Below are 112475 nucleotides of genomic sequence, written 5' to 3'. Positions count from 1 at the left end.
CGTGTCGATCACCCGGACGATTTCCAACTCGATCTCTGACGGCAATACATCGAACAACCGACGACCACGCCCGAGAAGGACCGGGATCTGGTGGATCTGTACCTCATCCAGCACCCCGGCCTCGAGCGCCCGCTGCGCCGTGTAGGCACCACGCACCTGCACGTCTTTGCCTTCGGCTGCGGCCTTGGCCTGTGCCATCGCGCTCTCGATCCCATCGGTCACGTACGTGACCAGTGGATAACCCCAGCGAGCGGCAGGTCCGGGCGGGCGGTGGCTGGGCACGAAGATCGGGAGACCGCCGTGATCGCCACCCCAGTGATCCATGAGCTCGGCAGTCCGACGTCCCGCGAGCACCGCACCGGCCGCATTCCATTCGTCCTGGAACTGCATGGCCGGTCCGGACGGCCGGCCGGACTCCCCGTCAGGGTCGGCCCACTTGTGGAGCCGCTCACCATCGTCGCCGCCGAGGAAATCGTCGGTGTCGGCGATGTACCCGTCGAGAGACACCGACATATCGAGCACTGATCTGGACACTACGACCTCCCGTGGTCTTCCTTTGGAACTGCTTTCACTGCGTGTGGACCTGGCGAGGCGGCATTACTCATCGGTCTGACAGACAACCCTTCACCACAGGCACCCGCCCGCGACCAGCCGAAGGGCCGTGCACCCACCGACAGCAGCCCCGATGATCAGCCGTTTCCAGATGCACAACGCTCACTGCAGAAGAGAGCCGCACCTCTCGCGGAACCGAGGCCGTGATGGTCACCGCAAACGCTGGACCGGTCAAACCACGGCCTCCCAGTGGTGGTGGAAGCGATCGGCGGCTTGACTCAGACCGAGCGGTGAAACGAACCACCGTCCACAAGTCCAGCACCGACCTCGTTCTCGCCGGCCGACCGCCTGGGGAACGTCACTGAGCCCTGGCCGGTTCGGTCCCGAGTTCGGTCCCGAGCCCCTCACATGGCCGCTCGACGCGTGGGATCCTCACGCTTCACCCCAACTGTGCAGACCTGCCGGCATCAGCCGGGCCGCTCCGCAGATTCCGGTTGCACGGCGATTGACACGACGCCCGAGCCCGGGCCAGGATCACCCCTGCAAACATCGAGTTGAATCGATTCATAATGTCGGAAGCGGCAATTCCGACCCGCCTCGAGCCCTCGGGTTGCAGACGTGTTCTGCCGCCCTCTCCGCTCTCCGTATGTCTCTTAGGAGCCCGCGATGCACGATGTGACGCGCCGCAACGTTCTGCGCTCCGCCATAGCCGTGGCCCTGGCCCCCACTGTGGGTTCCGTGATGCTGCCCGTACTCGCGCCAACCGCGTCCGCGGCCGCCTCGTGGACCGCGAAGTGGATCTGGGCTCCCTCCAGTGCGACGAATCAGTGGGTGGCCTTCCGCAGGTCGTTCACCCTGGGCTCCGCGCCCTCCAGAGCCGTGACCCGGATCGCCGCCGACTCCAAATACTGGCTGTGGGTCAACGGCACTCTCGTCATCTTCGAAGGCGGGCTCAAGCGCGGGCCGAACCGTACAGACACCTACTACGACGAGATCGACCTGGCCCCGTATCTGGCCGGCGGCAGCAACACGGTGGCGCTGCTGGTCACGTACTTCGGCAAGCAGGGCTTCTCGCACAGCAGCAGCGGCAACGGCGGCCTGTTGTTCCAGTCCGACATCGCGACCGGCTCCACCGCCACCCGCCTGGTCAGCGACACCCAGTGGAAGTACACGGTTCACCCGGGCTACTCGAACGACACCAGCGGCACGCAGGTGAACTTCCGGCTTCCGGAATCGAACGTCTACTACGACGCCCGCAAGGCCACCGCCATGGCCGACTGGCAGTCCCCGACCTTCGACGACAGCTCCTGGGGCGCGCCCACCGACTTCGGCTCCGCCGGAGCCGCGCCCTGGAACGGCCTCGTCGAACGGCCGGTTCCGCAGCTCCGCTACTCCGGCCTGAAGCCCTACGTCAACGACGCCTCGCTCCCGGCCACGGGTCAGGGTTCCACGGCGATCTGGGCCACCCTGCCGTCCAACATCCAGGTCACGCCGTACCTGAAGGTTGATGCCCCGGCCGGCGCGGTGATCGGTATACAGACCGATCATTACGACGACGGCAAGGGTCTGGTCGGCATCGACCAGAAGACGATTTTCAACGTCCGCGCCACCTACGTCTGCACCGGCGGGGTCCAGGAGTTCGAGGCGCTGGCATGGATGAGCGGTACGGCCGTGCGGTACACCATCCCGGCGGGCGTGACCGTCGTCGATCTCAAGTACCGGGAGTCCGGCTACGACACCGATATCGCCGGGTCGTTCACCAGTAGCGACGCCTTCTTCGACACCGTGTGGACCAAGGCCGCCCGCACCATGTACGTCAACATGCGGGACAACTACATGGACTGCCCGACCCGCGAGCGCGCCCAGTGGTGGGGCGATGTGGTCAACCAGCTGAAGGAGGGCTTCTACACCTTCGACACCAGGTCCCACGCGCTCGGCAAGAAGGCCATCTCCCAGCTGGCCGCCTGGCAGAAGGACACCGGGCCGCTCTACTCCCCGATGCCCTCGACCATTTGGACCGCCGAACTGCCCCACCAGATGCTCGCCTCAGTGTGGTCCTTCTGGAGGTTCCACCTCTACACCGGCGACACGAGCACGGTCACCGCCGCCTACCCGGCGGTGAAGAAGTACCTGGACCTGTGGGGCCTGGGCAACGACGGCCTGGTGGCCCACCGTGCCGGGGACTGGGACTGGCAGGACTGGGGAAGCGACATCGACACCCGCGTCCTGGACAACTGCTGGTACTACCTGGCCCTGGACACCGCCGCCAAACTTGCAGCCCTCAGCGGCAATACCGATGACGTCGCGGGATGGCAGGCCCAGCGCGCCGGCATCAAGGCCAACTTCGACACCCTGTTGTGGAACTCCACGAAGAACGAGTACCGCTCGCCCGGCTACAACGACGACACCGACGACCGCAGCAACGCTCTCGCCGTCGTCGCGGGCCTGGCCGCTCCCAGCCACTACCCGGCGATCATCAACGTGCTGCGCACCCACCTCAACGCCAGCCCCTATATGGAGTTCTACGTCTTGGAGGCGCTGTATCTGATGGGTGCGGCCACCGTCGCCGAGGAGCGGATGCGCAACCGCTTCGCCGCTCAGGTCGCCGACCCCGCCTGCCACACCCTGTGGGAGGTCTGGGTCAAGTCGCAAGGCACCGACAACCACGCCTGGAACGGCGGCCCGTTGTACGCGCTGTCCGCCTACGCGGCGGGTGTGCGCCCCACCACGGCGGGCTGGACGACGTACGAGGTGACCCCACAGACCGGCACCCTCACCAAGATCAATACCGTGACGCCGACCGTCGCGGGTGAGATCCGCTTCGGCATCACCCGCGACGGCGCCCAGGCGACCCTCACACTCACCTCGCCGAACGGGACGACCGCCCGAGTGGGCGTGCCCACCTACGGCGGCTCCCAGCCCGTCATCAAGGCCAACGGCGCCACGGTCTTCACCGGCGGCTCCTCCACCGGCAGCGTCAGCGGTCTGAGCTACGACGGCAAGGACTCCTCGTATGTCTACTTCAAGGCCCAGCCGGGCACCTGGACGTTCACGGCCACCGGCACCGGCCGCCTCGACAACCTCGCCCTGAACCGTCCGGTCACCAGCAACAACAGCCTGGAGAACGGCAGTTGGGGCAGGAACCGGCTCACCGACGGCAAGCTCACCAGCGTGAGCGGCGCCAGGGGATACACCAGCAACGAGTTCACCTCCGCCGATGTCAGCGCGAACCCTGTCTGGGTGGAGGTCGACCTCGGCGCCGACGCCGACCTCGACGCCGTGCGCCTCTTCCCCCGTACCGACACCCCGGCCGCCGGGGGAGGGACCGCGGGCTTCCCCGTCGACTTCACGATCCAGACCCGCCCCGACGGATCCAGCACCTACACCACCGCCCGCACCGTCACCGGCCAGGTCAACCCCCAGGGGTTGGTGCAGACGTACGGCTTCAAGACCGCCACCGCCCGCTACGTCCGTGTGCTGACCACCAAGCTCGGAGCCGCCGCCTCCGACGAATCCACCAAGTTCCGCCTGCAACTCGCCGAACTCACCGTCCCCACCGCCGGGACCACCGTCACGGCCAACTACACGCTGGAGAACAGCGACTGGGGCAAGACCCGGATCCTTGACGGCACCACCACCAGCATCACCGGTGCCAAGGGCTTCACCAGCATCGACTTCCCCTCCGCCGACGTCAGCGCCACACCCGTGTGGATCGAGGTCGACCTCGGCGCGGACCGGCCCATCGGAGCCGTCACCCTCCACCCCCGCACCGACGCCGCGGCCACCGGCGGCGGCACCGCGGGCTTCCCCGTCGACTTCACATTGCAGACCCGGGCCGACGGATCCGGCACCTACACCACGGCTCGTACCGTCACCGGACAGGCCAACCCGAGCGGAGCCGCCCAGACCTACACCCTCACCTCCACCACCGGGCGCTACCTGCGCCTGACGGCAACGAGGCTCGGCGCTGCCGCCTTCGACGAGAGCACCAGGTTCCGCCTGCAACTGGCCGAGATCGGCGTCAAGTAGCCCACCGCGGCCGCAGTGGCTGACCGCGCCGGCACGCACCCACGTGCTGGCGCGGGCAGCCCCCACGAACAGCAAACCGCCTGCACCATGCGGCCCGCCTCGCGCCCTGAGGGCGAGCATGCGAGCACGTGCCGGCCCGGCGTCCGCAGCTGAGGGCGAGCCGGTCGAAGCGGCAGGCTGTGGTGAAGTGGTTCCTGCCTCGCGTTGCGCACCGGTTGCTCACCGGGCAGTTGCAGGAGCTGGTGGACGTCATGGCACCGGCCGTGGTCCTGATCGTTGATGCCGGCGGGGTTGCGCCCGCCGCTCTGGCTTCGGTCCACGGGCTCGAGCTCGTCGCGTAGGTGCTCGCGCGCGCGAACCGGGTGGAAGCGGCTGCGCTCGTGGCGACGGCTGTGCAGCTCAACGGCGCACCTGCGGGCCGGATCGAGATCGACGGCGAGCCGGCCACGGCGGAGGTTGTTGCTTGCGTATCGGGTGCTCTCGCCCATGACGCAGCCCCCACCGCCATGGTGGGGGCTGCGCCATGTCATGACGTGGGTGCGGTTCTTGGCGGCCGGCTTCGCCCTCTTGCTGGGCCTTCCTGGGGCACGGTGACCGGCTGGGGGAGTGGCTCGAGGCTGGTGGCTGGGCCTGCCTTCACGGTGCTGTGCTGGCCGAGTTGCGCTGTGCCGACAGCTTGCCTGGATGACTGCGCCGCGGACGGCTCGCCCGTCCGCCTCATGGAGGGAGCTGGCCCCGCGCCTGTGGCTCTTGTCGGGTGGGGCCGGCTGGTCAGTGCTCGAGGAGGGCGATGCGGATGGCTCGTTCGACGTGGGCGGCGGTGTTGGCGTGGCCGTGGGCGTTGGGGTGGACGAGGGTGACCCGCTTGTTGATGGGGGCGCAGTTCAGCAGAGTGCCGGGGAGCTTGGCGGGCCAGTAGTTCTCGGCGTCGCCGCAGATTCCCTCGATCCATTTGGTGCCGGCGGGCTGGCAGGCGTCGTGACCGACGCTGGAGGAGTAGACGTCGACGTAACGGTCGCCGAAGAACGACGTGACTCGCTGGATCGTGCTGTTCAGCGCCTTGAGAACATGGTCGCGGAGCCAGTCGACGTCGGCGTGCTTGATCGCGCCCAGCTCGGTGAGGGAGAGCCGGTTGCAGGCACTGCCCTCGTCCGGCAGGACGGCCGGGTAGCCGACGGTGATCACCTTCGCGTTGGGTGCGGCCTCGTGTACCTTGGCCAGCATTTCGATGTACTCGTCCTGGACCCTGGCGAGCTTGTCCTGGACGCTCTCCTCCCCCTCGGGGGGACTGGTGTAGTGCTCACGGCAGGACTTGCCGGGCGTCGCTCCCAGTTCGAGGCACTTGAGGAGCATGCCGCCGAAGGGCAGGCTGTTGCCGCCGACGCCGATGGTGACGATGTCGGTGTCGGCGTTGAGCTTTGCCCGCTGGATCTGGGGGTCCACTGCGGTCCAACCTGCTGAGGGCGGCTGGACCGGGCTGATCGGCGTCTGCTTGGTCGTGGCGATGTCGGCGATGGTGGCGTTGCCGCAGCTGACGTTGGTCAGGTGCACGGGCTTGCCGGGCGGGAACTCGTCGAGTTCCCGGTCGACGACGTCGGGATAGGCGTTGGTGGTGCGGTCACACCCGTCACGCGTCGCACTGCCGAGCGGGGGCTGCGGGTCCCCGACGAACCCGCCGGCGGTGTAGGAGTCACCCAGCGCGGCCCACTGGTACTGATCAGCCGCACCGGCAGAGCCTGTGGGCACGAGGGCGGACACCGCCAGCGTGAATCCCACGGCCAGTGCCCTCGTCCGTAGGCGGGCGACGGGGCGCCACTGGGCTCCCCCAGGACGGTTCGGCAGGGCGAGGGCCGCCAGACGGCCCATGGACGTCGAACGCATCCGCACTCTCCATTCACTCTTGGTAGTCGATCGACTACAGAATGAAAGGTAGGTGAGAGCATGTCATCACCGGACCGATGCGCCGGGTAAACCACCCGCGCGTATTCTCTCGAGGTTCTGGGCGACGGTGAGTGCGCCGGGCGGCCACCCTGCGACGGTGACGGCCCTGCCGCAGACGGACCGCCTTCCGTCTCCCTCTTGCCGGCTGTGCCGTCAACCGGATTCCTGCCATGGGGTGGTGAACAGGGCGTGTTCGAGCAGGTCGGGTGGTGCGTCTGACGGCCAGATGTCGCGCGCGGCCAGTTGGCGGGCTGCGGCGTGCATGAAGGAGAGGTAGACCGCGTAGCGGTGTGGTGACCAGTTGCTGTCGCGCCAGACCCGTGCGGCGATCGAGCCGTCGGGATCGTGACCGGTGGTCTGGCCGACGGTGTGGGCCAGGAACCGCAGACGCCGGGCCAGAACGCGGTCGAGGATGAGCGGCTGGGGGCCGGTTGCCGACGGGACCGCCTTGCCTGCGAAGTAAAGGAACTTGGTGAAGAACGACGGACCGAACCCGGGAACGACGCGCTGAAGTCCCGCGTAAGCAGCTCGTGCGCCGTGCTTGCTCAACGTGACGACCGCACGGGCCAGCGCCGCATCCAGCCCTTGCGCGGCCAGGATCTTGTGCAGGATGGCCGGACCGCTCCCGCCGGGAGTACCGCGCTTGCCCTTGCCCCACACGTAGGTCGCCACCAGGGCTTCCCTGAACGCCTCACGCCGCAGCGCGTCCGCGACGGCCGAGGCCACCTCCGCCCGACTGACTGCGGCGTCGCTGCCGCAGGAAGTGGGGGCCAGCGCCGAAGGCCACGGAGCGATCTGCGTCCACCGACCGGGGGTGCAGCGCACCGTGTGCGCCCCGGGCGTCCCGTCCGCACAAGCCGACGCGTTCTCGTTCCACCAGCGGCCCAGTGCCCACACGGCGGCATCGGGCAGCAACGACGCGGCCATCTCCCGGTCCACCGCATCCGCGCATTCCTGTCTCTTCATGTTCCGGCCTCCCAAGGCAGTGCCCTGACCGGCGTCTGCCGTCATCCGAATCGTCAGGCAACCGCGTGCGACGGTTCGGGCGCGGTTCACCGAGTGGGTCGGCGGGTGGCTCGTCCGACGGTCAGGCAGGTGTAGCCCGCGTGGGCCATGGCGTCGGGATCCAGGAGGTTGCGTCCGTCGAAGAGCACGGCGGTACGCATGAGGTGTTGCGCGGTTTCCCAGTCGGTGTCGAGGAGCTCGGGCCATTCGGTGACGATGATGGCCGCGTCGGCGCCGGTGAGGGCCTCGGTGACGGTGTTTCGGCGTTCGGCCTGGTTCCAGGGCTCGGTGTCTGCGGGGCGGGCCATGGGGTCCCAGCAGGTGAGTGTGGCGCCTTCGGCGAGCAGGCGTGAGGCGAGCACGGTGCTGGGGGCCTCGCGCATGTCGTCGGTGCCGGCTTTGAAGGTCATGCCGAGCAGGGCGATGTGTTTGTCGCGCAGGGTGCCGAGTTCGGTCTTGAGGCGTTGGACGGCGCGGCGGGGCTGGAGGTCGTTGACTTCGATGACGGCGTTGAGGAGTTGGAAGGAGTAGCCGGAGTTGCTGGCCATGGCGCGCAGTGCGCGGGAGTCCTTGGGGAAGCAGGATCCGCCGTAGCCGAGGCCGGCGTTGAGGAAGTGGCGGCCCAGTCGGTGGTCGAGGCCGACGGCGTCGGCGACGCGGGTGACGTCGGCGCCGGTCGCTTCGCACACGGTGGCGATCTCGTTGATGAAGGTGATCTTTGTGGCGAGGAGGGCGTTGGACGCGAGCTTGACCATCTCCGCGGAGGCGACGTCCATGGTCTGCACGGGACCGTCGATGCCGGCGTGCAGGTCTGTCAGCAGCTGGGCGGTCGCAGGGTCGTCGGTGCCGATGACGAGCCGGTCGGGGTGGAGGAAGTCGGCGACGGCCCGGCCCTCGGCGGTGAATTCGGGGTTGGAGGCGTAGCCGACGTGGCTCAGGCCGGCATCGTCCAGGGCGGTGCGCACGCGGGCGCCGGTGCCGACGGGGACGGTCGACTTCACCACGACCGCGGCGAGATGGGCCGCGCCGCGGAGGCTGTCGATGACGGACCACACGCGTGACAGGTCTGCGTCGCCGGATGCGGTGGGTGGTGTGTCGACGCAGATGTAGGCGATGTGGGCGTCGTTGACGGCTTCGGCCGCGTCGAGCGTGAAGGTCAGCAACTCCTTGTGCTCGGCCAGTAGTTCTCCGAGCCCCGGTTCGTAGATGGGCACGTCTCCCGCCTGGAGCAGGCGGATGCGTTCGCTCTGGATGTCGCGGACGGTGACCCGGTGGCCCAGGTGGGCGAAGCAGGCGGCGGTGACGAGACCGATGTAGCCGGCTCCGAAGACGGCGATGTTGCGGGCGCTGCCCTGCATCACTGTGGCTCCAATGCTGTCGGGAGACGCCGCGAAAGGGGGCTGCCTCGAGGTGTGGGGATGGCGCGAAGTGCTTGGAGGCCACGCTGATGGACCGTTACGTGTCGCCTGCAGGCTGTTGGCACAGAAGGAAGGATACGGCCGTGATCAAGCCTTCCACCTGCGGTGATTCATTCGTGATCTTCCAGCGATGAAGTATCGCCTTCAAGTAGTTGCATGCTATACACATCTCTTACAGGATCTTCACATGGCCTGATCTCTACGGTTTCTCGTCTCCTTGGGGGAGCTATGTCCGGACACGGACAGCTTGCACAGACCGGCATGCCGGCCATCGTCATCGGCGGCATCACCTATCCGCTGGGAGGCTGGATGGTCGCGGCCGCAGTCGCCGTGGTGCTCGGCGCCATCCTCGTCGTGCGCTTCCGCTACCGCAGCGGACTGACGGCCGGTCAGGCCGGCGCCAGCCGCACCGGCACGTCGAAGAATCGTTTCCTCGGCCGCCGGTGAACAACGACCACGCCGCAGGACCGGTGCTGAGCGCCCATCAGCACCGGTCCGTCACGGTCCTCATGGGGATCGTCGTCATGCTCGCGGCTGCCGCCTGGGCCGGCTACCACGCACTCAGCGCCTTCACGCGCACCGGACACAGCCAGAACCGGCTGACCGTCGTGTGGGCCTCCCTCTTCCTGATCTTCCTGCTCCAGACGTTCATGTACCACCTCGAACGCCCGCGGCCGCTCACCTCGCGCATCGCACGCCAACTCGACGAACTCCACGTCGCCATCCTCGTACCCGTCTACAACGAGGACCCCGGCTACCTCCGCCTCGGCCTGGAGTCCTTCCTGCGCCAGACCCGCAGGCCCGACGGCGTCCACATCGTCGACGACGGCTCCACCAACACCCACTACGCCGAGGTACGCCGGTGGTGGGAAGAAGCCGCCCAACACGCCGGTATCACCACCACCTGGCAGCGCGTGCCCAACGCCGGCAAGCGCCACGCCCAGGCGCACGCCGTCCGCGTCAGCCCCGAGGCGGACATCTACGTCACCTGCGACAGCGACAGCTGCTTTGCACCCGCAGCCCTCGAACAGGCCCTCATCCCGTTCGCCCGCCCGCGCGTGCAGTCCGTGGCCGGCATCGTCATCGCCACCAACAACCGCGCGAACTGGCTTGTACGGATCACCGACCTCTGGTTCGTCGTCTGCCAGCTCGTCGACCGCTCCGGCCAGTCGGCCGTCGGCGCCGTCATGGTCAACTCCGGCCCCCTCGCGGCCTACCGAGCGGGCATCATCCGCGACAACCTCGACGGCTACCTCAACGAGACCTTCATGGGACGACCCGTGAACTTCTCCGACGACAGCATGCTCACCCTCTACGCCCAAGAACGCGGCCTGACCGTCCAGCAGCCCTCGGCGATCTGCTTCACCGCCATGCCGGAGAAATGGTCCCACTTCAACCGCATGTACCTGCGCTGGATGCGCGGCTCCACCATCCGCTCCATATGGAGAATGCGCTACCTCAGCCCCGCCCGCCCCGCATTCTGGCTGCACACCATGCGCTGGATCCAGATGGTCCTCACCCAGATGGTCACCCTGTGGATGCTCGCCGTCGAACCCCTCGCCTACGGCAACCCCCCACCCAAGAGCATGCTCGTCGTCCCCTTCCTCATCGGCTGGGCACAAGGACTTCGCTACCTCAGCATCATCCGCTCCGACGAACGCATCCGCTCCCGCGCCCTGACATGGCTCGCCATGCCGGCCGCCATCCTCCTGGCCTGGACCGTGCTGCGCTGGCTGCGCTGGTACGGCATCGCCACCTGCGCCAAAACCGGCTGGGGGACCCGCCAGAACGGAGCCGAAGTCTCGCTCGCCGAGACACCCACCACCGTCCCAGCCTGACCACCACGCCCCTCCTGCCATGACCTGGCACAAGGAGCAGCGCGCGAGCCTCGGCCAGGACAGCAGTAGCCGCAGCATGCTCTGCCCCCGGCCTGAGAGCCTGACTTTCCGATCAGGCCGTGGGGTGTTGGTGGGCCCGGAGCCAGGGGAACACTCTGCCTCGCACCAGGGCCGGTGTGGCTTCCCGGGGCTCGGTGAGCGCGGGCCCGTCGCTCACCCGCAGCAGCCCCGTCTATGAGGCGGATCTCGTCGAGTGGATCGGACGCGGTCATCGCCGTGCAGGGCTCGATCGAGCTTCAGGTCGCATACCGCCCTCGTGCAGTGGGCGGTTCGGCGGTGCCGACGTCCAGAACCGTCACGCCCAGCACGGCCGTCGGCTCGACACTGACCTCAAGCAGCACCCGCGTCATGATGACGGAGAAGCCGGAACTCGTGTGCTCCTCCCCGCGGAACCTCCAGCGAATCCGGCTGGGCACCCACAGCCTGTCGTCGACCTGATAGGCCCGAGGTCTGCCGAGCCAGCCGTCAAGGGCCAGGGGGCCGGTGTCGCGCACGGGAAAGTCCGGGGCGAAAGGTCGCACAGGCCCCGTGATCAGAGCCCGCACCTGCTGCGCAACCGCAGCCGACTGCACCAGACGGTCCATGTCCTGGGCGTTGACGGCCACTTTGGTACCCCATCGCCTCAACAGCGCGGGAATACCGTCCCGCATGAGACCGAGGAACAGTGATCGGTCCGTGCCCAGACGCTGTTCTGCCTCTGCACGCAGATCGGGGTGAAACGCGCCGCGCGCGGCGAAGGCCTGGTTACCAGAGAGAAACCAGAGCATCTGGTTGCGGTCTTCGAAAGCGGCGAGCAGGGTCAGCCAGACCACGGTGTCCCGGATGCCGTGGCCTTCGGCCTTGCCGACGTCGCCGTCGACCGATGCGGCTCGGGCGGGGAGACGGCGTTCGGCCACCCGGTCCAAGGCCTCCGCCGCGGCGCCTTCGGGCGTCGGCAGAATCGTGAAGTACGAATGAAGAGCCTCACGTCGGCGGCGGGCAGCGTCATCCGACGAACTCCCTGCCGACTGCCGAGCCGCGAAGTGGTGGCGCGCGAGGTGCTCGATCGCCACCGTCTGGGGCACCGCGAGGGTGTGCCCGCGCAGGTTGGCCATCGTGTGCAGCATCCTGAACACGCCGCCGTCAGGGAAGTCGGCCAGTTCAAGCCGGTCGGTGTCGAGGACGATCAGTGCTCCTCGGTCCGTGTCGGGCAGATATGAGTTGGTCATGCGCCGCATCGATCAGATCCCCTTCCCTGTCGCGGTCGCGGCCCGTTCTCCACCCCGCCAGCTCGGTCTGTGGGCTGGTCGGCTCGCTGTGTAGTCGTACAGGCAGACTTCCGGTGCCTCGTTACGGCTGCGGAGCATGCAAGCCCTGGTCGGCGCGGGGGGCGAGATATTGCAGGGGGGTCTTGTCCCGGTCGGCGCGGATCCCGGCACTGCCTGCGGGTAGTGGGAGGTGCTTTCACGACAACCGGCCGGGGAGTCATTGGGTGTCTCGCACGATAACCCCGTCGGCCGAAACGGTCTCAGGCCCGCACACTTCCATGGTGGAACTCGGTAGCAAGTTCCGTGGTTCCACGTAGCGGCGGTCACCGCGCCCGCTGCGAAATGTCCCGACTCGCGTGATGTCCTCGCTATGTCAGGTGGCCTTTCGGGATTCGCTGCTGGTGTCGGTCCCGTTGTACCTGAACTCTACTTCCCTCATCGGGGAGAGATCAGTACCCGTTGACACCACGCACCGCCCGGTTGCCCAAGCGGTGGACCGTAGATGGCTGACGGGCGGATCTCTCAGCGAGGCTGCGGGACGTCACCCGCAAGGGAGTCAGGAAACGGTGGCCGGCAAAGTCGCCGCGTAGATGCTGCCGAGGTCGTCATCGCCTTCAGGTCGGCCATCACTGTCGCGGGCCTCGGCAAGTTCGGCGCGGAGACGGCTGCGAGTGCGCATCAGGATCTTCCCGAGCATGTTCTTGCCCGTCCCGGTCCTGCCACGACCCCAGTAATGATCGGCAGCGGTGTCCTCGACGATCCCATCGTCACCGGTGGACAGCAGAACCTCACAGATGTCGCCATGAGTACGGAACTTGGTCGCCACAGCGCGGCGCATGACGTCGTCCTTGACCCGCTCCCAGTCCCTCCGCAGAGGTTTGGACGCATCACGGCCCAGTTCGGCCGCCCGCAGCGGCGTGCGAGCACGCCGGACGAGATCGGCATGGCGGGTGCCCGCGAACTTCTGCGCCTGGAAGTAGTGCTCCGCAGTGGGCCACCACAGGCCGTCAAGGTCGAAGCCGTGATCGGAGAAGTTCGAGAAGCATCCGTAAGGGACCTCGTCGGCACCGTAGAAGTAGATCGTCACAAGGACCTCGCGGGAGTGGCTTAAACCCTCACAGTGTCAGAAGCACTCCTGCCGTGCGACCTGGTTTTCTGACCCGGCCCGGAACTGCGTGGGCCCACGCGCGCACCCCTGGCGCGGATGACGTCCGGTGGGCTGGGGCCACGCACACGCTCACCCGGCCGCTCGCGGCCGCGCCGGCTGCGGCGTTTGGTGCTAGCACATCGAGTGCTTCGTTGTCTTTTGCTTCGACCAGCGTCGAAAAGCATGGTTGGTCCCAGTGGCTCAGTGCCACGATGGCCGGGTCCACCAACGGGGGTGGCAGTACGGGAAGGACACACGATGAAGCGCATTCTTGCCTCGCTCGGCGCCGCAGCGGTGCTGGCGGCCAGCGCGGTCGCCCTGACGCCGACGAGCGCGTCGGCGGCGAGCGGCTGCTGGGGGAACGCGGGCCAGAAGACCGGACCCGGCGGCCAGACGTACAGCACCCGCTACTGCCACAACTACCAGGGGAACACCGTCGGACAGGGCAACCGGCTCACCGGCTACCTGTACGCCGGTGACAACTGGTTCGTCTGCCAGACGCAGGGGGGCGACAACGTGCCGGTCGGCAACGCCCGTAACAACTGGTGGCTGTTCACTCAAGGCGATGAGGCCTACGACGACGGAGGCTGGGGCTGGTTCCCGGCCAACAAGGTCTCGGGCGGCAACAACTACGAGCCCATCCCGGGTCTCAACATCTGCTGACGCCCGACTGACGGCGGGGTTCCGGCTTCCTCGGAGGAGGGCCGGAGCCCCGTCTCTGTTTTGCGCCATGCCGTTGTGTCGTCCGGAGGCCGCGCCCCAGACGCGTTCGGGAGCGTAGTTGAGACCAGGGGGAGCGGAGAAGGCCGGACAGCCGTGACAGGAGACGAGCGAGTGGCCGGTGGTCGGCTCCGTCCGGCCGGGAGGGCGAGGCCGTCCGCGGTGAGCCGCTGTCCCCTCTCCTAGCTGGTGCAGGCAAGGGCGTTGCCGGCTCCTGCCCGGTACAGCGCGCCGGTCTGGATCGTCCGCTTACAGAGTCGGGCAGGTGCCGCCGGTCACAGAGAAGAGCGCCGGAAAACCCCTTTTCGAAGCTGCCAGGTTGAGAAGGCCGACGAGTTGGTTAGCGGTGGTGGCTGCCTCGGCCGTTCCTGGCGCCAGGAGGGTCATCGACTGCCAGGGTCGGCCGTTGTACAGGAAACAGAACGGGAACGGAAAAAGTTGAATTCCGAAATCAACAGACACCGCGTTCGGCATCGAGAGCGTGGCGACGGCGGTGTGGCCCGTGGCCTGGTTGTGCTCCTCCGCGGCTGTGGTCCCATCCGCTTCGGCTGCCAAATCCTGGGCCACCTGGGTTTGCTCCTCGGGACACCAGGCGCCCCAGACCGGTGACAATTCAAGGGAGTCCGCGACGAGCTCGTCGAGCGTGGGCGTCAGATCCGTGTCTTCTCCCATGGCCGTTCAACTTTCATTCGAAGCGACACGACGCAGATATTCACACCTCACTATGGACCTGAATGGGCCGTGTTGCGACTCCGGGCAGGTTGCCGGAGTCTGGAATTGAGGCGAGGAGGCGTGAACCATGGCGACAGTCTCAGGTGGCTCTCAGACGTTCAATGTGACGGTCCTTCAGGTTTCCGGTACCAATTCCACGGGGCTGGGAAGCTCGTTCAATGTCGGAAGCCTCTCTCCCGTTACGGACACGGCCCTCGCCACTCCCGGGGTGAAGCTCACCGTGGACGTTCAGGCCGAGAACACCAAGGGCGTTGCCAACTCGCTCACCGTTGCCGTGACCGACCCGTCGGGAAGCAACGGCTTCTTCGGCGAGGGCACGATCACTTGGGAGGACGGCGACTCCGGCGTCGCCTGGATCGAGTTCACAGGCTTCCCCCTCCAAGGCGACCAGGTGACTGAAACGGGAGAATGCGGGCTGTCACTGCAGACCTCGACCGAGGACGTGGGCGTGCGGGTGTTCACCCTGTGAGCGCGCCAGTTTCGCCGAGTTGAACGCGCGTGCCGTCGTCATGGAGGCGGGAACGTCCACGTCTGCCAGTCGTCGCACCGCCCTGAGGAATCTCATGGCGCTTCCCCGAACTGGACGCGGCTGCCGGGAATGTCCACGGCTTCGGCGAGAACCTCACCGCGCGCCTTGGCGCGACATTCCCGACCTGGATCGCCGCCGTCGCCGCCAGCCAGCTACCTAGTCTCACCAACTTCGCACTCCGCTCGACGCCCACAAGACGTCGGCAGGTGCGACAGCCCGCCGGCTGTCGGGCGCCCACGTCCTGGTGACGACGGCGGTGCGCACGCGCGCGCCCGCGTGCTGAGCGAGAAAACCGCCGGCGAAGAGGCTTCGTTATCGGAAGGCACGAACACGCAGCCGGGACCCGGGCAGCACCTCCTCAATCCCTGCGGTGTTTCCCGGGACCTTACCTTCCTCCCACCGCACGGCGACCTGACCGTCGGCCAGGGGAGGGCGGGGGCCGTGCGGGCGGTGGCGCCGCGGTCCCGCACGAACCCGCAGCGTCCAGTGCTGGCAGCGCAGCACGCTGCCGCGCCGGACCAAGGTGAGGGAACGGACGTAGCCGCCCATCTCAGAGGCACCACCAACCATGCGCCCTCACGACGTTGCTCGCGGGGGATTCCAGGCACCGGGCACGCTGCCGACTGCCGACTGCGGTGCATGCGGTGGCGCTCACCCTGGACGGCCTTGAACACCTCTGGTTGAACGCCTCTGCCCGGAAAGCCGGTTGGCCGTGCGGCAGGTGGCTTCCTACGGTGGTCCGACGGGGTGTTTCGTGCGTCATGTCGTTCCGGGGGGAACTGTGATGCGGTATCGGGTCGGACGTTGGCCGTTGGTGGGACGCGAGCGGGAACTCCAGGAGTTCGCCGGGGCGTCGCAGGACCCGAGGTGTCGAGGTTTCCTCGTTTGCGGGGCCGCAGGGGTCGGCAAGTCGCGACTGGCCGAAGAGTGTTTGGAGTGGGTCGCGGCGGGCGGTTCCCAGGTGGGACGGGCCACTGCGTCTGCTGCTGCCGCCGCCGTCCCGCTGGGCGCGATCGCGCATCTGCTGCCCGCGGGCGTGGACTTGGCCGACCCGGTCACGGGGTTCGCCGCGGTCGCCGAAAAACTGGGCCAGGGGGACCGGCCGCGGGTGCTGTTCGTCGACGACCTGCACTGGCTGGACTCCTCCTCCGCGGTGCTGCTGCGGCAGCTGATGGACGCCGGCGCCGTCCAGCTGCTCGGCACGGTCCGCACCGGCGAGCCGTACGGCGAGGCAGTCGCGGCACTCACCGGCGGGGACTCGGTGCGCCGGGTCGACCTGGGAGTGCTGAACTCCGCGCGGGTCGGAGAGCTGCTGGCGGCCGCGCTCGGTCGACCTGTCGCCCGCCACACGGTGCACGAACTGACGGCTGCCAGCGGCGGCAATGTGCTGTACCTGCGCGAGCTGGTCCTCGGCGCCCTGGCCGCCGGAGACCTCACCGAGGACGGGGAGATCTGGCAGCTGCGCGAGGGCCGGCTGTCCGGCACTGCCCGACTGGCCGAGGTGATCGGAGCGCGGCTGACAGGCGTCGGCCTCGCCGGACGGACCGTCCTGGAGCTGCTGGCGCTGTGCGAGCCGTTGGCGCTCGCCGACGCCGAGTCCGTCGCCACTCCCCACACGATGGCGGCCTTGGAGGGGGCCGGGCTGATTCGCGTCGCCCAGGACCGCAGGCGCACGTCCGTGTCCTTGGCCCACCCTCTGTACGGAGAGGTTTTGCGGGCGGGAGTGCCCGTGCTGCGCCGCCGGGCCCTGCTGCTGGATCAGGCGGTGCGCGCCGAGGCCCGTGGTGCCCGTCGGCGCGGCGACCCGCTGCGGATCGCCACCTGGCGGCTGGCGGCCACTGGCACCGCCGACCCGGCGCTGCTCACCCAGGCCGCTGTGCTCGCCCGACATGCCCACGACTATGCCCAGGCCGTGGCGCTCCTCCAGGCCGTGCCCGAGGACCGGCACACCACCGCCACCCGCTCGATGCTCGGCGACGCCTACTTCGAGATGGGCCGCTGGGCAGATGCCGAGAAGGTGCTCGCCCGCGCCGACCAGCTCGCCGACGGCGAACGCGAGACGCTGGCGGTCGCCCTCGTCCGTACGACGAACCTGCTGTGGAGCAATGCCCCCGTCGCCGAGGCGCTCGCCGCCAACGACGCGGCCCTGGCCAGGATCACCAACCCGGCGGACCGCCGCAAACTCAAGATCAACGAGGGTTTCATGCGGATCGTGGCCGGGCTGCCTGCCCAGGGGCTGACCCTGCTGGAGGACCTGGAGACGGATGTCGACGACGCCTGCGACGTCGACGCCTGGCTGCGCGGTGCCTGGATGAAGCCCGCCGGCCTGGCTCTCGTCGGCCGCACCGACGAGGCCGTCGTATGGGCGGAGCGTGCCCACGCCGTGCACCGCCGGGTCGACGAGAAGGCTTTGGCCTCTCACCCCGCCTTCCAGCGCATCCCGCTCGTCCTCGCGCTCACCGAGGCGGGTCGCCCTGCGGAAGCCCGCCGCACGGGTGAATCGGCCTACGCCGAACTCGTCGTCGCCGACTCGGTGGTGCGCGTGTGGGTCGCGGTCCTCCTCGGCCGCACGGAATGGCTGTCGGGCCGGCCGGTGACCGCACGCCGCTGGTGGGCCGAGGCTGCGGCGCTGGCGCGAACCTTTGACCATGCCATGGCCCTGCGCCTGGTCTTGTCCGGGCTCGCAGCCTGCGCTGCCGTACAGGGCGAACTCGAAGCGGCCGAGGTGGCGTTGGCGGAACTGAGGAGGTTACCCACTCCCGAGCCGGGCCTGCTGTCCGCCGGTGAGGAATGCCTCGGCCAGGCCTGGCTGTTGGCCGCCCGAGGCGAGCTGGGGGAGGCCCGCACGGTGCTCATGGCCGCCGCCTGCACCGCACGTGCCACCGGCCACGCAACCGGAGAGGCGCTGCTGCTGACCGACGTGGCCCGGCTCGGCGGAGCCCGCCAGGTCATGGGCCGGCTCACCGAACTGGCACGCGCCTGCGACGGCGAACTCCTGCCGGCCCGTGCACAACTGGCCCAGGCGCTGGCCGCCGACCATCCTGAACGGCTGCTGCGGGCCGCCGACGCGTGCGAGGCCGTCGGCGCCTACCTGCTCACCGCCGAGGCGGCGACCGCCGCCGCTGCCGCCTGGCACCGGGACCGCGAACCCCGCCGGGCCGCAGCCGCCGCGCGCAGAGCCGCCACTGCGGCGGCCCGCTGCGAGGGCGCGCGTACCCCACTGCTGATGACCGCCCGCGCCGTCGCGGCACTCACCGCCCGCGAGCGCGAGATCGCCCTGCTCGCGGCGGTCGGCAACGCCAGCCTCGACATCGCCCGGGCCCTCACTCTTTCGGTCCGCACGGTCGACAACCACCTCCACCGCGCCTACGCCAAGCTCGGCGTCACGACCCGTCGCGAACTCGCCCGAACCCTGGGACAGCACACGTCTCCCGCCCATCCGCAGGGCTGAGTAACGGCTACTCAAGCCGGGCGCAGACATGAGCGGCACCCTCGTTCGTGGACACAACGACCACGAGTTACGGAGACACGGGGATGGAAGAGTCAAGGATGGAAGAGACGACAACACCACGGACGAAGACGACGGCTGGGACGACGGGACCGAAGGACGCGCCGCAGGCGGACCGGAGCCGTCGCGGACGAAGAATCCTGGGGGGCGCCGCGCTGACCTCGGCGCTGGCCGCCGCCGCACTGCTGGCGCCGGCCGGCGCCGCCCAGGCCGGGCCCGCCGCCGCGCCGACGATCGTGGCCCAGCGGGTCGTCACCATCACCCAGGCGGACACGAACCGCTTCCTGGACGCGCACGAGATCGAGAGTCTCGACTACCGGGTGGTCACCCGCCCGTTCCAGAACAACAGCACACAGCACTGGCTGCTGACCGACCTGAGCAACGGCCTCTCGACGATCCAGCAGATGAGCAACGGCCGCTACCTCGACGCCTACCAGGGTTCCGGCGACGACTTCCGGGTCGTCACCCGAACCGCCGAGAACGACCCGACCCAGGCTTGGGTCATCCTGCCGTCCACCAACGGCACCTACACGATCCAGGAGGCCAGCAACAGCCGCTACCTCGACGCCTATGAACTGCCCTCCCAGGACTACCAGGTCGTCACCCGGCCGTGGAAGAACGCGGACGAGGAGCGCTGGCGGATCGTCAACGTCTGACACCTGACGCTGGCGTCGGAGGCCGTGATCGATGATCTCCGACGCCGGCAGGTGGGCCGGTCGGCGGTAGGCGTCCGTTTCGTGACAGGGGCCGAGCGAACGTCGTACGCCCCGCTCATGGGCCGGCATCGGCGTCGCGTTCTCAGGCATCGTGCTCGTCGCTCGGCGCAGCGTGGGTAGGCGTCGGCGGCTGCGAGTGCGCCGAGGGCCTGCTCGACGTTCCCGGCGATCTGCCGGGCTGGCTCGTGTGGCGCAGGATCTGCGCGCACACACCTGTCGAGTGGGTGGAGGGGCTGTGAGACGGAGGCCATGTTCGGCCGGCGCGTCTGCAGACACTCCGCCGCGGTGCTGGATCCGGCCCGGGAGCGGCGGGTGGCCGATGGTGGGGGAAGATTCACGTTCGTCTGACCGCGGGAGCGTGATCAGGTCAGAATCGGGGGGAGGGGGGGAACAGGCAGCGGTGTGGCCTTTCATCCCACGCTGAGGGCGCGAGCGACTCGCTTGTCGTTGCCGGTGTGCGGGGGACCGTCCCTGCGAGTTAGTAGTCAATGAGCAGCGTCCTCCATGGATTCGAAGGCGTCAAGGGCGCAGTCGTGTCTGTGATTCTTAGGCCGATCCTCGTGAGGGTCCACGGTGAGACCGCCTAGCTGCCAGCAGATGACCATGGAGACGAATCCCAGCGCTCTGCTGCTCGAACTCGCGTCCCAAGTTCGGCGTGTGAGCGGTCGTCATCAGTGCGTGCGCGGTAACCCCTTGCATGATGCGCGGCGACGGCTCTCGCTCCGCGCGGTGGTTCTCCGCCGCGCAATTCGCTCCCAGGCGACAACAAGGCCCAGACGCAGCTGTGTTGAGAGGTGCATGTGATGTTTGCGTGGGGGTAATGGGTGGTGGTCACCCTGACCGGGTGGCTTGTGACCAGGGGGTATGTCATGAAGGCAGCAATGCGCCGTTCCGGTGGGAGGCTTGGGGTCGTCTGCGTCACCGCCGTCACGCTGTTGACGTTTTCCGGTTCGCCGCAGGCGGCCGCTCCGGTGCCGGGGCGGACGGCTACCGCGGCCGAGGTGACGGACGCGACGCTCGGCTATCGGGCCGACAGCCGAGCCGACGGTTTCGTCGCGGGGGCCACGGCGGCCCCGCCTTACAAGAAGCTGTGGTCCCGGGACTTTGGGACGGTCGTCTCGGCGCCTGTGGCGGTCGGGGACAAGGTGTATGCGGTGGTGAACGCGGACGACGGCACCGAGGGCGGCCCGCGCATGATGCTCGTCGGGGTCCAGGCCGACACCGGCAAGGACCTGTGGCCGGCCGTCTCCCTGGAGCAGAATGAGCCTCAAGCCGGCGTGTCGTACGGGGGCGGTCTGCTGTACACGCAGACGGCGCGCGGCACGATCGCGGCGTGGGACCCGGCTACCGGGCGGCAGAAATGGTCGGTGACCCTCGACTCGGCGTCCATGCAGTACCCGCCTGTCTGGTACGACGGCCTGCTCTACCTGCAGGACGGTCGTGGCACTGCGTTGGCGCTGCGTGCCGACACAGGCGCCCGGGTGTGGACGGCGCCCCTGTCGGAGTACTCCTGGGCCCCGACCGTCGTCGACGCCTCGGGCGTGTGGATTGGCTTCGACGGCATCGGCTGGCACCACCTCGCCCTCAAGACCGGCGCCGAAGTGCACCGCTTCGAGGTTCCCGACGTCTCGGGCGCGTACGGCAATCCCGTCGTACTGGGGGCCGGCGCGTCCTGGATGCGCAGCAGCGACAGCGATGACGAGACGGTCACCGCCTACGACCAGAAGAGCGGCCGAGCCGTGCGGAAGCTGCCCGCGGACGCTACGCCGGTGTTCGGCCCGGGCCGCGTGTACCTCGCCTATCACGGCACGGTCAGGGCGCTGAGCACCAGCACGTACAAGGCGGCCTGGACGTACACCAGTTCTGTGGGGGCTGCCACGGTGCGCTTGGTGGCCAACGGCTACGTGTATGTCGAGGACGCCGACGGACGCCTTGCCGTCCTCGACCAGAAGACCGGCAAGCTCGCCTGGTCGTACCGGCGTTACCCCGCGCCGCCGCCCATGTCGAACATCGTCGCCGAGGAGGACTGGCGCGGCTTCGTCGTCCCCGGGATCGCCACCTCCAAGGGCCGTCTCTTCGTGCCCGGAGCCGACGGCACGCTGATCGCCTTCGGCAAGGGATAAGACGGCGCGCTTCCTTCGCCCGGCCCCAGCCCGGAACGCTGCGGCTGGGGCGGCGGTTTGCCTCCAAGCGGGAGAGGGGCCGCACTTGTGTAGCCGTGCGGGAGGCATCCGGGGAGCGTGAGGGATTCGTACGGGTCCCGGGGAAGGCTGCCCGGGTTACAGGCCGAAGGCGCCGCCCCCGGTGAGGATGAGCAGGCCGATGGCGATCAGGACCAAGGGCAGCAGGATGTGGCCCCAGCGGGCGAGGGCCGTGGCGATGACAGGCCGGGTTGCGAAGAACTTGCCTGCGAAGCACCACACGGCTACGAGCGTGAGGAACACCGCGACGTACACGGTCATTGCGCCGGCGCCGGCGGTGGCGAAGACGGGCACGTAGACGCCGATGTTGTCGCCGCCGTTGGCGAAGGTGACGGCCGCGACCTCCAGCGGGCGCGGCCCGCCCTGTTCGGCTGGCTTCCCCTCATCGTCCTGGTTCCCGTCCCGGTGGCCCTTCCAGGCGTGCCAGGCGGCCTTGAGACCCAAGGCCAGCGGCAGCAGACCGAGGTAGGGAATGGCTGACTCGGGCAGGAAGGTGGCGCCGAACGCGGCGGCCACCGCCGCGGCGAGGATCGCGCCGAAGCCCAGGTATTGGCCCAGCACGATTCGGTGCGTGGAGCCGGGGTGGACAGCGCCCTGGGCGAAGAACAGCGCCAGGATCACGATGTCGTCGATGTTGGTGACGGCGAACAGGCCGGCCGCCTGCCCGATGATGCCCAGTTCCACGTGTAGCCGTTCCCCCTCTACTCGGGTGTCCCGGTGACGCTACCGGGAGCCCGAACCATGACGACCACCTGGTCGAAGGCCGATGCTGTCCCTCCTGTGAACATCGAACGTGAAGGGAGTGGGGCATAGAGTTCAACCGAGGCTGCCGCGAGCGCTCACGGCGCAATTCCACAGGAGTTGAGCGGGAGCCGGTTGTCGTGAACGAAGCCAGGAGGTCGACGCCGTCGATCAGCGCGGTGTCCACCGGTCACTCGGCGCCGGGCCCGGCATCCCGCTGTGTGTCACCGGCCAGCGGACGTGAACCGCTCTCCAGCGCCCGGTGACAGGTTCGATCATGCCGATGGGTGGTCAGGCTCGCCCCCTGCCGAGGCTCCCCAGCCATGGAGATGGGGGCGTCAATGACTGGACCACTGCCCTGAGCAGCCTCCATCTCGGCTGACCACGGCGCCCCGCCCGTGGGTGGTGCACTCGCCGCACGCCTGACGCATTTCCGAAGGCGGTGCTCAGTTCCGACCCCTGTGGCACTGTGGGGTGCCGGGCCCGTCGCCTTCCCCCGTGGCGACGGGCCCGGACCGGCGTCAAGGCATGATGCAACCGCGGACCGGAGCATGGCCTCGCACTCGTCCAGCTTGGGATTTGCCAGCGCCCACAGCTCCTACTGACGGAGCAGTTCTTGCAACAGGAAGCGACGCCCCCCAGCGTCACCTCCCGAAGGTGAAGAGCAGCGGGGTGCGGACGGGGAATACGGAATCATGAATGAGCGTTGGTCCAGCATGGGACACGTACCCCGGCAGGGCCACGACGAGTCCGGTCCGTCCCCCTTCTCGACCGCCCGTGCCCGCCTCGAGGCCGACCGCGCGGACACCCTGGCTCGGGCGGCTGCACTGAGCCGCGACTTCGATGCGATTGTCGCGTCGAACGCCTTGGTCGCGGTAGACGATGAGCACGATCCCGAAGGTGGCACCACCGCCTTCGAGCGAGCTCACGTGGTCGCCCTGCTGGGGCAGGCGCGCCAGCACCTGGAAGATGTGGACCGGGCGCTGGAACGACTCGAACGGGGGGAGTACGGGCAGTGCGAAGTCTGCGGCAGAACGATCCCGCCCGAACGTCTCGAGATCCGTCCGGCAGCGACCACCTGTGTCCACTGCGCCCGGTCTGACCCACGTCGCGCTTGACGCCAGCCAGTGTCTGGGCATTCAACGACGGTTCCGCTGCTTCGGTTGCCTACAGTGACGGAAAGGTCTGAGGTGGCCCCGCAGAGAGCTGGGTTAGTTGGTCGGAGCCGCGGACCTCGTACGCGCGCGGCAGTGCGGGTCGCGGCGCGGGAAGCCCTTGCATTCCAGTGCCATCAGCTGGTGCGTGACCGCCGAGGTGCTGGTGAGGCCGGCTGCCTGCCCGGGCTCCCGCCGCTTCATTGTGTGCCCGATATGCGTTCGTGGCGTCCTCATGGACGAACTCGCTGGTGCAACAGGCGCAGACTTCGGACAGGTGTGACAGCCGCGCGAGATGCATGGATCGCGGCCGGCTGTCCCTGGCGCGGCGCGCAGCTGGTCGTCAGCGAGCTGGCCACCAGGACTCCCCGTCGTGGTCGTCGACTGCGGTGATCGGGATGAAGATGCGTGCGGCGACGTCCAGGAGCATCCGGAGCGCCTCCGGGCCCATTCCGTCGATGGCCGCGCAGGCGGCGTCGATGCCTGCATCGCCCGGATGTAGGCGAAGCCGTCGGCGACGTCCTCCGGCTTCATCGGGCGAGCGGCCTGGTGACGGTGTTCTCGGGCATGACGGTTCCTACCGTCATGTCACGACCGTGGAGACGTGCTCGCTCATGGTGGTCAAGCGGTCCGGGGTCCCGGGCGAGGCCCACTTCGGGCCACTACGGCAGTTCACCGTCGCCAACTCCCACCACTCCCACCACACCGTCCAGACCTGGGCCCTGCATGCCTACCTGCGCTGGCGCAACGCCAACGCCCGGCACCCCGACGTGCTGGCGGCCAAGCGCCGCGGCGAGCTCGCATCCGCAGTGAGAAGGGACTGCGCTGGGGCGGACGCCGACTCACGACGGCGTCCTGACCGCCCACCTGATGGACCTCCGCTGGCGGAGGCATCCCGAATCTATGACCGAGGCGTGCCGTCCCAGCGCCACGTGGTCAGACGAGGGTGTCCCGGCAGTACGGCACGGCCGGTGGCCCACAGCAGGGTGGGCCAGGGATCCGTGGTCGAGGGGGCATCCGGAAACAGCCGGGTGAGCACGCGCGAGCACAGATCGGCGGGCGGCGCCAAGGCGAGCCCGAGGCCCTCGGCCAGGTCATGGGTGTGCACCAAGGTCTCCACGATCCCCATCGCGGCGAAGCCCTCGGGGTCCGAAACCCCGAAGACATGGTGGGCGCGAAGCTGCGAAGGCACCGTCCGCACCATGGCCATCAGCAGCGCACCGCTCGCCTCCAGCACCTGCAGCAGTCCAGCAGATCCCGCCGCACGGTCTGCGTGCACAGCGTTCGCAGGGCCGCCGGGCCTTCGGCCTTCCCACACGAAGGGCACATCACCCTCCACAGGCGGCTCCTTGGGCCTCAGTTGGACGGCATAGGCGAAGAGATCGTCGCTGAGATGCTCGACGGTCTCCCAGCAATCCCACTCCAGCGAGCCGGCCCCGCTGTCCCAGGCTTCCGAGGGCGCCTCCCGGAGAGTGCTGACGGCGAGCTGGACTGCTTGCTCAAGGTCGTCCGCGGTGACCGGCAGTGGTTCGGCAGTTGATCGGGGCATGGCATGAACCGTAGGGCGAGTGCCGAGAACTTCCTTCACGAGCTGACTCGGACGCGGCGAACCTTCCCGGTCGGAGCACTGGCTGTTGCAGGGTCATGACGTTGCTGACGCCGACGGGGAGTTCGGTGCTCCGTGAGAGCTGCCAGGCGCCAGCGCTCGGCATCGCCCGACTTCAATCAGGTACTCGCTCATCGCATCACGGTTGCGGGTGAGTACGTCGATCCGCTCGGTGAGCCGGTCCCGCTCGGCGGCGAGCAAGGCCAGCATCTCCGGTGTTGCATCTGGAAAGTGGATCGATCGAGGTTTGTCCAGACACGGAAGGATCTGCTTGATGATGCGAGTGGGCAGCCCCGCATCCAGCAGGCCACGGATTTGGTTGACCCGGTCCACGTAGCGATCGTCATACTCCCGATACCCGTTCGCGCCCCGGTCCGGGACAATCAGCCCCTGCTCCTCGTAGTAGCGAAGTAGCCGACGAGACGCACCCGTCAGTCCGGACAATTCACCGATCCTCACACCCGCCGAAGCTACTCGGCGCACATCGACTTGACCATCACACCTATGTGAAGGTTTCAAGATTCGGTCCATGACCACCACGTCTTCTGACACACAGTCTCGTACGCGACGAGTCGGCCTGCCATGGTCGGCGCTGTTGGCACTGGGGACTGCCGTCTTCATCACGAGCTTGACGGAGACTCTGCCTGCCGGTGTGCTCCCCCAGATGTCGGCCTCACTGGGCACCAGTTCAGGTGCTACCGGCCAGGCCGTCACCGTCTATGCGGCCGGTACGGCGTTGACCGCGATCCCGCTCGCCACGGCGACAGCATCTGTTCCGCGGAAGCCACTGCTGCTCGGCGCCATGGCCGTCTTCCTGGTGGCCAACACGCTGACTGGGGCTGCACCGGGATACGTCGTCATGCTTGTGGGCCGGTTCCTCGCCGGCGTGGCCGCGGGCCTGGCGTGGGCGATCCTCGCCGGCTATGCCCGTCGTATCGCACCCGCCGGCATGGAAGGGCGCGCCATCGCAGTGGCGATGACCGGGATCCCCGCGGCGTTGTCCTTGGGAGTTCCGGCCGGCACGCTGATCGGTGAACAGGTGGGGTGGCGGGCGGCGTTTGGCGCTGTCTCCCTGGTCACTCTTGCCGTGATCGGCTGGATCAGCGTGTCCGTCCCCGGCGTGGGACGACCCGCCGTCGAACAGGCTGACACCAACCGTTCGGACCCCGCACCAGAATCAGCGAAGTCGCCCCTGCGGCAGACCCTGGCGGTGCCTGGTGTCGCGCCGATTCTGCTCACGGTCACGACGTTCGTCCTCGGGCACACGATCATCTATGCCTACATCGCTCCCTACCTCCAGCACGCCGGGCTCGGGTCAGCGACCGACGCGGTTCTCCTTGCTTTCGGTGTCGCGTGCCTGGTGGGTATTTGGTACGTCGGACGCCATGTCGACCGCCGACTGCGGACTCTGATGGTCACCGGTGCGCTGCTGTTCACGCTCGCCACCGCAGCTCTTGCCGTCACCACAACACACGTGGTCGTTTGGGTCGCCGCTGTTCTTTGGGGCCTGGGGTGGGGCGGCGCGCCGACCTTGCTGCAAACCGCAGCCGGACAAGCCGGAATGCGACGCAGCAGCGCTGCCGCTGACACCGCGCTAGCCGCCCTCGTCACCCTCTGGAACGCCGGGATGGCCTTTGGTGGCATCATCGGTGGCCTCCTGCTGCAAAACTCGGGCGTCCCTGTGGTCGCCGTGTCAGCCGCCGCCCTCGGAGCAGTCAGCCTGCTCATCGTCACCGGGGCCCGACACCACGCATTCCGCAACGCTCAGGCCACGCCATGACCCACGCCGACGCGCCCCTGAATGGTGAAGGGCGCGGGCGTCCGGTCAAACGTTGCCGCACTCGGCCCATCGCGCTCGTCGCCGCAGATATGGGAATCCTCCCGGGCGACCGCATCGAAGTGGGTCGATCGCCACCGCCACCACGGCGAGCTTGGGCTACACGACTCAAGCTCGACGCCAGTTCGCCAACCGGCTGCTACCGCGCCCGACATGGTGGTGAGAATCGAGAAGATGCGGCGTACCGACAAGTGGTCAGCGGCACGCATCGCCCACGAACTCGCAGCAGATGAGACCCGAAGTCTCCCGACGTATGATCAGCCGTCACCTGGCCGACCGCGGACTCGACAGGCGCAAGCTCATCGACCCGAGCGGCGACACCAACCGTGAACCACAGAGGATCGTCGCCTGTGACGGCCGCGGCCGTCCTCTCGCCGTCCTGGTCACCCCGGGCCGGCGACACGACAGCATCTGCGCACGCCCTCTTCCGGAACGGATCCGCGTCCCTCGCACCGGTCTGGGCCGACCACGCAGCCGTCCCGACCACGTCATCGCAGACAAGGCCTACAGCTCGCGCGGCTTCCGCGCCTACCTGCGAAAACGCGGCATCGCGCACACCATCCCGGAGAAGACCGACCAGCGACGGCACCGCAGCAATTGTGGCCGTAGCGGCGGGCGGCCGCCCCGGTTCGACCGAGAGACCTACCGCCGACGCAACGTCATTGAGCGCTGCTTCAACCGGCTCACGGGCTTTCGCGGCATCGCCACCAGCTACGAGGAGACCGCCTCTTCCTTCGAAGCGGCGGTCACACTCGCGTCATTCCTGCTCTGGGCAAGATCCGTTGGAAGACGGCCCCTGGACGGGCGGCAGCAACCGAGTTGGCTGCTTGATCGGACATCGCACGTGGGGGCAGTGCTGTGCGTCTCACGGTGAGGGGGTGACGGTGCACGTGGTCAAGCCGGTTGCTGATGTGTGGCGCACCGGCTCTTGCGGTTGTCAGGTCTTGGGGGTTCCCGGCAGTGCCGGGGGTGGGGATTGCTTTGTGACGGCTTCGCGTACGGCTGGGGCGATCTCGGTGGCCCAGCGGCCGACGGAGACGGGGTCCGGCGTTCCGCCGTGGGGCGAGAAGAGCGTGAAGCCCGCGGCGCCGTGTTTCAGCACGGCGCCGGTGAGTTCCTCGGTCCACTGGCCGGGGGAGCCGCCGAGCCAGCGGCCGTCACGGTCGCGCGTGGCGGGCAGGGGTTGGTCGGTGATGCGTCCGGGCAGGTTGAAGACGGTGCGGATCTCGCTCGGGTCTCGGCCCACGGCTGCTGCGGCCTCGTCGATGACCGGCCGCGAAGTGCGGTAGCGCTCGCTCTGCCAGTCGGCGGCGTGGCCGGGGATCCAGCCGTCGGCGACCCGGCCGGTGGCGGCCAGGGATCTGGGGCCGACAGAGCCGGTCCACACTGCGGGTGCGGCCACGGGGGCCGGTTCGATGTCGTTCACCTGGTAGTGGCGGCCTTGGTGGGTGACCGGTGGGCCGCCTTCGGACAGCTTCTTGACCAGGATGATGGCCTCTTCGAAGGCTTCCACGGCCTCGGCCGGTGTCAGGCGCGGCACGCCCATGTCGGCGATTCGGTCCCACAGCCCGCCGGCGCCCATGCCGAGCACGATGCGGCCGCCGGAGAGCGCGGACAGCGTCGTCACGGTGCGGGCGAGCATGGCCGGCGGCCGGGTCGGCAGGTTGGTGACGTTGGCGAAGCCCGCGATGTTGTGTGTGCGGCCGAGGATGAAGCCGATGGCGGCGTAGGCGTCCAGGCGCTCCCCGATGTGGGGGTGGTCGGACAGCGAGAAGTGGTCGAGCCCGTCGCGGTCGGCCTGTTGCGTCATGCGCAGCAGCTCGGTCGTGTCATCGACGACGCTGTGCGCGCCGAAGCCGAAGACCACTGGTGTTACGGACAATGCTCTGCCTTTCGTTCGATGCGGTGGTGAGGCCGTTCCGCCGGCGATGAGCTTGAGGGTGTAGTTACCAGGCGTATGCCTCGGGCGCGGGCTTGGCTCCGTTCGGCGCGGGCGGCGGGAACATCCGGTCCAGGGCGGCCAGGGTGGCGTCGTCGAGGGTGATCTGCAGGGCGCGCAGTGAGCCGTCGAGCTGCCCGGTCGTACGCGGCCCGATGACCGGCCCGGTCACGCCGGGCTGTGCGAGCAGCCACGCGAGCCCGACGTGGGCGGGGTGCTCACCGAGGTCGGCGCACAGTTTCTCGTACGCCTCGATGGCGTCGCGGTGTTCGGCGAGGGCGGCGGCCGAGTGCGGCGAGCTGCCGCGGGCGGCGGCGCCCTCCCGCTGCTTGCGCAGGACGCCGCCGAGGACGCCGCCGTTCAGCGGGCCCCACGGGATCACGCCGATGCCGTAGTGGCGGGCCGCGGGCAGCACCTCCAGCTCGGCCCAGCGGGTCATCAGGTTGTACCGGGACTGCTCGGAGACCAGTCCGAGGAGGTGCCGGGAGCGTGCGGCCTCCTGCGCCTGCGCCAGATGCCAGCCGGCGAAGTTGGAGGAGCCGAAGTAGAGCACCTTGCCCTGCTGGCGCAGGACGGTGAACGCCTCCCAGATCTCCTCCCACGGCGTGTTCCGGTCGATGTGGTGCATCTGGAGCAGGTCGATGTAGTCGGTCCCCAGCCGCTTGAGGGAGGCCTCGGCTGCGCGCCGGATGTTCAGCGCGGACAGGAAAGCGTCGTTGGGCCACTGGCCGGTCGGCAGATAGACCTTGGTCGCGAGCACGGTCTTCTCGCGTCGGCCGTCACCTGCGGCGAACCACCGGCCGATGATCTCCTCGGTGGACTCCTCGCCCGGCCGCGTGCCGTAGACGTTGGCGGTGTCGAAGAAGTTGATGCCGTGCTCGTGCGCACGGTCCATGATCGTGTGGCTGTCGGCTTCGGTGGTCTCGGTCCCGAAATTCATGGTGCCCAGGACCAGCCGGGAGACCGACAGGCCGCTCCGGCCGAGGCGGGTGTACTGCATGGAAGTCACCACCCTTCGGCGGCGGTCGGGCCGAACTGGCCGGTGAAGCGGCCGGTGAACAGATCCGCGCCCTTGAACTCGGCGACCATCGAGGCCGGGGCGACGAACGGACCCTCGGGCGAGGGCAGCTGCCCGACCCCGCCGTTCGGACCGAGCGGCAGCAGGATCATGGGGTGCCCCAGCGGCTGGTACGTGGCCGTGGGCGGCCTCCCGTTCAGCTGGGCGGTGATGTTCTGCGCGACCACCTCGGCGTGCTGCATCGCGTAGCCGGCCATCTTGGCCTCGGGGACATCGGTGAGGTCGCCGACCGCGTAGACGTGCTCGTAGCCCTGGACGGTGAGGTGTCCGGACACCGGCACCCGGCCGTCGAGTGTACGGGGGGTGAGCTTGCCGTCGGCGAGATAGTCGCTGTTGACGGTGGAGCCGTAGGCGCGGAACCAGATGTCGGCGATGATCGCCTCGCCCCCGGCGGTGGTGACGGTGACGGTCTCGGCACGACCGGACCCGGTGCTCGGCGGCTCCGTGAGGGTCGTGTCCAAGCGCACCTGAATGCCCTGGGCCGCCAGCTGGTGGTGCAGGTCGGCGACGACCTCCGGCCGGAAGCCGGGCAGCAGCTTTTTCGCTGGGTCGACGATGGTGACGTGCTTGTCCGGCCAGACTTGCTTGATCTCCCCGGCCAGCTCCAGCCCGACCGGGCCGGCGCCGAGGATCAGCACCCGCTGCGCCGGCAGCAGTTCCCGGTGCGTGCGGCGCAGATCGTCCAGCGCCTCACCGATCGAATCGGAAACGGGCTTGGCCGGAAACGTGTAGCTGGAGCCGGTTGCCAGGACCACGTAGTCCGCCCCGACCCGGTCGCCGGACGCCAGGGTGACACCGCCGGGATCGACGGAGACCGCGCGGTCGCGTAACACCGTGCCCTTCGGCAGCAGCGTCTCGAACGGGAAGAACATGTTCGGCGCCCAGTCGGGCTGGGCAAGCGCCCGCAGCGACCCGGCCGCGTTCACGAAGCCCTCCCGGGGATCGATGAGCACGACATCCGCCTCGGGCTCGGACTCGAGCGCCTTGGCGACCGCGGCCCCTCCGTAGCCTCCGCCGATGATCACGACCGTTCGACTCATGACATGACCCCTCTCGGAAAAATCACGTTCGCTCCACGAACTTAACTAGTTCGTCTCACGAATCACACGTTAATAGTTCGCATTACGAACCGCAAGGGCTCCTGCGACGCTGGGCATTCTGGATGGGCGGCCGGGATGCCCGGCTTCGCAACTAGTTCGTGGCGCGAATGTATGATGGCTGCATGAGTAAACCCTCGGATGGGGCCATGGGAGTCGTCGCCGGACTGGTGCGGTCATCGTTCCTGGTGGACGCGGTCTACGGCGAGTCCGCTCGGGAGTACGGCATCACGCACCAGCAAGGGCAGCTGCTCTGTGTACTGATGGCGCAGCCCTACGGGATGAGCGAACTCGGCGGGATGCTCCGGCTGGCGAAGTCCAGCCTGACCGGGCTGGTCGATCGCACCGCGCGGCGTGGCCTGGTGCAGCGCGAGCCGTCCCCCGACGACGGCCGCGCGGTCGTGATCGCGTTGACCGAAGCCGGCGCCGAGCTCGCGGACGACTTCTACACCGAGACCTGCCGGCGGCTCTACGCTCTCACCCGCTGCCTCGATCACACCGACCGCACCCGCCTGGCGGCACTTCTCGCCCAAGTGGTCTCGGAGAACGAGGTCCCCGCCGTGTTCACCGAAACCGGCGCCGGCGAGCCGAGCGGCAAGGCCTGACCTCCTGCTGGAGCGCGGCGTTTCTCTTAGGAAGCCTCAAGCGGCTTCGGCCGCGTGTACTCGTGAACCGCTCATGGGGGAGAGGGCCCACGACCGCCGACTGTGCCGGAATCACCCAGGACCGTGTCCTGCACTACCTCCGCATCAAGAGCCGGCAAGCGGCTGTAACCAGCCGCGGCAGACGCGACGTGCCTCGCCGGGCGGCTGCAATGAATCTCGCCGACGTTGGTGACCTCGACGCCCTCGCCGCGCTGCCTGGCCGTGTGCTCGCCAAGCCGTTGCGGCAGCCGCACCGGGATGGGTGTGAGGGAGGCGTGTTCGGGCAGCGGGAACACGGCGATCTCATCGAGTTCGGTTCGCACGGTGCGCCGGGACCAGCCCGCCGCGGTCGTAGACGTCGACGTCGACTGTGCCGAGCGTCCAGCGGCCCCAGCGCTGCGCGGTCAGGACGAGTTCGACGCGGTGTGGGCCGACCGCGAGATGGTCGAGCCGGACCCCGTGACCGAGGGCGACGCCAGGGTCCAGGCGGGCGGGTGCACCTTCGTAGGACACCGTGATCCGCACCGCCACCTTCTCGCCTTCGAAGCGCCGCCGAGGCTCCACCTTGGCCTCGGCCGTCACTGCCGCTGGGTGCAGCCCGTCCGGCAGCGCGAGGGCGAGCAGGACCAGGGGCGCGGCGGCGAGAGCGAGTACCCAGGGCCGCCCGGTGACCAGCGCGGCGGCCAAGCGCTACGACGGCCAACGTGCCCAGCCGTAGGGCGCGTTCACCGGCGCGCCAGCCGGGCGGAGGCGGCAGCGCGGTGGTCGCCCCCTCGCGCCGAACTGACGAGCGAAGTCGTCAACTGTGTGGCCATAACGGCAGCAGCAGCCGCGAAAGGCCCGGACCTTTCAAACGGACGACATCGGCGCGTGAAAGGCTGAGCCGCATGATCAGTGAAGCCGATGAACCACGTCGAGACCTGTTCCTCCGAGACGGCCTGGAGGCAGCGGACGTGGTATGCGTTCACCGTGAGGCGCTTCGTGTCCTGCGAGACAGCATCGAGACGGCTCACGTCGATGCCTACAGCGGTATGGCATGGCCACGGGAAGTGGTGCCCGCGTACGAGCAGGCGTTGGCGATGGCCGCCGACGAGGTGGCCGAGGGCGTCCGGTCTGCGAAAGATGATCCCGGCATGGGGATTGACGTCGACGTCCGCGACGACACGCAGTTCGACGTGCTTCTGGCCTTGGCTCCCTACACGATTCATGCCGAGGCGTGGCGACAGGGTCGAGAGATCTTCAGCGCCAGCGACACGGGCACTGCCCTGTGGGTCGCTGTCACATCAGAGCAAGAGGTTCGGCTCATGTCACGGCTCGATGCGCTGGGTGTCCCGCAGACGGCGTTCACGGCTCAACCTCGCCGGCGGTGACATCTGTTCGCCCGGTGATCACGGCACCAGATTGCGTAGCCACAAGATGAGCGAACTCGGCTGCCGTCCCGCCTGGTAGCGAGTTGCGAGCTTGTCGAACCGTGTGGCGACGGCCCAATCAAGTCGACCTGTTCTTCTCCACCCTGACCCGGCGTCTACTACGCCGCGGCCAGTTCGCCTCCCGCGACGAACTGGCCGCGGCCATCGACACCTTCGTCTTGGCCTACGACGAACACGACGCCAAGCCATACCGCTGGATCTATGACGGCAGCCCACTCAAAGCCGCATGAGCCCTGAAGGATTAACGCGGCGCTGCACTAGGACTGGAAGAGCACTTCCGGATTGTTCGGCGAGGGGCCGTCCAGCAGCGGACTGTGGATCCCCTTCAGCGTCCGGTCGAAGAACGCTGTCACGTACGCGCGGGTGATCACCACCCCGCGTTCCGGGGAGAGGGGCGGCGTCGGGAACCCGGCCTCCTCCAGAAGCAGGTCCAGGTCGGCGAAGCTGAAGTGGTCGGCGCCGGCGACCGTCAGCCACCTCTTGTAGCCGCCGAGGGCGGCCCAGGCCTGCTCCCACACGGTGTAGTCGTCGCCGCCGGGCGCGTGGTTGACGGCCGCACCCAGCATGAGGAACGGCCGGTTGATCTGACCGGGCATCGGGGCCGGGTGAAAGGTGCCGTCCATGTTCACCGCGGCCCGTACTCGCGCGTCGGCGATCATCGTGGCGGCGGCCGCCGCTCCGCCGAGGGAGTGTCCGGCCATGCCGACCTCGTGCTTGTCGATGAGGTGTGCCAGGCGCCACGCGGTATTGCCATGCGTCAACCGGTCGATCAGGAAGGACACGTCCAGCGCGCGGCTGGTGGCTACGGAGTCGAGGTCGAGCGTCGGGTCATCGCAGATCGCGCACGGCGGCGTCTGGCCGTTCGCCAGCGTCTCGCCGCTGTCCTCGTAGGTGTGGCCGACGAGCGCGACGACGTAGCCGTGACTGGCCAGGTCGGTCGCGAGCGAGGTGAGCGTCATGCGCGGGTCCTCGTACGCGGGTGAGAGGACCACCAGCGGATACCTGCCGTGCTGCGGCCGCGCGCCGTCGAAGGCGTGAGTGGTGACGCTGGAAAGGTTCTGTGCGGTGACGCCGGAGCTCGCCGGCAGCTTCTGACGCTGGATGACCCCGGCTGCCTCGGCGAGAGTCATATAAGGGGCCGGAGTCCCGGTCCCGGGGACGGCCGGGTAGACCATCGTGACGGTCAGTCGGCGGGGGCCGGATGACGGCACCCACGGGTCGGGACGGCTCGCGTCGGTGAGATGGATGACGTCCTCGCCGGCGGCGTAGGGGCCGGTCGGCGCGGGGAGCATGCCCTGGAACGACCGCGTGGGCGCGCTGGCCGTGGCCGGTGCGGTGTCGAACGCCTGCGTGGCCACCTCGCCAGCCGAGGCGGCTCCGGTCGTCACCGTCGTAGCGGCCAACACCAGGCCGACCAAGACCGTCACGGTGCTGCGCCGACGGGACACGGAGCGCGGATTGCCTGTTGAATGAGCGGATTTCATGTCGCAGAAGCTAGTGACGACCGCGCTCGCCCACTGCCCGGCCAGCGGGTGTATCCGCCCTGGGGCAAGCCCTACCACGGCACCAGACTCGAGCGCCTGACGACCTCGCGTCAACCCCCGAAGGACTTCCGGAGCCGACCGCTCGAGAGCTGTCCGGGCGATCATGTGACCGCCGTCTGCCTGATGCGTTGTTGTGGCCATGGGGGCGGGATCACCGGCAGGTGATCGACGGGATTCTGCACCAGGTGCGGACCGGAGCGCACTGGCGGGATCTTCCTGAGCGTTTCGGGGAGCTGTCACACACCGCCGTGCGCGGATCCTGATCCGTCACCTTGGGCCACGGCCGCCCGCATCCGTCGCTCCTCGCGAGTGGAGCCGACATCCCGTTCCAGGGGTGTGCGGCTCACGGCTGTCGTGAGGTCCTCCAGGGCCCGCCTCTGCAGTTCCGCCCCGCGTCGCAGCACCGGGTTCCACTCCCCGGCTGCGGCTCCATCCCACGCATCGAGTGCTTCCTCCACGCGCCTCCAGTCCGGATTCCTGTGCTCCCGCACGTCGACTGCCGCCTGCGCCGTATCCGCCTCCAGGGCTTCGGCGAGCCGCTCCGTCTCGGGGGTGGAACGGCTGTCGGCCTGCGGGGCATGGCTCTCCATCAGCATCGCTGCCCGGTCGAGTTCCTTGAGCGCCTCCTGCGCCTCCTCCGCCTCGCGCGATGTCAGACCTCTGGGGCGGACCGGTTCCTGCTTTGCGTGGTCGTACGCCTCCTGCCAGGCAGCGCATGCCTCCCTGCTGGCCAGCAGGGCCTTGCGCATGTCGACGCGATGCTCCCGGGTCGGTTCGGCGTAGCTGCGGAGCACTGCGGCCGCGTAGCGGCCGTCGGCGGCGAGCCAGTCCGCAAGCCGGCCCGCAAGCCGGGGGGTCTCCCATGCGGGGAAGACCGCGTACGCCAGCATGGCCAAGGCTCCGCCGAGCAGGGTGAGCACCATGCGCTCCGGGACCGTCTGCTCCCATGCCTGGCCGCCCATGCCGAGCAGGAAGACGACGTACGCGGCAGTGAAGCACTGGGAGTAGGCGTAGCCGGTGCGGTTCAGTGTGTACGACAGGGCCACCGCGACAACCGCCAGCGCGCCGAACACATGGGCGTCCGGGCCCAGAGCACGCACCATCGCGGTGGCCAGCGCCACCCCCACCAAGGTCCCGGCGAGACGGCCCACCGCGCGCGCATACGTCCGGTGGAAGTCGGGCCGCATCACCATCACGGAGGCGATGGGCGCCCAGTAGCCGTGGCCCACGGGTAGCCGCGAAGCAATGAGATAGCCGAGCGTGGCCACCGCCGCCAGGCGGACGGCGTGCCGGAACACGGGGGAGTCCCGGCGGAGCTCACGGCGGACCGCCCGGAGAACGACCGGGAGCAGCCGGAACATCGTCGGGCGCACCCGGAGGTGGGCGCTCGCGGGGCCGGACGGCGTCGGCGCCCCGTCGCGCGCGCCGCCGCTGCCGGCGATCTCCAACGCCTCGGTGAGCAGTTCCCCGAGCCGTTCGGCGGCCTGCCGGGCGGGTCCCTCCAGCACGTCGTGCTCCTCGTCGATGCGCAGGACGTCCGCGCTCCCGGGTGGCACCTCGACGGGAGTACCGCGGCGGATCGAACGGGCTGCCGCGTCCAGGACGTCGGCGGCCGTGTAGAGCAGCTCTCGCGCGCGGTCCCGCCCGGGGCCCTCCGGCGGGGCCCCGACGTCCGGGTCGGCGAGCGCGGCGAGGACCGGCAGAATGCGTTCGGCGAGACCCCGGGGTCCGTGCAGGGCCGGGGGTCGGGTTCGGGCCTGTGAGGGCGTCACAGCGGCCGCGTCCCGGGCCGTCATCAAGGGCACCGGGTCGAAGGGGGCGGACGGGTCCTGCCTCAGCCAGCGGGCATAGTTCGCCACGGCGGCCAGGGCGTCGGCGAGCGCGTCACGATGCGCCCCCCAGCGGCGGATCGGGAACAGCAAGATCAGCACAGCCTGCGCCACGCCTCCGAGCGCGATGACCCCCGCGTGTTCCAGGGCTCGGCCGACGCTCGTGGGCAGGGTGACGGTCACCAGCATGCTGCCGACCGTCGTTGCTGCGACGATCCCAGCGGTCGACCCGAGGGCCCATGACATCCCCGCGGCAAAAGCCCATACGGCCAGCAGCGGGAGAAACGTTTCGACGCGCCCTGCCGCCAGGTAGCCCACGAAGGTGCTGAGTGCCAGACCCGCGCCCGCACCGAGCGCGATCACCTTGCGCGGACGCCAGGTGCGCTGAAAGATGGCCCCGCCCGCGGAGTAGGCTCCGAGTGCGGCGGACGCGGCGTACGCAGGGGAAACCAGCCACAGCGCCGGCCCGATGACGATCGCCACCCCCGCAGCCGTGCGGAGCGCGAGCAGGGGCTCCAGCCGCGTTTCCTCGATCGTGAGCCCGGATCGCACGACCTCCCTGAAGGTCCGCAGCCACCTCACCCATGTGAGCCTAGCCGGAACGCGTTGCCGGGGCCCGTCGGCCGCTTTGACGCCGCGCCGCTGGTCGTGCCGGTAGCGCGTTCATGTCGAGGGCTGATCATCGTGATCTTGGAGCATGCGACGACGTTCTTGCTCGCGCTTCGAGTAGGCGGCTGCCCGGATCGCATCGTCGCTCTCCAGGCCTGATCCCAGCGCACCGCCCACGGTGGCGACCGAAGCGACGAACCAGGACAGCGTCACGTAGTCCTCTGCGTGCAGTGGGGTTCGTGTCACAGAAGCGAACAGTTGGTCGTTGAGGATGAACAGCGCCCACACCCAGTTGACGACCATCAGGCCCACGTAGCAGACGAGCACACCGATCCCCACGGTCACGACCGTCGAGGCGTTGTAGAGCCGCGCCCTCTGCTTCGCCTCCGGCGAGCTCTCTTCCGGCCGATGCCACAGCTCCGCGTCCACGATCAGCCAGCCGATCATGAGCGCGACAGATCCGACCGTGGCGATCACGAGGCGTGGTGTGCTGAGGGACGCGGCCAGGCTCCAGACGGTGGAGTTCACGGTGGCCACTGCTCCCGTGGCGAGTGCGGCCGCCAGGGCTTTCGACAGGCCCGGCACCAATCGCCACGGCCGATTGGCGCGGACCATACCCGCGAGCACCCGCAGGTAGCCGCGCGGCCCGCTGACGACGTACCGAAGGTCGTCGGTCTCCTTCTCACCGGGCGGGCCCGGCTGAACAGGCGAGAAACGATTGACGAAGGGCCCCAGCCGCGGCTGACTTCGCGGTGTTTCTTGCGCCCCGTTGGTCCGCGGAGCCGCCAGGCCGAGCACCGCGTCCTCGACGGCCCGACGGGCCCTCACCGGCAGCCGCAGGCCTCCCAATGAGGGAAGGGAGAGCAAGGCCAAGCCGCGTTCGTGATTCAGGTTCACAGCGAGCTTGCGCCCGTGCGCGTGCAGCGGGAGGTCAGTGAGGGCCACGACTATGTCCCAGTTTTCCGCACTCCCACGGTCCATGATCCGGCGCATCAAGGTGGGGGGATCCTCCGTCCCCGAAGTGAAGGGCTCACTGACCACCTCGACGTCGAACCGCCGCCTCTGGCCCGACTTGTCGGCAAGCCGAGCAGGAAGAGTCCGAGCCATGCGTTGCGCGATCTCCGTCGGCGCGTCCGGATCCGCCAGGAGGGCCACGACCGTGATGTCCTGCGACGACTCCCGCATGACTGGACCCTCCTCGTCGGCTGTCCCGCGATCCCGAGTGCCCACAGACGCCACCCAGGTAACGTCGACGCCGCATGGCACTGCGGCCTTCACCAGCGGGTGCAGGCCGACCGGCGGGCGCATCTCCTCGCCCTCCCGACGCCGGGCCTGCTCCCCGCGTTCGCTTGCGCCACCGCCAAGTCCCGCTCAGTCCCACTCCCGGCACGCCCCGCACCCGTGCAACCGCGGCTGCCCCCTGCATGGCTCATCCGGCCAGGGAGAAGCCGGTCTCACCCATCCTCCGTGAGCCTTTGGTTTCAGGCCCTCGCAGGCGCTCAGCCGGCGGGCCGGCCTTGCCGAACAGGACCGCGTGGCTGGAGGGGAGTTAGCTGATGATCTGGTTCGGCTCACCGCCGGTCACAGCAGAGGAAGGTGGTCGGGACCGCGCCGGCGTTCGACTGCGCCGTCCGCGCCGGGTGGGGGTGCGCTCAGAGATCCGTCGCCCGCCGGGTGTCATGCGAGCCAAGCGGATTGCCTGGGGCGGGTGTTCGGGGAACTGTCGGTGCCGCCGGACGCGGTCGAATGGCCCAGGTGGCGGTGCACGAAGTGGATGCTCATCGCGCCTTCGCCGACCGCGGAGGCCACGCGCTTCACTGAGCCGCTGCGGACGTCGCCGGCGGCGAACACGCCAGGCTGGCTGGTCTCCAACGTCAGGCAGTCTCGGCCTTGGCTCTGCCACAGTTCGGGAACGGAACAGGCCTGCGCCTCAGCGCCCGTGAGCACATAGCCGCGCGCGTCGAGGGCGAGCGCGCCGGACAGCCAATCGGTGTGAGGGTCGGCTCCGGTGAAGACGAACAGGGCTCGTACGTCGAGGGGGTGGTGCTCGCCCGTACGGTGGTCGACCACGGTGACCGCCTCCAGCGCCTTGTCGCCGAGCGCCTCGGTCACCTCGGTGTGCAGCAGGACGCGCACCCTCGGGTGGCGCTCGATCTGGTCGATCAGGTAGCGGGACATGTGCGCCTCAAGGCTCGGCCCACGGACGAGCAGATACACCTGTGGTGCGAACCCGGCCAGGAAGAGCACGGCCTGGCCGGCGGAGTTGCCGCCGCCGACCACCGCCACCGGGTGGGCACGGCACTGCTGGGCCTCATAGACGGTCGCCGAGTAGTGGACGCTCACACCCTCCAACGGCTCGATGCCGGGCACATGGAGGCGGCGGTAGCGGGCACCGGTGGCCAGGACGACGGTATGGGCGGTGATCTCGCTGCCGTCTGCGAACCCGACGGCGTAGTGGCCGTCCCGCCGTTCGAGCCGGGCCGCCTCCGCCGGGAGGCTGATCCGGGCGCCGAACTTGTCCGCCTGGAGCACGGCGCGTTCGGTGAGTTCGGCGCCGGAGATGCCGGAGGGGAAGCCGAGCAGATTCTCGATGCGGGACGACGTGCCGGCCTGCCCGCCGGTGGCCATCGCCTCGACCACGGTCGTGCCGAGGCCCTCCGAGGCGGCGTTCACCGCGGCGGCCAGTCCGGCCGGACCGGAGCCGACGATCAGAAGATCGCCGCGGCCGTTGCCCGACTCCAAGCGCGGCAGGCCGATCAACCGGGCCATTTCGGCGTTGCTCGGATTGCGCAGCATAGTGGTGTCCCGCCAGATCACCAGCGGCGTCTGCTCCGGACCGACTCCGAAGCGGCGCAGCAGAGCCTCGGCCTCCTGGTCCGTCTCCAGATCGATCCAGCGGTGCGGCAGCCGGTTGCGGGCTGCGAACTCGCGCAGCCGACGGGTGTCGGGCGAATAGCGCGAGCCGATGATGCGGAAACCGGCTCCCTGCCCGACGAGCAGGGCACGGCGGCCCAGGCAGGCGCGCAGCACCACATCACCGAGCGTGGGGTCCCGGGTCACCAGCTCACGCAGCTGATCCATGGACAGGGCGAGGATCTCGCCCGGGTCCCTGACCACGGCGGTGTAGAAGGCCACCTGTCCGTTCAGGAGGCCGAGTTCGCCGATGAAGCGGCCCGCGCCGTGCACACGAAGCAGGCGTTCGCCGGGTGTGCCGTAGTCCTCGACGATGGCGATCGAGCCACTGAGGACGACGTAGAACATCTCGCACCGCTCGCCCTCCCGGATCAACAGATCACCTGTTTCAGCGGCGCGCCGCCGGCCGTGCTGCGCCAGGCGGGCCGTCTGATCGTCCGACAGGCGGGGATAGGCGCCGTGGATGTCGGGAGTCTCAAAGGAGACGCTCTCCTCCGCCTCGTCCGGCGCCGGCGCCGCGCCCGGGCGGGTCTCGTCGCCGGACATCACACGAACGCCTCGTGGACGAAGCACCACCGCCAGTCCTCGCCGGGCTCCAGCGACGCCACGATCGGATGGCCGTCGGCGGCGGCGTGGCGGCGGGCGTGCCGGTTCGGCGAGGAATCGCAGCAGCCGACGTGGCCGCAGGTCAGGCAGAGCCTGAGGTGGACCCAGGGGGAACCCGTGGCCAGGCACTCCTCGCACCCCTGGGCACGCGGGGAGACGGGGCGTACGAGGGCGAGGTGGGGGTCGGTTCGTACGGTCATGGCCGATCATCCTTTCCCGGCCGGTTCGTGGCCCGCGATCGACTGCTCCACCCACCGCCGCAGGGCAGGGGCAGGTGCGGCACCCGCCTGCCGGGCGATGGTGCGGCCTTTGTCGAGGACCAGCAGTGTCGGTACCGCCTGCACTTCGAACCGCTGCGCCAGGCGCGGGTTCTTGTCGATGTCGACCTTGACCAGCTTGATCTGTCCCGCGAGGTCGGCGGCGACCTTCTCCAGTGCGGGGCTGACCATGCGGCAGGGGCCGCACCAGGTGGCCCACAGGTCGACGACCACGGGCACGGTGGCCTGCTCGACGACCTCGGCGAAGTCGTCGTCGCCCGCGTCGGCCGTCCACGGCAGAGGTTGCTTGCAGTTGCCGCAGGTGGGGCGGCCCTCGGCGGCCACAGGTACCCGGTTGGTGCGCCCGCAGTGCGGGCAGGTGACGTTGGTGGCCTGCATGGTGCTCATGCCGCCGTCGCTCCCCTCGCTTCCTCGGGCTGGTCGTAGGTGACCACCAGCTCTCCGTGCTGGGCGTCGACGCGGACCTTCGCGCCGTCCTGTACGTCGCCACGCAGCAGGGCCCGCCCGACCAGCGTCTCGACCTCGTGGGAGATGTAACGCCGCAGCGGCCGGGCCCCGTAGACCGGGTCGTAGCCCTGGTGGGCTATCAACTCCCTTGCTGCTTCAGTGAGTTCGACGGAGATGCGGCGTTCGGCGAGGCGGTGGCGCAGCTCGTCGAACTGCAGCTCCACGATCCGCTCGATCTGGCGCTCACCGAGCGGCTTGAACAGCACGATGTCGTCGACGCGGTTGAGGAACTCCGGGCGGAAGTGCCCGCGCAGTTCGCCCATCACCAGGGCGCGGGCGTCGGGCTTGATCTCGCCCTCGGCGGTGGCGCCGTCGAGGAGGTGCTCGGAGCCTATGTTGGACGTCATGATGATCACGGTGTTGCGGAAGTCGACCGTGCGGCCCTGAGCATCGGTGATGCGTCCGTCGTCGAGGACCTGGAGCAGGGTGTTGAAGACGTCGGTGTGCGCCTTCTCGATCTCGTCGAACAGCACGACCGAGTACGGCTTGCGGCGTATGGCCTCGGTGAGCTGGCCGCCTTCCTCGTAGCCGACGTATCCGGGCGGTGCGCCCACGAGCCGGCTGACGGTGTGCCGTTCCTGGTACTCACTCATGTCGAGGCGGACCATGTTCTCCTCGGAGTCGAACAGGGCCCGGGCGAGGGTCTTGGCCAGCTCGGTCTTCCCCACGCCGGTGGGGCCGAGGAAGATGAACGAGCCGATGGGGCGGCGCGGGTCGCGGATACCGGAGCGGGCGCGGATGATGGCGTCGGCGACCAGCTTGAGGGCCTCGTCCTGGCCGATGACGCGCTCGCGCAGGATGTCGTCGAGGCGCAGCAGTTTCTCGCGTTCGCCCTCCTGGAGGCGGGAGACAGGGATGCCCGTCCAGGCGGCGACGATCTCGGCGATCTCCTCCTCGGTGACGACCTCGCGCAGCAGCCGGTTCTGCCCTTGTTTGGAGGCCAGTTGGTCCTCCTCAGCGGCAAGCCGGCGCTCCAGGTCCTGGAGGCGGCCGTAGCGGAGTTCGGCGGCACGGTTGAGGTCGTAGGCGCGTTCGGCCTCCTCCGCCTCGTGGCGGACCTGCTCCAGTTCCTGGCGCAGCTCCTGCACGCGGCGGATCGCTTGCCGTTCGGCCTCCCACTGGGCGTGTTTGGCGTCGGCCTCGCCGCGCAGGTCGGCCAGTTCCCTGCGCAGTTCTTCCAAGCGGGCTTTGCTGGCGGGGTCGGTCTCCTTGGACAGAGCGGCGTCCTCGATCTCCAGACGGGTCACCCGGCGGGTGATCTCGTCGAGTTCGGCGGGCATGGAGTCGATCTCGGTGCGCAGCCGGGCGCATGCCTCGTCGACGAGGTCGATGGCCTTGTCGGGCAGGAATCGGTCGGTGATGTAGCGGTGGCTGAGGGTGGCCGCCGCGACCAGTGAGGTGTCCTGGATTTTGACGCCGTGGAAGACTTCCAGGCGTTCGCGCAGGCCGCGCAGGATGGAGATGGTGTCCTCCACGCTCGGCTCGTCGACCAGGACCTGCTGGAAGCGGCGTTCGAGGGCGGCGTCCTTCTCGATGTGCTTGCGGTACTCGTCCAGGGTGGTCGCGCCGATCATGTGGAGTTCGCCGCGTGCCAGCATGGGCTTGAGCATGTTGCCCGCGTCCATGGCTCCTTCGGCGGCCCCCGCGCCGACGACCGTGTGCAACTCGTCGACGAAGAGCAGGATCCGCCCCTCGGCGGCCTTGACCTCGCTCAGCACGGCCTTGAGGCGTTCCTCGAACTCGCCGCGGTACTTGGCGCCCGCCACGAGTGAGCCCATGTCGAGGGCGAACACCGTCCTGTCGCGCAGTCCTTCGGGCACGTCACCGCGCACGATCCGCTGGGCCAGACCCTCCACGATGGCGGTCTTGCCCACGCCGGGGTCGCCGATCAGGACGGGGTTGTTCTTGCTCTTGCGGCTGAGGATCTGGGTGACGCGGCGGATCTCGGCGTCCCGTCCGATGACGGGGTCGAGCCGTCCGGCCCTGGCCTCGGCGACCAGGTCACGGCCGTACTTCTCCAGTGCCTCGTAGGCCACCTCGGGGTTGGCGGAGGTCACGCGCTGATTGCCGCGGATCTGGGTGAGCGCGCCGAGGAAGGAGTCCTGGGTCACGCCGTGCTCCTTCAGCAGGCGCCCTGCGGCTGTCGCCGATCCCTCCTCGGTCAGCGCCAGCAGCAGGTGTTCCACGGACACGTACTCGTCCTTGAGGCGTTTGGCCTCCCGCTCCGCCGCGTCCAGCAGCCGGGCCAGGCGCTGGGTGACGAAGACCTGGCCCGGCGCCGCGCCCGGGCCGGTCACCTTGGGCCGGCGCGAGAGCTCCTCGCGTACGGACGCGCGCAACTCCTCAGGATCGGTGCCCGACTGCCGTAGCAGCCTCGGGATCAGCCCCTCCTCCTGGTCGAGGAGGGCGAGCAGCAGATGTTCGCCGTCGACCTCGGTGTGGCCCAGCCGGCCGGCGGCGCTCTGGGCCTCCTGCAGGGCTTCCTGTGACTTCTGGGTCAGTCGGTTCATGTCCATGGTGGAAGATCACTCCTCGCGCCTGCACGCCGCAGCGCGGCTTCGAGCAGGCTGATGCGGTCGAGCAGGTCGAGCACCAGACCGAGGGATGCGTAGTTCAGGCACAGCCCGGTGCGCAGCCGTTGAACGCGGGCCAGGGCGGCAGGGGCCGTGGGGGCGAACATCAGCCGTCCGGAGGCGTCAGGACCGGCGTCCACCAGTCCGAGGGCGACGAACCGACGGATCAGGTCGGGATGGAGGCCTGAGCGGCGGGCCACGGTCTCCAGGGAGAGCATGGGCACAGGCACGATCGCGTACTGCACGCCCACCTCGGTCGTTCGTGCCTGGGGTGGGCGGGCCTTGGCCGGTCGGTCGGTCATCAGGTCCTCCTGGGGTCGAACGAGGAGACAGCGGCAAGTTCCTCCAGCAGCTCGCGCTCCCGGTCGCTCAGCCGGGGCGGCACCATGATCCGCAGCTCCGCGTACAGGTCTCCGTCAGCGCCGCGCGGGCTCGGCATCCCCTCGCCGCGCAGCCGCAGGCGCCGTCCGCTGGAGGACCCGGCGGGCACGGTCACCTTCGCCGTGGCACCGCTCGGGGTGCGCACCGGCACGGTCGCGCCCAGCGCGGCCTCCCACGGGGCGACGGGAAGGTTCACGTGGACGTCCCGGCCGTCGAGGCGGAACTCGGGGTGCGGCTGGATCCGCACCCTCAGGTACAGGTCCCCGGCGGGAGCGTCGTCGCCGCTCCCGCGCCCGCCCTCCCCGGCCAGCCGGATGCGCTGCCCGTCGGTGGTGCCGGGCGGTACGTCGACCTGGTAACGCCGCTGCCCGGCCGGTCCGGCGAGGGTGACCGTACGGCGGCCGCCCCGATAGGCCTCCTCGACGGTGAGCGGCAGTTCGGCCTCCTGGTCGGCGCCGGGCACGCGCATCCGCCCGGCGCCGCCGAACAGCGAGCCGAACAGATCATCGACGTCGACCCCCTCGCCCCCGAAGCCTGACGTGGAGTACCGCACCCGGGGACCGCCGCCGGGGTTCCACCGGGGACCACCGCCGGCGCCGGCGGCGACCTGCTCCTCCCAGTCCTGCGGGATCTTCCGGAAGTCCTCGCCGAAGCGGTCGTAGCGGGCTCGCTGCTCCGGATCGGACAGGACGCTGAAGGCCTCGTTGACCTCCTTGAACCGTTCCTCCGCCTGAGGGTCCCTGTTGACGTCGGGGTGGTACCTGCGGGCCAGGGTGCGGTAGGCCCGCTGGATCTCGTCCCGCTCGGCGGTGCGCGGAACGCCGAGCACGTCGTAGAAGTCGCGTGCCATGGACGGTCACTCCCGCTTGGCGACGGTCACGGCGGCAGGCCGCAGCTGCCGCTCGGCCTCCCCGTAACCGGGTCGCAGCACCTGGACCACGGTGCTCGGATCGGCGTCGGGATCCTGGACCACTCCGACCACCTCGTGCAGGGCCGGGTCGAACCGCACACCTTTCTCCGCGTGACGCGGGTAGCCCAGCCGCTCCAGGACGCTTACGGCCTGGTCACGCACGGCCCGGACACCCTCGACGATCGCACCGGGGTCGGCGGCCCCCGCGTGGCTCAGGGCGAGGTCCAGGTTGTCGATGACGGGCAGGAAGGCCGCAGCCGTACGGGCGCGTTCGGCCGCGGCCACCCGCTCCAGCTCCCTGGCGTGGCGTTTGCGCAGGTTGTCGAGGTCGGCCAGGGCGCGCCGCCAGTTGTCCTCGGCCTCTCGCAACGCTGCCGCGGCCTCGTCGTCGGGTGAGGCGGTACCGGTTGCGGGGTCGGGCCCTGGCCCGGCCTCTTCGGTCAGCGGTCCAGGCTGCTGGAGGTCCCCGCGCGGCGGCTGTACGGTGCCTTCGGGCGGCGGGTCGGGCTCTCGGCCCCGGGGGGGAATGGGCATGGCGGGCACCTCAGCCCTTGTCGAACTCGGCGTCGATCACATCGTCGTCGCCCCCGGCTCCGTCCGGCGTGGCCCCGCCGGGGCCGGCTCCGTCCGGCGAGCCGGTGCCCGCGGGACCGCCCGCGGCGGCTCCTGCCTGGTGGGCCGCGAGGCCCGCGAAGACCTGCTGGAGCTCGGAGGCCAGCGGCCGGACCTTGTCCACCCCGCCCTCGTTCTTGACCGCGTCGCGGGCCTCGGCCACCAGCATCTCGGCGCGGGCCTTCTCGTGTGCGGGCGCGGCGTCGCCGAGCTCCCCGAGGCGCTTTTCGACCTGGTAGGCGATGGCGTCCAGTTCGTTGCGCGCGTCGACTGCCTCGCGCAGGGCCTGGTCCTGTCCGCGGTTGCGTTCGGCCTCCTGGACCATCCGCTCGACTTCGCTGCCGTCGAGGTTGGAGCTCTCGCTGATGGTGATGCTCTGTTCCTTTCCGGTGTCCTTGTCCCGCGCGGTGACGTTGAGGATGCCGTTGGCGTCGACGTCGAAGATGACCTCGATCTGCGGCTCGCCGCGCGGCGCGGGGCGGATGTCGGTGAGCTGGAAGCGGCCCAGGACCCGGTTGTCGGCAGCCAGCTCGCGCTCGCCCTGCAGGACGACGACGTCGACGGCGGGCTGGTTGTCCTCGGCGGTGGAGAAGGTCTCGGTGCGGCGCACCGGGATGGTGGTGTTCCGCTCGATGATCTTCGTCATCACGCCGCCGCGTGTCTCGACGCCCAGCGACAGCGGGGTGACGTCGAGCAGCAGGACATCCTTGACCTCGCCCTTGAGGACCCCGGCCTGGATCGCGGCGCCCTTCGCCACGACCTCGTCGGGGTTGACGCTCATGTTGGGGTCCTTGCCGCCGGTCAACCTGCGCACCAGGGCCTGGACGGCGGGGATGCGGGTGGAGCCGCCGACGAGGATGACCTCGTCGATGTCGTTGTCACTGACCTTGGCGTCGTCCATGGCCTGCCGCACCGGGCCGAGGCAGCGCTCCACCAGGTCGCCGGTGATCTGTTCGAACGTGGATCGCATGATCGTCTCGGTCAGATGCTTGGGCCCGGAGGCGTCGGCCGTGATGAACGGCAGGCTGACCTGCGTCTGGGTCACCGAGCTGAGCTCGGTCTTGGCCTTCTCCGCGGCCTCGAACAGGCGTTGCAGCGCCTGGGGGTCCTTGCGCAGGTCGATGCCGTTCTCCTTCTGGAACCCGTCGGCGAGCTGGTCGACCAGCCGGCGGTCGAAGTCGTCGCCCCCCAGATGGCTGTCGCCCGCCGTGGACCGGACCTCCACCACGCCGTCGCCGACGTCGAGGATGCTGACGTCGAAGGTGCCGCCGCCCAGGTCGAAGACGAGCACCGTCTCGTGCTGCTTCTTGTCCATGCCGTAGGCGAGGGCGGCCGCGGTCGGCTCGTTGATGATCCGCAGTACTTCCAGGCCGGCGATCCGTCCGGCGTCCTTGGTGGCGGTGCGCTGGGCGTCGTTGAAGTAGGCGGGCACCGTGATGACCGCCTCCGTGACCTTCTCTCCCAGCTGTTTGGAGGCGTCGTCGGCGAGCTTGCGCAACACCTGGGCGCTGATCTCCTCGGGCGCGTAGAGCTTGTCGCGCACCTTGAAGCGGGCGGCGCCGCCGTCTCCCTCGACCACGTCGTACGTGACGGCCTTGGCCTCTTCGGAGATCTCGTCGAAGTGCCGGCCGATGAACCGCTTGGCCGAATAGATGGTGCCCTTGGGGTTGAGGATCGCCTGGCGACGGGCCAGCTGGCCCACCAGGCGCTCGCCGGTGTCGGTGAAGGCCACCACGGACGGTGTCGTGCGGTTGCCCTCGCTGTTGGGCACGACCGACGACTCGCCGCCCTCCCAGACGGCGATCACCGAGTTCGTGGTGCCCAGGTCGATGCCTACTGCCTTGGCCATGAGGAACTCCTTTCGCGACGGGCGGCCCCGCTCGCCGTCGGTGACGCGCCCGGCTTCCCGCACTCGCTCAGGTGACGGCGGGGCCGCTCCGCGGGCGGCCGCTCTTCCAGGCCCCGCTGCCGGTGCTGGTGCCGGTCCCGCAGGGAGGTCCGGCCGTCAGCCGCACTGCCTCCTCGGCGCCCGCTTCGCCGCACCGGCTGGGCTGCATGCAGCTCACCGAGACGTAGTGCAGGCCGCCATACGGGGCAGCGTGTAGCACCAGGCCCGTCAGAGCAGCGACGAGGGCTCCGAAAAACCAGTCCGTTCAGGGCGAGGAGCAGTCCCCACACGAACGGGTCCAGCCAGTTCAACAGTTCGATGATCCACCCGATCAGTGTGCCGACCAGGGGAACCTCCATCGGAGAGGTGATCGACAGCGCGTTCCGCCGCCTGGTGGGTCGTGTACGAGGCGACGGTCCTGCGGGCCTGCTCGTTCATCAACCGGTCCTCCCTGTCACGGCCGCCGGTGCGCCCGACGATCCCTGACACGCCCAGAGTGGCAAGAGCACGGCGCGCTCCGCCTGCACCCGGCAGGTCAGAATGTGACGCAATAGGTCGGTCCACGAGAGCAAGGCCAAAATCCAGACAAGTCGGATGAAGGTGCCTAGGCTGGGCGCCAGGGCTCGCCCAGTCGTGGATCCCACGACTCGCTCGATCGCCTCCGATGACTGGAGGAGAACGGAGTGACCTATGGCCTGCCATCCGTCACGGAGGCTCCCCCCTGACGGGTCCGACCAGCAAGTGACCCGCCAACCGAGCAACACCGCGAGCACCGGACGGCACGATCCCAGCCCGCTCGCGGCGCTGGACCCAAGCGGGCTGCTGATGCTGTCCCACGCTCTGTTCGCCTGTGCCGAACAGAGTGAGATCGTGCGCTTGGTCATGGGGCACGTCAGTGCCCTGGGTCCCTACCATGCCGAGGCCGGATACCTCGTGACGGGCCACGGCTTGGCCCGCGTCCCCGGCCATGACGCGGGAGCACCGAAGGCCGACGACGCACAGATGAAGGACCTGAACGAGGCCGACGGCTCCGTATCCCTTCCGGAACGGTCCTGGACCTGGGCGTTCGGCCTGCGAGGGGCCGGCGGTCTGCTCGGCTACATCCTCGTCTCCTCTCGCTCCGGGCCGGACGAGAAGGGGCGCTTCCTCCTCTCGACCCTCGTGGGGCTCGCATCGGCGGCCCTGTCACTGACGGTCACCCGTGCCGCGCAGCACGACAAGGCCGGTGAACTCAGCCAAGTCCGCACCGAACGGGACACCGCGCTGGTGCAGCTGGACACCATGCGTTCCCAACTGCACCTGCAGGAGACCGTGCACGAAACCCTCGCCCGGGTCGCTGCCCGGGGCGGCGGCGAGGCCGCCATCACCCAAGCGCTGTACGAACTCACCGGGCTGTCGGCGCTCGTCGAGGACCGGTTCGGCAACCTGAGGTCCTGGGCGGGCCCCGACCGTCCCGATCCCTATCCGGTGCGGTCCTCCACATACCAGGAAGGGATGCTTCAGCAGATCGCGCGCGAGCCGGGCCCGGTCAGAGTCAAAAACCGGCTGATCGCCCTGGTCCGTCCGCGCGGCGACGTCCTCGGCGTACTCGCCCTCGAGGACCCCGAGGCGACGGCCGACGAGCACACCCGGTTCGCCCTGGATCATGCCCGGCGGTCGCTCGCCCAGGAACTCATGCACACGCGAGAACTCGCCGAGGCCGAACTGCGACTGCGCCGCCAGCTCATCGACGACCTGCTGGAGGGCACTGACGAGACAAGCGCCTACGCCCGGGCCGAAGCCGTCGGCCACGACCTGCAACGCACCCACTACGTGGTCGTGGTGCACTGGCCGGGCAACGCCTCCGACGACTCCTTCACCCGTGCAGTGGAGCAGGCGACAGCCACCTCGGTGACCCGTCCGCTGATCACCCGTCGCGGCGACAGGATGGTCCTGCTGACCGAAGCGAGGCCCGACGACAATGCCGTGTACACGGCACTGGCCCACGAGCTGGGAGCGCCCGACGGAGCAATCGGCGTGAGCACCCGCTGCGACTCCCCGAACGGCATTCCCCGCTGCTACAGGGAAGCACTGCGGGCCCTTGAGGTGCGGCAGAACTCCCGCCAACGCAGCGGGACGACTTTCTTCGACGACCTCGGGCTCTACCGGATCCTGGGGCCAGGAAACGATCTCCGGGAGCTCGAAGACTTCGTCCGAGAGTGGCTCGGCCGACTGATCGACTACGACGCGGAGCACGACACCGAATTGGTGGAGACGCTCTCGCGCTACTTCGACTGCGGAGGCAACTATGACGACGCGGCCGCCGCACTGACCGTCCACCGCAGCACCCTGCGCTACCGGCTCCAGCGCATCCGTGAGATCAGTGACCACGACCTGGCGGATGTGGACACCCGGCTCAATCTGCAGGTGGCAACGCGCGTCTGGAAGATCATTCTGGGCGGGCGGCGCTGACCGCGGGTACCGGAGGGTCGACGCTGCGGCTCAGCCCGGAACAGGTCGCCTGTGAGTGAATGCGATGTTTGCAGGACCCCGTCACCCCCACGACGGACGCGCCGGCAACCGACTGGCCGTGTGCCCACTGACCGGCACCGTCACCGAGGCCCGGCCGTCCTGCGTCGATCAGTGCTCCGGCTGATGTGCGGACGCGTGCGTCGACCGCGGCCGGGGGTCCGTCGGCAGTTTGCCCTCCAGATAGAGGAATGCTGGCCCGTGGAGCAGTGCCCAGCACGCCACGCCCAGGGCGTCGGGGGCGGCGTCCGGGCGGGCGCGCGCGGAGAAGCTCGAAAATCCACCTCATCGTCGACCGCCAGGGACTGCCCCCTGTCGATCGGCATCTCCGCCGCCCATCTCCAGGACAGCCAGGCCCTCGTCCCGCTGCTCTGCGGTATCCCACCCATCCGGTCGCGTCGCGGCCCTCGCCGCCGGCGGCCCGGCAAGCTGGACGGTGACCAGGGCTGCGACTATCGGCACCTGCGGCAATGGTTCGCTTCCCGCGGGATCCGGCACCGCCTCGCCCGCAAGGGCATCGAGTCGTCCCAGCGGCTGGGCCGCACCGCTGGGTGGTGGAGCGGACCATGTCCTGGTTGTCCGGCTGCCGCCGCCTGCACCGCCGCTACGAGCGCAAGCCGGTACGGAGGGGGACAGGCTGTGCGAGGCCGTCACGCCCGACACAGCGCGCCGGCCACCCGCTTGAAGTCGACGGCGAGCCGCCGGGTCAGAAACGTCACGTGGTCACGTTCAGCAGGGGGTTGGTGAACGAGTGGTCCCAGTCGCGGTCGTGCGCGATGCCGCCACGGCGCTCGCCCTCACGCTGCTCGGCCGGGAGGACATCGCCGCCCACGACGGCTCGCTGGAGGAGTGGTCCAAGGACCCGCACGCTGCCGCTGGAACTCGGTGGCTGAGCCGGCCGGCGGGCCCGGATCTCGCCGCCCCCGCTCAGCGGACGAGCTCTCCCACGAGCGCGGCGACCTGCTCCACCTCGATGAGGAAGCCGTCGTGGCCGTAGGGGGATTCGATCAGCCGGAGGTTGTCGGCGGTGGGGATGCCCGACGCCAGCTCCGCCTGCTGGGACGGTGGATAGAGGCGGTCGGAGTCGACCCCGGCCACGAGTGTTCTGGCGGTCACCCGGCGCAGGGCGGCGCGTGTGCCGCCGCGGCCCCGGCCGACGTCGTGGCTGTTCATGGCCTCGGACAGGACGACGTAGCTGCCCGCGTCGAAGCGGCGCACCAACTTGGCGGCGTGGTGGTCGAGATAGGACTCGACCTGGTACCGGCCGCCGCTCCAGGGGTCCTCCGTGCCCTGGGACGTACGACCGAAGCGAACGGCGAGTTCCGGCTCGCTGCGGTAGGTGACGTGGGCGAGCCGCCGGGCCAGACCGAGCCCGGCGTGCGGTCCCTGACCGGTGTCGTGGTAGTGGCCGCCGCGCCAGTGCGGGTCGGCGCGGATGGCGTGCAGCTGGATGGTCGCCCAGGCGATCTGCTCGGCGCTCGCCGCGGCCGTCGAGGCGAGCAGCAGCAGGGCGCCGGTACGCTCGGGATACGACACGGCCCATTCCAGTGCCCGCATCCCGCCCATCGAGCCGCCGACCACCAGCGCCCAACGGGCGATACCCAGCGCGTCGGCCCAGTCGGCCTCGACAGCGACCTGGTCTCGTTGGGTCAGGAAGGGAAAGTCGCCGCCCCAGCGGCGGCCGTCCGGTGTGAGCGACGACGGCCCGGTACTGCCCTGGCAGCCGCCGAGGACGTTCGGCGCCACGACGAACCAGCGGTCCGTGTCCAGGGCCCGTCCCGGTCCCACGAGTCCGTCCCACCAGCCGGGGGTGGGGTGCCCGGGACCGGCGGGGCCGACGACGTGGCTGTCCCCGGTGAGGGCGTGCAGGACGAGGACGGCGTTGGAGGCGTCCGCCGCGAGCCTTCCCCAGGTCTCGAACGCCAGCTGCACGCCCGGGAGTTCGCTGCCCGCCTCCAACGCAAGCGGCTTCTCGCGGGCATACCACTGGCGACGCCCGGGCGGGTCCCCCTCCCGCCAGGCCCCGGAGGCCGGCGGGAGGGGAACCTCGGAGGGCGTCGGTACGGTGTTCAGGACGCGCCCTTCGCCGCACGGAACCCCGCCTCCAGGTCGGCCTTGAGGTCGGCGAGATTCTCGATGCCGACCGACAGCCGCACCAGGCCGGGCGTGGTGCCGGTGGCCGCCAACTGCTCCTCGTCGAGCTGGCTGTGGGTGGTGGACGCAGGGTGGATGATGAGGCTGCGGACGTCGCCGATGTTGGCGAGATGGCTGAACAGCTCGACTGCGTCCACGAACCGTTTGCCCGCCTCGATGCCGTCCCGCAACTCGAAGGAGACGATGGCACCGGCACCGCGCGGCAGGTACCGCTGCCCGGCCTCGTGCCAGCGACTGGACGGCAGTCCCGGGTAGTGGACGGCGGCGACCTCGTCGCGCTGATCCAGCCATTCGGCCAGCGCCTGGGCGTTCGCGGAGTGCCGCTCGATGCGCAGGCTCAGCGTCTCCACACCCTGGAGCAGCAGGAACGCGGAGTGCGGGGAGAGCGCCGGGCCGAGGTCACGCAGCAGCTGCACCCTTAGCTTGATGGCGAAGGCGCCGGGGCCGAGGGCGGGCCAGTACTGAAGACCGTGGTAGCTGGGGTCGGGCTCGGTGAAGTCGGGGAAACGGTCGGCGTGGACGCCGAAGTCGAAGGTGCCGCCGTCCACGACGACCCCCGCGATCGCGGTGCCGTGTCCGCCCAGGAACTTGGTCGCCGAGTGCACGACGATGTCCGCGCCGTGCTCGATGGGCCGCAGCAGGTAGGGAGTCGGGACCGTGTTGTCCACGATCAGCGGCACGCCCGCCTCGTGGGCCACGTCCGCGACCGCTCGCACGTCCAGCACGTTGCCGCGCGGGTTGCCCAGCGTCTCCGCGAACAGCGCCTTGGTGTTCGGCCGGATCGCCGCCCGCCAGGCCTCGGCGTCGTCCGGGTCGTCCACGAAGGACACCTCGATGCCGAACTTGGGCAGCGTGTGCCGGAACAGGTTGTAGGTGCCGCCGTACAGGGAGGTGCTGGAGACGATGTGGTCCCCGGCGCTCGCCAGCGTCAGGATCGCGAGGGTCTCCGCGGCCTGCCCGGAGGCCAGGGCGACCGCGGCAACTCCGCCCTCCAGCGCGGCGATCCGCTGCTCGAAGACGTCCTGGGTGGGGTTGTGGATGCGGGTGTAGATGTTGCCGGGCTCGGCGAGTGAGAACAGGTCGGCGGCGTGCTGGGTGTCCCGGAACACGAACGACGTCGTCTGGTAGATCGGCGTCGCCCGGGCACCGGTCGTCGGGTCCGGCGCGGCACCCGCATGGATCTGCCTGGTCTCGAAGGACCACACGGAGGTGTCGGGCCCGGCGGAGGTTTCCTCGGGGGTGTGGCCGGCGGTGACGGAGTCGATGGGCTGGCTCATGGTGCTGCTCCCTGTGCGGAGGGTGAGAGGGGGAAGGCGTGAGGGAACCGCAGCGCTGGAAGCCGCCCCGACGGAGGGCGGCGGTCAGCGTGAAGCGGTGAGGAAGGTGCTGGTCAGAAGCCGGAGCGCGGCGTCAGCTCGCGGCGGAACAAGCCGTGGTGGTGACACGCACGTAGTCCACGTGGCGGCGGGTCACGAGCACGGTCATGCAGCCAGATAACCACAACGGCGGCGGTATTCACCAGCACAACGAGGATGTCTCGCGTCGCGCTCTGCGTGCCGGCCGCGCCGCTGCCCGTCGCTCTGGCCGTGACGCAGTTGATGTCCGGCGTCGCGGAGGGTTCACCGCCTCACCCCATCAGACCCAGGTACTTCAGCACGCTCCGGCAGAGGTGGCGGGAGTGGGCAGCGGAATCCTGCAGATGGGCCAGCGCATCGCCACGGCCGTCTGCCTCAGAGCCGTCCCCGCGGTGTACCTGCATGCCGCTTCCGGCCCGCCGGGAGCCAGCCACCCCGGGCCGGGTACGCGCTGGCCTCCTGTGTCTGTGTGGGCCTGCTCGCCGTGGCCCTGCCGCTGTCCCTGCTGCGCCGGGCCCGGCCGTTTCGCCCGTCGGTTCCACCGGGCCGGCTCGCTCCCCCGCTCCGCGAGACCACCTGACCACCCGTTCCACGGTGCCTCGTACCAGCCCCCTCCTCTCATCAAAGCCCGACCCGTGCGTTCGACCAGAACCCGGTCAGCCCTCGTCGTCCCGGGCGGGGCGGCGCCGCGGACCGCGTTCGTCGCCGCACCGCAGGTCCCGGCGGCCGTACCTACGCCCACTTCTCTCGCCCGGCACGACAGCCGAGACCATCGCGGCGGCCGGGACCTCCACCCAGGACCCCAACATCCCTACCTGGAAAATAAGTTGGCTGGCGTTTGCCCGGGCCCCCAGCAGTGACGAGCCGGATCTCGCGGGATGGCGGACGGCAGGGGAGTCGCCATGGGGGGCTCCTGTCCGGGAGAAGCGAAGCGGGCCGGGCGGGACGACCCGCCGGTGCGGCGCGCAGACGTCAGCCCCTGACGGGCGCGTCAAAGGCAGGTACGGCTGCCCGCAGTGTCCACGCCGGACCCGTGTCCGCGATGCGAGACCTGTCCGGAAAGTTATTGACCCACGTGGTGGACCTCTGCTGAACTCCCAGCCATGAACCCGCGCGTGGAGCTCACTCGGCGGCGCCACATCGATCTGGCGCACGTCTCCAGCGCGTTTTGTTGTCGCTGACCCGGTAAGTGGTCCCCGGCGGCAACCGGTACGCACCGAGGGTGCGTGTCGTGCGGAGGCGGTCCGAAACCGCTCATAACGCAGCGCCGCACCGCGGGATCGCCGTGACCGCCTCCTGAGCGACTGCTTCTCCGACCGCACTCCTGCGCGCTCTCCGCGCCGGCTGTCGTTCGGTCGCACTGCGTCGCCATCGCGCCGACGGCCCGAACTCCCGTCGATCGGCTCGCGAGTCGGCCTCTCACTCACTCTCTCCGCTCTCCGCACGGAGCACCCAGCGCTCAGCTGTGCGCCCACGTCCCCGAGAAGGACTTCCTCATGCCTGTGTCCATCCGTAAGCTCACCAGCCGTATCGGCGCAGTTGTGGAGGGCGTCGACCTCACGGAGACCCCCGATCTCCCGACGGTCACGGCGCTCCGTGACGCCCTCAACCTGCACAAGGCGATCGTCTTCGATCACGTCAGCCTCGACAACGCCGGCCAGGAGCGCGTGGCCCGGTGGTTCGGCGAACTCACCACCGCCCACCCGAACGTGCCGGCCGCCGACGGCACCAGGAACGTGCTCGCCGTCGACAGCGCGACGTCCAAGGCCAACGAGTGGCACACCGACGTCACCTTCGTGGTCAACCCGCCGCAGCTCACCACGCTCCGGTCGGTCGTGACCACGCCCTACGGCGGAGAGACGCTCATCGCCAACGCCGCCGCGGCCTACCTCGACCTGCCCGAACCGCTGCGCGTCCTCGCGGACACGCTGCGCGTCGTGCACACCAACCAGTACGACTACGCCCGCCCGACGAGCACGACCGCCCAGCGGCTGGAGTACGACCGCGTCTTCGTCTCCAAGCCCTACGAGGCGGGGCACCCCGTCGTGCGGGTGCATCCGCTGACGGGCGAACGCGGCCTGTTCATCGGCGGGTTCGCCAAGCGGATCGTCGGCCTGTCGAGCGGCGACTCGGCGGATCTGCTGCGCATCCTCCAGTCGTACGTGACCCGCCCGGAGAACATCCTGCGCTGGACCTGGTCCCCGAACCAGCTGCTGATCTTCGACAACCGGATCACCCAGCACTACGGCGTGGACAACTACGACGACCACCCGCGCCGCCTCAATCGTGTGACCGTCGCGGGAGAGGTGCCGGCCGGTGTCGACGGCCGCCGCAGCGAGCAGCTTGTCGGCGACGCCTCGCACTACAGCGGCCTGCTGGAGGTGGCGGCATGACCGAGCTCAGCCTCAGGGCGCCTGCCGTGACCCGGGGCCCGGACACCGGGACGGAGGTCGGGAGACGCGAGGTGTTCCTGCCGCGCGACACCCGCCGCCGGACGCCGCTCAGCACCCTCCGCGAGCGCCTTCGCTGGCCCCTCGGGGTCTACACGACTCCGGTCGCGATCCTCCTGGCCTGGGAGATGCTCGCGCGGGCCGCAGTGGTGTCCAAGACCTACGCTCCGGCACCGACCTCGATCGTGAAGTCCGCCGCCGATCTGTGGCAGCAGGGCGTCCTCGGCCCGGACCTGGCCATCTCGCTGCAACGGGCCGGCATCGGTCTCGCGATCGGGCTGACGGTCGGCATCGTCACCGGAGTGCTCGGTGGGCTGCTGCGCAGCGGTGAGTACCTGTTCAACGGCCTCGTGCAGGTACTCAACACCATCCCCCTGCTTGCGGTGCTGCCGCTGATGATCGTGTGGTTCGGCATCGACGAGCTCACCAAGGTGCTGCTGATCTCCTTCGGCGCCGGCGTGCCGATGTATCTCAACCTGTTCGCCGCGATCCGGGGCGTCGACCAGCGGCTGATCGAGATGGCGCGGACGACGGGCGCGGGCACCTGGCGCCTGGTGACGCGAGTGCTGGTGCCCGGGGCCCTCCCGGGGTTCCTGGTCGGCCTGCGGTTCTCCCTCGCGTACAGCGTGTTGGGCCTGGTCGCCGCGGAAACGGTCAACGCCGACAAGGGACTCGGCTTCCTCATCACTCAGGGTCAGACCTATCTCCAGACCAATCAGGTCTTCGTGGGGCTGGTGATCTACTCGCTCCTCGGTCTGCTCGCCGACCAGTTCGTCCGGGTTCTCGAGCGGGTGCTGCTGCGGTGGCGACCCAGTTATGAGGCGTCATGAGCAGCACGATCGCGACGGAGCTCCGCCGGCAGACCGGGGCTGTCGTCGAGCAGGTGGTCCGTCGCTTCGGTGACCGGGTGGTGCTCGACCACCTCGACCTCACCATCGCCGACGAGGAGTTGGTGATCCTGCTCGGCCCCTCCGGCTGCGGCAAGAGCACCCTTCTGCGTCTGCTCGCCGGACTGGACCGGCCCGACGCAGGGCGCGTGGAGGTCCCGGCGAAGCGAGCGATCGTCTTCCAGGCCGACCGGCTGCTGCCGTGGCAGCGGGTCCTGCCCAACGTCACCCTCGGCCTGCACGGACCCGAAGCGGAACTGCGGGCCCGCGACGTGCTCGCCGAGGTCGGACTCGCGGGCCGTGAGAAGGCATGGCCCAAGGAGCTCTCCGGTGGCGAGGCCCAGCGGGTGTCGCTCGCCCGGGCACTGGTCTCGGAGCCCGAACTCGTACTGCTCGACGAGCCGTTCGCCGCTCTCGACGCCATCACGCGGCTGCGCATGCACGACCTCGTACGCGCACTGCGGACCAAGCACCACGCCGCCATGCTGCTCGTCACCCACGACGTCGACGAGGCGATCGCCCTCGCGGACCGCGTCGTCGTCATGAGCAACGGCCGCATCGGCACTTCGCACGAGGTGAACCTCTCCGCCGCGGACCGCGAAGGGAGCATCGCACGCCAGGAACTCCGTGCCCGGCTCCTGGAAGACCTCGGCCTCGCCGGCCAGCACTGACCTTCCCCCAAAAACCCTCACCCAGCACAGAAAGCACTCACTTCCCATGCGTAAGAGAACCAGCAGGCTCATCGGCGCCGTCGGCTCGCTCGCTCTGGCGAGCACCCTCGCGGCCTGCGGATCGTCGTCGTCGGACACGGCCGCGCCGCTGAGCAACGCCGCCGACACGAGCGACGCCAAGCACCCCGAGTGGAGCAAGTACACCTTCACGATCGGCGACAACGGCGGTGACGGCAGCCAGGAGCTGGCGAAGCTGACCGGCGTGTTCGACAACGCCCCCTACCAGGTGAAGTTCGCCCGCTTCACCTACGGCCCGCCCCTCGTGCAGGCCGCTGCCTCGGGCGACATCGACCTCGGCAGCGTCGGCGACGTACCGCCGATCACCGGCGCCGCGAAGGAGTACGGCTTCAAGGTCGTGGCTGTCAACCGTTCCCTCACGCCCGACCAGGCGGTGGAGAACATCATCGTGCCGAAGGGCTCGAAGCTGAAGACGACGGCCGACCTCAGGGGCAAGAAGATCGCTGTCCCGCAGGGCAGTTCGGCCCACGGTCTGGCCCTGAACGCGCTGAAGAGCGTCGGCCTCACCCCCAAGGACGTGAAGCTGGTCTTCCTCGACCCGGCGGCGGGCGCCACGGCGTTCAACACGGGCAAGGTGGACGCCTGGTCGATCTGGAACCCGCAGTCCGCGATCGCGGTCAAGAACGGCGCACGGATCCTGGTGAAGGGTCTCCCGCCGATCGACCAGACGAGCAGCTATTACGTCGCCAGTGACACCTCGCTGAAGGACAAGACCGAGCGAGCTGCTCTCACGGACGTCCTGAAGAGGCTGTCGCGGGCGTTCGCCTGGGGCGTCAAGAACCCCGACAAGTACGCGCAGGCGCTCTCGAAGGAGCAGGGCATCCCCCTGGCCGACGCGAAGGCGTCGCTGGCCGCCTACTCGAACCGGGTGACCCCGGTGGAGCAGTCGGACATCGATCTGGAGCAGCAGCTCGCCGATGCCTTCCTGGAGGCGGGTCAGATCACCAAGAAGGTCGACGTCAAGGCGATCACCGACAACCTTCTCCCGGCCGGCTACGACAGCTCCAAGCTGAAGGTCACCTCATGAGCGGGAGACGGCGGCTGCATCTCAACGCCTTCCTCATGGAAGCGGGTCACCACGAGGCGGCGTGGCGGCTCCCGCACAGCAATCCCCGCGCGGACTTCGACCTGCGGCACTGGATCGAACTGGCCCAGCTGGCGGAGAGCGCCAAGTTCGACTCGCTGTTCCTCGCGGACGGCCCGGCCCTCATCGGCACCGGCGAGTTCCGGCCGCCGGGCCAGCTCGAGCCATTGACCCTGCTGACCGCGCTGTCCCAGGCGACCAGCAGGATCGGCCTCATCGCGACCGTGTCCTCGACCTACAACGAGCCGTACAACCTGGCCCGCCGGCTCGCGTCCGTCGACCATGTCAGCGGCGGCCGCGCCGGCTGGAACATCGTCACCTCGGCCGGGGCCGACGAGGCCGCCAACTTCGGCCTCGACAACCGCCCCGACCACGCCGAACGCTACGCCCGTGCCGACGAGTTCCTGAGGGTCGCCAAGGCGCTGTGGGACAGCTGGGAGTCCGAGGCCGTCGTCGCGGACAGGGCCACCGGACGCTACGCCGACCCCGAGCGGTTGCACCGCATCGACCACCAGGGCAGACACTTCAAGGTGGCCGGCCCCCTCAACGTCGAGCGTCCACCGCAGGGTTACCCGCTGCTCGTCCAGGCCGGTTCCTCCGAGGACGGAAAGGACTTCGCGGCCCGCCACGCCGAGGCGATCTTCACCGCCCACACGACGTACGAGCGCGCCGCCGCCTTCTACGCCGACATCAAGGCACGGACCACGGCCGCGGGCCGAGACCCGGACGGCGTCATCGTCCTGCCCGGCATCGTCCCGTACATCGGGTCTACCGAGGAGGGAGCACGGGCGCTTGCACGGCAGTTCGACGAGCTGCGCGTCCCGGAGTATGGGCTGCGCCAGCTGGCCGCCGTGTTCGAGACCGAGCCGTCGGCCTTCGCACTCGACGAGCCCCTGCCGGAGTTCATCCTCGCCAGGCCGAAGCTGGAAGGCTCGCAGAGCCGTTCCGACCTGATCATCGATCTCGCGGTGCGCGAGCGGCTGACGGTCCGGCAGATCATCTCGCGGCTCGGCGGCGGGCGCGGCCACTTCGAGTTCGTCGGCACGCCCGAGCAGATCGCTGACACGATCATCGCCTGGTTCGAGGGCGGTGCCGCGGACGGGTTCAACATCATGGCTCCCGCCCTGCCGTCGGGCCTCGAGGCCTTCGTCGAGCACGTGCTGCCGATCCTGCGCGGCAAGGGGCTGTTCCGCGAGGAGTACGAGGGCACGACCCTGCGTGAGCACTACGGGCTCCCGGTCCCCGCGAACCAGTTCCATGGCTGACCCGCTCGCGACTCCCGCCGCTTCCCGGAGCGGCGGGAGTCCGCTCGCGCCGCGGGTCGAGGGCCTTCGCAAGACCCACGAAGCCGGCTTCGCCGCGGTGGCCGGGATCGACCCGGAGATACCGGAGGGCGCCTTCTTCGGCCTGCTCGGCCCGAGCGGCGCCGGGAAGACCACGCTGCTCGGCTCGGTGCAACATCGTCCGACCCACCGCCGGCCACCCTCTCCATCTGCGGCCACGACCACCGCCGCCGTAAGGCCCGCAGGCATCCCAGGCGAGGTACCCGGGTGCGGGCGGCCGGAAGTCGACGATCGCGGCCACCTCGTCGTTCCTGAACAGGACGTTGGGGCGGCCGGCTACCGATGTCCCTGTGGTCCTACGCACCGCGGGTGAGCGACAAGCCATCTTGGAGGACGTCGAGCACACCATGGCCTCGCTTGCCCCGCTGACCGTCCAGACCCTGCACGGCGACATGGCCCCGTTGTCGGTCACATACGACGAGGACACCAGTGGTCAACTCGCGTGCCCCGCCGGGCGTTGAGGTCAACGAACCACAGTGCCCACGAAGCGTGCACGGTGTTTTGCTCTGCCCTCGGTGGGCAGTGTGCAGAACCGCGGCACTCAGGCCGTCCCGCTCATCGTGCTCACTCCCGTCGTCACGTCCCCTGGGGGGGGCACCTCCGACGGTAGACCTGTACCTGAGTACCGCAAGCAAGTCCGGCGGTCTGTGGCCGGACGGAGCGACAGCCGACCAGTCAGTGGCCGCTGACAGCGAGTTCGTAGTCGCCGATCAGATCGCCGAGGAGGGTACCGGCGATGAGGTCGCTGGGGAGGTGGCCGGCCATGTAGAGGCGGGAGTAGAGGACCTCGGCGCGCATCCACTCGTAGTCCTCTGCGCGGTGCGGGGAAAGGGCGCCGAGGAAGGTGACGGCAGCGGCGGAGCGGGCGGCGTGCCGGGAGGGATAGGAGTACGGGCCCTTCGCACCGGGCTTGATGTGCTTCTCCGGGCGCAGACTCGGGTCCAGAACGAAGGGAGCGGACTGCTTGTCCTTGGCGGCCAACTGGTCGCTGATCGTCTTGGCCAGCTTCAGGGCCGCCTTGAGTTCGGTCTTCTCGGCCTTGCCCTGCGCTGCGGGGATCAGTTCGCGCTGGTCGTGGAGGAAGAGCTTCCAGATGTCCGTCTTGCCGTGGAGCTCCAGCCAGGTCGCGGCCTTCTTCCCGGCTGCCGTGCGGGTCTTGGCGAGTACTTGGATCTGGTGGAGTTCGGCGGTGCGCTGCGTGGCCGAGGGCGGTGCCGGGACCTGCTGGGCCGCCCACGCGGCGAACGCCTTGTCGTCGCGGGTGCTCCCGTGCGCGAGCTTCCACTGCGCGAACAGGGCATCGGCCTTGGCGCGTTGAGTCACGGCCTGGTGAGCGACCGCGGCGATCTGGGCGTCGGTGAAGAGCTTGGGCGGCGGGTTCTGCTTGATCAGCACCGTCGCGCCAGGGTTCTTCTTCGCGGATGTGGAGGCGGCGGCCGGGAGCAACTGCGGTCGCAGCAGGCCAACGGCGGCAGCGGCGACGGCGAGCAGCGCGATGACGGCGTACGGCCATTTGATGCCGCGCAGGGCGTTCATGCGGCGGAGTTCCTTTCGAGGACAGGCTGCGTGCTCGCCTGTGCGGTGAAGTGGGCACGGGTGAGGCGGCGTAGGTCGTTGTCGGGCAGGCCGGGGGTGAGCAGGGCCTGTCCGATGACGTATTTGCTCAGCGACACCGGGCGGGCGCCCAGACTCAGCAGCAACCGGTCGGCCGGGGCGGGCCGGGCGCCGCCCTTGGTCTCGACGAGCACCCGGCCGGAATCGAGTGCGGCGGTGCGGTCGCTGCGGTGGCAGGTGAGGTGGCCGTCGAGGGTGACGCGGGTGCCGTTCTCCAGGTCGGCGAGGGCCGCACGGACATAGCGGACCTCGGCGGAGGGGACCAGCTTCCTGGCCATGGCGGGGATGCCTGACCCGGCCAACGTCTTGTCCACGAACTCTGCGGTCTGCGTGTCGAGTTCGCCGTACGCGGTGGCCGGGACCTTCAGAGCGTGCTTCAGCGTAGCGCCACGGCCGTCCTTGGTCTTCACCTCCACCCGGCACAGTTCGTCCTCCGCGTACAAACGGGTGCGGACCTTCCAGCGGCGCCGGCGCTGTTGGACGTGGGCGTGCCAGGCGGCCAGCTGTTCGGTGTCGAAGTACGTGCTGAGGTAGCTGGTCGTACGGCGTCCCGCCAGGTCGAGGACATGGTGGGTGTCCGCCAGCCGGGCTACGAAGGTGCGGGCGCGGTCGAGGGGGAGCAGGTACTTGCGGTCGGTGCGGTGCTGGAGAGCCGCAGCCGCATCGACCTCCGCCAGCGTGGCGCCGCACAGAGCCGACAGGCCCAGGCCGGCCGTGAGAGAGGACGCAGCGGTCACGTGAGCACCACCGGCTCGCGCGGTTCTCCATCCGTTTGGCCTGTGGGCTCGTCCGGTCCGGCGGGGTAGCGGGCGGAGACACGCGTGGTCTCGCGGACGTAGTCCACCTCGTCCACGACCACCGACAATGGGGCCTGGCCGAAGCGGAACGCCACGTCCTGGGCGATGAGCGCGGGCTCGGGATAGAGCCGGTCGAGGGTGAGTTTCACGATCCGGGTCGCAGGCTCGTACCTGCTCGGGTCGTCGACGACCAGGACCGCCACGAGGACCGCGGCGGTGAGCGCGACGACGAGCCAGGTCTGGCGGTGCGGGAGCCCGGTGTTCAGGGCGATGACCAGCGCGACGAAGGTGTAGGCGACGTCGCGGAGGGTGAACGCCGCGCTGCGCAGCCGGACCAGGGAGAGGATGCCGAACAGGCCGAAGCCGACCCCGGCGGGGAACTTCCCGGAGCTGATGGTGCTCATCGCCGCGAACAGGCCCACGTTCAGTGAGGCCAGCACCAGCGGCATCGCCGTCGCGCTGGGACGGCGCCGGTAGAGCCAGCCCACCAGGAGCATCAGAGCGATGACGTCGAGAGCGCCGCGGGTCATCAGGTCGGCGGGCGCTATGTGGTCGGTGATGTCCTTGGCGGCGAGCACCGGGACCGACGTGTGCATGGAGAGTCCCTTCCGCCACGGCACGTCGGACGGCGGACCAGTCGCGGCCCGCGGAGCACCGCGACAGGAACCACGCTAGAGATGCCGCATGAACAGACCATGAAGGATCTCCGACACCCGACACCCGACACCCGGCATCCGGTCGGGCGGCTAGCCTGACCGGCATGCACTATCTGGTCGTCGACGACGAGACACGCCTCACGGACCTGGTCGTCCACTACCTCACCGAGTCCGGCCACACCGCCGAGGGTCGCTACGACGGCCCGAGCGGACTCGCCGCCGCCCGCGATCCGCGCCTGGACGCCGTGGTCCTCGACGTGATGCTGCCCGGTCTGGACGGCCTTCAGGTGTGCCGGGCCCTGCGCGGCGAGGGCATCGACGTGCCGGTGATCCTGCTCACCGCGCGCGGCGCGATCAGTGAACGCGTGTCCGGCTTGGACGCCGGCGCCGACGACTACGTCGTCAAGCCGTTCGCCATGGAAGAGCTGCTGGCCCGGCTGCGGGCCCTCTCCCGGCGCCGCCCGGACGCGTCCGGGCGCCTCCAGGTCGGCGACCTGGTCCTGGACCCCGAGCAGCGGCGGGCGTGGCGGGCGGACACCGAACTCGACTTGTCCCGGCGGGAGTTCGATGTTCTGCGGGTTCTGATGGCGAACGCGGGGCGGGTGGTCACCCGCCTGCAGCTGCTGGAGGAGGTCTGGGACGGCGAAACCGACCTGCGCAGCAACGCCATCGACGTTCACGTCTCCAAGGTGCGCGCCAAGGCCGACCGTGCCTTCAGCCGGACGACGATCACGACCCTGCGTGGGCGCGGCTATCGTCTCGAGATCGCCCCGTGACGCTGCCCGGCCGGCCGTGGGCCTGGTTTCGGCGGCTGCCCGTGGTCACGCGCCTCGTGCTGGCGGTCGCCGTCACCATGTCGCTGGTCCTGGCCGGCGCGGCGGGCCTGGTGTACTGGCGGGTCAAGACAGCCCTGGACCAGCAGCTGAACGACGACCTGAGCACGTACCAGCACAGCCTGGACCAGGCCGTGCGCCGCGAGGCCGCGCTCCCGCCGGGCCCCAGCGGCAGCCTCCAACAGGTCCTGGACGCGCACGGCCGCATCCTGCGCTCCAGCGACGCCCTGCGCCACCGGCTGCTGCTCACGCCCGCCGAACTGAGCGCCGCCACACACGGCGCCACCGTCCGGCGTGACGTCGGCTCCCTGCTGCCGATCACCGCGGACACCCTGCGTCTGCAGGCCAGGCGCGTCACCGCCGGCGGACAGATCCGGATCGTGATCGCCGCGGTCCGGCGCGGCCACCGCGACGAGGCACTGCGCGAACTCCTCGCCCAGCTCGCCCTCGCCTCCGGCCTGACCCTGATCGCCGCCTCCTACGTCGGCTACCGCACCGCCCGCGCCGCCCTGCGCCCGGTCGAGCGATACCGCAGCGGCGCCGCCACCCTCGCCGACGGCACTCAGCATCTGCGCCTGGACGTGCCCGGCGACCGGGACGACGAGATCACCCGCCTCGGCCACACCCTCAACCACATGCTCGACCGCCTGGAGGCGGCCGCCGAACGCGAGCGCCGGTTCGTCGCGGACGCCAGCCACGAACTGCGCACCCCGCTCACCCTGATCCGCGCCGAACTCGACGTCGCCCTGCACCGCCCCCGCTCCGCCGGCGAACTGACCGACACCCTGCGTGCCATGGACAGCGAGGTCCAGCGTCTGATCGACCTGTCCAACGCGCTGCTGGACCTGGAGGAACTCGGCAGCACCGACCACCTCACCCGAGCCCCCGTATCCCTCCCCGGCCTCGTCGACGCCGCGCTCGCCGCGCACCAACGAACCGCCGAACGGGCCGCGCGCGACCTGACCGCGGAGGCGGCCGAGGTGACCGTCCATGTGGATGCGCGGTGGCTGAGGCCCGCCATCGGCAACCTGGTCGACAACGCCTTGCGCCACGGCCACGGGAGCGTCCGTCTCACGGCTGCTGTCCACGAGGGCAGGCTGAGGCTGTGCGTGACGGACGAGGGGAGCGGCTTCCCGCCGGAGTTCCTGCCCCGGGCATTCGAACGCTTCGCCCGCGCCGAGGCAAGCCGTACCAGCGAGGGATCCGGCCTCGGGCTCGCCTTCGTGCAGGCGGTGGCCACCGCCCACGGCGGCACCGCACACGCTGCCAACACCGAGCACGGCACCACCATCACCCTCGACGTGCCCTGCTGACCGCCGCCGATCCGGCAGGCGCGGCGGCGACGTACGGTGGCACATGGCCCCGCCCCTCCTGGGAACCCACCCTCCTCGCCCCCGGCGCCCTCGCCGTCCGTGGACGCATCAAACGCTGACCGCTCTGTGCGAAAGACATCGGGCTCGTGGCGGTGGGTTGTGGGGGCTGGCCCGGACTTCAGCGTGTTGACGGCCCCGTCAGGGCCTGCCCGACTGACCGGTCGGGCGGTCCGCCGTGACCAGCCACGCCGTGCTGCGCAGCCGGACCGTTCCGTCTGCTGCCTCGTGGGCTTGCAAGTGGTCCGTCAGCGTGCGGCGTGCGCTCTCGTGCGGTCGTGTCGGCCCTCTGGGTTATGAGCCCAGCGAGCTACCGGGCTACTCCACCCCGCGTCGGCAGGACCAGTGTTCGTCAACAGCCAGCCACGTTGCTCGGGTTTTTTCCGGGGCACCATGTGCTGAGAGGCGCCCTTCCTCGGCGTCACGGGCCTGGCCAGGGCAGATGGAGTATTGAGAGGCGAGAACCTAGGGTCGGCACGTGGCTTTCATCCTGGTGTGCGAAGACGACGGGGCGGTTCGCGGCATCCTCAGGCGTGCCCTGGAGCACGACGGTCACACCGTTTCCGTCGCCGCCACGGCAGACAGCCTGCTGCGGCAGCTCGCACCGGTGCCCCAGCTGGTCGTCCTGGATCTCGGGCTGCCGGACGCCGACGGCCGCGATGTCTGCCTGGCTCTGAGGGCTCGCGGCGTCGACGTGCCGGTGCTGATGCTCACCGCCCTGGACGGTCTGCATCACAAGGTGGGCGGCTTCGAGGCGGGCGCCGACGACTACATGACCAAACCTTTCGACATCCCGGAACTGCTGGTCCGCGTCCGGGCGCTGCTGCGCCGGGCCATCGTGGCGCCCGCATCGCACGAGGTCGTCCTCGATCCGGCGAAGCACATGGTGACCTACGATGCGGCGAGCATGAGCCTGACCCCGACCGAGTTCCGTCTGCTGGGCCGCCTGATCGCCTCGCAGGGCGACGCGGTGCGCCGCCATGCCCTCGTCGCCGCCGGCTGGCCGCACGGGGCGCACGTCAGCGACAACACCCTCGATTCCTATGTGCGCCGGCTGCGGACGAAGCTCGGTCCGCTGGGCGTGGCCGGGCGCCTGGCGACGGTCCGCGGTGTGGGTTACCGATGGCAGTGACGGGATTCCGCAGAAGCGTCGTCGCGCTCACCGTCCTGATCGCCACCGCCGTGGTCGCCATCCTGGTCGTCGTCTCGCACGTGCTCCTGAGCAGGGTGACGGACGCCGACGCGCACGATCTGGCCCGTACACGCGCCGAGGCGGTCGCGGCGAACGTCACCGCCAAGGGCGGCCGTGTCGTGCTCACGGAGAACGGCAGCGAGGCGCTGGACGAGGTCGCCTGGGTGTATGCCGACGGCCGCCTGGTCGACGGCAACGTACCGGCGAGCATGGCCGGGCGGGTCGAGGAGCTGGTGGACTCGGGGCGCTCGCAGACCGCGACCGTCGGCGACTCTCTCCTGTACGCGCGGCAGGTCCCCGTCGACGGCCACCACGTGATGGTGGTCGTCCGGGTGGACCTCACGCCTTATGAGACGTCCGAGCAGCGCAGTCTGACCTTGTCGCTGATCCTGGGCGGCCTCACGATCGTCCTCGCCGGCGGTGTCGCGCATCTCGTGGTGCACCGCGCGCTGCGGGTCGTGCACGAAATGGCCGCCCTCGCCGACGACTGGGGCCATCACGAACCCGGGCGCCGCTTCGACCTCGGCGTCCCCCGCGACGAGTTCGGGGAACTGGGACAGACCCTGGACCGCCTCCTGGAGCGCGTCGACAACGCGTTGGCGGACGAACGCCGGCTCACCGACGAGATCGCCCACGAACTGCGGACACCGCTCACGGTCCTGCGGGGCGAGGCACAGCTGGCTCAGCTGTCCGGCGACCCGGTGCCGCCAGAGGCGGTACTGAGCGAGGTCGACCGCCTCGACGCGGCGATCACGACGATCCTGCGCGCCGCACGCGCCCGCACGGACGAGGGGACCCGGTGCGATCTGCGCTCCGCCGCGCGGCAGGCGATCGGGGATCGCGCGGTCGAGGTCGCTTTTCCCGCGAAGATCGAGGTGGCCGTGGCGCCCGACGTCGCCGTGTCGCTGCTGTCCCCCCTGCTCGAGAACGGCCTGCGGCATGCGCAGACGCGTGTGTGGATCACCGCGCGCAACCAGGGTGCGGCCGTCGTGGTCGATGTCCTGGACGACGGCCCGGGCTTCGATTCCGCGGACGTCGAGCGGGTCTTCGAGGCGGGTGTGACCGGCGGCGACGGATATGGGCTGGGGCTGCCGGTGGTGAGGCGCATCGCCGCCTCGGCCGGTGTGGAGGTCCGTGCGATCGCGGACGGCCGCGGGCATGTCGAGGTGACGCTCCCGGCCGTGCGTGCGATCACGTAGTCAGGTTGCTTGCAGGTTCCCCGCGTGAACCTGGCCGCATGACAACGACAGCGGAAGCGCGCACGCGCAGCGGGCGCCTCATGCTCAACAAGGTCCCCGAGGTCACCATCTGGTTCTGGGTGATCAAGATCCTGTGCACCACTGTGGGTGAGAGCTTCGCCGACTGGATCAACATGAAGCTGGGCGTCGGCCTGGTGAACACGGCCTGGATCTTCACCGGGGTGTTCGTGGTGGTCCTGGCCGTCCAGCTGCGGCTGAAGCGGTACGTCCCGTTCCCCTACTGGCTGACCGTGGTCGTTGTCAGCGTCACGGGGACCCTGTACACCGACATCCTCACCGACCAGCTCGACGTGCCGCTGTGGATCAGCTCCGCGGTCTTCTCGGTGCTGCTCGCGGTGGTCTTCGGCGTGTGGTGGCTGCGCGAGCGGACGCTGTCGATCCACTCGGTCACCACGCTGCCGCGCGAGTCGTTCTACTGGCTCGCCGTTCTCGTCACCTTCGCGCTCGGCACCGCAACCGGCGACTGGACCCTCGAGCTCACCGGTTGGAGCCCGGGCGCTTCGGTGCTGTTGCCGCTCGGCCTCATCGCCGCGATCACGCTGCTGTGGAAGTTCGGCGCGAACCCGGTGCTGTCCTTCTGGCTCGCCTACATCCTGACCCGCCCGCTGGGCGCGAACATCGGCGACTGGCTCGCCTCCCCGAAGGTCGCCCAGCCGGGTGAGCCGACCGGCCTCGCGCTGGGCACCTTCACCACCAGTCTGATCTTCCTCGGCCTGATCCTGGCCACCGTGGTCTACCTCACGGTGACGCGCTCGGACGTGACCGAGACCTACGACGCGGCCCACGCCGTCCACGCCACCGGCGACCTGCGAAAGGAACGCGTCGGCCTGGCCGGCTTCGCGCTGCTTGCCGTCGCCACCGCAGGCCTGCTGATCTGGGCCCACGGCCAGCCGCACACCGGCCCGGCACCGGAGGAGGACAACACCTCCGCGGTCCAGATGGCCCCCGGGGAGGCGGTGAAGAAGTTCCCGCCAGCCAAGGTCGCCGCCCTGAAGGCTCTCGCCTCCACCTCGCTCAAGGACGCACGCTCGGGGAACGCGAAGGCGGCGCACGCGGCCGCACAGTCGCTGCGTGACCTGTGGGATGCCGACCAGGCCTCGCTGGAGCCGCTGGACGAGACCGGTTGGACCTCCATCGACGCGCAGATGGACAAGGTGCTGGGGACCTTCGGCATCGACCACTCGAACCCGCCGATGCCACCCGCGCAGCAGGAGAAGGAACTGAGCGCCCTCCTGACGGACATGGGCTGACCGTCCACCCCCTCTCAGCGAAGCCCGTCGGGGCGGTCGAAGCCGATGCCGATGGCTTTGACCGCCCCGTGCCGCAGCAGAGCACGCCGGGCCGACACCTTGCGCGGGCTCAGCTCATCCCGCCGCCGTCGGGTTCTGGCCCGGCTTGGGATGGTGAGTGTTCCGGGCGGCTTTCGCCCGGAACACCGACGACACCAGAGCTGTAGGCGGCTTACCTGGTGAGTTCGACCGGTTCGTTCAGTCTCGTCAGCTTCCGTGGGTTTCTCACCAAGTAGACCCGCGTGACCTGCCCGTTCTCCACCACGAGGCTCACCGCCGTGGCCAGCTCGCCGTCGAACTCGATCCGGCCCGCAGGCGCCCCGTTGAGCCACACGGCCGTCGTCGTGAGCGAGGCCACTTCCGCCCGGTTCGTGCGCGCGAGCACCTTCGCCACGACCTCGACTCCGTGGATCGGAGCCAGAGCGGCGGCCGCAAGCCCGCCACCATCGGCGATCAGGACCACGTCCGGCGCCATGACCTCCACAAGCTCCTGCAACTGCCCGGTGCGCAACGCGAGCAGGAACCGTTCCACCACGGCCTGCTGCTCCGACCGACTCACCCGCACCCGCGGCTGCCGGGCCGCCACATGCGCGCGTGCTCGCCGCGCGATCTGCCGCACCGCGGCCGCGGACTTCCCGATGGCCTCGGCGATCTCGCCGTACGGCAGCTCGAAGACCTCGCGGAGCACGAACACCGCCCGCTCCGTGGGCCCGAGCGTTTCAAGAACGGTAAGCATCGCGATCGAGACGCTCTCCGCGAGCTCCACGTCCTCGGCGACATCGGGGCTGGTCAGCAACGGGTCCGGCAGCCACTCGCCGACATAGTCCTCGCGGCTGCGCGCCAACGTCCGCAGCCGGTTGAGCGCCTGCCTCGTGACGGCCCTGACGAGATACGCCCGCGCGTCGCTCACCCGCGACTGGTCGACCTGGGCCCACCGCAGCCAGGACTCCTGCAGCACGTCCTCCGCGTCGGCCGCGGAGCCGAGCATCTCGTAGGCGACCGTGAACAGCAGGCTGCGATGGGCGACGAACGGGTCCTCGGTCATGACGTCGACGCCACGCCGGACGTTTGAGGACGCGCGGCCAGCGGGATCTCGCAGGCCTCGGAGTAGCCCTGCGAGGTGATCCCATGCGCCGTGTTGCACCTGGCGGCCATGTTGGCGAAGCCGATGAACACGGTGAGCTCGACCAGCGCCGCCGGGCCGAGCCGGCCGAGCAGACTCGCCGACAGCTCATCGGTGACGGTCGTCGGCGTGTTCGTCATCGCCTCGGCGTACTCCATCACCTCCCGCTCCAACGGCGTGAACACCTCCGACTCCCGCCAGCGCGGCACCTGGCTCGCCTTGGCCAGGTCCAGGTTCTGGTTCAGTGCCGCGAAGTAGTTGACGTCGAGGCACCAGCTGCAGCCGATCTGTCCCGCGACGGCCATGTGCGCGAACGTCTTGAGGCTCGCGTCGGCCGCGTCCCAGGAGCCCACCTTGGCCGAGAACTCCTGGTTGGCCTCGGCGAGCTTGGGGTTGTTCCACAGCACCTCGTTGGGCTCGGGCACGGAACCGAGCTGCTTGACCAGGTTGTCGCGGAGCTCGGCGGGGAGCTCGGCCTTCGGGACGCGTAGCGCCATGGGGTTCTCCTTGGACGTCTGCCTGTTTGGCATGAAGACACCAGCGGGCCTGCGAATGTGACAACCACCATCGCCCCTGGGCATGGATCGTCAGCGCGCACAGGCTCGAACCCGACGGCGGAACCGGACCAGATCACCTGGGACAGCACCCGCCATCCCGACTCCCGGGACCAGATCACCTGAGATCCCCGGCACCCTCGCGTCTCACATGATCTGGTCGCCACAGGTCACAGCACTGTCCACGGACCAGATCGGTTGGGGCGGGACATGCCGTCTCGTCTCAGGCGAGGCCGTCGCCGTGCTGGTTGGGCCTTCACTTTCTGGCGCTTGCGACGCCCAAGCCGTCCATGTAGTCGCGGACTCGCGTGATCAGTCCGTTGCGGACGTGGAGTATCAGAAGGCCGGGGACGGTGAACGTGGTGGCCTTGGGCGGCAGCGTTCCCACCACGACATGCTCGGCGACGATCACTTCGGGATCGGCGGTCTCGTAGGCCGCGACCCTCCTGACCTCCTCCACCTGCACAGGGCTGGCGCCCCAGGCTGCCCTGTAGCCGGCACGTACGGCCTCACGCCCCTCGAAGGTCGGAGGGAACCCTGGTGAGGAGAACGGGAACTCGTGCACCGCGTCGATGGTGTAGAGATCGGCGAGATCGTCCGGGGACTTGTCGAGCATGGCTTCGTAGTAGCAGGTCAGCACCTCGTGAGGGGTGCGAGCAGCAGCAGGTGTATCCAGAGGTGGCACAGGGTTGTTCCATTCGCTCAACGTTTGTTGACTCAGTAACCGTAGGTTCGGTCCAACGTTCGGTCAACGGCTGTAGAGTGAATCGGTGTCTACTTCTCGCCAGTCCCGTGCCGACCGACGCCGAACGACCGAGATGCGCATCCTCGACAGCGCCCGGGAGCTGTTCGCCGAGAAGGGATTCGAGCGCACCACCATCCGCGCCGTGGCGGCTGCGGCGAGCGTCGATCCGGCTCTGGTGATGCAGTACTTCGGCTCGAAACGGGAGCTGTTCAGCCAAGCCGTGCAGGCGTTGCCCGTCCCGCTGACGGCCACTGACACCGACGAGCTCGTCGATCAGTTGCTGGCCTCCCTCGGCCTCAAGCTTGGCGGTCTTCCCGAGGGCACGCTGGCGGTGATGCGGTCGATGCTCACCGACCAGGCAGCAGCCGATCACGTCCGTGCCGCTCTCGGCCGCCAGATCGACAGCGTCGGAGCCACCCTGCCCGCCGCCGAGGATCCCGAACTGCGTGCCGCACTGCTTGTCACCGCATTGCTGGGCGTGACCATCGGCCACCAGCTCCTCGGTCTGGCCTCGCTTCGTGAGGCCTCTGCGGATCACATCGCCGCGTTGCTCCGCCCCGCCATCAAGGCATTGGCAGGACCACCGGGGTAAACGCAGTGCCCCTGGCGCTCGGAATGTGAGCAGTCTGTACTCAGGCCCAGCAGCGGTAGTGGGGGGTGTAACGGGTTCCACCGTGATTCCGCATTGGCTTCATCGGGCTGGCGCGGTGACGGGATGTGGCGGGCGAGCGGGTCGAGTTCGGCGCGGTACACCTGGGCGGTGACGTGCCGCTCGGTGCGCTCGGCCGGCCCGTCGAGCGACCAGTACGCCGCGATCGCCGGGGCGTTCATCCACTCGGTGATCAGCGGCAGGTCTGCCGACCGGACGGGCCGCAGTCGGAACTCGCCCGCGGCGGTCGTCAGCGTGCAGGGGAGGGCGGGGTGGATCACGGGTCGCGACCGGGTTGGGCAGAGTGACGTACACCGACTGGGTCGACACCGGGCCGACGACGACACCATCGGCCGCCACCTGGAGACCGGCCTGCGCGGCAACGGGTACACGCCGACCTGGAGCCGGACGGTTTCGCCGCTCCGGCCGAGGCCGCGCGCCCCCTACGACGTGCTGCTGCTTGACCTGGGACTGCCCGGCATAGACGGTCTGGACGTCGCGCGCGCCCGGCACCCGGACCTGCTGATCGTCATCCTGACGGCCCGCACGGACGACATCGACGTCATCGCCGGCCGCGGGGGGCCGACGATTATCTCGTCAAGCCCTTCAGCCTGACCGTGCTGTTCGCCCGGCACCGCGCCCATCTGCGCCGCCAGGTCGTCGCCGCACCGGCTCAGGGAACCCGTCCGGCTGGCCGACCACGTCATCGACGTTGTGGCACGCCGCTGCACGCTCCACGACCAGCACATCGAGCTGCATCCCTTTGTGGGGGCACGGCTACCGCTTGGGACTCTGACAGACGCAGCTGACACGGCGCAGTGACGCATGCCTGGTGGGGTGGCGGGGGCAGACGGGTTGCCCGGGCTCCCGGCCATGGCTCGTCGGTTCAGTCCGCGGTCGGCCGGGCGAGGCCGTGGTCGTAGGCGAAGATCACGGCCTGGATGCGGTCGCGGGCTCCGATCTTGGCCAGGACACGGCCGACATGCGTCTTGACCGTGGACTCGGACAGCGCGAACCGGGCGGCGATCTCCCCGTTCGTCCAGCCCTTGCCGACGGCGACGAGGATCTCCCGTTCGCGGTCGGTGAGGGAGGCGAGCCTCGGATCCTCAGTGGAGTCGCCCCGGTGGGCGGGGACGTACTGGGTGTACTCGTCCAGGAGGCGGCGCGTGAGGGCGGGCGCGATGACGGCGTCGCCGACGGCGACGGCGCGGATCCCCGCGAGGAGTTCATCGGGACGCGCGTCCTTGAGGAGGAAGCCGCTGGCACCGGCACGGAGGGCGGCGTGAACGTACTCGTCGAGGTCGAAGGTGGTGAGCACCAGGACGCGGGAACGCGCACCGGCGGCGGCGATGCGGCGGGTGGCCTCGATGCCGTCCATGCCGGGCATGCGAACGTCCATCAGGACGACGTCCGGGCGCAGTTCGGCGGCCTTGCGGACGGCCTCGGCGCCGTGCGCGGCCTCGCCCACGACGTCGGTCTCGGCGACGGAGTCCAGAAGTAGGTGGAAGCCGTAACGTTGCAGCGGCTGGTCGTCCACGATGAGCACGGTGGTCATCGGTCACCGCCGCTTCCCGGCGTGAGGTCGAGGATGGCCTCGACGCTCCATCCGTCGCCGTCCGTCAGCCCTGCGCTGACGGTTCCGCCGTACAGAGCCGCTCTCTCCCGCATGCCCACCAGCCCGTGTCCTTCCTCGTTCGGCGGTCCCGGCCGCGCGGCCGGGCCGGTGTCCTGGACCTGGATGGTCAATCGGCTGTCCTCGACGAGGATCGCCAGGTATACCCGTGTGCCGGGGGCAGCGTGCTTGAGGGTGTTGGTGAGAGCTTCCTGGACTATGCGGTACACCGTCAGCTGCACGCCGCCGTCCAGTGCCTCGACGTCGCCGGAGGTCCGGTAGAGGACCTCCAGTCCCGCGGCGCGCACCTTGGCGCACAACCCCTCGATGTCCGCGGTGCCGGGCTGCGGGCTGAGCTCCAGCGCGCCCGGTGGGCCGTCCCCGGCCTCGCGCAGCACGCCGAGCACGCGCCGCAGCTCGCCCAGGGCCTGCCGGCCGGTGTCGCCGATGAGCTGCAGGGCTTCCTTGCCCCGTTCGGGGGCGATGTCCGTGGCGTAGGCGCCGGCGTCGGCGAGCGTGATGATCACGGACAGGTTGTGGCCGACGATGTCATGCATCTCCCGGGCGACCCGGGTGCGCTCGGTGGCCGTGGCCAGCCTGCTGCGCTGGTCGCGCTCTATCTCCAGCCGCGCCGCCCGCTCCCGCAGTCCGGCGAGCTGGGCCCGGCGGATCCGCACCACCATCCCGAGCGCGAGGGCCGCGGTCGCCGTGCTCAGCAGGAAGAACAGCGCGTCCCACACGGACACGGCCGGGGAGACGCGGACGGCGACCAGCACCATCGCGCCCGCCATGGCCGCGCAGGCCCACGGCAGCTGCCGCAGCCGCCCGTGCAGAGCGAGGCTGTACAGGGCGACGAAGAGGGCGATGTCCGCGCGCAGCGGCGCGCCCAAGGACCACTGGAGGACGAACACCGCCGTGATGGCGGCGAAGGCAGCCGCAGGTCTGCGTCGCCGCCACAACAGCGGCAGTACCAGGCCGGCCTGTAGGGCCAGGATTCCCCCCACGGGCAGCTGGGTGAAGGCGAGCCGGAACCGGGGCGGCCCGTCGCCGTCGTCGGCACCGCCGTGGATCAGGTCGGGCAGGCAGAACATCAGGAAGACCAGGACGACGACCGCGGTGTCCAGCACCCAGGGATGTGTCCGGTCGGCATGCCGCAGCCGCTGGCCGCCCCGGGACAGTCGGGCGACCAGCGGTCCCATCCCGCTGATGTCATCGGTGGTCATGGACGTCACCTGTCCATGGTGCGGGCGTCAGACGTCACTGCGTACGAGCCGGTACGCCGCGCCGCCCAGCGCCAGCGCCGTCCAGCACACGAAGACCAGCAGTCCGGCGCCCGGCGAAAGGGTCGTGGAGTCGTGGGTCAGGGCGAACATCGCCTGGCCCGCGTCGGACGGCAGGTAGGGGCTGATGTCGTCCTGCCAGGAGCTGGGCAGCAGGGAGATCAGTCCGGGGATCAGCATCAGGGTCGCGACCAGGACCGAGATTCCACCGGCCACCGACCGCAGCAGCGCGCCCAGCGCAGCGCCGATCACTCCGACCAGGCCCAGGTAGAGCCCGGCGCCCAGCAGGCTCCGCAGGACGCCGGCGTGCGAGAGGCCCATGGCCGCGGGCGTGCCGGAGACGATGCCGCTGCCGACGAGGAAGGCGACGAACGCGCCGACCGTCCCCACGGCCAGCGCGACCAGACCGAACGCGGCCGCCTTGGACCACAACACCGGCAGACGGCGCGGAACGGCCGCCAGCGTCGAGCGGATCATGCCGGTCGAGTACTCGCCCGCCGTGACCAGCACGCCGAGCACGCCGAGGGCCAGTTGGGCGAAGTTCGTGCCGAAGAGGGACAGGCTGACGGCCGTTGAGGCAGCGAAGTCCGGGTCCATGTGGCTGGAGCCGATCTCGGACTTGTAGCGGCTCGCGGCGATCAGCCCGAAAGCCACCAGGAACAGCAGGCCGAGGCCCAAGGTGATCCAGGTCGAGCGCAGGGACCACAGCTTGGCCCACTCGGAGGCCAGCACGCGCCGGCCGGTCACCCGGTAGGCGGGACGGGAGGGTGCAGTCCTGGGTTCCTCCGCCGTCGCGGTGAGGGTGCTCATGCGGGCCTCCCGAGGGTCTCGATGCCGGTCGTGGTGCCGTGGTACTCCACGGCGTCCCTGGTCAGGTCCATGAACGCCTCTTCCAGCGACACGGTCCTGGCACTCAGCTCGAACAGCGCGATGCCGTGTTCGGCGGCCCTGAGTCCGATCTCGCGGGCGGTCAGCCCGCTCACCTGGAGCTCCTCGGAGCCGATCCGGCCGGTGACGTCGACGCCCGGCCCGGCCAGCACGTCCCGCAGCCGCGCCGGCTCCCCGGTCGCCACCCGCACCGTGTCGCCGCCCGCCTCGCGGATCAGGTCCGCCACGGTCGTGTCGGCCAGCAGCCGCCCGCGTCCCACGACGATCAGGTGGTCCGCGACCAGCGCCATCTCGCTCATCAGGTGCGACGACACGAACACCGTCCGCCCCTCGTCGGCGAGCCCCTTGAGCAGGTTGCGGATCCAGAGCACGCCCTCCGGGTCCAGTCCGTTGACCGGCTCGTCCAGCATCACCGTCTGCGGGTCGCCCAGCAGGGCCGCCGCGATGCCCAGGCGCTGGCCCATGCCGAGGGAGAAGCCTCCGGCCCGCTTCCTGGCCACGCTGCCGAGGCCGGCGACATCGATGACGTCGTCGACCCGGTTGCCGGGGATGCCGTGGGTCAGGGCGAGGGCCCGCAGGTGCTGGTAGGCGGAGCGGCCCGGGTGGATGGACTTCGCCTCCAGGAGGGCGCCGACCTCCTGGAGCGGGGCCCGGTGGCGGGCGTAGGGGCGGCCGTTCACGGTGACGGAGCCGCTGGTCGGGGCGTCGAGGCCGACGATCATGCGCATGGTCGTGGACTTGCCCGCGCCGTTGGGTCCGAGGAAGCCGGTCACCGTGCCGGGCTTCACGATGAAGTCCAGCCCGTCGACGGCCGTCTTCTCGCCGTACCTCTTGGTCAACCGCCGTGCGTCGATCATTCGCGTTCTCCCTGTCGGGGGGGGGCGGCGTCCACACCTCCGACGCCACACCCGCAACGCTAAGTGCCAAATCACCCCAATCCGGTGGTACCAGAGGGCTGAACTGCGGTGGGTGCGTAGTACCGCGGTACTACGCACCCACCTGCGGCGCTTACCGTGCTCGTCGGCTCCGACGTGGTCGCAGCGCACGTCCGGCCGCCGCGACGGGCACCGCCGCACCCTCGGCGCCCGCCGCTCGCCATTCGCCGTGCAATGGGCCCGTTCCGGGCTCCTGGCCAGGCCCCAGGTGTCCGACGCGGCGTTAGCCCTTTTGGATCTTCCCCCGAAGGTTCCCGGCACCCGACGGAGTGCGCGCCGTGGGCATACCCGGAGGGTTCCACTGGATCTTTCTCCGTTGTGTTCTTCTGGCAGGTCATCGTGCTCTTCCCGGTGATCCACCGACTGCGGGAAGCCAACTCCGCGCTGCGTTTCGAGGCGTGTCTTGACCTGCTGGAGACCGTTGGTTCCCTGCTGCTCCTCGGCGGCATACTGCTGAGATTCCTGGCGGGGGAATCCTGGATCTGGCTCGGCCTCGCAGGCTTCCTGCTCCTGGCCACTGTCTACGCAGTGAAGGGTGTCCACTGGCGCGGCGCGCGCCGCCACCCGCGGGCTGATCCGAATGGCGGGGCCCGGATCATGCCCCGGATCCCTTTCTGCGGACGACCCGGATCACAGGACGGAGCGGCGGAGCAGCAGCGTCAGCACAGCGGCGTGCAGCAGGACTAAGCCGAGGGATCCGCCCCACAGGGCCCAGGCGCGCGAGCGTCCGCTGTGCACCGCCCGCACGTCGGCCAGAAGGGGGCCAGGAGGTGGTGCTGTCCGACGACGTCTTCGAGCCGGGTGGGGCGAAGGCGGTCGGCCAGGGGGCGGGCGGGCTCCTCGTCGAAGAGCGGCAGGGGTGCCTCCATCGGTCTCTCGGGGCGGAGGCGCACGTGTGAGGATGCGGCGGGCGTTGCACGGTTGCTGGTGAGCGTGGGGTCAGGGGCTCGCGACGCTCAACGGGCGCCAGGGCGGGCGCGCTTCGGCAGCCGATCGACGACCAGGTCGTAGGAGTCCTCGACTGCGTCGGTGACCAGTCGCTTGGTGATGCCGGGGCCCGGTCCCAGTGAGATCCAGTGCCGTTTGTCGAGATAGCGGCCGGGCGTGATCGAGGCGTAGCGGCGAACGTGCGCGCTCGCGTGTTCAGGTTCGCACTTGACCGTGATGATCTGCTCGTCCGGGTCGTCGGTGACGATCAGGAACACCTTGCCCGCGACCTTGTAGACGTCCAGGTGCTCCGTGAACGGGTAACCGTGATCCGTTCCGGGCAGCGCGAGGGCCGTCTGGCGGGCGGTGTCCTGGACCCGCTCTCCGGCGGTGTTCACCGGGCTGCCCGAGTTGTGCCGCCGTAGGTGTGCGGGTCGACGGGCCGCTCGGCCTTGGGCAGGCCGGCGACGACGAGCCGGTAGGAGTCGGTGACGAGCTCCCTGATGAGCGAGTCGTCGACGCCGTCCCCGCCCTCCAGCGTGATCCAGTGCTTTTTGTTCATGTGGTAGCCCGGGCTGATGTGGCTGTTGTGTTCCCGCAGGGCGAGGGCCTCGCCGGGGTCCGCCTTGAGGATCACGACTGGGCGGCCGGGGACCTCGGTCATCAGCATGAATACCTTGCCGCGCACCTTGAAGACGTCCCAGTCGTCGCCGAAGGGGTGCTCCAGCTGGGCTCCGGGGAGTCCCTGCGCGTAGTCGGCGGCCGTCTTGTGGAGGGTCGATTCGTTCATGGGAGAGGTGTCGTCTTTCCGTGAGGTGGTGGTGGGCTGCGGCATCGAAGGATGCGTGGGCACGTCGCGATCGGGACGGCACGTCCCATCCTTCCTTCGGAGCCGACGAAAAGGCGGGTAGGCTGCGGACATGTGATGGTCGACAAGCGACACCCCAGCTCAGGCGGCGGGCGGGCCGCAGCGGCCGAGATTCCGCTGTTCGGCTTCCAGCCCCCCGTCGGCACCCCCTACGGGCTGGAGGTGAGCACCGTGGAGGACTTCTTCGCCCATCACGATGACTGGCCGTGGAATCCGCCCCGGCCGGGCCGCGCCACCTTCCACTACCTCATCGCGGTCACCGAGGGCGAACTGCGGCACGATGTCGACCACCTCACCCGCACCATCGGACCCGGTCAGTGGCTGTGGGTACGACCCGGACACGCGCAGTGCTGGCATCCCCCTGGTGCCGCCCGCGGCCCGTTCATCCTCTTCGAACCCGACGTCCTGCGGCCCGACATCGCTCGCCTCCTGGCCCCCCTCACCGCGCACGACGCGCCCGCCGTGCTCACCCCACACCCCGACGACGCCACCTGGCTCCACCAGACAGCCCTCCAGCTCCTGGACGAACACCGCGCCCTCGGCCGCCGCCCCCTGGACGTCCACCACGCCCTGCGCCGCAGCCTGCTCGAATCCCTGCTGCTGCGCCTCGCGGGCGCCCCGGGAGCCGCCACAATCGCCAGGGCCACGGCCGACGCGGGCCGCCGTGACAGGTACGGGCGCTTCCTGGACGCCTTGGAGCTGCACTTCCGCGAGCTGCACCAGGCCGCGGACTACGCGCGCCTGTTGGGCTGTTCGGTCCGTACCCTCAGCCGCGCCACCCGGGACGCCACCGGCAAGGGGGTGCGGGAGCTCATCGACGAGCGTCGCCTGCTCGAAGCCCGGCGCCTGCTGGGCGACGGCCGGTGGGACGCCCGGGCCGTGGCCGCCCAGCTCGGTTTCTCCGATCCCGCGAACTTCGGCCGCTTCTTCCGCGACCGCACCGGTCTTACTCCGGCCGCGTTCGCGGCGAGCGAGGCCGCAGGGGCTACGAGCCCTCCGTGAGCGGGCTGCTCCGGGCTCCGCGGCCCCGTCCTCATCCGGCCGTCCGGGCCGGAGGTGTGAGCGCGATCATGACGACCTCGTCGGCTGCCTCCACGTGCCGCATCTGCGCGCTTTCCTCGCCAAAGAGACCTTCCTGGGTTCGCCCTCAGGAGCCATCCGCAGGTCGATCGATGCCCTCGGAGGAGGGCGTACTGACGGTTCTCAGACGATCTTCTCCGCGGAACCGAAGTCCATGTCCATCGGGCGAATGAACGACCAGGTGGAGTGGATGACGCGCCACTGGGACCCCTCTTCCTTCTGGTACAGCTCGATGCAGTTGTACTTCATGTCGATGAGGTTGGTGTTCGCGTACAGCTGGTAGGTCAGTAGGGCCATGTCGTCACCGAACTGCACGCGCGGGCTACGGAAGTCGTACTCCTCGGCATGGAGCTTTCCGTCCACTCCGTCCAGGAAGGCGTCGATGGTGTCGTGGTCCTCGACGCGTTCCAGATGGGCGCCGTCGAAGTAGGTGAAGCTCCTGCGCGACCACAGTTCGCGGTATCCGGAGACGTCGCCGTTGAACCATTTGTCCAGGGCGCTCTTCTCCAGCCCGATGAGGTGCTCGGCGAGCTGCTTCTGCTCGTCCGTGCAGTTCGCTTCGTCGACAGGAACGGTAGGCATGATCTTCCCTTCGTGCATGCCGCGGCCGGTGCGGACATGGAGTGGTGGGTATCGTCAGTCGTCGAGGAGCACGACGTGCTTGCCTGGCGTGGTGCTGGACTCGACATCGGTCTGGGCATCGCGCACCTGCTCCAGGCCTCGGTAGGTCTTCGCGACCGGGACCTTGAGCCGGCCCTCGGCGATGCCCTGGAGCTGCTGCTGGAACACCGCGGCGGGCAGGTCGGCGGCCTCGCCCGCGTAGCTGGTCAGCCGCACCCCGCTGGGGATCATGAACGGGGTGAAGTCGGGGATGGCCCACCCGCCGGCGAGGGCGCCGGTGAAGCAGGCGGTGCCGTGTACCCGCACGCATCCCAGCGTGTCGGGTAGGGCCGTGCAGCCCACCAGCTCCAGCGCCGCGTCCACGCCCTGCGGCGCGAGGTCCCGGATCTTCTCGGCGATCTTCCCGTCGTCCACCACTGGGTGGGCGACGCCCATCGTCCGCAGTTCGCCGGCCCGCCCGGCGTGCCGGGTGGTGGAGATGACGGTGGCACCGATGTCCTTGGCCATCGTCGCCGCGCTGAGCCCGACCGTGGAGGTGCCGCCGCGGATCAGCAGCGTCTGCCCGGCCTTCAGGTCCAGGCCGCGGGTCAGTGATCCGTAGGCGGTTTGGAACATCTCCGGCAGCGCGCCGATTACCTCCCACGGCAGATCGGTGCCGAAGGGGATGACCTGCCCGGCGGGGACGGTCACGTACTGGGCGTAGGCGCCGTCGAAGGACCGGCCCATGCCGCCCATCATCGTCGCGACCTGCTGCCCGGGCCGCAGTCCGCTGTCCTCGTCGGCCTCGTCGACCAGGCCGACGCCTTCGATGCCGGGGATGCGCGGGTAGGTCACCTCCGCGTCCGACTCGCCTTTGCGGGTGGTGACTTCGGACTCGTTGACGCCGAAGGCCTTCACCTGGATCCGCACCCAGCCGGGCTTGCGGACGGGCACCGGAACATCCTTGATCTGAAGTGCGTCCGGGCCGCCGGGCCGGGTGACGACGACGGCCCGCATCGTCGCCGGTGCGGCGCCGCCGACTGCTGTTGGTCGGCTCATGTCGAGTACCTCGCTCCGTGTTGTTCCGTATCGCCCGTCGGTCGTCAGGGGCGGTCGATGCCTTCCCAGAGGTCGAGGACCTGCTGGTAGTGGGCGGTGCCCTCGAAGGGAGAGCCGCCGACGGTTTCTGAGGTCGGCTGGTCCGTGACGGCGGGCCACAGGCGGGAGTGCTCGCCGGTGGCGAAGTCGAGGACGATGTCGCGGATACGGGTGTCACGCTCGGCCTGCTCCGCGCTGCGGCCCGGCTGTTCCTGGCCGACCAGGGCGTACATCTCGGTGCCGTGCACGGCGGGCGCGCCCTCGGCGGGGCCGATCATCAGAAGGTGGGCGTTGCCGCCGGCGGCGGCGTGGGCCAGGGCGCCGCGGGCGGCGGGGATCGCGAAGAGGTAGTCCGCCATGACCGCGGCGCGGACCTCGGCCGGGGTACGGCCGCCCTGGTCGTAGGCGTCGACGATCTTCTGTGCGCGGGAGCGGGAGATGCGCCACCCCGCGACCTCGTCGACGACGCGGTCGACGGTGCCCGGGTCGAAGCGGTCGAGGTCGTTCGCCACCCACCAGCCCATGTCGTCGCTGGCCATGCTCAGCAGGATGTCGACGTCGCGGTGCGCGCCCGAGGCGAGGACGTCCATGGGGTGGGCGTGCACCACCGCACCGGGCTGCCCGATGTCCAGGACGACGCCGGTGGCCTTGTTGTCCACCCCGCCGCGGACTCCGAGGTCCGTCGGGGCGACCTGGCGCAGGGCGTCCCGCAGGGAGAGCGGGTCGAGGTCCAGCAGCTTCTCCGGGTTGTCCGCGACGCCGAGTTCAGTGACGAACAGGTGCGCGATTTCCTCGGCCCACCAGGCCGGGACGGAGCGGGCCGGCCCGCCGGAGAACCCGGCCAGGCGCCGGTACAGGCCGTCGGCGGAGGAAGCCCCGAGCAGCCCGAAGGTGGAATAGGCGCCGCCGCTGTGACCGTAGACGGTGACGTTGTCGGGGTCGCCGCCGAAGTGGGCGATGTTCCGCTGGATCCAGGTGAGCGCGGCGATGATGTCCTGGAGGAAGAGGTTGCTGGCCTCGGCGAGCTTCCCGCCGTAGTGCGAGAGCGAGAGCGGGCCCAGTGCGCCGAGCCGGTAGTTGATGGACACGCCCACCACGCGCCCCGTCGCGGCGAGACCGGCGGCGTTCGAGGTGATCTGTGTGTTCGCGCCGTACTCGAATCCGCCGCCGTGGATGTACACGGTCACAGGAAGCGCCTTCGAGGCCGGCTGCTCGGGGGCCCACACGTTCAGGTTCAGGCAGTCCTCGCCCATCCCGCTGTCCGCCTCCAGCCAGTCGCCGCTGTCGGGCTGCACGGAGACGACGCCCTTGCGGTCGTAAGGGAGGTCCGGATCGAAGTCCGCGACCACGGGGCGGCAGTACCGCTCGGCGGTGGCGTAGGGAATCCCCCACCAGGACCGCACCCCTGGTGCAGTCGGGGCCTTGGGTGCGGTGGCGGTCATGACATGTCCTTCCGGCGCGGTTCGGTGTTCTCCATCGTTCCCTGGGATCCGACGAATCGGTCGGCAGACCGCGGTCAGCCGGTGGTCAATAGGTGACACTTCTCGGTCCTTGCTCCTAGGTCAGGCCACTGCGGGCAGGCCGAGGTCCTGCCGTCAGCGGACCCTGAGGGAACCCATCCGAGCGGCCACAGCACGGGTGCCGCTGGTGAAAGGGGCGTGCAGCCGGTGCCGCCGCCGAGGTTGATCGGCGACGGCAACAGCGAACGGTATGGAGGCCGGCTCAGGCGGCTTGACCAAGGTCGGCGGCAGTCGGGGCCTGCTCGTGGAGCTGGGTGAAGTCGACATTCAGCTTCGTCTCGTACGCCTCGGGCTGGATGCCGAGTTCGTGGGTGGAGTACTCGCCGAACCGGTTGACGCGCTCGGTCAGGTACGGCGAGATGCGGGCCAGGTCCTCCGGCTCGATTGTCCAGCCCTCCTCCAGTAGCTGTCGCACGATCTCCGCGAACTCCGCGTCGAGGGCGGGGTCGTGGGCGGCCCGCAGGCGGCGCTCGGCCTCTGCGCGGGGGTGGGGGAGGGGCTTCCGCACCAAAGGTCGGGTACTCACCGCGTCGCGCGGGTGACGGCAGGCGTAGGTGCCGCCCTTCGTGCCGACTTCGTCCGCCGGCGCGAGGACATCTGCGGTCCTCCGCAGCGGCAAGCGGCTGGAACCAGCCGCGGGCAGGCGCGACGTGCGAGGTGTTTCCACCTCTTCTTCCCCTTGATCAGAAAGAATGCGATGACAGCGCCTCCGAGGAGCAACATGACGATGGTTGCTGGCCAGTTGTCTGCTATCGCCGCTGCCTGTGGGTACATTTTTCCTCCTGAGGATTACGGGGAGGGGTCGAGGTGGCCGGACGTTGGTATACAGCCCTGGGCGTGAACCTGCTGCTTGGAGTCCCGGCAGTGGTGCCGATCTGGCTGCTCTGGTTCGTCGCGGCAAACTGGGCAGGGCCTCGGGAACCCACAGAGAACGACGGCATGGCCCTGTGGCTGGTGATCATCGTCCCCATCGTCGCTCTGTACCTGCTGCTCTGGTCTGCCGCTAACCGACCTCTGGCACGCCGGACTTCGCTCGACGTTCGCGGCTACTGGTCGCTCAGCATCCTGGGTACTCTCCTGCCGACCGCCGCACTCATCTTCATTTCACCCTGATCGGATCGGCACGAACCGGGAGTCATACGTGGCCGCCCTCTGCTCCCCTGCCGGCACCCGAGTTGTGTGTGGGGGACCTTGAGAGGTCCTGGCGCGCCTGGACGTCGCCGATCCCGACGACGCCTGCGACCGCTGGTGGGACGGCCCCCGTTAACAACGCTCGTGGTCAATACAGCTAGCACGTCGTACACAGTTGAGCCGGGCGCCCATCAGGCTTCACGCGGACCCGGCCGCGGGAAGGCCCCCGACGTCATCGGCCGCGACTTCACGGCAAGCGAGCCGAACGCGAGGTACGTCGGCGACATCACCTGTCTCCCGCTGGACGGCGGGGAGTTCCTGTATTTGGCCACCGTCATCGACCTCGTTTTCACTTCACGCCGCCTGGCCGGCTGGGCGATCGCGGACCACATGCGCACCGACCTCGCGGCCGCCGAACAGACCCGTGGAAGCCTGGCCGGGGTGGTCATACACACCGGCGGGGCCCAGTACAGCCGGGTCTTCGGCGACGCCTGCCGCCAGGCCGGCGTCCGCCAGTCGATGAGCGCTGTCGGCAGCTCGGCGGACAGCACGCCCGCGGAGTCCTTCAAGGCGACGCTCAAACGCGAGACGCTTCAGGGCCGAAAGCGCTGATCCAGCTAACGCGAGGCCCGTCTCGACGTGTTCCGTTGGCTCAACCGCTGTAACACCCGACGCCGACACTCCCGCCTCGGACAACGCAGTTCCATCGCCTACGAGACAGCACTCGACACAACATCAACTACCCCGGCCCAAGCCGCATGGCCCGTGTCCAAGATCCCGGGTCAAGGCCCCGTGCTTATTACACCGCCTGCCTGCTCAGGGTCCTCGCGGTCATCGCGAGGCCGGCGAGGACGGCCGCCATGAGGGTGCCGAGGACGGCGGTGGTGAGGGTGCCGGTGCTCAGGTGCAGGCTCACGTCGGAGCCGGTGGCCTGGGAGAGGCCGGAGGCCATGCCTGCCAGTGGGGGCAGCGTCACCAGGATGCCGAGGGCGGCGCCGACGACGATGACCAGGGACGTCTCGCCGACCGAGACCAGGAGCAGCTGGCCGACGGTGCCGCCGGCGGACTTCATGACCCCGAAGTCGCGGCGTCGGCCGTGGGCAGCCATGGCCATGCTGTTGGCCACGGCGATCACGCTGTAGCCGACGGCGATGGCGATCAGCATCATGGCGAGGCTGTCGGTGAGCTTGGCGTCGGTCTGGTAGTCGGCCAGGGCGTACTCGGCGGCGTCGTGCAGGGCGGTGCCGGGGACGGCGCCGGAGGCCTTGGCATCGCCGGGGACGAAGATGTCGTCGGTGAGCGCGGCCGGGTCGTGGGCGCGGACCAGGTCGCGGGAGACCACGAAGTCACCGCGGGCCGGGTCGTCGGGCAGGACCGAGCCGACGCGCAGGGTGACGGCGGTGCCGTCGGCGAACCGGACCGGAACCTCCTCGCCCTTGGCCAGGCCCAGCTTCTTGGCGGTGCGCTCGCCGAGGACGGCCTCGCCCGGCTTGCTCCAGCGCGGGTCCCGGCTGCCCAGGACGTCCAGGACGGTGGCGTTCCCGGCCTGCTCGGTGCCCTTGTCGGCCTTGAGGACGAACGCGCGGGTCGGCAGGGCCGCCTTGCCCACCGGGTTGGCGGCGACGACCTCGTCGGTGTTCCCGGGGGTGCCGAACGGGGTGACGATCGTCTGTCCCGAGACCTTCAGCGCCTCGCCGGCCGGGTAGGCCACGCGCATGGTCTCCACCATGCCGCTGAGCAGCACCGCGAAGCCGACGGCGGCGATCACGGGGGCCACCAGGGAGGCGGCCCGGCGCGGGTTGGCGACGAGCTCGGCCCGGATCAGGACCGGGCCCGCGGAGCCGCCGCGCTGGAACGGGGCGGTCAGGAACCGGCCGACGGGTCCGATGAACGCGGGGGTCAGCAGGGCGGCCGCGACGATCAGCGTCATGGTGGCGAAGATCGCTATGTTGATGCGGTTGTCGGCGCTGGAGGTGGCGGTGCCGATGGCCAGGAGCACACCGGCCCCGAGGACGGCCAGGCCGGCGATCCAACGGCCGCGCCCCATGCCCTGGTTGGCGGAGCGGCTGTCCAGGAGAGCCTCGATCGGGGCGATCCGGGCGGCCTCGCGGCCGGCGGTCCAGGCACCGATCACGCTGACGCCGACACCGATCACGGAGGCCGTGAGCAGCGGCCAGGCGGCGACCGTGACCTCCATGCCCGGCGGCGCCACGTCCAGGTTGTCGAGAATGGAGCGCAGCACCGGGGCGGCGACCACGCCGGCCACGCAGCCGGCGATCGAGCCGAGCAGACCGACCACTGCGGCCTCACCGATGATCATGCGCTTGACCTGCTGGGGGGCGGCGCCGATGGTGCGCAGCAGACCGATCTCGCGCCGCCGCATCCCGGTCGCCAGGACCAGCATGGAGGCGACCACGAACACCGTGGTGAACAGGCCGAGGATGGCCATGGCGCTGATGAGCTGGACGCCCAGGAAGCGCTTGTGCTCGATGTACTGCGGCTGCAGTTCGGACCGGCCGTCGCCGGATACGACGTCGCCGCTGTCGCCGAGGACCTTCTTCGCGGCGGTGACGATCGTGCCGGTGTCGGCTCCCTTATCGACGACCAGCGCGATGGCGCCGACACCAGGCTGGTGCTGCGCGGCGAACGCCTCGCTGAAGTAGTAGCCGGGGCCGTCCACGGTACCGACCACGGTGAACTGCTTGCGGCCCTCAGTGAGGTTGACGGTCAGGCGGCTGCCCGCGGCCACGCCCAGCGCGCAGTCCACGACGACCTCGTTCGTGGCGCTCGGCGCGCGGCCGGAGACCAGTTTGTAGGGCGCCATCCGCGCGCTGGACCAGCCGTGCCCTGACTCCAGGGCACCCTCGTCGGTGACGGGCTTGCCACCCTCGATCGCCTGGGCGTAGAAGGAGCGGTCCACCACGGCGTCGGCCACACCCGGGACCTTGTCGAGTCCGGCCACCAGCGGCTCGGCCTCGGCCTTGCTCCACGGCATCCGGTCCTCGGGGCTGCCATCGGCGTCGGCGGCCTTGTGGGGCAGGGCCAGGGCGGTGGTGCCGTCGTAGCGGGGCTGGACCCGGGGCCGGGCGGAGTCGTAGATGACCAGGGTGGTCGAGATCAGGGCGGCGCCGACCAGGACGGCGACGAAGGCTCCGAGGAAGCTGGACCAGCGTTCGCGCACGTTCGCGAGGATCAGCATCACGCCTCCAGCCGGGCCATGTGGGTGGCGATCGCGGCGGCGTTGTTGCCGCCGGAGTGACGGTCGAGCGAGATGCGGTCGGCGATCTGCCCGTCCTTGAGGAAGACGACGACGTCGGCCACGGACGCGGCGACCGGGTCGTGGGTGACCATCAGGGTGGTCTGGCCCTCCTGGTCGACCAGCATCCGCATCATCCGCAGCACCTCGCGTGAGGTGGTGGTGTCCAGGGCACCGGTGGGCTCGTCCGCGAAGAGGACGTCGGGGCGGGTGACCAGCGCCCGGGCGAGGGCGACGCGCTGCTGCTGACCGCCGGAGAGCTCACTGGGACGGTGCCCGGCGCGCTCGGCGAGACCGACCGCGGCGAGCGCGTTCGCGACCTGCTCGCGGCTGACCTTGCGGCCGGCGAACCGGGACGGCAGTTCGACGTTCTGCGCCGCCGTCAGGGACTCCACCAGGTTGAAGGCCTGGAAGACGAATCCGATGTGGTCACGGCGGAGCTGGGTGCGCTGCTTCTCGTTGTGCTGCCCGATGTCCACGCCGGCGAGGACGATCCGGCCGTCGGTCGGCAGCTCAAGGCCGGCCGCGCACTGCAGCAGGGTCGACTTCCCGGAACCGGAGGGGCCCATGATGGCGGTGAAGGTGCCGCGCGGGAAGCCGATGGTGACCCCGTCCAGCGCGGTCACCTGACGACCGCCGGCGCCGTGGACCTTGCGTACACCGTGGAGTTCGACCGTGTCCTGTACCGGGGTTTGCCTCGTTGTCGTCATGCGTCGATTCCACTGCACGGGGGGTGCCCGGGGCACTGATCCACCCTCTACTCCTGAGGTAGAGGCAGCTCTACCGCCAAATCCTTTTCCCCGCAGTTACGTTGATCGCATGCAACCCACAACAGCCTGGCAGGCCATGGCTCAGCGTCCGCTGAGCTTTCTGACCTCGAGCTGGCCCTGGCGGTCGCTGGCCTATCTGAGCGGAGGCGTCGTGGTCGGCGCCGCGGCGGTGCTGGTCTTCACCCTGGGCCTGGCCGCGGGGCTCGCTCTGCTGGTCGTGCTGATCGGTGTCGCGCCGCTGGTCGGAATGGTGCTGGTGTCCACGCTGGTGGCCCGGGTGGAGCGCCGCCGACTGCGCCTGGTGGACCTCGACCACCTGTCCGACCCGCACCGGGCCCCGGACGGCCCCGGCCTGCGCGCCTGGACGGCCACCCGGCTCAAGGAGCAGGTGACCTGGCGGGAGTTGATGTTCACCCTGCTGTCGGCGGCGGCACTGTGGTGGATGGACCTGATGGTCCTCGCGTTCTCCTTCGGCATCCCCGCCACCACCTTCGCCACGACTGGTCGCGAGACCTGGCCGTGGACGGTGTTCGGGGCGATCGTGCTGCTGGCCTCGCCGTACACGGTGACGTCCTGGGCGGGGGCGCGGGCCGCCATGGCGCGAACCTTCCTCGCCCCGCGCGACAAGGAGCTCGGGGAGGAACTGCGCGAGGTGCGCGCCTCGCAGTCACGGCTGCTCGACGCCTTCGACGCCGAGCGGGTACGCATCGAGCGCGACCTGCACGACGGGGCGCAGCAGCGGCTGGTCTCGCTCGGGATGACCCTGGGGCTGATGCGCCTGGAGGTCCCGGAGGGCTCCGCGCAGTCCGAGCTGCTGACCCAGGCCGAGGCCCAGCTGTCCACCGCCCACCAGGAGTTGCGGGCACTGATCCGGGGCCTCAACCCGCCCGTCCTCGCCGACCACGGACTGGTCGCGGCGATCGAGGACTACGCCGGCCGGTTCCCGATCCCGGTGAGGGTGGATCTGCGACTGCCCGAACGACTGCCCAGGAAGCTGGAGACGACGATGTACTACCTGATCAACGAGGCCATGACGAACATCGCCAAACACAGCGGAGCCACCAGCGCCCAGGTACGCGGGCGCTACCATTCCGATCTGTTGATCCTCGACATCACGGATGACGGTCACGGTGGGGTCGATCCCGAAGCGGGCAGCGGTGTGACCGGGCTCGCGGACCGGGTCACGGCGCTCGACGGCCGGATGCGGGTGTCGAGTCCGGCCGGGGGGCCCACCCTGCTGCACGTGGAGGTTCCGTGTCGCTTCGCCTGATCGTGGCCGAGGACGCCGTCCTGTTGCGCGAAGGGCTCGTCGGGCTGCTGCAACGGGTCGGCCACGAGGTGATGGCGGCCGTCGGGGACGCCGACGCCCTGGTAGCGGCGGTGCGCGCCGACCGGCCGGACCTGATCGTCACCGACGTACGCATGCCGCCGTCTCTCAGCGACGACGGGCTGCGCTCGGCGGTCGTCCTGCGCGAGGAGTTCCCCGGCCTGCCCGTGCTTGTCCTCAGCCAGTACGTCGAGCGCTCCTACGCGCTGCGCCTGCTCGACTCGGGTGGCGGGGCCGGGGTGGGCTACCTGCTCAAGGAGCGCGTGAGCGCGGTCGTGGACTTCGTGTCCGCCATCGAGCGGGTGGCCGCCGGCGGCACCGTGGTCGACCCCGAGGTGATCACCCAGCTGGTGCGGCTGCGCCAGGATCCGCTGGAGCGGCTGAGCCCAAGGGAGCGCGAGGTGCTGGGGCTGATCGCGGAGGGCCGCACCAACGCCAGTCTCGCCAAGCACCTGTTCATCAGCGAGGCCGCCGTGAACAAGCACATCGGCAACATCTTCAACAAGCTGGACCTGCCGGTGGACACCGAGGGCCACCGCCGGGTCCTCGCGGTCCTCGCCTTCCTGAGGGCATGACGGCGCGGCCTCGTCCTCGCGGAGCAGGGGGAGGATGAGGCCGCGGTGCGCAGCGGCGCGGGAGCTCGGTCGGACATGGCTATCAGGATGTGGCGGGTGCCCTCGAAGAGGCGGCGGCTGTGCCCGCAGCTCCTTGAAGGTCTCATTGCCGAGCCCTGCTGGATGCCACTGGTCGGCCTGGTTGAACCAGAGCTGGGCGTGAACATGGTGGGCCTCCAGTGATTGCCTGGTCTGTTGGAGACCTACGTTCATCCGCCCCGGTCGATCACGCACAATTTCTGCGGCGTGCACGTATCAGGTGGTCAAGGCAATTGCTCGGGTGACGGCCGTGATCGCCGGGGTGGGGCGGCCGGGGAGCCGCGCCACGAGAACCCGGCGGATCTCGGGAGGTGCGCCTTCGACGTGCAGCAGGCTCACCCCGGGCGGCAGCACCGGCGAGAGCCGCGAGGGCACCGTCGTCACCCCGAAGCCACCGGCGACCAGTTGAAGCTTCGTCAACCAGTCGCGCGCGCAGTGGACGATGTCCGGCCGTCCGGGCAGGCCGGGCCAGACGCCGAGCAGTGGCTCGGCGTTTGACGCCGGGGCGGCAATCCACCGGGCGTCAACCAATTCGTCGACGTGCACCACGGTGCGGCCCGCGAACTCTCCGGTCGAAGGTACCGCCACGACCAGTTCGGTGTCCGCAACGGTCTCGACGTGCAGGCGCGGCGACTCGCCGTCCAAAGGCCGGTGGGGCGGTCGGGACGTCAGCACGGCAAGGTCGATCGAGCCCGCGCGCAGTGCGCGGACCAGGGAGGGCGTGGTGCCCTCGGTAGTCGTGAGCGTGATCTGCGGGTCGGTCGCCGCGAGGCGGGTGAGGGCGAGAGGCAGGATGGCCGCGCCCGCGCTCAGGAACAGTCCGAGCCGCACCAGTTCGGTACGCGGGACGGTGCCTGTGAGGTCGCGTTCGGCCGCAGTCAGGCAGTCCAGGATCGTGCGCGCGTGGCGCAGCAGAGTCAGTCCCGCCGGGGTGAGCCGTACTCCGTCGGGGCGGCGTTCGAACAGGGCGATGCCCGCGCTTCGCTCGAGGGAGGCGGCCTGGCGCGAGACCGCCGACTGGGTGTAGCCGAGCCGGGTGGCTGCTGCGGTGAAGCTGCCGGACTCGGCGATCTGCCGCAGGACCCGTAGGCCCGTACTGGAAATGTCCATGCGGGATACGCATACCACAGATGCCTGATCGTCGCTTCCCGCACGTCGCCCGGGTTCCTAGTGTCGATCCCGGCGAACAAGGACGAACACGGAGGTCATCAGGTGCGAGCAGCGGTTCTGACGCGGTTCGGTGCCCCGCTCACGGTGCGGGAAGTCCCCGATCTCGAGGCTGGCGGCGGCGAGGTGGTGGTCCAGGTCCTCGCCGCCTGTGTAGCTCCGTACGCGGCTGAGGTCTTCAGCGGCGAACGGAACTACCCCCTGATCCCTCCCGTCGTGCCCGGTATCGGCGGCGTGGGACGGGTCCTCCACGTCGGCTCGGACGCCACCCGGCTGCGCCCCGGCGACCTGGTGTGGTGCGACTCGACGGTGCGCTCGCGGGACGACGCCCTGACGCCCGACATCACGCTTCAGGGCTGGAGCTCCCGCGGCGAGGGCGGCGCGCGCCTCGCCCGGTACCTGCACGACGGGTCGTTCGCCGAGCTCATGCGGGTCCCTACGGAGAACGTCTTCCCGCTTCCCGCAGCGGCGGGGGACGACCCTGCCCGCTGGGCCGCGCTCGCCGTGTACGTGATCCCCTACGGCGGGCTGCTGGCCGGCGGGCTCGCAGCCGGTGAGACGCTGCTCGTCAGCGGGGCCACCGGCAACCTCGGTAGCAGTGCGGTCGCGGTGGCGTTTGCCATGGGGGCGGGCCGCGTGGTCGCCCCGGGTCGCAACCGGGCCACGCTCGACCTCCTCGCGGACCGGTTCGGTCCGCGTCTGCGTCCGGTCCCGCTCACCGGGGACGAGGCCGGCGACCGTGCGGCGATGTCCGCGGCGGCCGACGGCCCGATCGACATGGTGATCGACCTGCTGCCGCCGAGCGCACCCAGCTCGTCAGCGCGCACGGCGGCCATGACCGTGCGTGAATACGGCCGCGTCGTTCTCATGGGCGGCGTCGGCATGCTCGGTGGCGACGACCTCGCCCTCCCGTACCCATGGATCATGCGCAACTCGATTACCGTGCGCGGCCAGTGGATGTACCCGCGTGCAGCGAATGTCGGCATCATCCGGCTCCTCGCCTCGGGCACCCTGGACCTCGCCACCGAACGGGTCCGGTCGTTCGGCCTCAACGCCGTCAACGAGGCCGTCACGTACGCCGCTTCACATGGTGGCCCGTTCGACCGCACTGCCCTCACCCCACAGGTTCGCTGACAAGACCGACTGATCCCCACATGTGAGGCGCCGGCGACAACGCCGGCCCGGGGCCGCAGCCGTTCACCTCCGTGACCTGCCGCCCGCCGCTGACGTTGCCCGGATCATGCACAGTTACGACCACCTCGACCTCGACGAGATCGACTTCGCCCCATGGTGCACGACACGCAGCGGCTGCCCCTGTTGACCTTGGCCGAGGCCCAAGACGTGCTGCGAGTGCTGCGCGCGGTGGCCCTGGAGGGCGGGCCGACCGCTCCGCAAGCGGACCGCCTGGCCCGCGAGATCGGCGCCCGTATCCCTTCCTTGGCCTGAGCATTGCCCCTCTCGGCTGGCCGCGGGGCGGGGCGGGTCATGGGCGGGTGCTGAGGTACGTCACATGCTGACCTCACCGTTCCAGGACCGGTGCCTCGCACCACCGCCTAGTGGACCCTGACCACGTACTTGCCCCGCACCCCGCCCGCCTCCAGCGCCCGGTGTGCCGATGCTGTCTCTTCCAGCGGGAAGACCGTGTCCACCGCCGGCCGCAGCTTCCCCTCCGTCACCTGGCGGGCAAGGTCGTCGAAGAGCGCACGTTCGGGGTTGCCGCTGAAAAAGCGCACCCGGCCGCGTCCGTGGACGGCGCTGATCGCGATGTAGCCCAGCGAGGCGGCGGGCCGCGCCAGGTCTAAGGCGATGGTGACCATGCGTCCGCCGGGCTTCAGCAACCGCCGTACGGTTCGCAGGTCGGTGCCCGCCGTGTCGAAGACCACGTCGAACAATCCCAGTTCCGCTGGGGACACGGTCCTGTGGTCGACGGCGTGGTGGGCACCGAGCGCACGGACGAAGTCGAGGTTGGCAGCGCGGGCCAGAGCCGTGACCTCGGCGCCGTACGCCTGTCCAAGCTGGACGGCGGCGTTGCCGACGCCGCCCGCCGCGCCCCGTACGAGCAGCCGTTCGCCGGGACTCAGTGCGGCCTTGTCGTGGAGAGCCGTGACGGCCGTGGTGGCCACCGGCAGTGCGGCGGCGGCCACGAGGTCCAGCCCCTCCGGGACCCGGCCGAGCCGCTCGGGCCGTACCGTCACGTACTCGGCGGCGCTGCCGAATCCGGAGTTACGGCCCAGGACGCCCCACACCCGGTCGCCGACCGCTACGCCAGTCGTGCCGGTGCCGAGTGCGGCGATCTCGCCAGTGAAGTCCAGCCCGATGCGCTGCGGGAATTTTCGGCCGGTGATGAGGCGGAGCCGACCGGAACGGGCGGCCAGTTCGGCGCCGTTCACGCTGAACGCGTGCACGCGTACGAGGACCTCGCCGGGTGCCGGGGCGGGGCGTGGCACCCGGCCCACGTACAGCACGTCGGGGCCGCCGAAGCGGTCGAACAGTACGGCTCTCATCGTGCGGTCGTCCATCGTTGTGTTCTCACCTTCGCCACAGTGGCCGTGCGGGGGGATCGTGGCGCCGAGCGTAGGCTGGCAAGCGGACGAGATCGTCCAGTTGACCGGAGGTGAGAGACAGTGGTGGGGGAATCCTCTCGGATCGCGGGGCAGGACGGTCTGCGGGCGGACGCCCGGCGCAACCGGCTGAGCATCCTCTCGGCCGCCCGCGTGGTTTTCGCCGAGCACGGCATCGACGCGCCCATGGCGACCGTGGCCCGGCGAGCGGGCGTCGGCGTGGCGACGCTGTACCGGCGTTTCCCGACGCGGGACGCCCTGGTGCGGGCCACGTTCGCGCACCAGACGGACACCTGCGCTCAGGCGCTCACCGAGGCGCTGGCCGACCCCGATCCGTGGCAGGGCTTCCAGCGACTGGTCGAGACGGTCTGCGAACTGCAACGGGAGGAACGGGGCTTCCCGGCCGCGTTCGTCTCGGCCTTTCCGGACACCACGCGAGAACGCACGCGAGTATGCGAACAGGCCGAGCGGGACTTCATGGCCCTGGTCCGCAGGGCTCAGGCGGCGGGCGCGCTGCGGGCCGACTTCCACCCTTCCGACCTTGCCGTAGCCCTGTTGTCCCACTGCGGTCTGGTCACCGCACTGCCGGATGACCATGCGGCGTCCCGGCGTCTGGTGGCCTACTTGCTCCAGTCGTTCCGCGCCGAGGCGGCCCACGGAGCGCTGCCGGCGCCGAGTGCACTGTCGCTGCGCAGTCTTCCGCTCGCGGCCGACGGCTCCCAGGGACATCGACCCCCCAGAGCCTGATACAAAGCGGCGCCTGCCGCGTGGCCCGCGCTTCAGGCGACCGTGCCACTTTCGCAACAGGCCCGAGGCGAGGCGGCGGGGGGAAACTGGCGAGGTCATCCTGGCCGTAGGGAGCGAGTGGCGCGCCAATGTCGGGGGACTCGGCGGGGGAGGGGTTGGGGAGACAGCCTCTTGGGCTCTTCGCCGGCGATGGTCGGTGAAGAGCCTCTCCGTTGTCGTGTGTGATCTTCGTTTCAGGCTGGGGGTGTTCTACGGACCTGGTTTGGGGCAGGCGTACGGGAGAACACTCTGGTCCCCCTTCGGAGAAGCAGTGATGACGACCTCCCGTGATCAGCGGGCGTCGGCAGGCGAAACGCGTGACGCTGAGTTCGCCCGCCTAGAACAGGTGAATGCGCAGTTGCTGCACGCCGTCGACGCTCATGCCACGGTCGATCAGGCCATCGGTGTCCTCATCGCGGTCCACCGGCTGCCGCCGGCCGCCGGGTTCGAGGTGCTGCGCGAGGTCTCCCAGCATCTCAACGTCAAACTGCACACGATCGCGGTAACCCTGATCCGGTGGGCGCTGGGGCACCAGCCACTGCCCGAGCCGCTGGGCGAGCAACTGGACGCCGCACTACGCCGCTGCTCCCAGCATGATCCACCGGAGCAGCCGGAGTCGTCTGGGTAAGGCGGTCAGGCGTGGAAGCGCCTCCCGCCATGAGCCGGGACAGGGTGCCGGGGCTGCCAGGATGGGCGCTGTGAGCACCCCTCGCCACCCTCTGGGCACCGGCCCCCCCGGCCCCGCCGCCGCGGAACCCGCCGACCGGCCCGGCACCGCCGCGCAGCGGACCAGCCACCCGCGCCGCCCGCAGAACCTGCCCCCGCCCTGGGCCCCGGCGGGCGCAGCGCACGGCGCGTCCTCGGCCCTGGCCAGCTCCCTCCCACCTGAAAGAGCGTGTTATCCCGGTGGTGGTGTTTGTAGGGGGTCTGCCCTACCTGTGGAAACTTGGTGATCCAACCGATGCTGCCGAGCGGTTCAATGTATGGATGAACGATGCTCTGTGGGATCGGCTGCCGGTTGGTGACCAGCGAGACGTGGACGAACTGGTCGCTGCGGGACGCCACATTCAGGCCATCGCGCTGATGCGTGAGCGTGCCGGCCTCCCGCGGCCAGATCTCCGTGACTGCGTTGAACTCCTGGAACAACGTGCTCGGGTCTTGCGAGGGTAGGTGGAGTGCCGACAGGTCGATCAGGCATCGCGCCAGTTCGGAGTGCTTTCGCGGGTGAGGCGGCGGCGCATCAGGTCGATCATCGCCAGCTGAGAGGCCATTTCACTTGGCTAATTGTTGCGGGTCAGGGCGTTGTTGACGGCGTCGCGGGCTCGTCCTCCTGCAGGGGGACGCTTGCCGCATAACTCGTGCACGCATCGCACCTTGTGAGTAGGTCGTGCTCACAGTTGATCACGTGCACGAGGAATCGTTCGGCACCCTCGAGTTGTGCTCGCTGCGTCCGGATCCTGTGGAGTTGCCGCTCGATCACCCCCGTTCTCTCGGGTTCACCTCGGTGCAGAACCTGCCGGATCTCCGGCAGGCTCATGCCGACGCCCTGGCATGCACGCAGAACCCGCAAGCGGTGAAGGTGCTCCTCGCTGTAGTCGCGCTGGCCTGACGGTGTGCGCTCGGGCACGACGACGCCTACATCGTCCCAGTGCCTCAGCACATGCACCGCTACTCCAAGACGGTGAGCGACCTCTCCGATCTTCATGGGGGCCATTATCCCTGCTTGACCTCAGGTTGACCTGAGGTTCTAGCTTCATCGCATGAACACGAGGGAATCGCGACTGTCGGATCCTGTCCACATCACCGTCGACGGGGCAAGCATCGCAACATACGTACTGGTCCCCGAGCGGGGGGCTCCGCAGGGAGACGTGGTGTTCTGTCATGGCACGCCCTGGTCGTCACAGGTATGGGCGGATGCTGCACGGCACCTCAGCAGCAGGTATCGGGTGTTCATGTGGGACATGCCCGGCTACGGCAGATCACCGAACGATCCTGCAGTACCGATCGATCTTGCCTCCCAGATGTCACGATTCGCTCAGCTGCTCACGTACTGGCGCCTGGACAGGCGGGGACGTGGTGACACTCGATCCGTGGGGATCGCCGTTCTTCCGACTGGTCGCCGACCATGCCGACGTGTTCGCGGAACTCCCAGCCACGCTCCACACGGCCTTGGTCAAGGAGTACATCGCCGGTGCTGCACACCACCAGTTGACAACCGATTGGGTAGATACTTTGAGTCGGCCGTGGTTGGGGGCATCAGGTCAGTCGGCCTTCTACCGTCAGATCGCTGCGCTCCGGCCTGAACACACCAGGCCGGTCGCGGAACGCCTGCAGCAGGTGAGCTGCGCGGTGACGATCGGCTGGGGCGAGCAGGACCCCTGGGTTTCCGTCGACCAGGCAGCTCAACTGCAAGACCGGCTCCCCGGGAGACCACGCGTGACCGTGCTGGGCGAGGTTGGGCACCTTGCCCCTGTTGAAACGCCGTCGCGTGTGTCTCGCGCTCTCAGCGACTGGCTTGCCCAATCCGTAACGTGCCACGGTGAGGGTACGGACAGGTGAGAACTCATGCCAATGCACCGCTGTCCATCGAGGGGCGTCGCCGTCTGATCGAACGGTGCAAGACTCGTCCGATCCCGCGCGTCGCAGCCGAGATGGGTTGTAGCCCTTGTCACCGTGCAGCTTGCCGGGCCGCCGGCGGCGAGGCCGCGACGCGAGCGGATGGGTGGGATGTCGCAGACCAGCGGGATGAGGGCCTGGCTGTCGTGGAGATTGGCGGCGAAGATGCCGATCGACAAGGGGTCGTCCCTGGCGGTCGACGATGAGGTGGATTTTTGAGCCCTTCTTGTCACGGTCGGTCGGATTCGGTCCCGTCAGCTAGCCCCTTTGAGGGCTCGGACGCTGACCGAGTCGATCGGGCACCGCGACCAGTCCAGCTCACTCCGGGAACCGAGTTCATCCAGGGCCAGGCGGTGGAGGTTGGGCCACACCCTGGACTCGGTCCACTCGGTGAACCGAGGGAGGGCCGTCACGCCCGATAGCCCGAAGTCTGGTGGCAACTGGTTCCAGGTGCAGCCTGAGGTGGCCACGAACATGCTCGCGGCCAACACCTCCCGGTCCCCTCGCCGCCGGTGCCCTCCACTCTGAGGGCGGACAGGCACCGGCGCCACCACCCGCTGGAACAACGTCCACAGATCTTCCGGCGCCATCCGCTCGACAAGCGCAGCAGCCATCACCCCAGACTGCCGCAAGATCACGACAACTGACATGGCGTCTAAAAGGGTGTCGCATCAAGCCAAGCGCCATTTGCCTGTGGCACCAAACACGGATACCTTCCGGTCCATGTCTGCCCGGCCCCCATTGCCCACCACGCTTATCGGTCGCCATGTACGCCTTGAGCCCCTGACGATGCGGCATCTCGGCGAGTTGTTCGCTGCTGGAGGCGGTGATGAGCTGGTCTGGCAGTGGCAGGGCGGCCCCGCCCCGCAGACCGAGGAGGAACTGGGCGCCAAGCTCGCTGAGCTGCTGGAGGACGCCGAGCGGGGCGACTGTGTTCCGTTCGCGGTCATAGACCGGGCCGGTGACAAAGCCATCGGCTGGACTGCATACATGGACATCGACATGGCCAACGAGCGGCTCGAGATCGGCTGGACCTGGTACGGCCGCGCATACTGGCGAAGCGCCGTGAACACCGAGACGAAGCTACTCCTGCTCACCCATGCGTTCGAAGAACTGGGCGCGGGGCGAGTGCAGTTGAAGACCGATCACCTCAACCACCGCTCACAGGCGGCCATCGAGCGCATCGGAGCGCAGCGCGAAGGCGTACTGCGACGCCACCGCCGGCGGCCGGACGGCACCTGGCGGAACACCGTGTACTTCTCCATCCTCGCCGAGGAGTGGCCCACGGCCAAGAAAAGACTGATCGCCCGCCTCGCAGGACAGGGCTCCTGCAAATAGCGCCACGAACGGGGTATCGCCGAAATACAGGTCAAAGGGGCAATGAGTTGATCTTGAGGCCTTGATGGCTGTTCAGTTCTCCGCTTCACCCTCGGCGAGGATGCGGTAGACGGTGGCGACTGAGGGTCGCTTGCCCTGTTGCCCGTGGGGATGACGAGCTTGCGGGCAATTCGGGAACGGGCACACCGTTGGCCCGCAGACTGCGGGCGTATGCGGCCATGCTGATCAAGCTCGGCCCCCGTTACTGAGGTTGAACTCGTGATGTCGTAGGGGCTGATGGCTCGTCGCCCGTGCGGCATCACCGGGGCATGCGGTATCCACAAGGAGGCGGGCTGACTGCCGAACGGCAGCCTTTCCGCGAGGAGTTACGGCTCAAGGCGGCCGAGCGGTTCGCCCAGGGCGAGGCGGGCTCGGTCATCGCCAAGGCTCTGCGCGTCAACGTCCGCTCGGTACAACGGTGGCGGCAGAAGTGGGAGCAGGGCGGTCCGCGGGCCCTGCGGTCGCAGGGGCCGGCATCGCTGCCGAGGCTGAGCCAGGAGCAGTTCGCGCAGCTGGAGGAGGAGCTGGCCAAGGGGCCAGCCGCGCACGGCTTGGAGGACCAGCGCTGGACACTGGCGCGGATCAAGACGGTGATCGGTCAGCGCTTCCACATGGACTGCACGATCCAGGGCGTGCGGAAACTGCTGGCGCGTAATGACTGGTCATGGCAGGTCCCGGCCCGACGCGCCATGGAGCGGGACGACGAGGCGGTGGCCGGGTGGGTCAAGGAGGTGTGGCCCTGCGCGGAAGACTCGCGGCGGCCCGTGGAGCCTGGCTCGTCGTCGAGGACGAAGCCGGATTCTCCATGACGCCGCCGCACGCGAAGACCTGGTCACAGCGCGGCCGAACCCCGGTGGTGCGGGTCCGCGGCCGCTCCCGCAGACGGATCTCCAACGCCGCGCTGACCTGCTACAAACTCGGTCTCCGCTCCAGCTCAGCTACCGGCCCCGCCATGACGACGGGCGTCGCGATGGGCGCAAGAGCTTCTCCTGGCGCGACTACCGGGACCTGTTGATCGCAGCACACCAGCAGCTCGGCGGCCCGATCGTGCTCGTCTGGGACAACCTCAACGTCCACAAGGCCGCCGACCTGCAAAAGTTCGCCGAGGCCCGGGACTGGCTGACCATCTACTACCTGCCGCCCTACGCACCCGACCTCAACCCCGTCGAGGGGATCTGGTCACGATGAAGGAGAACGCGTCGGGCGCGTAGACGAAGCCGGTCTGGGGGCGGTCGTGTCCCTCCTGCGACGCGGCTGGCTCTCCAACGTCGCCTTCAGCACCCCCGAACACCTCGTCCAGCGCATCCGGCGCGGCCTACGGCACATCCAGTACCGCAGCGAACTCATAGACGGCTGCCTCGCCGAGACCGGCCTGACGATCAGACCCACCTGAGCGACCCGGCCACATCACAAGTTCAACCTCAGTCATGCAGGGCGGCCGCGAGTGCCTCGGCCAGGGTTACGGGTGGCCGGCCGAGCAGGCGGCGCAAGTCGCCTGAGTCGGTGTACATCTCGCCGCGATTCATGCCGCGGTCAGCGTCAGCGAGGACCTCCGCCAGCTCGGCGGGCAGGCCCGCGGCGGCCAGTACCTGGGCGAAGTCGGCCACCGGGAGGTCAGCGTAGGTAACCTGCTTTCCGGCCGCAGCGGAGATCGCGGCGGCGAGCTCAGTCAGGGTGAAGGATTCGTCGCCGCCGAGCTCGTACACGGCGCCGGTGTGGCCTTCAGCGGTGAGGACGACCGCTGCGGCCTCGGCGTAGTCGGCGCGGGACGCGGCGCTGATCCGCCCCTCGCCTGCGGCGCCGACGACCACGCCGCTCTGCAGGATCTGCGGCAGTTGGCTGGTGTAATTCTCCAGGTACCAGCCGTTGCGCAGCAGCACGCTGGGGATTCCGCGGTCCCGCAGATACGCCTCGGTCTCGCCGTGCGTGGCACCGATGACGGTGGTGGCCGTGTCCGCGTGCGTCGTGCTCGTGTACGCCACCAGCGACACGCCTGCCGACGCCGCGGCGTCGATCACGCGGCGGTGGTTGACGACCCGCTCGCCCACGGGGACCGAGGCCGAGATCAGCAGCAGCCTGTCCGCCCCCGCGAATGCCTCGGCCAGGCCGTCGGTGTCCGCGAAGTCGGCGCGGCGTACCGTGATGCCTCGGTCGGCCAGGTCCTTGATCCTGGCGATGTCCCGGCCGGTCGCGATGATGTCCGCGGCCGGGATCCCGCGCCGCAGCAGTGCCTCGACGGTAAGCCTGCCCAGCTGGCCGGTGGCTCCGGTGACGACGATCGGCATGATGGTCATTCCTTCCTTCCGCGCGTGCCTCGCACGCCTGCCGCGGTACGTCCGCCGCGGGATGGAACAAGAATGACCTGGACACTCTCCGTTGGGGAGTAGCCACTTCTTGGTAGGGTACTTACCGCAGCGAAAGCATTGAGGTGAGCCGTATGGCTGCTGTCGAGAATGTGACCGGGCCCATGCCGTCATTCGATCCCTATGAGCGCGGCTGCCCGTCGCGGGACCTGCTCGACCAGATCGGCAGCAAGTGGGCGGTCCTCGTGCTAGGCGAACTCGGCCGGAACGGGACCTCCCGGTTCGGCCAGCTCCGGCAGACGCTGGCGGGCGTGAGCGAGAAGATGCTCACCCAGACGCTGCGCACCCTCGAACGCGACGGGCTGGTCAGCCGGACCGTCTACCCAGAGGTGCCGCCGCACGTGGAGTACGAGCTGACCGCGCTCGGCCAGACGCTACGGGAACCGCTGAAGGCGCTCACGGAGTGGTCCGTGCTGCACATCGAAGAAGTCATCACCGCTCGCGAAGAGTACGACGACCGCACTGAGCGCACCAGGTAGTCAGCGGCGGCCAGGCCCTGGTCATGGACGGCCGCCTCGCCGAGACCGGCCCGACAATCAGACCCACCTTAGACGTCATTTCAGTCGGTGTGATCTTGCGGCAGTCTGGGGTGATGACTAGTGCGCTTGTCGAACGGTTGGCACCGGAGGACCTGTGGGAGTTGTTCCAGCGGGTAGTCCCGCCGGCCCCGGAACGCCCGCAGGGTGGCGGGCATCGGCGGCGAGGGGACCGTGAAGTGCTGGCCGGGATCATCTTCGTGGCCATCTCGGGCTGCACCTGGAACCAACTGCCGCCGGGCTTCGGCCTGTCGGGCGTGACTGCCTTTCGCCGGTTCACCGAGTGGACCGAGGCCAGGGTGTGGGCCAAGCTCCACCGGCTGGTCCTGGACGAACTTGGTTCCCGCGGCGGACTGGACTGGTCGCGGTGCGCGACCGACTCCGTCAGCGTCCGGGCCCTCAAAGGGGGCAGCTGACGGGACCGAATCCGACCGACCGCGGCAAGAAGGGTCCGAAAATCCACCTGATCGTGGACCGCCGTGGTCTGCCTCTGTCGATCGGGATCTCCGCTGCGAACCTCCACGACAGCCAGGCACTGATACCGCTGGTCCGCAGCATCCCGCCGATCCGCTCACATCGCGGTCCCCGCCGCCGACGGCCCGGCAAGCTGCACGGGGACAAGGGCTACGACTACCGCCACCTGCGACGATGGCTGGCTTCCGGTGGCATCCGGCACCGCCTGGCCCGTAAAGGCATCGAGTCATCCCGACGCCTGGGCCGGCACCGCTGGGTCGTGGAGCGGACCGTGTCCTGGCGGTCCGGCTGCCGACGGCTGCACCGCCGCTATGAGCGCAAGCCTGAACACTTCCTCGCCTTCACCGCCATCGCCGCGACACTCATATGTCACCGCCGACTCACCAACTGAAATGACGTCTAAGTCGATGACGTTCAGGCGGGTGTCGGGCCGGCAGTGCGTGCAAGCACGCAGGCCGTCGGCCAGGAGACGGCGCGCCTCGGCCTAGTCCCCACCGCATGGCAGTCCCCGGTATGGATCTGCACGGTGAGCGGCTGGCGCCGATGCCGAGCTCCACCGTCCACTCCGGCCGCGGAGGCCGACGCGCCCGGCCCTGCTCGACTTGACGGCGTCGTCAAGAGCAACGGCACGGGTGCCGGTTTCCAGAACGTCCGGCGCGACGGCATCGGGCCCGCGTGCGCCCGCGACCTGCACGTCGTGACCGGCTGCGCTGAGCGGCAGGCGCACGCCGATCGCGGTGGCGACCGCCTCGATGCCGATGTCCGGTCCCTGCTCCTCAGGCGCCCGACATCGGCATCGAGATGTGTGTCCCACGTCGGTGGTCGACCCCCCGACGAACGTCTGCTCGGGTCAGGTGGTGCTCAGTAGGCACCGACATAGGCGGGGGCCGACTCTCTGCTTTCGTCGTCGACGCTCACCACGTAGAAGAGTCCGCCAGCTCTCGGGACCCGCACCTCCCCGTCGGGGGGGTAGGAGGTAGCAAGGAGGGACGATGCGTACGGGTCGGGGGACTGGGCGTAGACACGGTAGTTCTGGCCCATGTCACCGGAGTGCCCGTCCCACGAGATGAGGACCCCGCTCCCGTCGTGCCGAGCCATCAACCCGCTGGGCTTCGGCCCGGTGCTCGGCGCGGGCCGCGTGGCGTTCACTGCTTCGGAGACGCCGGAACGCCGTCCCGATGTGTCGACCGCCTCGACGGTGTAGGTGACGGGCACGTCCTGCGGGGCCCGCGGGTCGGTGTAGGCGGTGCCGCGTACTTCGTCCGGCCCGTCCAGGTCCTGTCCGCCCACGGGCGCCGCCCACACCTCGTAGTGGTCCACGTGGTCCGACTAGGCATGCCAGCGCACGGTGTTGCCTGCCGTTGCCCGTCCGCCAGGCCGGGTAGGGCTGGCACGGCCCTACCCTGCCTCCTCGCCCACTGCGGACGTCGCATGCGACGTGCGCAGCCTGCAGTCCGACGGCTGCGAGAGCGGTGAGATTTTCGCGTCGGTGGGGTGGACCGACAAGCCCCTCAGCAGGGGACGGCGGCACTGACCCGCTGGGGTTGTCAGCCGGCTTTGAGGTCGCCGGTTGGGGTGATCGATGGTGCGTTTGAGCTTATTGCCGTGTGACCAGTCCAGGGCGCGGTCGTACTCGAGGCGTCCCACGACGATGCCGCGGGCGACGGCGGCCTGACGGGCGAAGGCTTCGCTTTTGGTGTGGGCGTGGGGAGCTGGGCGACGCGCCGGTAGGCGGCGGCGTGCTCAGGCGGGATCAGGGTGTCGCCGGCGAAGGCGTCGGCCTCGGCTTCGTTGCGCTCTCCATCAAGGGTTGTTTCGTCGTCGCGGTGGGTGCCTCGATGAAGGTGAGGCGCTTGCCGTGCACGAGGACATGACCGAGCTCAGCGCCTCGACCTTGGCGGACAGTCCACGAGCAGTTGGCGGAGAGTCCACACCCCTCACCACCACCTTCCTAGGGCCATGACACGGCGAAAAGATCGCCAACAGGTGAAAGGAATCACCTGTGCGCCCTGACCAGGCTCACCAAACGCTTGTCAAAAGGGGAAAACACATGCGCAAGTTGAGCGCTGTCGCCATAGCCGTATCCTCCATCGCCTTGGCGATCGGTTCCGCGAGTGCGGCTTCGGCTGCACCGAGCAGTCAGGCGGGTGGCGCTTCCGACGCAAGCGCCACGGCCAGCTGTCTGAAGGTCCTCGACTGGTACAACAGCGGCAGTGGCAGGTACGTGAAGGTCAAGAACTCGTGCAGCCACAAGGCGTGCTTCTCGGTCACCGTCGCAGCTGACAGGGACCCGAATTTCACCATCGGGGCGAACAAGACCGAGAGCTTCCGCTATGGCGGCATCCTCTGGACCGAGGGATCGGGAATCAAGGAGAAGGACTGCTAAGCCAGCACCGGCGCTTTCGCTCCAAAGGCAACTGAAACACTGAACGCTAAATAACGACCCGCGCCCCGCTCCAACAAAGCGAGCGGGGCGCGGTGGCGAATAGGCGGAATCCCAAAGTGTGCCGAGCCGTCAATCGACCTGCAACCGCTTTCGGCACATGCGCCACGTATGGCATCGCCGGGAAGAGCACCTGGAAAGAGTGCGCAACGGCTACTACATCGTCGGCCGGAGGGGGCGCGGGTTCGTCCGGGGTGATCAGGGAGAGTTGCTCGGCGAGGGCGCTCATCGGCCGACGCTGTTCTCGTCGAGGCACGCCTCGCTGTGGGGCGTCTGCTGAACGGGTCGCACGCACGCCAAGCTTTCACGGATCACTTCGCTGCTGGCCCGAAGCAGATGGACCAAATTGGCGGCCAGGGTCGCAGGTAGCGCTCCGCGGTCCAGCCCGCACGCGTGGACGAGGTCGCGGGCTGTGTTGTTTTCTCGGATGTGATCAGGGCGGTGAGCCGGGGGTTGGCTGGACCCGTCCGACAGCCCAGCGACACACCTTGTCGCCGAGGAACTGCACCGCCGCACCAGGGCCGCAACCGACGGGCCGATGGCAACGCGTGCGCCGGCTACCTCTGCGCGGCGACCGCGGTGTCACCAGATTCGAAGGCCCGGCGTGCTTGCCGTAACGCACGAGCGAAGAAAGCCGCAGCTCGCAGAGTTGCCGACCCGGCATCCAGGCCGGTTACATGCATCGACGGTCAATCCGAAATCGTGCCGATGCGACGACGGCCGAGCGTGAGGCGCACCGTCCCGTCTTGACCGGGTCTCAGGTGCTTGCCTCTCGTCCTGGCGGGCATGGCTCCTTCACCACGTGGGGCCACAAGCCGGGATCTGGACAGCAGTGAACTGGGAGCAGAGTTTCCGTGACACGGCGAGGGCCCCGGCTGTCGGACTCGGCATCATCGCCGTATGACGCGGGCGACGATGCCGGCGATGGCGGCGAGCGCGCTGAGGACGGCGGCACCTACGCCCAGGGGCTGCGCGAGACTCGGGTGCTCGCGGGTGAGGTAGACGGCCGCACCGGTGATCAGCAGCCCTACCACCAGGGCGAGGAGAAGCACCACCAGGCGAAGTTCCTGGTGATCGCGGTCCCGAGGACGGGAGTCGTCCGTGTCGGTGGTCATGCGAGGTGAGCTCCTTTGCGGCTTGGGCGCACAGCAGCAGCGCCCACGGGCGGGCGCGATACTTCGTGCAGGCAGTTCAGGTGACTTCCAACGTGGCTGATCCGGAACGGCGTTGGTACGCCATACGGTTGCCACTTCACTGCCATTTCAGAGGACGGGTAGCAGACCGACCCGACGAAGGTGGGGGGTCTCTAAAACCCGTCCGCGGCCGGTGCGGGCGCCGCTACCTTCGCGCCATGTCCTCCAGCGACGGACCCAGCGCGGCCGATCAGCAGCTCATCGATCACGCGGCGCGTCACGACCTCACCATCACCGCAAAGCAACTCGCGGGCTGGCGGCGGGCCGGACTTATGCCGGGGAACATCCCAGGCGGAGGCCTCGGCCAGGGCCGTGGCAGCACGTCCACGCCGCCGCCCGAGAGCTTCGACCTTGCCGTGGCTCTCGGCCGCATGTCCGGGCGCGGCAAGCGGCCGACGGACCTGGCGCTGCTGCTGTTCGCCGAAGGTCTCCCGGTACCGGAGGCGACGGTTCGCGCCGCCTTCCGCGCCGCCGTTGACACCGCCACTCTTCCCGATGAGGGTGACGGCTCGGACGACGGCCTGGACCTGGACGAGCGGCTGGACAGCCTCTCCCACCAGCTTCGCGACGGTGGCCAGGTCGTGACCCTTGTGCCGGCCCGGGCACGCCGCATCGATGAGCGCATCGCCCGCCGCCTCGGTAAACCCCCCGCCGAGATCTTGGAGTTGGACCAAAACGCCGGATCCGAGCCGCTGGCAGGAGTATTTCGAGAACCTCTACCACCTGGTCCGTGAGTGTCCCGCGGACCACGCCCGTGCGCGGACCGACCTGTGGAGGCTTGCAAGCCCATGACGTGCCGCGCTGACCCTGGGCGAACCCGGTCACCACGAATACCGCACCGCCATCGTCGACTTCTACCTCAGCGCCGATCCCCAACGCCCCGGCAACTACCTCCTCGGACCGGTCGGCCGGCCGACCGCCTGACCCGTTCCCGCCGTTCCTCCCCGCACTCCAGTCCCCTGGGATGAGACGTCCGGCCCAGGATCACCTACGCCCCTTGATCCCACGCCTGACCGCAGCCGAAGGTGACGCCGTTGAGGTCCGCCACGATCCGCAGCGGCGCCGCCGCGTCGTCATCGGGCATCAGGGCCTGGCTTAAGGCGGCGTGGACGTCGTCGTCGATCTCGCCATGAACGCTCACGACACGGACACAGTCCTGGCCTGGGCCGAACAGCGCATCACCAGACTGCCCCCGCCATGACCGGCGAACTCCGCGCCTGGCACCCGAGGGCCGAAACGACCCTGACCCGCGCGAACGTCGCTGGACCGGCACTGGTAGAACCGTCGGGTGTCCCTGCGCTCTCAGATCTTGAAGAAGTTGCCCCTCACGGTCGGCGTGCTGCTGCTTGCGCTGCTCGGGATGTTCGTGACGGCGGTGGTCCCGAGTGGGTGGGCCTACGCCATGTGTGCCGCTGTCGGCTACCTCGCCGAACCAGTCGTGGTGAAGCGGGTCACCAGCGGGATGCAGCCGCTGCCCCGCGTGGGCCTGAGCGTTGCGTCGGGTTCCGTGCTGCGCGGTTCTTCCGCCCTGGTGTTGCTGGCGCGGGCCGGGGAGGGCGGGTCGGGCGCTTTCGTCCTCGTGGCCCTGGGCTTCCTTGCGATGCAGGCGCTGCGGGTGGCATACGGTGGGCTGTTGCTGTATGTGTGGTGGTGCCGACGGCTGCCCGCCGTCACTCGCAACGTCGATCTCTCTGTTCTGCGCATCCCGGACGCTCCGCCGCGCCGGCTGATGGACCTTTACCGCGGGCCGATCGCCTTCATCGACCTGCCGCTGGTCGCGGGTGCCGCGGTCGCCGTGGAGGCCGGCGCGCGGTGGGCTGCCGGTGGCGCCGCGGCCGCCGTCCTCGCGGGCGTCGTGGCCGTCGTCCTGCTCGCCGTACCCGCCTGGCGGTCGAGGCATCTCGCCGCCAAGGGACGCGTACTGGACGCCGTCCGGGAGCAGGTACGGGCATCCGAGCCCGAGGTTGTCGTCTACTTCTCCGGCGACCTGCACTCCGCGTACCAGCTCAACGGCTGGCTGCCCGTCCTCGACCGGACAAAGCGCCGGGTGGTGATCGTGCTGCGCGAGCGCGAGATGCTGCCCCGGCTGGACCCGACGACCCGGCCGGTGGTCTGCCTGCCGCTCGGCAAGGACCTGGCCGCCTTCGAGCTGCCCAGCGCCCGGGTGGCGCTGTTCGCCGCCAACGCCGCCAACAACACCCACTTGTTGCGGATGCCGCAGTTCCGTTCCGTCTACATCGGGCACGGCGACAGCGACAAGCCGACTAGCTTCAACCCGTTCACCAAGGTCTACGACGAGGTGTGGGTAGCCGGCCCGGCGGGCCGCGAACGGTACGCCCGCTCGGGCGTCGGGGTCGCGGACACGGACGTCGTCGAGGTGGGGCGGCCTTCGCTGTGGCCCGTCGCCGCGACGACCGTCGCGGCCCCGCAGCCGACCGTGCTCTACGCGCCCACCTGGGAGGGCTTCCACGGCGACGAGGGCGCGGCCACCTCGCTGATCACAATGGGCCCGGCGCTTGTCCGTACCCTGCTGGCCCGGCAGCCGTCGATCCGGCTGCTCTACCGGCCGCACCCGCTCACCGGCACTCTCGACCGGCGGGCGAAGGCGGCGCACGCCGAGATCCTCGCGCTGATTGAGGCCGCGAACGGCGGCGCCACCGAGGACGACGCCCGGCTTGAGCGCATGGCCGCCCGGCTCGACGCGGTGCGGCATGCCGGCCGAGGCGACGAGGCGCAGACCGCCCGCGACGCTGCCCGGCCCGCCGCCGACTGGGAAGCGGTGCTCGCCGAGTGGCAGGATGCGTACTGGGCCGACGGCACCCGTCACCGGGTCACGGCCGGCTCCCGCCCCGGCCTCTACGACTGCTTCAACCACGCGGACGTTCTCATCGCCGACGTGTCGGGCGTGGTCACGGACTTCCTGGCGGCGGACAAGCCGTACGCCGTCGCCAACCCGGCCGGCCTCGACGCCGACGTGTTCCGGGAGCGCTATCCGGCAGCGGCGGCCGGCCACCTCATCGGCCCGGACCTCGCCGGACTCGACGAACTCCTCGACCGTGCGGGCGGCGCGCCCGACCCGCTCGCCCACGAGCGGGGGCGACTGCGCGCCCGTCTCCTCGGTCCGGTGGAGGCCGACCCGCTGGCCCCCTTCGAGCGTGCCCTCGACGCCCTCCTACGCCGGGCCGCCGGCTGAGTCCTGGCCGAGGAACACCCGCCGTACCACCCGCTCCGCGGCGTGTCCGTCGTCGAAGGTGCAAAAACGGCGGCGGAACGCGGACCGTGCCCGCCGGGCCGCGTCGTCGTCCGCCTGGCCGTGGAGGAGCACCTTGGTGAGCTCCTCCTCGGTCCTGGTGACGGTGCCGGGCGGCTGCTCCAGCAGGTCGAAGGTGACGCCCCGGGTGCTGCGGTACGTCTCCCAGTCCGGGGCGTAGACGACGATCGACCGGTCCAGGTTGGCGTAGTCGAACATGATCGACGAGTAGTCCGTCACCAGCACGTCGGCCGCCAGGCACAGCTCCTCGACGACGGGGTGCTTCGACACGTCCAGCAGCCGGCCGCCGCCGGACTGCGGCTCCTTGCCCTCGGCGTCGTAGTAGTGAGAGCGCAGCATCAGCACGTGGTCCGGCCCGAGCGCGGCCGCCAGCCGGTCCGGGTCCAGAAGCGGGCCGACGTCCGCGTACTCGCGGTGGGTCGGCGCGTAGAGCACCGCGGTCTGCTCCGGGGAGATGCCGAGCTCCTTGCGAATCGCGGCGATCTCGTCGGGACCGGTGTCGAAGTAGCGGTCGTTGCGGGGATAGCCGTACTCCAGCAGCTCGTACGAGCCCGGGTAGACGCGGGGCCAGATGCCCGAGGAGTGCGGGTTGGCGGACAGCAGGTAGTCCCAGCGGGCGGAGTGCTTGCGCAGCCGCGTGAAGTTCATGTCTCGGGCGCCGAGCGGGTAGCTCTCCTGGTCCAGGCCCATGACCTTCAGAGGGGTGCCATGCAGGGTCTGAAGATGCACGGACCTGGGGCGCTTGGCGATGGTGTGCGGGAAGTTGACGTTGTTGACCAGGTACTTTGCGCGGGCGAGCAGGCGCAGGGCGCGGCGCGAGCCCGCCACGGCGTGGTCGACGCCCGGAGGGAGGGAGGCGACTGCGTCCTCGCGGACGATCCACACCCCGTGGAGGTCCGGGGCGAGTTCGCGTGCGCGCTCGTAGATGTCACGGGGGTTGCAGGAGTAGCCGCGGTACCAGTACGCGGCGTAGACCGCGAGGTGGTCGTCGAGGGGGAGGCGGCGCTGGAGTTCGTAGTAGAGAAACGAGGGCAGCGCGCGTGCCCGGCGCACGGTCGTGCGCGCGGTGCGTTTCGTCATGGCGGCGCCCTTACGGGCCTTCAGCCGGAGGCGGTTGACCGGCCCGAGGGCGGCGAAGAGTCGGTAGTCGTCGCGGGCGACGAGGCGGAACTTGGCGCCGCGGGCGCCGGCCGGGAAGGTGTGGTCGGCGGGCCGGTAGCGGGTGAAGTGCCCGGCCATGCGGTGGAAGAACTCGCGGCGGTGTCGTGGGGGAACTCGGGACGAGTCGTCGATGATGGTCGTGTAGTGCCAGATGGCCCGGTCGAAGAGCGGGGCGCGGAAGGCGTCGAAGGTGTCGCCGTGCCCCTCAACGAAGGCGAAGACCTTCTCGTACTGGCCGAAGACGTCGAAGTGCCGGTCGCTGACCGTGGTCGTTATCGCGCCGGCCCGGCGCTCCCGGTAGTAGTAACAGACCCGGTCGAGGAGGGCGATTCGCTCGGCGGCGAGCAGGATGGGGTAGGTGACCGGGAGGTCCTCGTACAGCCCCAGGCCGAACCGTATGTCGAGGCCGGCGAGGAAGTCGCGGCGGATGACCTTGTTCCAGGCGGTCATCATGAGCTCGAGGACACTGAGACGGGCGGCGAGGTCGAAGGTGTCCGGGGGTGCCGGCTCGCGCAGGAGATGTGCGCGCGGGCTGGGCTCGATCGTGCCGTCGGGCAGGGCGCGGGCGTAGTCGAGGAAGAGGACGTCGGGGCGACTCGCCTCGAGCCGGGGGGCGATGGCGGCGAGGCTGCCGTCGGCTATCCAGTCGTCGCTGTCGACGAACCATACGTATGTGCCGCGGGCCTGCGCGAATCCGGCGTTGCGGGCCTCGCCGAGCCCGCCGTTGGCCGCGAGGTGCAAGACCCGGACGCGGGGGTCCCGGCGGGCGTACTCGTCGAGGATCTCGGGGCAGCCGTCGGGGGAGGCGTCGTCGACGGCGATGACCTCGAAGCGGGTGAAGGGTTGGGCGAGGATGGAGTCGAGGCAGGGACGGAGGAATGCCTCGACGCGGTAGACCGGGAGCACGAGGCTGATGAGCACGTCGGACTCGCGGGTGGCTGCCTCAGCTGCCGCTGCCATGGGACCTCCTGTGGATGACGACCGTTCACAGTAGGGTTCGTCTGCAAACGGATCTTGCCCAGAGCATGAATGCCGCGAGACTGACCGCTGCCTTGTAGGAGGTGGCGGTCCTGTCGTATCTGGTGGCGATGCCACGGAAGCCCTCAAGCTGGTTGAAGCAGCGTTCGACAGTGTTGCGTCGGCGGTAAGTGTGAGATTCGAATCGCGGAGGCCGGCCGCCTTGTCGGCCGCGATGGTGACGGTGTCGTTGTTGGTCGGCCTTCTCTGGGATGGTGTGCGCGATCCCGCGTCGCCGCAGGTAGGCACGGAATCCGCGCGAGCTGCACGCCTTGTCTGCGATCACGTGGTCGGGACGGCACCGCGGTCGGCCAACGCTGTTGCGGGGCACACGAACGCGTTCGAGCTGAGGCTGAGCACAGACACTGTCGTGCCGCTGTCCAGGCGTAATCAGGAGGGCCCAGTCGATCGCCTGATGAACGAAGCCAGGCGTAAAGGAATAGACGTCACACGCGAAAATGAGGCCATGCCAGCCTGACTCCAAAACATACACAGCGTTCCACTATGATGCATCGCGCTGCGACGTCATCTCGGAATCGAAGGCCGCTAGGGAGGATGGGCGTGCGCCAGATACTCCACCCCGAGAAACCCTCAACTTCGTTACCCAGGAGGCGCGTTGCAAAGCGGCAGTCGAGGGCAGTCGATGGAGAGACCGGAGGGAGAGTCATGACGGAACACTCTGGCCCGCGTACGCCGCCAGCATGGGCCATGCCAGGTAACCGGTGGACACCGTGGGTTTTCTGGCCCTTGCTCTGCTGGAGTATCACGTTGCTTGTGTGGCGGATAATCGATGGCGCCAGTACTGCTCGCATCCTGGTGGCAGCCTGCTTGATCCTCATGTTCGGCTCACTGCTGGCCGCCAATCGGGCCGCGAGGCGCAAACAGGGCTGAGGGGGTGTCGGGCAACTCCCGCCCGACACCCCCTCAGCGGCCAGCCCGGCGGAGCCGGTTGGGCGGGAGCGCAGCGGACGCCTGTAGTTCCCGCTTGCGGGAACTATAACCCTCTTCAGTGTTGGAGCGAAGCGGAAATACTTATATAAAGCGCGCAGCGCTTTATTAGAAATCCGCTTGCGGATTTCATGAATTCGCGGAGCGAATTCTTGTATGCCCCGGCTTGCCGGGGCATATCCCGCTC

General features: G+C 69.5%; 98 protein-coding genes and 9 pseudogenes (1 of these 107 running past the window's edge). 51 read left to right on the top strand and 56 right to left on the bottom strand.

Annotated elements, in window-relative coordinates:
- On the bottom strand, positions 1–534 hold the 5' portion of the coding sequence (locus tag KMS84_RS05720; protein ID WP_256914937.1) for a dihydrofolate reductase family protein. Its footprint begins 39 nt before the window's first position; the window shows 534 of its 573 coding nt (coding positions 1–534); it begins with the start codon at positions 532–534; its stop codon lies off the left edge, out of view.
- A 684-nt stretch (positions 535–1218) separates the two neighbouring features.
- On the opposite strand from KMS84_RS05720, the gene KMS84_RS05715 reads away from it, so the two are divergent.
- Together KMS84_RS05715 and KMS84_RS41085 are read left to right on the top strand one after the other, a co-directional pair.
- Positions 1219–4581 carry an alpha-L-rhamnosidase-related protein gene (locus tag KMS84_RS05715; RefSeq protein ID WP_256914936.1) on the top strand — a complete coding sequence of 1121 codons (3363 nt, stop codon included), beginning with the start codon at positions 1219–1221 and terminating at the stop codon, positions 4579–4581.
- 182 nt (positions 4582–4763) lie between these two features.
- A complete protein-coding gene (locus tag KMS84_RS41085) occupies positions 4764–4922 on the top strand; it encodes a hypothetical protein (protein ID WP_306425437.1) in 159 nt (52 codons plus the stop codon).
- 430 nt (positions 4923–5352) lie between these two features.
- Here KMS84_RS41085 and KMS84_RS05700 read toward each other — a convergent pair whose 3' ends face one another.
- The 3 genes from KMS84_RS05700 to KMS84_RS05690 all read right to left on the bottom strand — a co-directional run bounded on the left by KMS84_RS05700 (position 5353) and on the right by KMS84_RS05690 (position 8885).
- Positions 5353–6462, bottom strand: coding sequence for an SGNH/GDSL hydrolase family protein (locus tag KMS84_RS05700; RefSeq protein ID WP_256914934.1), 1110 nt, complete (start codon positions 6460–6462; stop codon positions 5353–5355).
- A 213-nt stretch (positions 6463–6675) separates the two neighbouring features.
- Complete coding sequence (locus tag KMS84_RS05695) at positions 6676–7488, bottom strand: 8-oxoguanine DNA glycosylase OGG fold protein (protein WP_256914932.1); 813 nt, start codon at positions 7486–7488, stop codon at positions 6676–6678.
- 86 nt (positions 7489–7574) lie between these two features.
- Positions 7575–8885 (bottom strand): UDP-glucose dehydrogenase family protein, encoded by a 1311-nt coding sequence (locus tag KMS84_RS05690; protein WP_256914930.1) that lies wholly within the window; start codon positions 8883–8885, stop codon positions 7575–7577.
- 288 nt (positions 8886–9173) lie between these two features.
- Between KMS84_RS05690 and KMS84_RS05685 the strand changes: the two genes are divergently transcribed.
- On the top strand, positions 9174–9392 hold the full coding sequence (locus KMS84_RS05685) for a hypothetical protein (RefSeq protein WP_256914929.1): 219 nt from the start codon (positions 9174–9176) through the stop codon (positions 9390–9392).
- Positions 9389–10783, top strand: a complete 1395-nt coding sequence (locus KMS84_RS05680; RefSeq protein WP_256914928.1) for a glycosyltransferase — start codon at positions 9389–9391, stop codon at positions 10781–10783. The genes KMS84_RS05685 and KMS84_RS05680 overlap by 4 nt, the downstream gene beginning before the upstream one ends.
- 296 nt (positions 10784–11079) lie before the next feature.
- Here the strand turns inward: KMS84_RS05680 and KMS84_RS05675 are convergent, their stop codons facing one another.
- Both KMS84_RS05675 and ybiA read right to left on the bottom strand, forming a co-directional pair.
- Complete coding sequence (locus KMS84_RS05675; protein ID WP_256914927.1) at positions 11080–12060, bottom strand: hypothetical protein; 981 nt, start codon at positions 12058–12060, stop codon at positions 11080–11082.
- Between the two features lie 586 nt (positions 12061–12646).
- Positions 12647–13177 carry a riboflavin biosynthesis intermediates N-glycosidase gene (gene ybiA, locus KMS84_RS05670; protein WP_256914926.1) on the bottom strand — a complete coding sequence of 177 codons (531 nt, stop codon included), beginning with the start codon at positions 13175–13177 and terminating at the stop codon, positions 12647–12649.
- 318 nt (positions 13178–13495) lie between these two features.
- Here ybiA and KMS84_RS05665 point away from each other — a divergent pair, with 318 nt between their 5' ends.
- Entirely contained in the window at positions 13496–13900 is a 405-nt protein-coding gene (locus KMS84_RS05665; protein WP_256914924.1) for a hypothetical protein, read from the top strand.
- Between the two features lie 306 nt (positions 13901–14206).
- On the opposite strand, the gene KMS84_RS05660 is transcribed toward KMS84_RS05665, so the two are convergent.
- On the bottom strand, positions 14207–14629 hold the full coding sequence (locus tag KMS84_RS05660; RefSeq protein ID WP_256914923.1) for a hypothetical protein: 423 nt from the start codon (positions 14627–14629) through the stop codon (positions 14207–14209).
- Between the two features lie 127 nt (positions 14630–14756).
- On the opposite strand from KMS84_RS05660, the gene KMS84_RS05655 reads away from it, so the two are divergent.
- The 4 genes from KMS84_RS05655 to KMS84_RS05640 all read left to right on the top strand — a co-directional run bounded on the left by KMS84_RS05655 (position 14757) and on the right by KMS84_RS05640 (position 21565).
- A complete protein-coding gene (locus tag KMS84_RS05655; RefSeq protein WP_256914921.1) occupies positions 14757–15158 on the top strand; it encodes a hypothetical protein in 402 nt (133 codons plus the stop codon).
- A gap of 844 nt (positions 15159–16002) precedes the next feature.
- Positions 16003–18669: a helix-turn-helix transcriptional regulator gene (locus KMS84_RS05650; protein ID WP_285893172.1), complete on the top strand. Its 2667-nt coding sequence runs from the start codon at positions 16003–16005 to the stop codon at positions 18667–18669.
- Between the two features lie 98 nt (positions 18670–18767).
- Entirely contained in the window at positions 18768–19382 is a 615-nt protein-coding gene (locus KMS84_RS05645) for an RICIN domain-containing protein (protein ID WP_256914919.1), read from the top strand.
- 1061 nt (positions 19383–20443) lie between these two features.
- On the top strand, positions 20444–21565 hold the full coding sequence (locus KMS84_RS05640; protein ID WP_256914918.1) for an outer membrane protein assembly factor BamB family protein: 1122 nt from the start codon (positions 20444–20446) through the stop codon (positions 21563–21565).
- Positions 21566–21721: 156 nt separating this feature from the next.
- On the opposite strand, the gene KMS84_RS05635 is transcribed toward KMS84_RS05640, so the two are convergent.
- A complete protein-coding gene (locus tag KMS84_RS05635) occupies positions 21722–22327 on the bottom strand; it encodes a cadmium resistance transporter (RefSeq protein ID WP_256914917.1) in 606 nt (201 codons plus the stop codon).
- A 773-nt stretch (positions 22328–23100) separates the two neighbouring features.
- Between KMS84_RS05635 and KMS84_RS05630 the strand changes: the two genes are divergently transcribed.
- Complete coding sequence (locus KMS84_RS05630) at positions 23101–23502, top strand: TraR/DksA family transcriptional regulator (RefSeq protein WP_256914916.1); 402 nt, start codon at positions 23101–23103, stop codon at positions 23500–23502.
- Between the two features lie 97 nt (positions 23503–23599).
- Here the strand turns inward: KMS84_RS05630 and KMS84_RS05625 are convergent.
- Positions 23600–23733, bottom strand: a pseudogene (locus KMS84_RS05625) (LexA family protein); the annotation flags it as partial.
- 443 nt (positions 23734–24176) lie between these two features.
- On the opposite strand from KMS84_RS05625, the pseudogene KMS84_RS05620 reads away from it, so the two are divergent.
- A pseudogene (locus tag KMS84_RS05620) lies at positions 24177–24397 on the top strand (IS630 family transposase); the annotation flags it as partial.
- Between the two features lie 42 nt (positions 24398–24439).
- Here the strand turns inward: KMS84_RS05620 and KMS84_RS05615 are convergent.
- Together KMS84_RS05615 and KMS84_RS05610 are read right to left on the bottom strand one after the other, a co-directional pair.
- The gene (locus KMS84_RS05615) at positions 24440–25087 is read right to left on the bottom strand and encodes a hypothetical protein (protein WP_256914915.1); all 648 of its coding nucleotides are present in this window, start codon (positions 25085–25087) and stop codon (positions 24440–24442) included.
- Between the two features lie 93 nt (positions 25088–25180).
- Positions 25181–25603 (bottom strand): MerR family transcriptional regulator, encoded by a 423-nt coding sequence (locus tag KMS84_RS05610; RefSeq protein ID WP_256914913.1) that lies wholly within the window; start codon positions 25601–25603, stop codon positions 25181–25183.
- A 70-nt stretch (positions 25604–25673) separates the two neighbouring features.
- On the opposite strand from KMS84_RS05610, the gene KMS84_RS05605 reads away from it, so the two are divergent.
- From KMS84_RS05605 to KMS84_RS05595, 3 genes and pseudogenes are all read left to right on the top strand, one after another.
- On the top strand, positions 25674–26924 hold the full coding sequence (locus KMS84_RS05605) for an MFS transporter (protein WP_256914912.1): 1251 nt from the start codon (positions 25674–25676) through the stop codon (positions 26922–26924).
- Positions 26921–27330: pseudogene (locus tag KMS84_RS05600) on the top strand (helix-turn-helix domain-containing protein); the annotation flags it as partial. The gene KMS84_RS05605 and the pseudogene KMS84_RS05600, both read left to right, overlap by 4 nt.
- A complete protein-coding gene (locus KMS84_RS05595; protein WP_256914952.1) occupies positions 27322–27855 on the top strand; it encodes an IS5 family transposase in 534 nt (177 codons plus the stop codon). The pseudogene KMS84_RS05600 and the gene KMS84_RS05595, both read left to right, overlap by 9 nt.
- Before the next feature lie 63 nt (positions 27856–27918).
- Here KMS84_RS05595 and KMS84_RS05590 read toward each other — a convergent pair whose 3' ends face one another.
- From KMS84_RS05590 to KMS84_RS05580, 3 genes are all read right to left on the bottom strand, one after another.
- Positions 27919–28863, bottom strand: a complete 945-nt coding sequence (locus KMS84_RS05590) for an LLM class flavin-dependent oxidoreductase (protein WP_256914911.1) — start codon at positions 28861–28863, stop codon at positions 27919–27921.
- A 64-nt stretch (positions 28864–28927) separates the two neighbouring features.
- A complete protein-coding gene (locus KMS84_RS05585) occupies positions 28928–29920 on the bottom strand; it encodes an aldo/keto reductase (protein ID WP_256914910.1) in 993 nt (330 codons plus the stop codon).
- 5 nt (positions 29921–29925) lie between these two features.
- Positions 29926–31038, bottom strand: coding sequence for an NAD(P)/FAD-dependent oxidoreductase (locus KMS84_RS05580; protein ID WP_256914909.1), 1113 nt, complete (start codon positions 31036–31038; stop codon positions 29926–29928).
- A gap of 182 nt (positions 31039–31220) precedes the next feature.
- Between KMS84_RS05580 and KMS84_RS05575 the strand changes: the two genes are divergently transcribed.
- Positions 31221–31700: a MarR family winged helix-turn-helix transcriptional regulator gene (locus KMS84_RS05575; RefSeq protein ID WP_256914908.1), complete on the top strand. Its 480-nt coding sequence runs from the start codon at positions 31221–31223 to the stop codon at positions 31698–31700.
- Positions 31701–32042: 342 nt separating this feature from the next.
- Here KMS84_RS05575 and KMS84_RS05570 read toward each other — a convergent pair whose 3' ends face one another.
- Complete coding sequence (locus KMS84_RS05570) at positions 32043–32426, bottom strand: hypothetical protein (RefSeq protein WP_256914906.1); 384 nt, start codon at positions 32424–32426, stop codon at positions 32043–32045.
- Between the two features lie 200 nt (positions 32427–32626).
- Between KMS84_RS05570 and KMS84_RS05565 the strand changes: the two genes are divergently transcribed.
- Positions 32627–33109, top strand: coding sequence for a hypothetical protein (locus tag KMS84_RS05565; protein WP_256914905.1), 483 nt, complete (start codon positions 32627–32629; stop codon positions 33107–33109).
- Between the two features lie 101 nt (positions 33110–33210).
- Entirely contained in the window at positions 33211–33399 is a 189-nt protein-coding gene (locus tag KMS84_RS05560; protein WP_256914904.1) for a hypothetical protein, read from the top strand.
- A 27-nt stretch (positions 33400–33426) separates the two neighbouring features.
- Here the strand turns inward: KMS84_RS05560 and KMS84_RS05555 are convergent, their stop codons facing one another.
- Complete coding sequence (locus tag KMS84_RS05555) at positions 33427–34596, bottom strand: alpha/beta hydrolase family protein (protein ID WP_256914902.1); 1170 nt, start codon at positions 34594–34596, stop codon at positions 33427–33429.
- A 263-nt stretch (positions 34597–34859) separates the two neighbouring features.
- On the opposite strand from KMS84_RS05555, the pseudogene KMS84_RS05550 reads away from it, so the two are divergent.
- A pseudogene (locus KMS84_RS05550) lies at positions 34860–34952 on the top strand (transposase); the annotation flags it as partial.
- Here KMS84_RS05550 and KMS84_RS05545 read toward each other — a convergent pair.
- The 10 genes from KMS84_RS05545 to dnaK form a co-directional block, all read right to left on the bottom strand.
- The gene (locus KMS84_RS05545) at positions 34950–37124 is read right to left on the bottom strand and encodes an FUSC family protein (protein WP_256914901.1); all 2175 of its coding nucleotides are present in this window, start codon (positions 37122–37124) and stop codon (positions 34950–34952) included. The pseudogene KMS84_RS05550 and the gene KMS84_RS05545 overlap by 3 nt on opposite strands.
- Before the next feature lie 81 nt (positions 37125–37205).
- Positions 37206–38336, bottom strand: a complete 1131-nt coding sequence (locus KMS84_RS05540; protein ID WP_256914900.1) for a hypothetical protein — start codon at positions 38334–38336, stop codon at positions 37206–37208.
- 492 nt (positions 38337–38828) lie between these two features.
- Positions 38829–40610, bottom strand: a complete 1782-nt coding sequence (locus KMS84_RS05535) for an FAD-dependent oxidoreductase (RefSeq protein ID WP_256914899.1) — start codon at positions 40608–40610, stop codon at positions 38829–38831.
- Entirely contained in the window at positions 40610–40870 is a 261-nt protein-coding gene (locus KMS84_RS05530) for a UBP-type zinc finger domain-containing protein (RefSeq protein ID WP_256914898.1), read from the bottom strand. Before KMS84_RS05530 ends, KMS84_RS05535 begins: the two co-directional genes overlap by 1 nt.
- Before the next feature lie 6 nt (positions 40871–40876).
- Positions 40877–41335 (bottom strand): thioredoxin, encoded by a 459-nt coding sequence (trxA, locus tag KMS84_RS05525; RefSeq protein WP_256914897.1) that lies wholly within the window; start codon positions 41333–41335, stop codon positions 40877–40879.
- On the bottom strand, positions 41332–43971 hold the full coding sequence (gene clpB / locus KMS84_RS05520; RefSeq protein ID WP_256914896.1) for an ATP-dependent chaperone ClpB: 2640 nt from the start codon (positions 43969–43971) through the stop codon (positions 41332–41334). The genes trxA and clpB overlap by 4 nt, the downstream gene beginning before the upstream one ends.
- Positions 43962–44330 (bottom strand): chaperone modulator CbpM, encoded by a 369-nt coding sequence (locus KMS84_RS05515; RefSeq protein WP_256914895.1) that lies wholly within the window; start codon positions 44328–44330, stop codon positions 43962–43964. Before KMS84_RS05515 ends, clpB begins: the two co-directional genes overlap by 10 nt.
- A complete protein-coding gene (locus KMS84_RS05510; protein WP_256914894.1) occupies positions 44330–45259 on the bottom strand; it encodes a DnaJ C-terminal domain-containing protein in 930 nt (309 codons plus the stop codon). The genes KMS84_RS05515 and KMS84_RS05510 overlap by 1 nt, the downstream gene beginning before the upstream one ends.
- Positions 45260–45265: 6 nt before the next feature.
- Positions 45266–45853 (bottom strand): nucleotide exchange factor GrpE, encoded by a 588-nt coding sequence (locus KMS84_RS05505; RefSeq protein ID WP_256914893.1) that lies wholly within the window; start codon positions 45851–45853, stop codon positions 45266–45268.
- A 10-nt stretch (positions 45854–45863) separates the two neighbouring features.
- Complete coding sequence (gene dnaK, locus KMS84_RS05500) at positions 45864–47780, bottom strand: molecular chaperone DnaK (protein WP_256914892.1); 1917 nt, start codon at positions 47778–47780, stop codon at positions 45864–45866.
- A gap of 780 nt (positions 47781–48560) precedes the next feature.
- Here dnaK and KMS84_RS05495 point away from each other — a divergent pair.
- A complete protein-coding gene (locus KMS84_RS05495) occupies positions 48561–50270 on the top strand; it encodes a PucR family transcriptional regulator (protein WP_256914891.1) in 1710 nt (569 codons plus the stop codon).
- Between the two features lie 323 nt (positions 50271–50593).
- Positions 50594–50947, top strand: a pseudogene (locus tag KMS84_RS05490) (transposase); the annotation flags it as partial.
- Positions 50948–51254: 307 nt separating this feature from the next.
- On the opposite strand, the gene metX reads toward KMS84_RS05490, so the two are convergent.
- The gene (metX, locus tag KMS84_RS05485) at positions 51255–52400 is read right to left on the bottom strand and encodes a homoserine O-acetyltransferase MetX (protein ID WP_256914950.1); all 1146 of its coding nucleotides are present in this window, start codon (positions 52398–52400) and stop codon (positions 51255–51257) included.
- The gene (locus KMS84_RS05480; protein ID WP_256914890.1) at positions 52397–53758 is read right to left on the bottom strand and encodes a bifunctional o-acetylhomoserine/o-acetylserine sulfhydrylase; all 1362 of its coding nucleotides are present in this window, start codon (positions 53756–53758) and stop codon (positions 52397–52399) included. Before KMS84_RS05480 ends, metX begins: the two co-directional genes overlap by 4 nt.
- A gap of 1574 nt (positions 53759–55332) precedes the next feature.
- On the opposite strand from KMS84_RS05480, the gene KMS84_RS05475 reads away from it, so the two are divergent.
- The 5 genes from KMS84_RS05475 to KMS84_RS05455 are packed head-to-tail and all read left to right on the top strand — an operon-like array spanning position 55333 to position 60271.
- Entirely contained in the window at positions 55333–56229 is an 897-nt protein-coding gene (locus KMS84_RS05475) for a TauD/TfdA dioxygenase family protein (protein WP_256914889.1), read from the top strand.
- Positions 56226–57116 carry an ABC transporter permease gene (locus KMS84_RS05470; RefSeq protein WP_256914888.1) on the top strand — a complete coding sequence of 297 codons (891 nt, stop codon included), beginning with the start codon at positions 56226–56228 and terminating at the stop codon, positions 57114–57116. The genes KMS84_RS05475 and KMS84_RS05470 overlap by 4 nt, the downstream gene beginning before the upstream one ends.
- The gene (locus tag KMS84_RS05465; RefSeq protein WP_256914887.1) at positions 57113–57844 is read left to right on the top strand and encodes an ABC transporter ATP-binding protein; all 732 of its coding nucleotides are present in this window, start codon (positions 57113–57115) and stop codon (positions 57842–57844) included. Before KMS84_RS05470 ends, KMS84_RS05465 begins: the two co-directional genes overlap by 4 nt.
- A gap of 46 nt (positions 57845–57890) precedes the next feature.
- The gene (locus KMS84_RS05460) at positions 57891–58949 is read left to right on the top strand and encodes an aliphatic sulfonate ABC transporter substrate-binding protein (protein WP_256914886.1); all 1059 of its coding nucleotides are present in this window, start codon (positions 57891–57893) and stop codon (positions 58947–58949) included.
- Complete coding sequence (locus KMS84_RS05455; protein ID WP_256914885.1) at positions 58946–60271, top strand: LLM class flavin-dependent oxidoreductase; 1326 nt, start codon at positions 58946–58948, stop codon at positions 60269–60271. Before KMS84_RS05460 ends, KMS84_RS05455 begins: the two co-directional genes overlap by 4 nt.
- A 753-nt stretch (positions 60272–61024) precedes the next feature.
- On the opposite strand, the gene KMS84_RS05450 is transcribed toward KMS84_RS05455, so the two are convergent.
- The 3 genes from KMS84_RS05450 to KMS84_RS05440 are packed head-to-tail and all read right to left on the bottom strand — an operon-like array spanning position 61025 to position 63356.
- Positions 61025–61885: a phosphatase PAP2 family protein gene (locus KMS84_RS05450; protein ID WP_256914883.1), complete on the bottom strand. Its 861-nt coding sequence runs from the start codon at positions 61883–61885 to the stop codon at positions 61025–61027.
- Positions 61882–62700 (bottom strand): polyphosphate polymerase domain-containing protein, encoded by an 819-nt coding sequence (locus KMS84_RS05445; protein ID WP_256914882.1) that lies wholly within the window; start codon positions 62698–62700, stop codon positions 61882–61884. Before KMS84_RS05445 ends, KMS84_RS05450 begins: the two co-directional genes overlap by 4 nt.
- On the bottom strand, positions 62697–63356 hold the full coding sequence (locus KMS84_RS05440; RefSeq protein WP_256914881.1) for a DUF4956 domain-containing protein: 660 nt from the start codon (positions 63354–63356) through the stop codon (positions 62697–62699). Before KMS84_RS05440 ends, KMS84_RS05445 begins: the two co-directional genes overlap by 4 nt.
- A 164-nt stretch (positions 63357–63520) precedes the next feature.
- Here KMS84_RS05440 and KMS84_RS05435 point away from each other — a divergent pair, with 164 nt between their 5' ends.
- The 5 genes from KMS84_RS05435 (at position 63521) to KMS84_RS05410 (ending at position 69320) form a co-directional block, all read left to right on the top strand.
- Positions 63521–64192: a response regulator transcription factor gene (locus KMS84_RS05435; RefSeq protein WP_256914880.1), complete on the top strand. Its 672-nt coding sequence runs from the start codon at positions 63521–63523 to the stop codon at positions 64190–64192.
- On the top strand, positions 64189–65562 hold the full coding sequence (locus tag KMS84_RS05430) for a sensor histidine kinase (RefSeq protein WP_256914879.1): 1374 nt from the start codon (positions 64189–64191) through the stop codon (positions 65560–65562). The genes KMS84_RS05435 and KMS84_RS05430 overlap by 4 nt, the downstream gene beginning before the upstream one ends.
- A 535-nt stretch (positions 65563–66097) precedes the next feature.
- Positions 66098–66751, top strand: coding sequence for a response regulator transcription factor (locus tag KMS84_RS05420; RefSeq protein WP_256914878.1), 654 nt, complete (start codon positions 66098–66100; stop codon positions 66749–66751).
- Positions 66742–68010, top strand: coding sequence for a sensor histidine kinase (locus KMS84_RS05415; protein ID WP_256914877.1), 1269 nt, complete (start codon positions 66742–66744; stop codon positions 68008–68010). The genes KMS84_RS05420 and KMS84_RS05415 overlap by 10 nt, the downstream gene beginning before the upstream one ends.
- 38 nt (positions 68011–68048) lie before the next feature.
- Positions 68049–69320, top strand: coding sequence for a COG4705 family protein (locus KMS84_RS05410; protein ID WP_256914876.1), 1272 nt, complete (start codon positions 68049–68051; stop codon positions 69318–69320).
- Between the two features lie 211 nt (positions 69321–69531).
- Here the strand turns inward: KMS84_RS05410 and KMS84_RS05405 are convergent, their stop codons facing one another.
- The 3 genes from KMS84_RS05405 to KMS84_RS05395 form a co-directional block, all read right to left on the bottom strand.
- The gene (locus KMS84_RS05405) at positions 69532–70404 is read right to left on the bottom strand and encodes an RNA polymerase sigma-70 factor (protein WP_256914875.1); all 873 of its coding nucleotides are present in this window, start codon (positions 70402–70404) and stop codon (positions 69532–69534) included.
- A complete protein-coding gene (locus KMS84_RS05400; RefSeq protein ID WP_256914874.1) occupies positions 70401–70979 on the bottom strand; it encodes a carboxymuconolactone decarboxylase family protein in 579 nt (192 codons plus the stop codon). Before KMS84_RS05400 ends, KMS84_RS05405 begins: the two co-directional genes overlap by 4 nt.
- Positions 70980–71292: 313 nt before the next feature.
- Entirely contained in the window at positions 71293–71652 is a 360-nt protein-coding gene (locus KMS84_RS05395) for a nuclear transport factor 2 family protein (RefSeq protein ID WP_256914873.1), read from the bottom strand.
- A gap of 202 nt (positions 71653–71854) precedes the next feature.
- Between KMS84_RS05395 and KMS84_RS05390 the strand changes: the two genes are divergently transcribed.
- Together KMS84_RS05390 and KMS84_RS41080 are read left to right on the top strand one after the other, a co-directional pair.
- The gene (locus KMS84_RS05390; protein WP_256914872.1) at positions 71855–72373 is read left to right on the top strand and encodes a TetR/AcrR family transcriptional regulator; all 519 of its coding nucleotides are present in this window, start codon (positions 71855–71857) and stop codon (positions 72371–72373) included.
- Between the two features lie 183 nt (positions 72374–72556).
- Positions 72557–73045 carry a response regulator gene (locus tag KMS84_RS41080; RefSeq protein WP_306425435.1) on the top strand — a complete coding sequence of 163 codons (489 nt, stop codon included), beginning with the start codon at positions 72557–72559 and terminating at the stop codon, positions 73043–73045.
- 271 nt (positions 73046–73316) lie between these two features.
- Here KMS84_RS41080 and KMS84_RS05375 read toward each other — a convergent pair whose 3' ends face one another.
- From KMS84_RS05375 to KMS84_RS05360, 4 genes are read right to left on the bottom strand one after another with little or no spacing between them, the layout of a single operon-like run.
- Positions 73317–73985, bottom strand: a complete 669-nt coding sequence (locus KMS84_RS05375; RefSeq protein ID WP_256914871.1) for a response regulator — start codon at positions 73983–73985, stop codon at positions 73317–73319.
- The gene (locus tag KMS84_RS05370) at positions 73982–75265 is read right to left on the bottom strand and encodes a sensor histidine kinase (RefSeq protein ID WP_256914870.1); all 1284 of its coding nucleotides are present in this window, start codon (positions 75263–75265) and stop codon (positions 73982–73984) included. The genes KMS84_RS05375 and KMS84_RS05370 overlap by 4 nt, the downstream gene beginning before the upstream one ends.
- A gap of 27 nt (positions 75266–75292) precedes the next feature.
- A complete protein-coding gene (locus KMS84_RS05365; RefSeq protein ID WP_256914869.1) occupies positions 75293–76132 on the bottom strand; it encodes an ABC transporter permease in 840 nt (279 codons plus the stop codon).
- Positions 76129–77067, bottom strand: a complete 939-nt coding sequence (locus tag KMS84_RS05360; RefSeq protein WP_256914868.1) for an ABC transporter ATP-binding protein — start codon at positions 77065–77067, stop codon at positions 76129–76131. The genes KMS84_RS05365 and KMS84_RS05360 overlap by 4 nt, the downstream gene beginning before the upstream one ends.
- Positions 77068–77463: 396 nt before the next feature.
- On the opposite strand from KMS84_RS05360, the gene KMS84_RS05355 reads away from it, so the two are divergent.
- Entirely contained in the window at positions 77464–77832 is a 369-nt protein-coding gene (locus tag KMS84_RS05355; RefSeq protein WP_256914867.1) for a hypothetical protein, read from the top strand.
- Positions 77833–78101: 269 nt separating this feature from the next.
- Here KMS84_RS05355 and KMS84_RS05350 read toward each other — a convergent pair whose 3' ends face one another.
- Together KMS84_RS05350 and KMS84_RS05345 are read right to left on the bottom strand one after the other, a co-directional pair.
- Positions 78102–78470: an MmcQ/YjbR family DNA-binding protein gene (locus KMS84_RS05350; RefSeq protein WP_256914866.1), complete on the bottom strand. Its 369-nt coding sequence runs from the start codon at positions 78468–78470 to the stop codon at positions 78102–78104.
- Positions 78467–78862, bottom strand: a complete 396-nt coding sequence (locus tag KMS84_RS05345) for an MmcQ/YjbR family DNA-binding protein (RefSeq protein ID WP_256914865.1) — start codon at positions 78860–78862, stop codon at positions 78467–78469. The genes KMS84_RS05350 and KMS84_RS05345 overlap by 4 nt, the downstream gene beginning before the upstream one ends.
- A 132-nt stretch (positions 78863–78994) precedes the next feature.
- Between KMS84_RS05345 and KMS84_RS05340 the strand changes: the two genes are divergently transcribed.
- Positions 78995–79942, top strand: a complete 948-nt coding sequence (locus KMS84_RS05340) for a helix-turn-helix domain-containing protein (protein WP_438818901.1) — start codon at positions 78995–78997, stop codon at positions 79940–79942.
- A gap of 201 nt (positions 79943–80143) precedes the next feature.
- Here the strand turns inward: KMS84_RS05340 and KMS84_RS05335 are convergent, their stop codons facing one another.
- The 4 genes from KMS84_RS05335 to KMS84_RS05320 form a co-directional block, all read right to left on the bottom strand.
- Positions 80144–80602, bottom strand: coding sequence for a Cif family virulence factor (locus KMS84_RS05335; RefSeq protein WP_256914863.1), 459 nt, complete (start codon positions 80600–80602; stop codon positions 80144–80146).
- Between the two features lie 54 nt (positions 80603–80656).
- A complete protein-coding gene (locus tag KMS84_RS05330) occupies positions 80657–81679 on the bottom strand; it encodes an alcohol dehydrogenase catalytic domain-containing protein (protein ID WP_256914862.1) in 1023 nt (340 codons plus the stop codon).
- A 44-nt stretch (positions 81680–81723) separates the two neighbouring features.
- Complete coding sequence (locus KMS84_RS05325) at positions 81724–83160, bottom strand: carboxylesterase family protein (RefSeq protein WP_256914861.1); 1437 nt, start codon at positions 83158–83160, stop codon at positions 81724–81726.
- A gap of 280 nt (positions 83161–83440) precedes the next feature.
- Positions 83441–83746 (bottom strand): transposase, encoded by a 306-nt coding sequence (locus tag KMS84_RS05320; protein ID WP_256914860.1) that lies wholly within the window; start codon positions 83744–83746, stop codon positions 83441–83443.
- Positions 83747–84075: 329 nt separating this feature from the next.
- On the opposite strand from KMS84_RS05320, the gene KMS84_RS05315 reads away from it, so the two are divergent.
- Complete coding sequence (locus KMS84_RS05315) at positions 84076–84351, top strand: hypothetical protein (RefSeq protein WP_256914858.1); 276 nt, start codon at positions 84076–84078, stop codon at positions 84349–84351.
- Positions 84352–84576: 225 nt separating this feature from the next.
- Positions 84577–85110, top strand: a pseudogene (locus KMS84_RS05310) (DDE-type integrase/transposase/recombinase); the annotation flags it as partial.
- A 58-nt stretch (positions 85111–85168) separates the two neighbouring features.
- Here KMS84_RS05310 and KMS84_RS05305 read toward each other — a convergent pair.
- On the bottom strand, positions 85169–87568 hold the full coding sequence (locus KMS84_RS05305; RefSeq protein WP_256914857.1) for an ABC transporter permease: 2400 nt from the start codon (positions 87566–87568) through the stop codon (positions 85169–85171).
- On the bottom strand, positions 87568–88335 hold the full coding sequence (locus KMS84_RS05300; RefSeq protein WP_256914856.1) for an ABC transporter ATP-binding protein: 768 nt from the start codon (positions 88333–88335) through the stop codon (positions 87568–87570). Before KMS84_RS05300 ends, KMS84_RS05305 begins: the two co-directional genes overlap by 1 nt.
- A gap of 109 nt (positions 88336–88444) precedes the next feature.
- On the opposite strand from KMS84_RS05300, the gene KMS84_RS05295 reads away from it, so the two are divergent.
- On the top strand, positions 88445–89665 hold the full coding sequence (locus tag KMS84_RS05295) for a sensor histidine kinase (protein ID WP_256914855.1): 1221 nt from the start codon (positions 88445–88447) through the stop codon (positions 89663–89665).
- Positions 89665–90297, top strand: coding sequence for a LuxR C-terminal-related transcriptional regulator (locus KMS84_RS05290; protein ID WP_438818902.1), 633 nt, complete (start codon positions 89665–89667; stop codon positions 90295–90297). The genes KMS84_RS05295 and KMS84_RS05290 overlap by 1 nt, the downstream gene beginning before the upstream one ends.
- A gap of 294 nt (positions 90298–90591) precedes the next feature.
- Here KMS84_RS05290 and KMS84_RS05285 read toward each other — a convergent pair whose 3' ends face one another.
- Positions 90592–91485 (bottom strand): LysR family transcriptional regulator, encoded by an 894-nt coding sequence (locus KMS84_RS05285; protein ID WP_256914853.1) that lies wholly within the window; start codon positions 91483–91485, stop codon positions 90592–90594.
- Between the two features lie 102 nt (positions 91486–91587).
- On the opposite strand from KMS84_RS05285, the gene KMS84_RS05280 reads away from it, so the two are divergent.
- Positions 91588–92676, top strand: coding sequence for an alcohol dehydrogenase catalytic domain-containing protein (locus KMS84_RS05280; RefSeq protein WP_256914852.1), 1089 nt, complete (start codon positions 91588–91590; stop codon positions 92674–92676).
- A 153-nt stretch (positions 92677–92829) separates the two neighbouring features.
- Positions 92830–92988 (top strand): DUF6417 family protein, encoded by a 159-nt coding sequence (locus KMS84_RS05275; RefSeq protein ID WP_256914851.1) that lies wholly within the window; start codon positions 92830–92832, stop codon positions 92986–92988.
- Between the two features lie 107 nt (positions 92989–93095).
- On the opposite strand, the gene KMS84_RS05270 is transcribed toward KMS84_RS05275, so the two are convergent.
- Positions 93096–94061, bottom strand: coding sequence for an NAD(P)-dependent alcohol dehydrogenase (locus KMS84_RS05270; protein ID WP_256914850.1), 966 nt, complete (start codon positions 94059–94061; stop codon positions 93096–93098).
- Positions 94062–94169: 108 nt separating this feature from the next.
- Here KMS84_RS05270 and KMS84_RS05265 point away from each other — a divergent pair, with 108 nt between their 5' ends.
- The gene (locus KMS84_RS05265; protein ID WP_256914849.1) at positions 94170–94850 is read left to right on the top strand and encodes a TetR/AcrR family transcriptional regulator; all 681 of its coding nucleotides are present in this window, start codon (positions 94170–94172) and stop codon (positions 94848–94850) included.
- A 313-nt stretch (positions 94851–95163) separates the two neighbouring features.
- The gene (locus KMS84_RS05260) at positions 95164–95517 is read left to right on the top strand and encodes an ANTAR domain-containing protein (RefSeq protein WP_256914848.1); all 354 of its coding nucleotides are present in this window, start codon (positions 95164–95166) and stop codon (positions 95515–95517) included.
- Between the two features lie 666 nt (positions 95518–96183).
- Here KMS84_RS05260 and KMS84_RS41860 read toward each other — a convergent pair.
- The gene (locus KMS84_RS41860) at positions 96184–96594 is read right to left on the bottom strand and encodes a MerR family transcriptional regulator (RefSeq protein WP_368860705.1); all 411 of its coding nucleotides are present in this window, start codon (positions 96592–96594) and stop codon (positions 96184–96186) included.
- Positions 96595–96649: 55 nt separating this feature from the next.
- Between KMS84_RS41860 and KMS84_RS41855 the strand changes: the two are divergent.
- Positions 96650–96871: pseudogene (locus KMS84_RS41855) on the top strand (alpha/beta fold hydrolase); the annotation flags it as partial.
- A 91-nt stretch (positions 96872–96962) separates the two neighbouring features.
- On the top strand, positions 96963–97448 hold the full coding sequence (locus KMS84_RS05250; protein ID WP_256914954.1) for an alpha/beta fold hydrolase: 486 nt from the start codon (positions 96963–96965) through the stop codon (positions 97446–97448).
- Between the two features lie 78 nt (positions 97449–97526).
- Here KMS84_RS05250 and KMS84_RS05245 read toward each other — a convergent pair.
- Positions 97527–98119 (bottom strand): annotated as a pseudogene (locus KMS84_RS05245) (IS5 family transposase); the annotation flags it as partial.
- A gap of 109 nt (positions 98120–98228) precedes the next feature.
- Between KMS84_RS05245 and KMS84_RS05240 the strand changes: the two are divergent.
- Both KMS84_RS05240 and KMS84_RS43440 read left to right on the top strand, forming a co-directional pair.
- Entirely contained in the window at positions 98229–98843 is a 615-nt protein-coding gene (locus KMS84_RS05240; protein WP_256914846.1) for a GNAT family N-acetyltransferase, read from the top strand.
- 308 nt (positions 98844–99151) lie between these two features.
- A pseudogene (locus KMS84_RS43440) lies at positions 99152–100275 on the top strand (IS630 family transposase).
- A 28-nt stretch (positions 100276–100303) separates the two neighbouring features.
- On the opposite strand, the gene KMS84_RS05225 reads toward KMS84_RS43440, so the two are convergent.
- Positions 100304–101176 (bottom strand): SDR family oxidoreductase, encoded by an 873-nt coding sequence (locus tag KMS84_RS05225; protein ID WP_256914844.1) that lies wholly within the window; start codon positions 101174–101176, stop codon positions 100304–100306.
- Positions 101177–101319: 143 nt separating this feature from the next.
- Between KMS84_RS05225 and KMS84_RS05220 the strand changes: the two genes are divergently transcribed.
- Positions 101320–101724, top strand: coding sequence for a winged helix-turn-helix transcriptional regulator (locus tag KMS84_RS05220; protein ID WP_256914843.1), 405 nt, complete (start codon positions 101320–101322; stop codon positions 101722–101724).
- 113 nt (positions 101725–101837) lie between these two features.
- Positions 101838–102646, top strand: a protein-coding gene (locus KMS84_RS05215) for an IS5 family transposase (RefSeq protein ID WP_256914948.1) whose coding sequence is annotated in 2 segments (ribosomal slippage) — positions 101838–102185 and positions 102188–102646 — 807 coding nt in all. Because the reading frame shifts where the segments join, the coding sequence is not laid out codon by codon here.
- 470 nt (positions 102647–103116) lie between these two features.
- Here the strand turns inward: KMS84_RS05215 and KMS84_RS05210 are convergent.
- Positions 103117–103575 (bottom strand): fibronectin type III domain-containing protein, encoded by a 459-nt coding sequence (locus KMS84_RS05210; RefSeq protein ID WP_256914842.1) that lies wholly within the window; start codon positions 103573–103575, stop codon positions 103117–103119.
- Positions 103576–104305: 730 nt separating this feature from the next.
- Here KMS84_RS05210 and KMS84_RS05205 point away from each other — a divergent pair.
- Complete coding sequence (locus KMS84_RS05205) at positions 104306–104641, top strand: hypothetical protein (protein ID WP_256914841.1); 336 nt, start codon at positions 104306–104308, stop codon at positions 104639–104641.
- 947 nt (positions 104642–105588) lie between these two features.
- On the opposite strand, the gene KMS84_RS05200 is transcribed toward KMS84_RS05205, so the two are convergent.
- Positions 105589–105813 (bottom strand): hypothetical protein, encoded by a 225-nt coding sequence (locus KMS84_RS05200; protein WP_256914840.1) that lies wholly within the window; start codon positions 105811–105813, stop codon positions 105589–105591.
- 236 nt (positions 105814–106049) lie between these two features.
- Here KMS84_RS05200 and KMS84_RS05195 point away from each other — a divergent pair, with 236 nt between their 5' ends.
- Positions 106050–106625, top strand: coding sequence for a hypothetical protein (locus KMS84_RS05195; protein ID WP_256914839.1), 576 nt, complete (start codon positions 106050–106052; stop codon positions 106623–106625).
- A gap of 254 nt (positions 106626–106879) precedes the next feature.
- Here the strand turns inward: KMS84_RS05195 and KMS84_RS05190 are convergent, their stop codons facing one another.
- The gene (locus tag KMS84_RS05190) at positions 106880–107032 is read right to left on the bottom strand and encodes a hypothetical protein (RefSeq protein ID WP_256914838.1); all 153 of its coding nucleotides are present in this window, start codon (positions 107030–107032) and stop codon (positions 106880–106882) included.
- Between the two features lie 168 nt (positions 107033–107200).
- On the opposite strand from KMS84_RS05190, the gene KMS84_RS05185 reads away from it, so the two are divergent.
- Positions 107201–109084 (top strand): hypothetical protein, encoded by a 1884-nt coding sequence (locus KMS84_RS05185; protein ID WP_256914837.1) that lies wholly within the window; start codon positions 107201–107203, stop codon positions 109082–109084.
- Here KMS84_RS05185 and KMS84_RS05180 read toward each other — a convergent pair.
- Together KMS84_RS05180 and KMS84_RS41850 are read right to left on the bottom strand one after the other, a co-directional pair.
- Complete coding sequence (locus KMS84_RS05180; RefSeq protein WP_256914836.1) at positions 109064–111283, bottom strand: bifunctional glycosyltransferase/CDP-glycerol:glycerophosphate glycerophosphotransferase; 2220 nt, start codon at positions 111281–111283, stop codon at positions 109064–109066. The two genes, KMS84_RS05185 and KMS84_RS05180, sit on opposite strands and share 21 nt — an antisense overlap.
- A gap of 25 nt (positions 111284–111308) precedes the next feature.
- Positions 111309–111833, bottom strand: a complete 525-nt coding sequence (locus KMS84_RS41850; protein ID WP_368860704.1) for a transposase — start codon at positions 111831–111833, stop codon at positions 111309–111311.
- Between the last annotated feature and the right edge of the window lie 642 nt (positions 111834–112475).

The organism is Streptomyces hilarionis, from assembly GCF_024539675.1.
Classification (GTDB): domain Bacteria; phylum Actinomycetota; class Actinomycetes; order Streptomycetales; family Streptomycetaceae; genus Streptomyces; species Streptomyces hilarionis.
Note: the sequence above shows the minus strand (reverse complement) of the source record. Positions and strands in the feature narration are given on the sequence as shown.

What these genes read in the sequence shown, in the direction of transcription:
- KMS84_RS05715 (WP_256914936.1), top strand. Translation starts at nt 1,219, where the DNA reads ATGCACGATGTGACGCGCCGCAACGTTCTGCGCTCCGCCATAGCCGTG.
- KMS84_RS05700 (WP_256914934.1), bottom strand. Translation starts at nt 6,462, where the DNA reads ATGCGTTCGACGTCCATGGGCCGTCTGGCGGCCCTCGCCCTGCCGAAC.
- KMS84_RS05695 (WP_256914932.1), bottom strand. Translation starts at nt 7,488, where the DNA reads ATGAAGAGACAGGAATGCGCGGATGCGGTGGACCGGGAGATGGCCGCG.
- KMS84_RS05690 (WP_256914930.1), bottom strand. Translation starts at nt 8,885, where the DNA reads ATGCAGGGCAGCGCCCGCAACATCGCCGTCTTCGGAGCCGGCTACATC.
- KMS84_RS05685 (WP_256914929.1), top strand. Translation starts at nt 9,174, where the DNA reads ATGTCCGGACACGGACAGCTTGCACAGACCGGCATGCCGGCCATCGTC.
- KMS84_RS05675 (WP_256914927.1), bottom strand. Translation starts at nt 12,060, where the DNA reads ATGCGGCGCATGACCAACTCATATCTGCCCGACACGGACCGAGGAGCA.
- KMS84_RS05665 (WP_256914924.1), top strand. Translation starts at nt 13,496, where the DNA reads ATGAAGCGCATTCTTGCCTCGCTCGGCGCCGCAGCGGTGCTGGCGGCC.
- KMS84_RS05660 (WP_256914923.1), bottom strand. Translation starts at nt 14,629, where the DNA reads ATGGGAGAAGACACGGATCTGACGCCCACGCTCGACGAGCTCGTCGCG.
- KMS84_RS05655 (WP_256914921.1), top strand. Translation starts at nt 14,757, where the DNA reads ATGGCGACAGTCTCAGGTGGCTCTCAGACGTTCAATGTGACGGTCCTT.
- KMS84_RS05650 (WP_285893172.1), top strand. Translation starts at nt 16,003, where the DNA reads ATGCGGTATCGGGTCGGACGTTGGCCGTTGGTGGGACGCGAGCGGGAA.
- KMS84_RS05645 (WP_256914919.1), top strand. Translation starts at nt 18,768, where the DNA reads ATGGAAGAGACGACAACACCACGGACGAAGACGACGGCTGGGACGACG.
- KMS84_RS05630 (WP_256914916.1), top strand. Translation starts at nt 23,101, where the DNA reads ATGGGACACGTACCCCGGCAGGGCCACGACGAGTCCGGTCCGTCCCCC.
- KMS84_RS05615 (WP_256914915.1), bottom strand. Translation starts at nt 25,087, where the DNA reads ATGCCCCGATCAACTGCCGAACCACTGCCGGTCACCGCGGACGACCTT.
- KMS84_RS05605 (WP_256914912.1), top strand. Translation starts at nt 25,674, where the DNA reads ATGACCACCACGTCTTCTGACACACAGTCTCGTACGCGACGAGTCGGC.
- KMS84_RS05585 (WP_256914910.1), bottom strand. Translation starts at nt 29,920, where the DNA reads ATGCAGTACACCCGCCTCGGCCGGAGCGGCCTGTCGGTCTCCCGGCTG.
- KMS84_RS05580 (WP_256914909.1), bottom strand. Translation starts at nt 31,038, where the DNA reads ATGAGTCGAACGGTCGTGATCATCGGCGGAGGCTACGGAGGGGCCGCG.
- KMS84_RS05575 (WP_256914908.1), top strand. Translation starts at nt 31,221, where the DNA reads ATGAGTAAACCCTCGGATGGGGCCATGGGAGTCGTCGCCGGACTGGTG.
- KMS84_RS05565 (WP_256914905.1), top strand. Translation starts at nt 32,627, where the DNA reads ATGATCAGTGAAGCCGATGAACCACGTCGAGACCTGTTCCTCCGAGAC.
- KMS84_RS05540 (WP_256914900.1), bottom strand. Translation starts at nt 38,336, where the DNA reads ATGCGGGAGTCGTCGCAGGACATCACGGTCGTGGCCCTCCTGGCGGAT.
- KMS84_RS05535 (WP_256914899.1), bottom strand. Translation starts at nt 40,610, where the DNA reads ATGTCCGGCGACGAGACCCGCCCGGGCGCGGCGCCGGCGCCGGACGAG.
- KMS84_RS05530 (WP_256914898.1), bottom strand. Translation starts at nt 40,870, where the DNA reads ATGACCGTACGAACCGACCCCCACCTCGCCCTCGTACGCCCCGTCTCC.
- trxA (WP_256914897.1), bottom strand. Translation starts at nt 41,335, where the DNA reads ATGAGCACCATGCAGGCCACCAACGTCACCTGCCCGCACTGCGGGCGC.
- clpB (WP_256914896.1), bottom strand. Translation starts at nt 43,971, where the DNA reads ATGGACATGAACCGACTGACCCAGAAGTCACAGGAAGCCCTGCAGGAG.
- KMS84_RS05515 (WP_256914895.1), bottom strand. Translation starts at nt 44,330, where the DNA reads ATGACCGACCGACCGGCCAAGGCCCGCCCACCCCAGGCACGAACGACC.
- KMS84_RS05510 (WP_256914894.1), bottom strand. Translation starts at nt 45,259, where the DNA reads ATGGCACGCGACTTCTACGACGTGCTCGGCGTTCCGCGCACCGCCGAG.
- KMS84_RS05505 (WP_256914893.1), bottom strand. Translation starts at nt 45,853, where the DNA reads ATGCCCATTCCCCCCCGGGGCCGAGAGCCCGACCCGCCGCCCGAAGGC.
- dnaK (WP_256914892.1), bottom strand. Translation starts at nt 47,780, where the DNA reads ATGGCCAAGGCAGTAGGCATCGACCTGGGCACCACGAACTCGGTGATC.
- KMS84_RS05480 (WP_256914890.1), bottom strand. Translation starts at nt 53,758, where the DNA reads ATGAGCCAGCCCATCGACTCCGTCACCGCCGGCCACACCCCCGAGGAA.
- KMS84_RS05475 (WP_256914889.1), top strand. Translation starts at nt 55,333, where the DNA reads ATGCCTGTGTCCATCCGTAAGCTCACCAGCCGTATCGGCGCAGTTGTG.
- KMS84_RS05470 (WP_256914888.1), top strand. Translation starts at nt 56,226, where the DNA reads ATGACCGAGCTCAGCCTCAGGGCGCCTGCCGTGACCCGGGGCCCGGAC.
- KMS84_RS05465 (WP_256914887.1), top strand. Translation starts at nt 57,113, where the DNA reads ATGAGCAGCACGATCGCGACGGAGCTCCGCCGGCAGACCGGGGCTGTC.
- KMS84_RS05460 (WP_256914886.1), top strand. Translation starts at nt 57,891, where the DNA reads ATGCGTAAGAGAACCAGCAGGCTCATCGGCGCCGTCGGCTCGCTCGCT.
- KMS84_RS05455 (WP_256914885.1), top strand. Translation starts at nt 58,946, where the DNA reads ATGAGCGGGAGACGGCGGCTGCATCTCAACGCCTTCCTCATGGAAGCG.
- KMS84_RS05450 (WP_256914883.1), bottom strand. Translation starts at nt 61,885, where the DNA reads ATGAACGCCCTGCGCGGCATCAAATGGCCGTACGCCGTCATCGCGCTG.
- KMS84_RS05440 (WP_256914881.1), bottom strand. Translation starts at nt 63,356, where the DNA reads ATGCACACGTCGGTCCCGGTGCTCGCCGCCAAGGACATCACCGACCAC.
- KMS84_RS05435 (WP_256914880.1), top strand. Translation starts at nt 63,521, where the DNA reads ATGCACTATCTGGTCGTCGACGACGAGACACGCCTCACGGACCTGGTC.
- KMS84_RS05415 (WP_256914877.1), top strand. Translation starts at nt 66,742, where the DNA reads ATGGCAGTGACGGGATTCCGCAGAAGCGTCGTCGCGCTCACCGTCCTG.
- KMS84_RS05410 (WP_256914876.1), top strand. Translation starts at nt 68,049, where the DNA reads ATGACAACGACAGCGGAAGCGCGCACGCGCAGCGGGCGCCTCATGCTC.
- KMS84_RS05405 (WP_256914875.1), bottom strand. Translation starts at nt 70,404, where the DNA reads ATGACCGAGGACCCGTTCGTCGCCCATCGCAGCCTGCTGTTCACGGTC.
- KMS84_RS05400 (WP_256914874.1), bottom strand. Translation starts at nt 70,979, where the DNA reads ATGGCGCTACGCGTCCCGAAGGCCGAGCTCCCCGCCGAGCTCCGCGAC.
- KMS84_RS05395 (WP_256914873.1), bottom strand. Translation starts at nt 71,652, where the DNA reads ATGCTCGACAAGTCCCCGGACGATCTCGCCGATCTCTACACCATCGAC.
- KMS84_RS05390 (WP_256914872.1), top strand. Translation starts at nt 71,855, where the DNA reads ATGCGCATCCTCGACAGCGCCCGGGAGCTGTTCGCCGAGAAGGGATTC.
- KMS84_RS05375 (WP_256914871.1), bottom strand. Translation starts at nt 73,985, where the DNA reads ATGACCACCGTGCTCATCGTGGACGACCAGCCGCTGCAACGTTACGGC.
- KMS84_RS05370 (WP_256914870.1), bottom strand. Translation starts at nt 75,265, where the DNA reads ATGACCACCGATGACATCAGCGGGATGGGACCGCTGGTCGCCCGACTG.
- KMS84_RS05365 (WP_256914869.1), bottom strand. Translation starts at nt 76,132, where the DNA reads ATGAGCACCCTCACCGCGACGGCGGAGGAACCCAGGACTGCACCCTCC.
- KMS84_RS05360 (WP_256914868.1), bottom strand. Translation starts at nt 77,067, where the DNA reads ATGATCGACGCACGGCGGTTGACCAAGAGGTACGGCGAGAAGACGGCC.
- KMS84_RS05345 (WP_256914865.1), bottom strand. Translation starts at nt 78,862, where the DNA reads ATGAACGAATCGACCCTCCACAAGACGGCCGCCGACTACGCGCAGGGA.
- KMS84_RS05335 (WP_256914863.1), bottom strand. Translation starts at nt 80,602, where the DNA reads ATGCCTACCGTTCCTGTCGACGAAGCGAACTGCACGGACGAGCAGAAG.
- KMS84_RS05330 (WP_256914862.1), bottom strand. Translation starts at nt 81,679, where the DNA reads ATGAGCCGACCAACAGCAGTCGGCGGCGCCGCACCGGCGACGATGCGG.
- KMS84_RS05325 (WP_256914861.1), bottom strand. Translation starts at nt 83,160, where the DNA reads ATGACCGCCACCGCACCCAAGGCCCCGACTGCACCAGGGGTGCGGTCC.
- KMS84_RS05305 (WP_256914857.1), bottom strand. Translation starts at nt 87,568, where the DNA reads ATGCTGATCCTCGCGAACGTGCGCGAACGCTGGTCCAGCTTCCTCGGA.
- KMS84_RS05300 (WP_256914856.1), bottom strand. Translation starts at nt 88,335, where the DNA reads ATGACGACAACGAGGCAAACCCCGGTACAGGACACGGTCGAACTCCAC.
- KMS84_RS05295 (WP_256914855.1), top strand. Translation starts at nt 88,445, where the DNA reads ATGCAACCCACAACAGCCTGGCAGGCCATGGCTCAGCGTCCGCTGAGC.
- KMS84_RS05285 (WP_256914853.1), bottom strand. Translation starts at nt 91,485, where the DNA reads ATGGACATTTCCAGTACGGGCCTACGGGTCCTGCGGCAGATCGCCGAG.
- KMS84_RS05275 (WP_256914851.1), top strand. Translation starts at nt 92,830, where the DNA reads ATGGTGCACGACACGCAGCGGCTGCCCCTGTTGACCTTGGCCGAGGCC.
- KMS84_RS05270 (WP_256914850.1), bottom strand. Translation starts at nt 94,061, where the DNA reads ATGGACGACCGCACGATGAGAGCCGTACTGTTCGACCGCTTCGGCGGC.
- KMS84_RS05260 (WP_256914848.1), top strand. Translation starts at nt 95,164, where the DNA reads ATGACGACCTCCCGTGATCAGCGGGCGTCGGCAGGCGAAACGCGTGAC.
- KMS84_RS41860 (WP_368860705.1), bottom strand. Translation starts at nt 96,594, where the DNA reads ATGAAGATCGGAGAGGTCGCTCACCGTCTTGGAGTAGCGGTGCATGTG.
- KMS84_RS05240 (WP_256914846.1), top strand. Translation starts at nt 98,229, where the DNA reads ATGTCTGCCCGGCCCCCATTGCCCACCACGCTTATCGGTCGCCATGTA.
- KMS84_RS05225 (WP_256914844.1), bottom strand. Translation starts at nt 101,176, where the DNA reads ATGACCATCATGCCGATCGTCGTCACCGGAGCCACCGGCCAGCTGGGC.
- KMS84_RS05220 (WP_256914843.1), top strand. Translation starts at nt 101,320, where the DNA reads ATGGCTGCTGTCGAGAATGTGACCGGGCCCATGCCGTCATTCGATCCC.
- KMS84_RS05205 (WP_256914841.1), top strand. Translation starts at nt 104,306, where the DNA reads ATGCGCAAGTTGAGCGCTGTCGCCATAGCCGTATCCTCCATCGCCTTG.
- KMS84_RS05200 (WP_256914840.1), bottom strand. Translation starts at nt 105,813, where the DNA reads ATGACCACCGACACGGACGACTCCCGTCCTCGGGACCGCGATCACCAG.
- KMS84_RS05195 (WP_256914839.1), top strand. Translation starts at nt 106,050, where the DNA reads ATGTCCTCCAGCGACGGACCCAGCGCGGCCGATCAGCAGCTCATCGAT.
- KMS84_RS05180 (WP_256914836.1), bottom strand. Translation starts at nt 111,283, where the DNA reads ATGGCAGCGGCAGCTGAGGCAGCCACCCGCGAGTCCGACGTGCTCATC.